Source organism: Oleisolibacter albus (genome assembly GCF_003336875.1).
GTDB lineage: Bacteria > Pseudomonadota > Alphaproteobacteria > Azospirillales > Azospirillaceae > Niveispirillum > Niveispirillum album.
This window is the reverse complement of sequence record NZ_QGNJ01000009.1, coordinates 1-112,237: the sequence shown is the minus strand read 5'-3', so window position 1 is coordinate 112,237 and position 112,237 is coordinate 1. Positions and strand designations below refer to the sequence as shown.

Annotated in this window: 102 protein-coding genes and 1 tRNA gene (1 of these 103 cut by a window edge); 62 read left to right on the top strand and 41 right to left on the bottom strand. The window is 69.5% G+C overall.

The window, feature by feature from the left end; all coding sequences use genetic code 11:
- From tilS to DK368_RS13695, 9 genes are all read left to right on the top strand, one after another.
- Window positions 1-1,024, top strand: the 3' portion of a protein-coding gene (tilS, locus tag DK368_RS13740; RefSeq protein WP_114394529.1) for a tRNA lysidine(34) synthetase TilS. The gene continues 311 nt to the left of window position 1, outside the view; 1,024 of the gene's 1,335 nt are visible here — the last part of the coding sequence; its start codon lies off the left edge, out of view; it ends in the stop codon at window positions 1,022-1,024.
- Window positions 1,025-1,117: 93 nt separating this feature from the next.
- A complete protein-coding gene (ftsH, locus tag DK368_RS13735; protein WP_114394528.1) occupies window positions 1,118-3,055 on the top strand; it encodes an ATP-dependent zinc metalloprotease FtsH in 1,938 nt (645 codons plus the stop codon).
- A 220-nt stretch (window positions 3,056-3,275) separates the two neighbouring features.
- Window positions 3,276-4,385: a dihydropteroate synthase gene (gene folP, locus DK368_RS13730; RefSeq protein ID WP_114394527.1), complete on the top strand. Its 1,110-nt coding sequence runs from the start codon at window positions 3,276-3,278 to the stop codon at window positions 4,383-4,385.
- Between the two features lie 117 nt (window positions 4,386-4,502).
- Window positions 4,503-5,879: a phosphoglucosamine mutase gene (gene glmM / locus DK368_RS13725; RefSeq protein ID WP_114394526.1), complete on the top strand. Its 1,377-nt coding sequence runs from the start codon at window positions 4,503-4,505 to the stop codon at window positions 5,877-5,879.
- A 40-nt stretch (window positions 5,880-5,919) separates the two neighbouring features.
- On the top strand, window positions 5,920-6,720 hold the full coding sequence (thiD, locus tag DK368_RS13720) for a bifunctional hydroxymethylpyrimidine kinase/phosphomethylpyrimidine kinase (RefSeq protein WP_114394525.1): 801 nt from the start codon (window positions 5,920-5,922) through the stop codon (window positions 6,718-6,720).
- Window positions 6,717-7,157: a DUF3293 domain-containing protein gene (locus DK368_RS13715; RefSeq protein WP_114394524.1), complete on the top strand. Its 441-nt coding sequence runs from the start codon at window positions 6,717-6,719 to the stop codon at window positions 7,155-7,157. Before thiD ends, DK368_RS13715 begins: the two co-directional genes overlap by 4 nt.
- A 169-nt stretch (window positions 7,158-7,326) precedes the next feature.
- Complete coding sequence (locus DK368_RS13710) at window positions 7,327-9,873, top strand: M1 family metallopeptidase (RefSeq protein WP_114394523.1); 2,547 nt, start codon at window positions 7,327-7,329, stop codon at window positions 9,871-9,873.
- Entirely contained in the window at window positions 9,873-10,430 is a 558-nt protein-coding gene (locus DK368_RS21425) for a DUF6702 family protein (RefSeq protein ID WP_155524577.1), read from the top strand. Before DK368_RS13710 ends, DK368_RS21425 begins: the two co-directional genes overlap by 1 nt.
- A 100-nt stretch (window positions 10,431-10,530) precedes the next feature.
- Complete coding sequence (locus DK368_RS13695) at window positions 10,531-11,217, top strand: class I SAM-dependent methyltransferase (protein ID WP_114394520.1); 687 nt, start codon at window positions 10,531-10,533, stop codon at window positions 11,215-11,217.
- A 67-nt stretch (window positions 11,218-11,284) separates the two neighbouring features.
- Here DK368_RS13695 and DK368_RS13690 read toward each other — a convergent pair whose 3' ends face one another.
- Window positions 11,285-12,697 (bottom strand): aminotransferase-like domain-containing protein, encoded by a 1,413-nt coding sequence (locus DK368_RS13690; protein WP_162306031.1) that lies wholly within the window; start codon window positions 12,695-12,697, stop codon window positions 11,285-11,287.
- Between the two features lie 192 nt (window positions 12,698-12,889).
- Between DK368_RS13690 and DK368_RS13685 the strand changes: the two genes are divergently transcribed.
- The 9 genes from DK368_RS13685 to DK368_RS13645 all read left to right on the top strand — a co-directional run bounded on the left by DK368_RS13685 (window position 12,890) and on the right by DK368_RS13645 (window position 22,638).
- Complete coding sequence (locus tag DK368_RS13685) at window positions 12,890-13,411, top strand: GNAT family N-acetyltransferase (protein ID WP_114394518.1); 522 nt, start codon at window positions 12,890-12,892, stop codon at window positions 13,409-13,411.
- Window positions 13,412-13,419: 8 nt separating this feature from the next.
- The gene (locus DK368_RS13680; protein WP_114394517.1) at window positions 13,420-14,232 is read left to right on the top strand and encodes a PhzF family phenazine biosynthesis protein; all 813 of its coding nucleotides are present in this window, start codon (window positions 13,420-13,422) and stop codon (window positions 14,230-14,232) included.
- The gene (locus DK368_RS13675) at window positions 14,225-14,716 is read left to right on the top strand and encodes a GNAT family N-acetyltransferase (protein WP_205028223.1); all 492 of its coding nucleotides are present in this window, start codon (window positions 14,225-14,227) and stop codon (window positions 14,714-14,716) included. Before DK368_RS13680 ends, DK368_RS13675 begins: the two co-directional genes overlap by 8 nt.
- A gap of 153 nt (window positions 14,717-14,869) precedes the next feature.
- Window positions 14,870-16,582 carry a hypothetical protein gene (locus tag DK368_RS13670; protein ID WP_114394516.1) on the top strand — a complete coding sequence of 571 codons (1,713 nt, stop codon included), beginning with the start codon at window positions 14,870-14,872 and terminating at the stop codon, window positions 16,580-16,582.
- A gap of 171 nt (window positions 16,583-16,753) precedes the next feature.
- On the top strand, window positions 16,754-17,914 hold the full coding sequence (locus DK368_RS13665; RefSeq protein WP_114394515.1) for a phosphoserine transaminase: 1,161 nt from the start codon (window positions 16,754-16,756) through the stop codon (window positions 17,912-17,914).
- Window positions 17,915-18,058: 144 nt separating this feature from the next.
- Window positions 18,059-19,636: a phosphoglycerate dehydrogenase gene (serA, locus tag DK368_RS13660; protein ID WP_114394514.1), complete on the top strand. Its 1,578-nt coding sequence runs from the start codon at window positions 18,059-18,061 to the stop codon at window positions 19,634-19,636.
- Window positions 19,637-19,856: 220 nt separating this feature from the next.
- Window positions 19,857-20,183 carry a methyl-accepting chemotaxis protein gene (locus DK368_RS22305; RefSeq protein WP_275668529.1) on the top strand — a complete coding sequence of 109 codons (327 nt, stop codon included), beginning with the start codon at window positions 19,857-19,859 and terminating at the stop codon, window positions 20,181-20,183.
- 147 nt (window positions 20,184-20,330) lie between these two features.
- On the top strand, window positions 20,331-21,623 hold the full coding sequence (locus DK368_RS13650; protein WP_114394512.1) for a TIGR03862 family flavoprotein: 1,293 nt from the start codon (window positions 20,331-20,333) through the stop codon (window positions 21,621-21,623).
- Between the two features lie 154 nt (window positions 21,624-21,777).
- Window positions 21,778-22,638: a hypothetical protein gene (locus DK368_RS13645; RefSeq protein WP_114394511.1), complete on the top strand. Its 861-nt coding sequence runs from the start codon at window positions 21,778-21,780 to the stop codon at window positions 22,636-22,638.
- Between the two features lie 51 nt (window positions 22,639-22,689).
- Here the strand turns inward: DK368_RS13645 and DK368_RS13640 are convergent, their stop codons facing one another.
- Window positions 22,690-23,187, bottom strand: coding sequence for an Lrp/AsnC ligand binding domain-containing protein (locus tag DK368_RS13640; protein WP_114394510.1), 498 nt, complete (start codon window positions 23,185-23,187; stop codon window positions 22,690-22,692).
- A gap of 150 nt (window positions 23,188-23,337) precedes the next feature.
- Between DK368_RS13640 and putA the strand changes: the two genes are divergently transcribed.
- The gene (putA, locus tag DK368_RS13635; protein WP_114394509.1) at window positions 23,338-26,484 is read left to right on the top strand and encodes a bifunctional proline dehydrogenase/L-glutamate gamma-semialdehyde dehydrogenase PutA; all 3,147 of its coding nucleotides are present in this window, start codon (window positions 23,338-23,340) and stop codon (window positions 26,482-26,484) included.
- 240 nt (window positions 26,485-26,724) lie between these two features.
- Window positions 26,725-27,441 (top strand): response regulator transcription factor, encoded by a 717-nt coding sequence (locus DK368_RS13630; RefSeq protein WP_114394508.1) that lies wholly within the window; start codon window positions 26,725-26,727, stop codon window positions 27,439-27,441.
- A gap of 28 nt (window positions 27,442-27,469) precedes the next feature.
- On the opposite strand, the gene DK368_RS13625 is transcribed toward DK368_RS13630, so the two are convergent.
- Window positions 27,470-28,423 carry a response regulator gene (locus DK368_RS13625; protein ID WP_114394507.1) on the bottom strand — a complete coding sequence of 318 codons (954 nt, stop codon included), beginning with the start codon at window positions 28,421-28,423 and terminating at the stop codon, window positions 27,470-27,472.
- A 159-nt stretch (window positions 28,424-28,582) separates the two neighbouring features.
- Here DK368_RS13625 and DK368_RS13620 point away from each other — a divergent pair, with 159 nt between their 5' ends.
- The 4 genes from DK368_RS13620 to DK368_RS13605 all read left to right on the top strand — a co-directional run bounded on the left by DK368_RS13620 (window position 28,583) and on the right by DK368_RS13605 (window position 32,717).
- On the top strand, window positions 28,583-29,542 hold the full coding sequence (locus DK368_RS13620) for a peptidoglycan-binding domain-containing protein (RefSeq protein WP_114394506.1): 960 nt from the start codon (window positions 28,583-28,585) through the stop codon (window positions 29,540-29,542).
- A gap of 254 nt (window positions 29,543-29,796) precedes the next feature.
- A complete protein-coding gene (locus DK368_RS13615; RefSeq protein ID WP_114394505.1) occupies window positions 29,797-30,861 on the top strand; it encodes a Glu/Leu/Phe/Val family dehydrogenase in 1,065 nt (354 codons plus the stop codon).
- Between the two features lie 154 nt (window positions 30,862-31,015).
- The gene (locus tag DK368_RS13610; protein ID WP_114394504.1) at window positions 31,016-31,549 is read left to right on the top strand and encodes a hypothetical protein; all 534 of its coding nucleotides are present in this window, start codon (window positions 31,016-31,018) and stop codon (window positions 31,547-31,549) included.
- A 94-nt stretch (window positions 31,550-31,643) separates the two neighbouring features.
- Entirely contained in the window at window positions 31,644-32,717 is a 1,074-nt protein-coding gene (locus DK368_RS13605) for a DNA topoisomerase IB (protein WP_240002493.1), read from the top strand.
- A gap of 16 nt (window positions 32,718-32,733) precedes the next feature.
- Here DK368_RS13605 and gcvA read toward each other — a convergent pair whose 3' ends face one another.
- A complete protein-coding gene (gene gcvA, locus DK368_RS13600) occupies window positions 32,734-33,666 on the bottom strand; it encodes a transcriptional regulator GcvA (protein WP_114394503.1) in 933 nt (310 codons plus the stop codon).
- A gap of 318 nt (window positions 33,667-33,984) precedes the next feature.
- Here gcvA and DK368_RS13595 point away from each other — a divergent pair, with 318 nt between their 5' ends.
- A complete protein-coding gene (locus DK368_RS13595; protein ID WP_114394502.1) occupies window positions 33,985-34,749 on the top strand; it encodes a SapC family protein in 765 nt (254 codons plus the stop codon).
- Window positions 34,750-34,896: 147 nt separating this feature from the next.
- Here DK368_RS13595 and DK368_RS13590 read toward each other — a convergent pair whose 3' ends face one another.
- On the bottom strand, window positions 34,897-35,253 hold the full coding sequence (locus DK368_RS13590; protein ID WP_114394501.1) for a hypothetical protein: 357 nt from the start codon (window positions 35,251-35,253) through the stop codon (window positions 34,897-34,899).
- On the bottom strand, window positions 35,250-36,131 hold the full coding sequence (locus tag DK368_RS13585) for a DUF6502 family protein (protein WP_114394500.1): 882 nt from the start codon (window positions 36,129-36,131) through the stop codon (window positions 35,250-35,252). The genes DK368_RS13590 and DK368_RS13585 overlap by 4 nt, the downstream gene beginning before the upstream one ends.
- 368 nt (window positions 36,132-36,499) lie before the next feature.
- On the opposite strand from DK368_RS13585, the gene DK368_RS13580 reads away from it, so the two are divergent.
- Together DK368_RS13580 and DK368_RS13575 are read left to right on the top strand one after the other, a co-directional pair.
- The gene (locus tag DK368_RS13580; RefSeq protein WP_114394499.1) at window positions 36,500-37,273 is read left to right on the top strand and encodes a hypothetical protein; all 774 of its coding nucleotides are present in this window, start codon (window positions 36,500-36,502) and stop codon (window positions 37,271-37,273) included.
- Between the two features lie 251 nt (window positions 37,274-37,524).
- Window positions 37,525-37,941, top strand: a complete 417-nt coding sequence (locus DK368_RS13575; RefSeq protein WP_114394498.1) for an HRDC domain-containing protein — start codon at window positions 37,525-37,527, stop codon at window positions 37,939-37,941.
- Window positions 37,942-38,017: 76 nt separating this feature from the next.
- Here DK368_RS13575 and DK368_RS13570 read toward each other — a convergent pair whose 3' ends face one another.
- Both DK368_RS13570 and DK368_RS13565 read right to left on the bottom strand, forming a co-directional pair.
- The gene (locus DK368_RS13570) at window positions 38,018-38,473 is read right to left on the bottom strand and encodes an NfeD family protein (protein ID WP_114394497.1); all 456 of its coding nucleotides are present in this window, start codon (window positions 38,471-38,473) and stop codon (window positions 38,018-38,020) included.
- A 70-nt stretch (window positions 38,474-38,543) separates the two neighbouring features.
- A complete protein-coding gene (locus DK368_RS13565) occupies window positions 38,544-39,557 on the bottom strand; it encodes an SPFH domain-containing protein (protein ID WP_114394496.1) in 1,014 nt (337 codons plus the stop codon).
- A 181-nt stretch (window positions 39,558-39,738) separates the two neighbouring features.
- On the opposite strand from DK368_RS13565, the gene DK368_RS13560 reads away from it, so the two are divergent.
- Entirely contained in the window at window positions 39,739-40,245 is a 507-nt protein-coding gene (locus DK368_RS13560; RefSeq protein WP_114394495.1) for a CreA family protein, read from the top strand.
- Window positions 40,246-40,391: 146 nt separating this feature from the next.
- Window positions 40,392-42,164, top strand: a complete 1,773-nt coding sequence (locus tag DK368_RS13555; RefSeq protein ID WP_114394494.1) for a hypothetical protein — start codon at window positions 40,392-40,394, stop codon at window positions 42,162-42,164.
- 27 nt (window positions 42,165-42,191) lie between these two features.
- On the opposite strand, the gene DK368_RS13550 is transcribed toward DK368_RS13555, so the two are convergent.
- Window positions 42,192-43,139 (bottom strand): M14 family metallopeptidase, encoded by a 948-nt coding sequence (locus DK368_RS13550; protein ID WP_114394493.1) that lies wholly within the window; start codon window positions 43,137-43,139, stop codon window positions 42,192-42,194.
- 280 nt (window positions 43,140-43,419) lie between these two features.
- Here DK368_RS13550 and DK368_RS13545 point away from each other — a divergent pair, with 280 nt between their 5' ends.
- Window positions 43,420-44,283 (top strand): N-formylglutamate amidohydrolase, encoded by an 864-nt coding sequence (locus DK368_RS13545; RefSeq protein ID WP_114394492.1) that lies wholly within the window; start codon window positions 43,420-43,422, stop codon window positions 44,281-44,283.
- A gap of 64 nt (window positions 44,284-44,347) precedes the next feature.
- Here DK368_RS13545 and DK368_RS13540 read toward each other — a convergent pair whose 3' ends face one another.
- The 3 genes from DK368_RS13540 to DK368_RS13530 form a co-directional block, all read right to left on the bottom strand.
- The gene (locus DK368_RS13540) at window positions 44,348-45,142 is read right to left on the bottom strand and encodes an NAD kinase (RefSeq protein WP_240002497.1); all 795 of its coding nucleotides are present in this window, start codon (window positions 45,140-45,142) and stop codon (window positions 44,348-44,350) included.
- 242 nt (window positions 45,143-45,384) lie between these two features.
- Window positions 45,385-46,437 (bottom strand): GTP 3',8-cyclase MoaA, encoded by a 1,053-nt coding sequence (gene moaA / locus DK368_RS13535; protein ID WP_114394491.1) that lies wholly within the window; start codon window positions 46,435-46,437, stop codon window positions 45,385-45,387.
- Between the two features lie 132 nt (window positions 46,438-46,569).
- Window positions 46,570-46,752 carry a DUF3553 domain-containing protein gene (locus DK368_RS13530; RefSeq protein ID WP_114394614.1) on the bottom strand — a complete coding sequence of 61 codons (183 nt, stop codon included), beginning with the start codon at window positions 46,750-46,752 and terminating at the stop codon, window positions 46,570-46,572.
- Between the two features lie 124 nt (window positions 46,753-46,876).
- On the opposite strand from DK368_RS13530, the gene DK368_RS13525 reads away from it, so the two are divergent.
- The 6 genes from DK368_RS13525 to DK368_RS13500 all read left to right on the top strand — a co-directional run bounded on the left by DK368_RS13525 (window position 46,877) and on the right by DK368_RS13500 (window position 53,358).
- Window positions 46,877-47,494, top strand: a complete 618-nt coding sequence (locus tag DK368_RS13525; RefSeq protein ID WP_162306030.1) for a histidine phosphotransferase family protein — start codon at window positions 46,877-46,879, stop codon at window positions 47,492-47,494.
- A 239-nt stretch (window positions 47,495-47,733) separates the two neighbouring features.
- A complete protein-coding gene (locus DK368_RS13520; RefSeq protein WP_114394489.1) occupies window positions 47,734-50,439 on the top strand; it encodes a hybrid sensor histidine kinase/response regulator in 2,706 nt (901 codons plus the stop codon).
- Window positions 50,436-50,927 carry a chemotaxis protein CheW gene (locus DK368_RS13515; protein WP_114394488.1) on the top strand — a complete coding sequence of 164 codons (492 nt, stop codon included), beginning with the start codon at window positions 50,436-50,438 and terminating at the stop codon, window positions 50,925-50,927. The genes DK368_RS13520 and DK368_RS13515 overlap by 4 nt, the downstream gene beginning before the upstream one ends.
- 22 nt (window positions 50,928-50,949) lie before the next feature.
- A complete protein-coding gene (locus DK368_RS13510; protein WP_114394487.1) occupies window positions 50,950-51,315 on the top strand; it encodes a response regulator in 366 nt (121 codons plus the stop codon).
- A gap of 19 nt (window positions 51,316-51,334) precedes the next feature.
- A complete protein-coding gene (locus tag DK368_RS13505; protein WP_114394486.1) occupies window positions 51,335-52,534 on the top strand; it encodes a protein-glutamate methylesterase/protein-glutamine glutaminase in 1,200 nt (399 codons plus the stop codon).
- Window positions 52,531-53,358 carry a CheR family methyltransferase gene (locus tag DK368_RS13500; RefSeq protein WP_114394485.1) on the top strand — a complete coding sequence of 276 codons (828 nt, stop codon included), beginning with the start codon at window positions 52,531-52,533 and terminating at the stop codon, window positions 53,356-53,358. Before DK368_RS13505 ends, DK368_RS13500 begins: the two co-directional genes overlap by 4 nt.
- 101 nt (window positions 53,359-53,459) lie before the next feature.
- Here the strand turns inward: DK368_RS13500 and DK368_RS13495 are convergent, their stop codons facing one another.
- The gene (locus DK368_RS13495; protein ID WP_114394484.1) at window positions 53,460-54,656 is read right to left on the bottom strand and encodes a zinc-dependent alcohol dehydrogenase; all 1,197 of its coding nucleotides are present in this window, start codon (window positions 54,654-54,656) and stop codon (window positions 53,460-53,462) included.
- A 136-nt stretch (window positions 54,657-54,792) separates the two neighbouring features.
- A complete protein-coding gene (gene ctrA / locus DK368_RS13490) occupies window positions 54,793-55,503 on the bottom strand; it encodes a response regulator transcription factor CtrA (protein WP_114394483.1) in 711 nt (236 codons plus the stop codon).
- Between the two features lie 221 nt (window positions 55,504-55,724).
- Here ctrA and fliI point away from each other — a divergent pair, with 221 nt between their 5' ends.
- Both fliI and DK368_RS13480 read left to right on the top strand, forming a co-directional pair.
- Window positions 55,725-57,053 carry a flagellar protein export ATPase FliI gene (gene fliI / locus DK368_RS13485; RefSeq protein ID WP_114394482.1) on the top strand — a complete coding sequence of 443 codons (1,329 nt, stop codon included), beginning with the start codon at window positions 55,725-55,727 and terminating at the stop codon, window positions 57,051-57,053.
- Complete coding sequence (locus DK368_RS13480) at window positions 57,050-57,475, top strand: flagellar FliJ family protein (protein ID WP_114394481.1); 426 nt, start codon at window positions 57,050-57,052, stop codon at window positions 57,473-57,475. The genes fliI and DK368_RS13480 overlap by 4 nt, the downstream gene beginning before the upstream one ends.
- Window positions 57,476-57,479: 4 nt before the next feature.
- Here DK368_RS13480 and DK368_RS13475 read toward each other — a convergent pair whose 3' ends face one another.
- From DK368_RS13475 to DK368_RS13465, 3 genes are all read right to left on the bottom strand, one after another.
- Window positions 57,480-58,742 carry a DUF4032 domain-containing protein gene (locus tag DK368_RS13475; protein WP_193552293.1) on the bottom strand — a complete coding sequence of 421 codons (1,263 nt, stop codon included), beginning with the start codon at window positions 58,740-58,742 and terminating at the stop codon, window positions 57,480-57,482.
- Window positions 58,743-58,877: 135 nt separating this feature from the next.
- On the bottom strand, window positions 58,878-60,419 hold the full coding sequence (malQ, locus tag DK368_RS13470; protein WP_114394480.1) for a 4-alpha-glucanotransferase: 1,542 nt from the start codon (window positions 60,417-60,419) through the stop codon (window positions 58,878-58,880).
- A gap of 380 nt (window positions 60,420-60,799) precedes the next feature.
- Window positions 60,800-61,672, bottom strand: coding sequence for an aldo/keto reductase (locus DK368_RS13465; protein ID WP_162306029.1), 873 nt, complete (start codon window positions 61,670-61,672; stop codon window positions 60,800-60,802).
- A 569-nt stretch (window positions 61,673-62,241) separates the two neighbouring features.
- Between DK368_RS13465 and DK368_RS13460 the strand changes: the two genes are divergently transcribed.
- Complete coding sequence (locus DK368_RS13460; RefSeq protein ID WP_114394478.1) at window positions 62,242-62,529, top strand: GIY-YIG nuclease family protein; 288 nt, start codon at window positions 62,242-62,244, stop codon at window positions 62,527-62,529.
- 159 nt (window positions 62,530-62,688) lie between these two features.
- On the opposite strand, the gene glgB is transcribed toward DK368_RS13460, so the two are convergent.
- Window positions 62,689-64,938 (bottom strand): 1,4-alpha-glucan branching protein GlgB, encoded by a 2,250-nt coding sequence (gene glgB, locus DK368_RS13455; protein ID WP_114394477.1) that lies wholly within the window; start codon window positions 64,936-64,938, stop codon window positions 62,689-62,691.
- A gap of 54 nt (window positions 64,939-64,992) precedes the next feature.
- Entirely contained in the window at window positions 64,993-65,838 is an 846-nt protein-coding gene (gene hexR, locus DK368_RS13450; RefSeq protein WP_114394476.1) for a transcriptional regulator HexR, read from the bottom strand.
- Window positions 65,839-66,446: 608 nt separating this feature from the next.
- Between hexR and DK368_RS13445 the strand changes: the two genes are divergently transcribed.
- From DK368_RS13445 to lon, 10 genes are all read left to right on the top strand, one after another.
- Entirely contained in the window at window positions 66,447-67,568 is a 1,122-nt protein-coding gene (locus tag DK368_RS13445) for an ABC transporter ATP-binding protein (RefSeq protein WP_114394475.1), read from the top strand.
- Between the two features lie 67 nt (window positions 67,569-67,635).
- Window positions 67,636-68,898 carry an extracellular solute-binding protein gene (locus tag DK368_RS13440; RefSeq protein WP_205028221.1) on the top strand — a complete coding sequence of 421 codons (1,263 nt, stop codon included), beginning with the start codon at window positions 67,636-67,638 and terminating at the stop codon, window positions 68,896-68,898.
- On the top strand, window positions 68,870-70,885 hold the full coding sequence (locus DK368_RS13435) for a carbohydrate ABC transporter permease (RefSeq protein ID WP_205028219.1): 2,016 nt from the start codon (window positions 68,870-68,872) through the stop codon (window positions 70,883-70,885). Before DK368_RS13440 ends, DK368_RS13435 begins: the two co-directional genes overlap by 29 nt.
- 9 nt (window positions 70,886-70,894) lie before the next feature.
- On the top strand, window positions 70,895-71,824 hold the full coding sequence (locus DK368_RS13430) for a sugar ABC transporter permease (RefSeq protein ID WP_205028217.1): 930 nt from the start codon (window positions 70,895-70,897) through the stop codon (window positions 71,822-71,824).
- 212 nt (window positions 71,825-72,036) lie between these two features.
- Window positions 72,037-73,521 carry a glucose-6-phosphate dehydrogenase gene (gene zwf, locus DK368_RS13425; RefSeq protein ID WP_114394473.1) on the top strand — a complete coding sequence of 495 codons (1,485 nt, stop codon included), beginning with the start codon at window positions 72,037-72,039 and terminating at the stop codon, window positions 73,519-73,521.
- Window positions 73,505-74,266: a 6-phosphogluconolactonase gene (gene pgl / locus DK368_RS13420; protein ID WP_162306028.1), complete on the top strand. Its 762-nt coding sequence runs from the start codon at window positions 73,505-73,507 to the stop codon at window positions 74,264-74,266. The genes zwf and pgl overlap by 17 nt, the downstream gene beginning before the upstream one ends.
- A gap of 79 nt (window positions 74,267-74,345) precedes the next feature.
- Window positions 74,346-76,181, top strand: a complete 1,836-nt coding sequence (edd, locus tag DK368_RS13415) for a phosphogluconate dehydratase (RefSeq protein WP_114394471.1) — start codon at window positions 74,346-74,348, stop codon at window positions 76,179-76,181.
- Window positions 76,181-76,846: a bifunctional 4-hydroxy-2-oxoglutarate aldolase/2-dehydro-3-deoxy-phosphogluconate aldolase gene (gene eda / locus DK368_RS13410; protein WP_275668527.1), complete on the top strand. Its 666-nt coding sequence runs from the start codon at window positions 76,181-76,183 to the stop codon at window positions 76,844-76,846. Before edd ends, eda begins: the two co-directional genes overlap by 1 nt.
- A gap of 494 nt (window positions 76,847-77,340) precedes the next feature.
- Complete coding sequence (locus tag DK368_RS13405) at window positions 77,341-77,748, top strand: Hsp20/alpha crystallin family protein (protein ID WP_114394470.1); 408 nt, start codon at window positions 77,341-77,343, stop codon at window positions 77,746-77,748.
- A 54-nt stretch (window positions 77,749-77,802) separates the two neighbouring features.
- Complete coding sequence (lon, locus tag DK368_RS13400) at window positions 77,803-80,244, top strand: endopeptidase La (RefSeq protein ID WP_240002491.1); 2,442 nt, start codon at window positions 77,803-77,805, stop codon at window positions 80,242-80,244.
- Between the two features lie 67 nt (window positions 80,245-80,311).
- Here lon and DK368_RS13395 read toward each other — a convergent pair whose 3' ends face one another.
- Together DK368_RS13395 and DK368_RS13390 are read right to left on the bottom strand one after the other, a co-directional pair.
- Window positions 80,312-81,082 (bottom strand): NUDIX hydrolase, encoded by a 771-nt coding sequence (locus DK368_RS13395; protein WP_114394469.1) that lies wholly within the window; start codon window positions 81,080-81,082, stop codon window positions 80,312-80,314.
- A gap of 34 nt (window positions 81,083-81,116) precedes the next feature.
- The gene (locus DK368_RS13390) at window positions 81,117-81,911 is read right to left on the bottom strand and encodes a hypothetical protein (RefSeq protein ID WP_114394468.1); all 795 of its coding nucleotides are present in this window, start codon (window positions 81,909-81,911) and stop codon (window positions 81,117-81,119) included.
- 182 nt (window positions 81,912-82,093) lie between these two features.
- Between DK368_RS13390 and DK368_RS13385 the strand changes: the two genes are divergently transcribed.
- Window positions 82,094-82,576, top strand: a complete 483-nt coding sequence (locus DK368_RS13385) for a YbaN family protein (protein ID WP_240002490.1) — start codon at window positions 82,094-82,096, stop codon at window positions 82,574-82,576.
- Between the two features lie 3 nt (window positions 82,577-82,579).
- Here the strand turns inward: DK368_RS13385 and DK368_RS13380 are convergent, their stop codons facing one another.
- From DK368_RS13380 to DK368_RS13365, 4 genes are all read right to left on the bottom strand, one after another.
- Entirely contained in the window at window positions 82,580-83,902 is a 1,323-nt protein-coding gene (locus tag DK368_RS13380) for a TRAP transporter large permease (RefSeq protein WP_114394467.1), read from the bottom strand.
- Window positions 83,899-84,519 carry a TRAP transporter small permease subunit gene (locus DK368_RS13375; protein WP_114394466.1) on the bottom strand — a complete coding sequence of 207 codons (621 nt, stop codon included), beginning with the start codon at window positions 84,517-84,519 and terminating at the stop codon, window positions 83,899-83,901. The genes DK368_RS13380 and DK368_RS13375 overlap by 4 nt, the downstream gene beginning before the upstream one ends.
- Before the next feature lie 100 nt (window positions 84,520-84,619).
- The gene (locus DK368_RS13370) at window positions 84,620-85,762 is read right to left on the bottom strand and encodes a TRAP transporter substrate-binding protein (protein ID WP_114394465.1); all 1,143 of its coding nucleotides are present in this window, start codon (window positions 85,760-85,762) and stop codon (window positions 84,620-84,622) included.
- A gap of 228 nt (window positions 85,763-85,990) precedes the next feature.
- Window positions 85,991-86,245 carry a hypothetical protein gene (locus tag DK368_RS13365; protein WP_114394464.1) on the bottom strand — a complete coding sequence of 85 codons (255 nt, stop codon included), beginning with the start codon at window positions 86,243-86,245 and terminating at the stop codon, window positions 85,991-85,993.
- Between the two features lie 215 nt (window positions 86,246-86,460).
- On the opposite strand from DK368_RS13365, the gene DK368_RS13360 reads away from it, so the two are divergent.
- On the top strand, window positions 86,461-87,651 hold the full coding sequence (locus tag DK368_RS13360; RefSeq protein WP_240002489.1) for an acyl-CoA desaturase: 1,191 nt from the start codon (window positions 86,461-86,463) through the stop codon (window positions 87,649-87,651).
- Window positions 87,652-87,826: 175 nt separating this feature from the next.
- The gene (locus DK368_RS13355) at window positions 87,827-88,150 is read left to right on the top strand and encodes a hypothetical protein (RefSeq protein WP_114394463.1); all 324 of its coding nucleotides are present in this window, start codon (window positions 87,827-87,829) and stop codon (window positions 88,148-88,150) included.
- Between the two features lie 78 nt (window positions 88,151-88,228).
- On the opposite strand, the gene DK368_RS13350 is transcribed toward DK368_RS13355, so the two are convergent.
- The 4 genes from DK368_RS13350 to DK368_RS13335 all read right to left on the bottom strand — a co-directional run bounded on the left by DK368_RS13350 (window position 88,229) and on the right by DK368_RS13335 (window position 90,344).
- Entirely contained in the window at window positions 88,229-88,435 is a 207-nt protein-coding gene (locus DK368_RS13350) for a hypothetical protein (RefSeq protein ID WP_114394462.1), read from the bottom strand.
- 225 nt (window positions 88,436-88,660) lie between these two features.
- Window positions 88,661-88,736: transfer RNA gene (locus DK368_RS13345), tRNA-Glu, on the bottom strand.
- Between the two features lie 125 nt (window positions 88,737-88,861).
- Entirely contained in the window at window positions 88,862-89,890 is a 1,029-nt protein-coding gene (locus DK368_RS13340) for a threonine aldolase family protein (protein WP_114394461.1), read from the bottom strand.
- Between the two features lie 52 nt (window positions 89,891-89,942).
- Window positions 89,943-90,344: a hypothetical protein gene (locus DK368_RS13335; RefSeq protein WP_155524576.1), complete on the bottom strand. Its 402-nt coding sequence runs from the start codon at window positions 90,342-90,344 to the stop codon at window positions 89,943-89,945.
- Here DK368_RS13335 and DK368_RS13330 point away from each other — a divergent pair.
- Both DK368_RS13330 and rpoH read left to right on the top strand, forming a co-directional pair.
- Window positions 90,335-91,447 (top strand): RluA family pseudouridine synthase, encoded by a 1,113-nt coding sequence (locus DK368_RS13330; RefSeq protein ID WP_420818901.1) that lies wholly within the window; start codon window positions 90,335-90,337, stop codon window positions 91,445-91,447. The genes DK368_RS13335 and DK368_RS13330 overlap by 10 nt on opposite strands.
- 131 nt (window positions 91,448-91,578) lie before the next feature.
- Window positions 91,579-92,460 (top strand): RNA polymerase sigma factor RpoH, encoded by an 882-nt coding sequence (gene rpoH, locus DK368_RS13325; protein WP_114394459.1) that lies wholly within the window; start codon window positions 91,579-91,581, stop codon window positions 92,458-92,460.
- On the opposite strand, the gene DK368_RS13320 is transcribed toward rpoH, so the two are convergent.
- The 9 genes from DK368_RS13320 to DK368_RS13280 all read right to left on the bottom strand — a co-directional run bounded on the left by DK368_RS13320 (window position 92,426) and on the right by DK368_RS13280 (window position 103,146).
- Window positions 92,426-93,040 (bottom strand): hypothetical protein, encoded by a 615-nt coding sequence (locus DK368_RS13320; protein ID WP_193552292.1) that lies wholly within the window; start codon window positions 93,038-93,040, stop codon window positions 92,426-92,428. The genes rpoH and DK368_RS13320 overlap by 35 nt on opposite strands.
- Before the next feature lie 31 nt (window positions 93,041-93,071).
- Window positions 93,072-95,114, bottom strand: coding sequence for a serine/threonine-protein kinase (locus tag DK368_RS13315; protein ID WP_240002488.1), 2,043 nt, complete (start codon window positions 95,112-95,114; stop codon window positions 93,072-93,074).
- Between the two features lie 132 nt (window positions 95,115-95,246).
- Window positions 95,247-96,539 carry an adenylosuccinate synthase gene (locus tag DK368_RS13310; RefSeq protein WP_114394458.1) on the bottom strand — a complete coding sequence of 431 codons (1,293 nt, stop codon included), beginning with the start codon at window positions 96,537-96,539 and terminating at the stop codon, window positions 95,247-95,249.
- A gap of 117 nt (window positions 96,540-96,656) precedes the next feature.
- On the bottom strand, window positions 96,657-97,823 hold the full coding sequence (locus DK368_RS13305) for an ATP phosphoribosyltransferase regulatory subunit (protein ID WP_114394457.1): 1,167 nt from the start codon (window positions 97,821-97,823) through the stop codon (window positions 96,657-96,659).
- 112 nt (window positions 97,824-97,935) lie between these two features.
- On the bottom strand, window positions 97,936-98,442 hold the full coding sequence (locus tag DK368_RS13300; RefSeq protein ID WP_114394456.1) for a GNAT family N-acetyltransferase: 507 nt from the start codon (window positions 98,440-98,442) through the stop codon (window positions 97,936-97,938).
- Window positions 98,443-98,445: 3 nt separating this feature from the next.
- A complete protein-coding gene (locus tag DK368_RS13295; RefSeq protein ID WP_114394455.1) occupies window positions 98,446-98,727 on the bottom strand; it encodes a type II toxin-antitoxin system TacA family antitoxin in 282 nt (93 codons plus the stop codon).
- A 197-nt stretch (window positions 98,728-98,924) separates the two neighbouring features.
- Window positions 98,925-100,343 carry a homospermidine synthase gene (locus DK368_RS13290; protein WP_114394454.1) on the bottom strand — a complete coding sequence of 473 codons (1,419 nt, stop codon included), beginning with the start codon at window positions 100,341-100,343 and terminating at the stop codon, window positions 98,925-98,927.
- Window positions 100,344-100,484: 141 nt separating this feature from the next.
- Window positions 100,485-101,774 carry a type III PLP-dependent enzyme gene (locus DK368_RS13285; RefSeq protein ID WP_114394453.1) on the bottom strand — a complete coding sequence of 430 codons (1,290 nt, stop codon included), beginning with the start codon at window positions 101,772-101,774 and terminating at the stop codon, window positions 100,485-100,487.
- 562 nt (window positions 101,775-102,336) lie between these two features.
- Window positions 102,337-103,146, bottom strand: a complete 810-nt coding sequence (locus DK368_RS13280) for a hypothetical protein (protein WP_114394452.1) — start codon at window positions 103,144-103,146, stop codon at window positions 102,337-102,339.
- Between the two features lie 326 nt (window positions 103,147-103,472).
- On the opposite strand from DK368_RS13280, the gene DK368_RS13275 reads away from it, so the two are divergent.
- From DK368_RS13275 to DK368_RS13250, 6 genes are all read left to right on the top strand, one after another.
- Entirely contained in the window at window positions 103,473-104,060 is a 588-nt protein-coding gene (locus DK368_RS13275) for a type 1 glutamine amidotransferase domain-containing protein (RefSeq protein ID WP_275668525.1), read from the top strand.
- 161 nt (window positions 104,061-104,221) lie between these two features.
- Complete coding sequence (locus DK368_RS13270) at window positions 104,222-104,731, top strand: hypothetical protein (RefSeq protein WP_155524575.1); 510 nt, start codon at window positions 104,222-104,224, stop codon at window positions 104,729-104,731.
- 254 nt (window positions 104,732-104,985) lie between these two features.
- Complete coding sequence (locus DK368_RS13265) at window positions 104,986-105,147, top strand: YqaE/Pmp3 family membrane protein (protein WP_114394450.1); 162 nt, start codon at window positions 104,986-104,988, stop codon at window positions 105,145-105,147.
- A 12-nt stretch (window positions 105,148-105,159) separates the two neighbouring features.
- The gene (locus DK368_RS13260) at window positions 105,160-105,561 is read left to right on the top strand and encodes a DUF4112 domain-containing protein (protein ID WP_114394449.1); all 402 of its coding nucleotides are present in this window, start codon (window positions 105,160-105,162) and stop codon (window positions 105,559-105,561) included.
- Between the two features lie 463 nt (window positions 105,562-106,024).
- A complete protein-coding gene (gene arfB / locus DK368_RS13255; protein WP_114394448.1) occupies window positions 106,025-106,444 on the top strand; it encodes an alternative ribosome rescue aminoacyl-tRNA hydrolase ArfB in 420 nt (139 codons plus the stop codon).
- An 83-nt stretch (window positions 106,445-106,527) separates the two neighbouring features.
- Window positions 106,528-107,730 carry a BaiN/RdsA family NAD(P)/FAD-dependent oxidoreductase gene (locus DK368_RS13250; protein WP_114394447.1) on the top strand — a complete coding sequence of 401 codons (1,203 nt, stop codon included), beginning with the start codon at window positions 106,528-106,530 and terminating at the stop codon, window positions 107,728-107,730.
- A gap of 7 nt (window positions 107,731-107,737) precedes the next feature.
- Here DK368_RS13250 and DK368_RS13245 read toward each other — a convergent pair whose 3' ends face one another.
- Window positions 107,738-108,613, bottom strand: a complete 876-nt coding sequence (locus DK368_RS13245; protein ID WP_114394446.1) for a sterol desaturase family protein — start codon at window positions 108,611-108,613, stop codon at window positions 107,738-107,740.
- Window positions 108,614-108,740: 127 nt separating this feature from the next.
- Here DK368_RS13245 and DK368_RS13240 point away from each other — a divergent pair, with 127 nt between their 5' ends.
- The gene (locus tag DK368_RS13240) at window positions 108,741-109,715 is read left to right on the top strand and encodes a patatin-like phospholipase family protein (RefSeq protein WP_114394445.1); all 975 of its coding nucleotides are present in this window, start codon (window positions 108,741-108,743) and stop codon (window positions 109,713-109,715) included.
- A gap of 11 nt (window positions 109,716-109,726) precedes the next feature.
- Here DK368_RS13240 and DK368_RS13235 read toward each other — a convergent pair whose 3' ends face one another.
- Entirely contained in the window at window positions 109,727-110,668 is a 942-nt protein-coding gene (locus DK368_RS13235; RefSeq protein WP_240002487.1) for an SAM-dependent methyltransferase, read from the bottom strand.
- 14 nt (window positions 110,669-110,682) lie between these two features.
- Window positions 110,683-111,324, bottom strand: coding sequence for a LuxR C-terminal-related transcriptional regulator (locus DK368_RS13230; RefSeq protein ID WP_114394444.1), 642 nt, complete (start codon window positions 111,322-111,324; stop codon window positions 110,683-110,685).
- 528 nt (window positions 111,325-111,852) lie between these two features.
- Between DK368_RS13230 and DK368_RS13225 the strand changes: the two genes are divergently transcribed.
- A partial coding sequence (locus tag DK368_RS13225) for a UTP--glucose-1-phosphate uridylyltransferase (RefSeq protein ID WP_275668524.1) occupies window positions 111,853-112,237 on the top strand: 385 nt, incomplete at its 3' end.

Sequence of the window (112,237 nt, the reverse complement as noted above, 5' to 3'; positions counted from 1 at the left end):
CCTGCAGGAGGCCGCGCGCGCGGCCCGGCATGGCCTGTTGCGGACCCGGTGCCGAAGCACCGGCATTCTGACCCTGGCCCTGGCCCACCACCGCGACGATCAGGCAGAGACGTTTCTGCTGCGGCAGGTGGCGCGCAGCGGTCCCGACGGTCTGGCCGCCATGCCGGCCGTGCGGGAGACGGCGGAGCTGCGCCTGATCCGCCCGCTGCTGGATCTGCCCAAGGCGCGGCTGGTGGCGACCCTGCGGGCGCTGGGCCAGGAAGAATGGGTCGAGGACCCCTCCAACCGCTCGCCCCGCTTCGCCCGCGGCCGCCTGCGTGCCGGGGGCGGCGTGGCCGGTGCGGCGGCCCTGGCCGCAGACGCCCGCCAGGCCGGGCAGGAGCGGGCCGCCCGCGACCGGGCCATGGCCGCGGCGCTGGCCTGCCATGCCTGCTTCTATCCTGAAGGATGGGTTGACCTGGATGGGGAGGCCCTGGCGGGCGTCGATCCCGGGCTGGCGGAGCGGATGCTCGCCACCCTGATCACGGTCGTCGGCGGGCGCGACTATGCCCCGCGGCGCGAGCGGCTGGCCCGTCTCTGCCGGGATCTGCGGGATGGCCGCAGCACCGGCGCCGGCCTGGGTGGCTGTCTGGTCCGCCCGCTGCGCGCTGGCTGGCGCTTCTGCCGCGAGGCGCGGGATCTGGGCGCCGACGTGCCGATTTTTCGTGGAAAACCAGTCGTTTGGGACAACCGTTTCCGCCTGTGCTGGGACGGGGAGGGGCCGGCGCGGGTCGCGGCCCTGGGCGATGGGGGCTGGGCCCAGGTCAAGGCGGCGGCCCCGGCCCTGGCGCGGCTGCCCTTGCCGGCGGCCGTCCGCTGCACGCTGCCGGCGATCTGGCGCGGCGGCACGGTGCTGACCGTACCCCATCTGAACTATGTCTGCGCCGGACCCGATGCCATAGGGTGTACCGTTATCCCGGCAATGCCTGAGCCTGCGTGTAGACCATGCTTCTCTGTTGTCAGGCCCGTCGGGGACATTATCTAATGGGAAGCATCCCGTGCGGAAATGCGTTCCACCCCCGGATAAGGGGGGCGGGGCGTGCGGGGCCCGCGGGGCGGTCGACGAAAGGCTGACGACGTGAACAACTTCGGTAAGAATCTGGCGCTCTGGATCATCATCGGCCTGCTGCTGGTGGCGCTGTTCAATCTGTTCCAGACGTCCTCCACACGCACGCCGCAGTCGGGCATGGCCTATAGCGAGCTGCTGTCGCAGGTCGAGCGCGGGGCGGTCTCCTCCGTAACCATCAAGGGCAACCAGGTCTCGGGCAGCCTCAATGACGGCAGCGCCTTCCAGACCTATGTGCCGCCGGGCGCCAATCTGGCCGACCGGCTGGTGGACAAGAATGTCCGGGTCAATGTGGTGCCCGACGACAGCAATGTGCCCAGCCTGTTCAGCATCCTGCTGAGCTGGTTCCCCATGCTGCTGCTGATCGGCGTCTGGATCTTCTTCATGCGCCAGATGCAGGGCGGCGGCGGCAAGGCCATGGGCTTCGGCAAGTCCCGCGCCCGCCTGCTGACGGAGAAGGTGGGCCGCGTCACCTTCGACGACGTGGCCGGCATCGACGAGGCCAAGCAGGAGCTGGAGGAGATCGTCGAGTTCCTGAAGGACCCGCAGAAGTTCCAGCGCCTGGGCGGCAAGATCCCCAAGGGCGTGCTGCTGGTCGGCCCGCCGGGCACCGGTAAGACCCTGACGGCGCGCGCCGTGGCCGGCGAGGCCAATGTGCCCTTCTTCACCATCTCCGGTTCCGACTTTGTGGAGATGTTCGTCGGCGTCGGCGCGTCGCGCGTGCGCGACATGTTCGAGCAGGGCAAGAAGAACGCCCCCTGCATCATCTTCATCGACGAGATCGACGCGGTGGGCCGCCACCGCGGTGCCGGCCTGGGCGGCGGCAATGACGAGCGCGAGCAGACCCTGAACCAGTTGCTGGTGGAGATGGACGGCTTCGAGGCCAATGAGGGCGTCATCCTCATCGCCGCCACCAACCGTCCCGATGTGCTCGATCCCGCCCTGCTGCGTCCCGGCCGCTTCGACCGTCAGGTCGTGGTGCCGAACCCGGACGTGCTGGGCCGCGAGAAGATCCTCAAGGTCCATATGCGCAAGGTGCCGCTGGCGCCGGATGTGGATGCCAAGATCATCGCCCGCGGCACGCCGGGCTTCAGCGGCGCCGATCTGGCCAACCTCGTCAACGAGGCGGCGCTGCTGGCCGCCCGGGCGGGTAAGCGCGTCGTCGGCATGGCCGATTTCGAGGCGGCCAAGGACAAGGTCATGATGGGCGCCGAGCGCCGCTCCATGGTCATGACCGAGCAGGAGAAGAAGCTGACCGCCTATCATGAGGCGGGCCATGCCCTGGTCGGCCTCTACATGCCGGCCAGCGATCCGCTGCACAAGGTCACCATCATCCCCCGCGGCCGTGCCCTGGGCGTGACCATGAACCTGCCGGAGCGCGACAAGTACACCTATGCCAAGATCGAGCTGGAAAGCCGTCTGGCCATGATGTTCGGCGGCCGCATGGCCGAGGAACTGGTGTTCGGGACCGAGGCCGTGACCACTGGCGCCGGCAACGACATCCAGCAGGCCACCAACATGGCCCGCCGCATGGTCACCGAGTTCGGCATGTCCGACAAGCTGGGCCGGGTGCGCTACAGCGCCAACGAGCAGGAGGTGTTCCTGGGCCATTCCGTGACCCAGACCCAGAACATGTCCGAGGCCACGGCCAACCTGATCGACCAGGAGGTCCGGCGCATCATCGAGGAGGCGGAGGCCCATGCCCGCCGCATCCTGACCGAGCACCGCGACGAGCTGGAGAAGGTCACGGCGGCGCTGCTGGAATACGAAACCCTGTCCGGCGACGAGGTGCGCGCGCTGATCCGCGGCGAGGAGATCGTCCGCACCGATCCGCCGGCCCGCCCGCCCGAGGTCAAGGCCGAGCCGCCCAAGCCCGGCCGCCGCTCCTCGGTGCCCAGTTCGGGCAAGGATTCCGGCGGTTTCGAGCCGGAGCCGCAGCCGGGGGTCTGATCCGGCGGGCTGCCACAGTGGATAGACGCTCAGGGCCTCCGGGAAACCGGGGGCCCTTTCCGTTCGCACGGCTTTGTCCGCACGGTTTCGTCCGCATGGCTTCGTCCGCAGGGGGGGGCGGGTGCGTTTCCGCATCATGCTGGTGTGTGCCCTCTTCCACCGGCGCGCGTGCTGTGCTTTGGTCGGCAAGTGGTTAACACTCTCAGGATAAGAGGGCCGCATGCCTCCGGTTGAGCGACTGCCGATCCCGACCCTGCCCACCCATGTGCATCTGCGCCCCACCGGCCTGCTGGCCGGGGCGACGGCGGAGCAAGCCGTGGCGGACGGCCGGGCCGCCTGGCTGGCGGGCGGACCGCTGGCCTTCGCGCTGGTGGAGATGGGCGTGCGCACGGCCGAGGGTGTGCGCCGGACCACGCTGCCGCTGTCCGAGGTGGAGATGGTGGCGGCCAATTGGGGGCCGGCCTTCGTGGCCCGGGTGCGGCTGCATCTGGCCTCCAGCATCGCGCCGCGCGGGCGCTGGGCCGGACTGGCGCTGGAGCGGCCGCTGGTCATGGGCATCGTCAATGTCACACCCGACAGCTTCTCCGACGGCGGCGACCATGCCGACACCGGCGCCGCCATCGCCCATGGGCTGGCGCTGCTGGAGGCGGGGGCCGACATCCTGGATATCGGCGGCGAGTCGACCCGGCCCGGCGCCGCGCCCGTGCCGGTGGAGGAGGAGCTGGCGCGCACGCTGCCGGTGGTGCGCGCCCTGGCCGAGCGGGGGGCGGTGATCTCCATCGACACGCGCCGCGCCGCGGTCATGGCGGCGGCGCTGGCGGCCGGTGCCCGCATCGTCAACGACATCACCGCCCTGGCCGGCGATCCCGCCAGCCTGCCTCTGGTGGTCAAGGCCGGCTGCCCGGTGGTGCTGATGCATATGCAGGGGGACCCCGGCAGCATGCAGCAGAACCCCGCCTATGGCGATGTGGCGACCGAGGTGTTCGACCTGCTGGAGGACCGCGTGGCCGCCGCCGAGGCCGCCGGCCTGCCGCTGAGCCGCATCGTCGTCGATCCCGGCATCGGCTTCGGCAAGACGGTGGCGCACAATGTCGAGCTGCTGCGGCAGACGGCGCTGTTCCACGGGCTGGGCTGCCCCATCCTGATCGGCGTCAGCCGCAAGCGCTTCATCGCCAGCCTGTCGCGCGGGGAGGAGCCGAAGCAGCGTCTGCCCGGGTCGCTGGCGGCGGGGCTGGCGGCGCTGGGCCAGGGGGCGCAGATCCTGCGCGTGCATGATGTGGCCGAGACGGTGCAGGCGCGGGCGGTGTGGCAGGGGCTGCACGGCGCCTGATCCCCCGGCAGCGGCCGGCGCCTCCTGCGGGCGTCCCCTGTTGGTTACTGGTCTGCGCGGACGGGCATGCTATAACCCCCCTCCCGATCGTCTGGCCGCTGGGAGGGCGCTGCTTCGATGTCTCGCACGCTGTTTGGTACCGACGGAATCCGCGGGACCGCCAATACGGAGCCGATGACAGCGGAAACGGCGTTGAAGGCGGCCATGGCCGCGGCCCTGCAGTTCCGGCGCGGCATCCACCGCCATGCCGTGGTCATCGCCAAGGATACCCGCCTGTCCGGCTATATGATCGAGCCGGCGCTGGTGGCGGGCTTCACCGCCATGGGCATGGATGTGATCCTGGTCGGGCCGCTGCCGACCCCGGCCGTGGCCATGCTGACGCGCTCGCTGCGGGCCGATCTGGGGGTGATGATCTCCGCCTCCCACAACCCGTTCCAGGACAACGGCATCAAGCTGTTCGGCCCGGACGGCTACAAGCTGTCGGACGAGATCGAGGCGGAGATCGAGGCGCGCATGGCGCTGCCCTTCGCCCCCGATCTGGCCGCACCCGCGGCCCTGGGCCGGGCCCAGCGGCTGGAGGATGCCAGCGGCCGCTATATCGAGGTGGTGAAGTCCAGCTTTCCCCGCGACCTGCGGCTGGACGGGCTGAAGATCGTGGTCGATTGCGCCAACGGCGCCGCCTACAAGGTGGCGCCGCGCGTGCTGTACGAGCTGGGGGCCGAGGTGGTGCCGCTGTTCGTCAGCCCCAACGGCACCAACATCAACGCCCAGTGCGGCGCCACCCACACCGCGGCCATGCGCGCCGCCGTGCTGGAGCACAAGGCCCATATCGGTCTGGCCCTGGATGGCGATGCCGACCGGCTGATCCTGGCGGACGAGACCGGGACCCAGATCGACGGCGACCAGATCATGGCCCTGATCGGCACCAGCTGGGCCGAGGCGGGCAAGCTGCGGGGCAACGGTGTCGTCGCCACCGTCATGTCCAATCTGGGGCTGGAGCTGTTCCTGAAACGGCGCGGGCTGACGCTGGTCCGCACCCCCGTGGGCGACCGTTATGTGGTCGAGCATATGCGTGAGCACGGCTTCAATGTGGGCGGCGAGCAGTCCGGCCATATGGTGCTGTCCGATTTCGGCACCACCGGTGACGGGCTGCTGGCGGCCCTGCAGGTGCTGGCCTGCGTCAAGCGCAGCGGCCGGCCGGCGTCGGAGGTGCTGAAGCTGTTCCAGCCGCTGCCGCAGCTGCTGAAGAATGTGCGCTTCGATCCCGCGGCCGGGGTCCGGCCGCTGGAGCATGCCGCCGTGCAGGCCGCCATCGCTGCCGGTGAGGACCGGCTGGGCGGCACCGGCCGCCTGCTGATCCGCAAGTCGGGCACCGAGCCGCTGATCCGGGTCATGGCCGAAGGCGAGGACGAGGCCCTGGTCAGGGCCGTGGTCGAGGAGATCTGTGCCGTGGTGGAGCGGGTGACGCGGCCGGCCTGCCAGCCGGTGCCGTGACGCGCGGGCCGGCGACGGCCGGATACGGGAGGGGCGGGAGATGAAGGGACGGGTGCTGATCATCGCCGGATCGGATTCCGGCGGCGGGGCGGGAATTCAGGCCGACATCAAGGCGGTCACGGCCCTGGACGGCTATGCCATGACCGCCATCACGGCGCTGACGGCCCAGGACACGCGCGGCGTCCATGGCGTGCTGCCGGTGCCCACCGATTTCATCCGCCAGCAGATCAGGCTGGTGCTGGACGATCTCGGCGCCGACGCGGTGAAGACGGGCATGCTGGCCACGGCCGAGGTCATCGAGGCGGTGGCGGCCGAGCTGGCGCCCCTGGCCGGGCGGGTGCCGGTGGTGGTCGACCCGGTCATGGTGGCCAAGGGCGGGCACCGGCTGCTGGTGGAGAATGCCATCCAGGCCGTGCTGACTCGGCTGCTGCCACTGGCCGACCTGCTGACGCCCAACGCGCCCGAGGCCGAGGCGCTGACCGGCCTGCCGGTGCGCAGCCCGGAGGAGATGCGGGCGGCGGCGGCCCGGCTGCGCAGCTTCGGCGCCAAGGCCGTGCTGATGAAGGGCGGCCATCTGGACGGGCCTGTGGTCACCGACCTGTTGGTGACCGCGGCGGGGGAGACCTGCTTCACCGGCGAGCGGGTGGACACGCCGCACACCCACGGCACCGGCTGCACCCTGGCGTCGGCGATCGCCTGCGGTCTGGCCCAGGGGCTGGCCCCGACCGACGCAGTGGCGCGGGCGCGCCGCTATGTGGAGATCGCCATCCGCACCGCCCCCGGCTATGGTCACGGCCATGGCCCCCTGAACCACAGCCACACCGTGACGCCCTTCCGATGAGCCGCAGCCCGACATCCCTGGAGCAGATCCGCGCCCTGTATCTGGACACCGATTACCTCGTGCTCGACGGCAAGCGGCGGCTGACGGCCCGAGTCGGGCGGCTGAACCCGGAGATCGACGCCCTGCTGGAGCGCCGGGGCGCGGCGGAGGCGGTGTTCGTCACCGCCTGGAACCCGCGCAGCCAGCCCCGCAGCCAGGCCGACAACGATGCGGCGCATGCCCGCCTGCTGGAGATCCTGGAGGACGAGGATCTGGAGTTCCTGCCGCACGAGGGCAGGGCGCGCGGCGGCGATTGGGCCGAACAGGGCGTGCTGATCTTCGACCTGCCGCCCCTGGACGCCCTGGCCCTGGCCGAACATCTGCAGCAGAACGCCATCGTCTGGCAGGCCCTGGGCCAGCCGGCGCAGCTGCTGTTCACCCGGCTGGCGGTGGCCTGATCCCCGCGCCCGGCCGGTGTGCGGCCGGGCCGGGCGCCGTGGCCGGTTGTTTCAGCGCCGGCGCCTGTTCCCGTGGACAAGCCGCCCTGTCATCTGACAGGCTCCCCTTCCGATAAGCGGACCGCCCCGGCCAAGGGGCGGCCAGTGGAGGCAGTGCGGGAGACGGGGAATGGGGTTCAGGGCGTTCGCGGGCACGGCCTTGGCCGTCCTGCTGGCGGCGGGTCCGGCTGCCGCCGATGCGGTCCGGCAGACCAAGGGCGACTGGGAAGACAAGTTCCGCCAGCTTGAGGTGGACCTGCCCACACCCAACAGCTACCGCACGGCGTCCGGCGCGCCCGGCCACCAGTACTGGCAGCAGCGCGCCGATTACAGGATCGCGGTGACGCTGGATGCCGCCGCCAAGCGCCTCAGCGCCAGCGAGACCATCCGCTACAGCAACAATTCCCCCGACACGCTGCGTTATCTCTGGCTGCAGCTGGACCAGAACATCTTCAAGGACGGCTCCATGGCCCGCCTGACCGAGACGGCGGGCCGCGGCCGGGCCAGATCCGGCGACGAGCCGGCCGACCGGCTGACCTATGGCACGCTGCGGCGGGAGCAGGCCCACAAGGACATCGAATACGGGGTCGAGCTGACGGCGGTGACCGACGAGAAGGGCACCCCGCTGCCCTATACCGTGGTCGACACCATGATGCGCATCGATCTGCCCCGGCCGCTGGAGCCGGGCAAGTCCGTCGGTTTCCGCATCGACTGGTCCAGCAATATCGGCGACCACGACCGGATCGGCGGGCGCGGCGGCTACGAACATTTCAGGGAGACCAACACCGACCTGTTCTTCCTGGCCCAGTGGTTCCCCCGCATGGCCGCCTATACCGACTATGCCGGCTGGCAGCACAAGGCCTTCCTGGGCCGCGGCGAGTTCACGCTGGAGTTCGGGGATTACGAGGTGGCGCTGACCGTGCCGGCGGACCACATCGTGGCCGCCAGCGGCGAGTTGCAGAATCCGGGCGAGGTGCTGACGCCGGAGCAGCGCCGGCGGCTGGAGCAGGCCAGGACCGCCAGCAGCCCGGTCTTCATCGTCACCCCGGAGGAGGCCAAGGCCAACGAGGCCGCGGCCGAGGCGGGCACCCGCACCTGGGTGTTCAAGGCCCGCAATGTGCGCGACTTCGCCTGGGCCAGTTCCAACAAGTTCATCTGGGACGCCATGGGCCATCGCCAGGAGGACGGGCAGCAGCCCGTCGTTCTGGCCATGTCCTTCTATCCCAACGAGGCCGAGCCGCTGTGGTCGACATATTCGACCCAGGCCGTGGTCCATACGCTGGAGACCTATTCCAAGTATTCCTTCCCCTATCCCTATCCCACGGCCCAGTCGGTCAACACCTGGGACCGCGGCGGGATGGAATACCCGATGATCACCTTCAACGGGTCGCGGCCGGTCAAGGACAAGAAGACCGGCAAGGTCACCTATTCCGCCCAGGCCAAATACGGGCTGATCGGCGTCATCATCCATGAGATCGGGCATATCTACTTCCCGATGACGGTCAATTCCGACGAGCGGCAATGGACCTGGATGGATGAGGGGCTGAACACCTTCCTGCAGAATGTGGCGCAGCTGGAATGGGAGGCGGATTTCGGCGCCCATACCCGCAATCCCAACCTGCCCGACATCGCCATCGACTATATGCTGAGCCAGAACCAGCAGCCGATCATGACCCAGTCGGACAGCGTGGCCCAGCTCGGCCCCAACGCCTACACCAAGCCGGCCACGGCCCTGACCATCCTGCGCGAAACGGTGATGGGCCGCGCCCTATTCGACCATGCCTTCCGCGAATATGCCAACCGCTGGAAGTTCAAGCGCCCGACCCCGGCGGACTTCTTCCGCACCATGGAGGATGCGTCCGGCATCGATCTGGACTGGTTCTGGCGCGGCTGGTTCTACACCACCGACCATGTAGACATCGCCATCGACGATGTGCGCGAATACACCATCTCCAGCCGCGATCCCGAGGTGGAGAAGCCGCTGGCGCGGGCGGAGGACAGGCGGGACCGGGTCGAGCCGCTGGGTCAGGCCCGCAACCGCGAGGCCGGGGTGCAGACGCGGGTGGAGCGGTACCCCGACCTCAAGGACCTCTACAACGAGAATGACCGCTTCACCGTCACCAACAAGGACCGCAACGACCATGCGGCCCTGCTGAAGGGGCTGGAGGCGTGGGAGCGCGAAGCGCTGGAGCGGGCGCAGAAGGACAAGGACTTCGTCTATTTCCTCAGTTTCCGCAACAAGGGCGGGCTGGTCATGCCGCTGCCGCTGACCCTGACCTTCGAGGACGGGGCGACGGAGGATCTGCTGATCCCGGCGGAGATCTGGCGCCTGGACCCCAAGGCTGTGACCAAGATGCTGATCCGGCCCAGGCGCGTCGTTTCGGTCGAACTGGACCGGCGGCACGAGATCGCCGACGCCGACCGCAGCGACAACAGCTTCCCCCAGAAGATCGAGCGGTCGCGCATCGAGCTGTTCAAGGAGAAGGAGGCTGTCAGCAACCTGATGGCCGACCTGCTGGTCGAACTGAAGAGCGAGACGTCCGGCAAAGAGGGGGGCGACGGGCCGGAGAAGGAGGGGCCCGACAAGACCGGCCCCGACAAGGCTGGAAACGATAAGGCCGGAAACGGCAAGGAGGGCAGCCGCACCGATGTGCCGCTGCAACCGGGACGGAACTGATGAACCACGGATCGTTGACGCGCCGCCGGCTGCTGGCCGCCGGCCTGACCCTGGCCGGCCCGGCCCTGGCCATTGGTGTGGCCGGCACCCTGGCGGCCCGGCCGGCCCTGGCCCACCGGGCCAAGGCCTCCACCAGCTGGGTGCGATGGAACCCGCGCAATGCGCTGCTGGAGATCTCCCACCGCCTGCATGCCCATGATGCCGAGGTGGCGCTGCACGATATCGAGGGCGTGTCCGCCCCCGATGTGGGCGTCCCGCGCACCCAGGCGCAGCTGGCCCTTTATGTGGAGAAGCATTTCGCCCTGCGCGACGCCGCCGGCAACCCGCTGGATCTGACCCTGCTGGGGGCGGAGCAGGAGGGCGACCAGCTCTACATCTACCAGCAGCGGCCGCTGCCGCAACCGCCGCCGGCCTTCGGCGTGCGCGACAGCATCCTGACCGACGTGTTCCCGGAGCAGCAGAACCAGGTCAATCTCGACAATGGCCTGGCCGGCGCCGCCGGTATCCGCACCCTGATCTTCAAGGCCGGCGACGGCTGGAAGCGCGCGGAGTTCTGAGCGGGGAACAGACGGTCCGGTCGCCGCACCCTTCCTGTGGCCTGCAATCTTTGCTATCAATTCCCGCTCATGCCACACCATTCATGAGCGGGGAGGGCGGGTGGTCACGCAGGCCGACTATGTTGCGAAGAATGCGGCGATGGAGATCGCGGAGCGCGATCCCTTCACCGCGGAACGCTACCAGCAGTTCGGGCGCAAGCTGCGTCCCGGGGTGACGACCGTGCTGGATGTGGGGTCCGGCCCCGGACGCGGCGGAATTGCCTTGAAGGCCCTGCGTCCGGCCTTGCGCATCTACGGCCTTGATTGTGTCCCGTCGCGCATCGACCGCCTGCCGGCGGAGGCCTATGCCGGGGGATATTGCGGCTTCAGCACCGCCAGCGGCATTGCCGACGCCAGCTTCGATGCCATCGTCGCCGGCGAATTCATCGAGCATCTGACCTATGCCGACGGCATCGCCAGCCTTGCGGAGTTCGCCCGTATTCTCAAGCCGGCGGGCCAGATCCTGCTGACGACGCCGTACCCGGATTATATCCGCCTGCTGCTGACCGGCGGCACGACTGTCGGCGGGGCACATCTGTCGGCCCATTATCCGCGCCAGCTTGCGGTGATGCTGCGGGATGCCGGCTTTGTGAAGGTGGCGTGGTGCGGCTCCGGCAGGGTGTCGCGCCATGTCGGCGAGTCCCTGCCGATCTGGTGTTACGGCAGCTTCCTGATCCAGGCCGAATTGCCAGCGGACGGCCAACCAGCGGATGGCCAGCCAGCGGACGGCCAGCCGGCCGCCGGCTGACCGCGGCAGCGGGGCGGACCAGCGGGCTGGGGCAGCGGGGTGGGGCAGCGGGCCGGCCAGGACCCGTTCAGATCAGGGCCTGATCCAGCTGCGCCGGCTGGCCCAGCAGCGTGGCCAGCCGCTCCAGCGCCCGGGCCAGACAGTCCGCCCCGTCGATGGAGCAGAGGCAGACGCGCACGGCCTCCGGCACCTCGCCGCGGGCCAGGGCGAAGGCGTCGGCCGGCGTCACCTTGATGCCCTGTTCCAGCAGGGTGCGGGTGAAGCCGTCGCAGCGCCAGGGCGCATCCAGCGGCAGCCACAGATGCGTGGCCGCGGCGCTGGAGCCGTACAGACGCTCACCCAGGATGCGGCGCGCCAGGGCCTGACGCTCCGCCACCAGCGCGCGGCGGCGGGCGACGATGCGGTCGGCCTCGCCGCTGTCGATCAGCTCCGCCGTCACCGCCAGCCCCAGATGGGCCGGCGCCAGCACCGTGGCCCGCAGCACCTGGGCCACCTTGTCCTGCAGCACCGGCGGTGCGGCGACGATTCCGGTCCGCAGGCCGGGGAACAGGCTTTTCGAGACGCTGGAGACATAAAGCGTCTGTTCCGGCGCCAGGGCGGCCAGGGTCGGAAGGGCATGCCCCGCCGGCGGCTGGTGCAGGAAGCCGTAGACATCATCCTCCACCAGCACCAGCCCGCTGCGCCGGGCCAGGGCGGCCAGGGTCTCCCGCCGCGCCCGCGGCTGGGTCACGGTGGTGGGGTTGTGCAGCGTCGGCATGACATAGAGGGCGCGGGCACCGTGCTGGCGGGCCGCCTGCTCCACCGCGTCGGGCAGCACGCCCTGATCGTCCATGGCGACGCCCACCAGCCGCAGGCCGAGCTGCACGGCCAGCGGCCGGATGCCGGGATAGCTCAACTGCTCCACCAGAAGCACGTCGCCCGGCCGGGTGACGGCGGCCACGGCCGCATGCATGGCGCCCTGGCCGCCGGGGGCCAGCAGCAGCCGTTCGGGCGCGATCTCCGGCCCGCCGGTGGCGGCGATCCAGCGGGCCAGGCTGGTCCGCATCGACAGCGGCCCCTGCGGCAGATAGGCCATGGCCGACAGCAGGTCCGGCCGGTCCGCCACGGCGGCCAGGGCGGCGCGCAGCGACGGCCCGTCGGGCCAGAGGGCGGGGGCGTTGACCGACAGATCCACCAGCCCCGAGGGCGGGGCCGCGTCCACCGGCGCTTCCGCCAGCCGGCGCGGATCGCGCACGAAGGTGCCGCGGCCGACCTCGCCCCCGATGAGGCCCTGCCGCTCCACCTCCTGATAGGCGCGGGTGATGGTGCCCACCGTCACCTTCAGGTCCCAGGCCAGATCGCGGTGGGTGGGCAGGCGGGTGCCGGGCGGCACCCGGCCCTGGACGATGTCGTCCTGCAGGGCCTGGGCGATGATGCGGTAGAGCGGCCCGCGCCGCTGCGACAGGTCGGGACGCCAGGACAGGGGAGGAGGGCTGTTCATGCTCTGGGCCGTTGCAGGCGGGCAGGTCCGGCGGATGCCGTGGGGAGAGGCAGATGTCACCGCGACAATGTCGGCGTTGACGGTGCAAGGCATGGAATGTACCGGCATTGTATCGTATCGGCAAGGCATTGCCTGCCAGATGTTTCGCTATTGTATGCGGACAATCCGGGCGTGATGCCCGCGGGAGGGATCATGGGAACCCTGGGCGAGGGAGCGGACGAGACGGCGCCGTCCGTCCTTGAGTACGGTCTGGAGCCCGGTTTGACGGCGGCGTCGTTCATCGACCTGCTGGAGCGCTCCGGTCTGGCGGCGCGGCGGCCGGTGGCGGACCGGCCCCGGATCGAGCGCATGCTGCGCCAGGCCGACCTGATCGTGACCGCCCGCGCCGGCGGGCACCTGGTCGGGGTCGCCCGTGCGATCACCGACTTCGCCTTCTGCTGCTATCTGTCGGACCTGGCGGTCGATCGTGCCTGGCAGGGCCGCGGCATCGGCCGGCAGCTGATGCGTCTGACGCGCGATGCGGCCAGCGGGACCACGGCCGGCGGGACCCCGGCCAGCGAAACCGCGGCCAGCGAAACCGGTGCGGACGGGGCCGCGGCCGGTGCAGGTCAGCCCGTGCGCTGCCTGCTGCTCTCCGCCCCGGCGGCGCGGAGCTATTATCCCCATGTGGGTCTGGCCCCGCTGGACAACGCCTTCGATTTCACCAGCCTTTGAGGATCGCCATGCGCTTGCCGCTCTATCAGGTCGACGCCTTCACCGACCGGGTGTTCGCCGGAAATCCGGCGGCGGTGGTGCCGCTGCCGGACTGGCTGCCGGCCGCGACCATGCAGGCCATCGCCGCCGAGAACAATCTGTCGGAAACCGCCTTCTTCGTGGCGGAAGGGGACGGGGTCTGGGGGCTGCGCTGGTTCACGCCGTCGGTGGAGGTGGATCTGTGCGGCCACGCCACCCTGGCGACGGCCCATGTCATCAGCACCATTCTGGCGCCGGGCACGACCGATCTGCGCTTCCGCACCCAGCGCGCGGGCGAGCTGCGGGTGACGGCGGCGGGCGATGTGCTGACGCTGGACTTCCCCGCCCGGCCGCCGCACCGGGTCGAGGCGCCGGAGGCGCTGCTGCGGGGCCTGGGCGGCCCTGCGCCGCAGGCGGTGCTGGCGGCGCGGGATTATCTGGTCGTCTATGAGACGGCGGAGCAGGTGGCGGGGCTGGCGCCGGACATGGCGGTGGTGGCCGGGCTGGACCGCATGGCCATCGTCACCGCACCCGGACCCGCCCCAGCCGGCACGGATGACCGTGACGGCATCGACTTCGTGTCCCGCTTCTTCGCCCCCGGCCGGGGCATTCCGGAGGACCCGGTGACCGGCTCCGCCCACTGCACCCTGATCCCCTATTGGGCGGAGCGGCTGGGCCGGACCACGCTGGAGGCACGGCAGCTGTCCCGCCGCGGCGGCCGGCTGCGCTGCGCCCTGGCCGGCGACCGGGTGCGCATCGGCGGCCGGGCCGTGCTCTATCTCGACGGGCACATCCATGTCTGAGCGGCCGGTTCCCGATCCGGCCGATCCGGGGGACGGGCCGGTGCCGGCCTGGACCCGCGACGACGGGCATGTGGTCTCCACCGACCCGGCGCGGCTGGATTTCGACGTCATCCATCCCGCCCTGGCTGCCAGCTACTGGTCGCCGGGCGTGGAGCGGGCGCGGGTGGAGCGGGCGGCCCGCCATTCCATCCCCTTCGGCCTCTACGCCCCCGACGGGGTGCAGTGCGGTTATTGCCGCGTCGTCAGCGACCGGGCGACCTTCGCCTATCTGGCCGACGTCATCGTGGTCGAGACGGCGCGGGGCCGGGGGCTGGGGCGCTGGCTGGTTTCCTGCACCCTGGCCCATCCCGATCTGCAGGATCTGCGGCGCTGGATGCTGTTCACCCGTGACGCCCATCTGCTGTACGCCCGCCTCGGCTTCGGCCCGCTGACCAATCCGGCCCGGGTCATGGTCCGGCCCGGCGGGGCACCATCGACGATCTGAAACCGGTTTTTTGCATCGTTGTAACCTAATCGAAAGGATTAATCGGTTTACCCGGGGAAGCGGTCTGCGCCAGACTGGCCACCTGTCGGCATGCGGCGATCCACGCTGCATGCCTTTGTAGGTGAATGTGGCCCCTTGCCTGGGACTCCGACTTTGGATTTTGATCGTGCGACCCTGGTCGGCAGGGTGGAAACCGTCTACGAGCTGCACAGCCTGCACGGGGATGCATGGCTGCTGGTGAAGGAGCATGCCGGCCTGCACGCGCTGGAGCGGCAGGGGGCCTTGCTGGCCCAGCGCAACGAGGTGGACGGGGTGCGGGTGGTGCGCCGTCTGGACTATGTCGATCACGGGTTCCGCACGGTGGTGACGCTGTCGAAGCGCCTGCGCCCCGGCGTGCAGGAGACGGACCCGCTGGCCGTGGCCCATCCGGGCCGCGACGTGTCCTGGTGCGACGGGCCGGAGGATCTGCTGAGCGACGCGGCCCGCCAGCTGATGCGGTCCTTTCTCGGCCGTTATCTCGATGAACAGCGGGTCACGCCGCTGGAGGTGCTGAGCTACGAGGTGCCGGCGCGCGCCCTGGACAGCGCCGGCACCGTGCTGCAGGGCGCGCTGCAACGCATCGCCAGCCTGCAGGTCCGCGGCACACGGCAGACGGCGGCGGCCCGCATGAAGGCACTGCTGGCTGTCATCGAGGCGGGGCTGGGCGGTCTCAACGCCGCGGCGCGGGCCGGGGCGCCGCCGCCCATCCCGGCCGACGGGCTGGCGGCGCTGTCGGCGGCCCTGCCGGCGGGCGAGGCCGGGGTCCGTGCCCTGTTCCGTGCCGTCGCCGCCCATCTGGCTCCGGCCACCACCTGGGTGGACAAGCTCGACCGGCTGTTCCGGCTGTGGTCGCGCACGCTGACCGTGCGCGAGATGCGGGTGCTGGACAGTCTGGCCGCGGAGATCCTGGCCTCACCCTCGGCCCTGAAGGCGCTGGCGGGCGAACAGCAGACGCGGCTGGCCCTGGTGCTGAACGCCATCGACCTGCATGCCGGCCATCTGGGCGGCGGCGGCACGGCGCTGCCGCCCGGGGTGAAATGTCTGTCGACACTGCTGGCGGCGGGCGTGCTGCCGCGCACCCTGGCCGAGCTGCGGCATGGGCTGCTGCGCCATCTGCATGCCCGGCTGCCGCTGGGCAGCAACGGCGGGCTGCGCGACGAGATGCGGGCCACGGCCCAGGTGCTGGCGCATCTGCGCCGCCATGATCCGTCGCTGGCCGAGGACGAGGAGGTGGTCGAGGCCCTGTCGGTCCGTGCCGGCCGCCTGATCCAGCCGGAGGCGGTGTCCGATCTGGTGACCCCGGTCCGCACCATCCTGGGCCGGGCCGAGCTGCTGCTGGATCTGGCGGCGGAGACGCCGGGCGAGGCGGCCAAGGCCAAGCTGATGCCCTATCTCCGCCCCTTCGTGGCGCCGGAGGATATCGTGCGCGAGCAGGGCAACCGCATGGAGGCCATCAAGCCGCTGGCCGGGTTGGCCAGCCGTCTGGCCGCGGCGGACCTGCCGGCCGTGCCCCGGCGGGAGATGCTGGAGATTCTGGACTCGGCCCTGTTCGAGCTGATCCGGGCCGAGATCCTGGCCAACACCGCCCTGGCCTTCACCGACCGCATGCTGGCGCTGCTGCGGCTCTGCCCCGGCCTGCCCGAGGGGCGGGCGCGCCAGCTGGCCACCGACCAGCTGACCCAGGCCCTGAAGCGGCCGGAGTTCATCCTGCATTATCTGGAGCGCTTCACCAGCGTCCAGGCCCGCCGTGACGCCTTCTTCGGCCTGTGCAACACCATGCTGGAGTCCGGCCTGGTGGACCGGTCGCTGGTGCCGATGGCCGCCTGAGCGGGGCGTTTCCGCGGAATTGCTAATATTCTTTCCATTGCGGAGTCTGCAGGGCAGAAATCTGATCGGCGCGGGGGGTGCGGCAATTGACCGGGGGGGCGACTTCCCCTACTGTCGGCGGCGGGTCACGCCCCCCCAACGGGGCGCTACTATTCTGGAAGGAATAGCCATATGCTGGCTCTGCCGAAGCCCGCGGTTCGCCCCGCGAATCCGCAATTCTCGTCCGGCCCCTGCGCCAAGCGCCCGGGCTGGACCATCGAGGCACTCAAGGGTGCCCTGGTCGGCCGTTCCCACCGCTCCAAGCCCGGCAAGGCCAAGCTGGAGCAGGTGATCTCCCTCTCCAAGGACATTCTGGGCATCCCCGCCGATTACCGGCTGGGCATCGTTCCCGCCTCCGACACCGGTGCGGTCGAGATGGCCCTGTGGTCGCTGCTGGGCGCCCGCGGCGTCGACATGCTGGCCTGGGAGAGCTTCGGCAAGGACTGGGTCACCGACGTGGTCAAGCAGCTGAAGCTGGCCGATGTCCGCACCCTGACCGCCGGCTATGGCAAGATCCCCGACCTGTCCACGGTGGATTTCAGCCGTGATGTGGTCTTCACCTGGAACGGCACCACCTCGGGCGTGCGCGTGCCGGACGGCGACTGGATCGCCGACGACCGCGAAGGGCTGGCCATCTGCGACGCCACCTCGGCCGCCTTCGCCATGGATCTGCCCTGGCACAAGCTGGATGTGGTCACCTGGTCCTGGCAGAAGGTGCTGGGCGGCGAGGCCGCGCACGGCATGCTGGTGCTGAGCCCGCGCGCCGTGGCCCGGCTGGAAAGCTACAAGCCGGCCTGGCCGCTGCCGAAGATCTTCCGCATGACCAAGGACGGCAAGATCTCCGAGGGCATCTTCAAGGGGGAGACCATCAACACCCCCTCGATGATCGCGGTGGAGGATGCCATCGACGGGCTGACCTGGGCCCAGTCGGTTGGCGGGCTGGCGGGGCTGAAGGCCCGGTCGGAGGCGAACCTCAAGACCATCGCCGACTGGGTGGCCGCGACCGGCTGGGTCGATTTCCTGGCGGAGACGCCGGAGACCCGCTCCTGCACCTCCATCTGCCTGAAGATCGTGGACCCCGCGGTCACGGCTCTGCCGGCCGAGGCCCAGGCCGAGTTCGCCAAGAAGGTGACGTCGCTGCTGGAGAAGGAGGGCGTGGCCCTCGATGCCGGCTCCTACCGCGACGCCCCGCCGGGCATCCGCCTCTGGGGCGGCGCCACGGTGGAGAATGCCGATATGGCCGCCCTGCTGCCCTGGCTGGACTGGGCCTATGCCCAGGTGAAGGCCGGCTGATCTGCGTCCCCCGGTCGGGGTGAGCCAGCGGCGACCCCGACACCCCTCCCGCTATCCCGCAACAGATGCCGTGTGCCCGCAGTCCTGGGTCCCTTCATTGCCCCTGGCCTGCGCGCGGCGCCGGTTCCGCCAAGGAGTTTCCCCATGCCCAAGGTTCTCATTTCCGACAGCCTGAGCCCCCGCGCCGTCGAGATCTTCAAGGAGCGCGGCGTTGAGGTCGATGTGAAGACCGGCCTGAAGCCCGACGAGCTGAAGGCCATCATCGGCGAGTATGACGGCCTGGCCATCCGCTCGGCCACCAAGGTGACCAAGGACATCCTGGCCGCCGCCACCAACCTCAAGGTGGTCGGCCGCGCCGGCATCGGCGTCGACAATGTCGACATCCCCGCCGCCACCGCCCGCGGCGTGGTGGTGATGAACACACCGTTCGGCAATTCCATCACCACGGCCGAGCACGCCATCGCCATGATGTTCGCCCTGGCGCGCGAGATCCCGGCCGCCAACACCTCCACCCATGCCGGCAAGTGGGAGAAGAACCGCTTCATGGGCGTGGAGCTGTACGGCAAGGTGCTGGGCATCATCGGCTGCGGCAATATCGGCAGCATCGTCGCCGACCGCGCCATCGGCCTGAAGATGAAGGTCGTGGCCTTCGACCCGTTCCTGTCGCCGGAACGCGCCACCGAGATCGGCGTGGAGAAGGTGGAGCTGGACGAGCTGCTGCGCCGGGCCGACTTCATCACCCTGCACACGCCGCTGACCGAGGCGACCCGCAACATCCTGGACGCCAAGGCCCTGTCGAAGACCAAGAAGGGCGTGCGCATCATCAACTGCGCCCGCGGCGGCCTGATCGTGGAAGAGGCGCTGAAGGCGGCGCTGGATGCCGACCATGTGGCCGGCGCCGCGCTGGACGTGTTCGCCGAGGAGCCGGCCAAGGCCCATCCGCTGTTCGGCAACGAGAAGGTCATCGCCACCCCGCACCTGGGCGCCAGCACCACCGAGGCGCAGGAGAATGTGGCGCTGCAGGTGGCCGAGCAGCTGTCGGACTATCTGATGCAGGGCGCCGTGGTCAACGCGCTGAACATGCCGTCGGTGTCGGCCGAGGATGCCCCGAAGCTGAAGCCCTATATGAAGCTGGCCGAGCAGCTGGGCGGCTTCGCCGGCCAGATCACCGAGAGCGGCATCAAGGCCGTGACCATCGAGTATGAGGGGCAGGTGGCCGATCTCAACACCCGGCCGCTGACCGCCATCGTGCTGAAGGGCCTGCTGGGGCCGCTGATGGAGTCGGTCAACATGGTCAACGCGCCCGTCATCGCCAAGGAGCGCGACATCAAGGTCAGCGAGACCAAGCGCGAGAGCGCCGGCGATTACCAGACCCTGGTCCGCGTCATCGTCACCACCGAGACCCGCACCCGTGCCGTGGCCGGCACCCTGTTCGGCGGCGACAAGCCCCGGCTGGTGGAGATCGAGGAGGTGCCGATCGAGGCCGAGGTCACGCCGCACATGCTGTTCATCCGCAACGAGGACAAGCCGGGCTTCATCGGCAAGCTGGGCAGCGCGCTGGGCGATGCCGGCGTCAACATCGCCACCTTCCATCTGGGCCGCACGGCGCCGGGGGCCAATGCCATCGCCCTGGTCAGTGTCGACCAGCAGATGGGCGATGCCCTGCTGGAGACCATCCGCGCCCTGCCCAGCGTGGTCCGTGCCAAGGAACTGTCCTTCTGACCCTCCGTCTGCTCCCGGTCCGATCCGCTCCCGGCCCTGTGGCCGGGGGTGGGCGGTCCGGCGCGCGGGGTGAAAAACGTCACGAATGTCGCAACTGATTTGTGGTATGACCGGTGAGGTGCCCCGGTCCGCCGGATCGGGGCAGCGTCCGGAATAATCTTTCAACCGCAGGTGTTAGGCGATGCGATACGGGCATGAACCGACCTCGAATTTGACCTCCGTGACCAAGACCGAGCTGGCCTCGGCGTTGCAGGAAATCAGCCGCGAGCTGGAAGGTCTGCGCGCCGAAATCGAAAAGGTCGGTACCGTCGCCCAGCAGATCGATGCCATCGCCAAGCAGACCAACCTGCTGGCGCTGAACGCCACCATCGAGGCGGCCCGTGCCGGTGAGGCCGGCAAGGGCTTTGCCGTCGTCGCCGGCGAGGTGAAGAACCTGTCGGGTCAGACCGCGGCGGCCACCGCCGAGATCTCCTCGGTGTTGCAGAGCCTGACCAAGCGCACCCAGCATCTGGGCCAGCTGGTCGAGCGGGCCATCACCAACGCCTGATGCGGCCTTGTGACGGCCGGCCCTCCGCCTCGGGGCGGGGCCGGCCGTCCGCCTGCGGCCGGCAGCGGTGCCGCGCCGGTTGGCTGTGCGCCGCGGGGTGCGCAGATCCGTTTGCACCCGGGAAGCCGGCATGCTTGTCTGCCGGCCATGACCCAGACCGATTCGCTCCCATCTGCACCCGTGCAACCCGCCGATCCCGCTTCGGCCGCTGCCGCGGGCAGAGACACCGCCGCCTCCCGCATCGCCATCATCGGGGGTGGCCCGGCCGGCCTGATGGCCGCCGAGATCCTGTCCGCCGCCGGTCGCGGCGTCGACGTCTACGAGGCCTTGCCCTCCGCCGGCCGTAAATTCCTGATGGCCGGGCGCGGCGGGCTGAACATCACCCATTCCGAACCGCTGGACCGTTTCCTGTCCCGCTATGGCGCCGCCCGCCCGCTGTTCGAGCGGCTGCTGGCCCGATTCTCCCCTGCCGATCTGCGCGCCTGGTGCGCCGGCCTGGGTGTGCCCACCCTGGTCGGTTCCTCCGGCCGGGTCTTTCCCGAGGGGTTCAAGGCCAGTCCGCTGCTGCGGGCCTGGCTGGCCCGGCTGGCGGCCCAGGGCGTGCGCCTGTTCCTCCGCCACCGCTGGAGCGGCTGGGACGAAGCCGGGCGGCTGTGCTTCGACACGCCGTCGGGGCGGGTGGAGGTGCAGCCCCTGGCCACCGTGCTGGCGCTGGGCGGCGCCAGCTGGCCGCGGCTGGGATCGGACGGGCGCTGGGCGCCGCTGGTGCAGGCCCGGGGCGTCGGACTGGCCCCGTTCCGCCCGTCCAACAGCGGATTCGACATCGCCTGGGGGCCGGGCTTCCTGGAGCGGGCCGAAGGCCAGCCGCTGAAGCGCATCGCCCTGGGCTTCGCCGGGCGGACCGTGCCCGGCGAACTGGTCATCACCCGCAGCGGGCTGGAGGGCGGGGCGCTCTATGCCCTGTCGGCGCCGGTGCGCGACGCGCTGGAGCGCGACGGGCAGGCCACGGTGCTACTGGACCTGAAGCCCGACCTGTCCCCGGCCCAGATCCAGAACAAGCTGGCGCGGGTGCCGGCCGCCGACAGCCTGGCCAACCGGCTGCGCAAGGCCCTGTCGCTGACCCCGCCGGTGGGGGCGCTGCTGCGCGAGCTGTGCCGGCCCGAGGATCTGGTCCGGCCTGCCGCCCTGGCGGCCCGGATCAAGGCGGTGCCGCTGGTCTTCACCGGCATGCGCGGACTGGACCGCGCCATCTCCACCGCCGGTGGCATCCGCCTGGACGAGCTGGATGCCAATCTGATGCTGCGGCGCTGCCCCGGCCTGTTCGCCTGCGGCGAGATGCTGGACTGGGAGGCGCCGACCGGCGGTTATCTGCTGCAGGGATGCATGGCCAGCGGCGTCGGCGTGGCCGAGGGTGTGCTCTCCTGGTTACACGACCATTAACATTGGGTTGCATAAGCACAATTCTATCACAAAGTTGCAATGAGTCTCGGATATCAACCCTGAATCGGTGGCGGGAAGGGCGTGGAGTCGGCTGTGCGGCCCGGCTCCATGCCCGCGGACGGCGGTGGGCGTCTGACGGAACCGAGGAGGGGAGATGCGTCTGTATGCGCTGGCGCGGGCGGCCTTGACGCTGCCCGCGGCTGATATTCTCGCGGATCTGTGCCGGTTCGATCCGGCCCGCCGTTGGGTGCTGGAGGGGCGGTCGCCGCAGATCGGCGCCGGGGCGGTGTTTGCCGGGGCGGGCGGCAGCCGCGATCTCCGCATCGTCCTGCAGCGGCTCGATGCACTGGCGGTGGGGCCGGCCGATCCCGATGTGCTCAACCGCTGCTGGTGGCTGGAGGACGGGGCCGTCCTGGTGGCCCGGCACCGGCTGCATTATCGCCTGTCGCTCCCCGACGCCGATGAAAGCTGGCTGACCGCCACCGAGGCGGCGCGGCTGCTGACCCGGGTCATGGCCGGGCTGGCCTGCGATCCGGCGCTGACGGCGGTCTGGAACGACACGGCCCGGGTGCTGTTCGCCGCCGAGCATATGCATGGCTTCGCCCGGCGGGCGGCGGGCGGCGATGTGCCGTTGCAGCTGTGGCTGGGCCTGACCTACGGGCTGGACAAGCCGGGGCTGGTCTCTGTGTCCACCAGCGGTCTGGCCGACTTCATGGGCTTCGAGGTCGAGCTGTGGGACGCGCCCTGGTCGGTGGAGGCGGCGGGGGAGAAGGTGACGTCGCTGCTGCGCTATCTGCTGCGGCACGGGCCGGTGCTGGGCGACGCCATCGGCAGCGGCGGCGGGCCGGGCCGGGTGCATTACCGCTTCGGCTACAGCCGGCTGGCGCGGCCGCAGCCGGTCCAGGCCATGTTCCTGGAGGTGGCGGCCCCGTCGGTTCCGGTGGCCGGCCGCATCGGCGAGAGCCGCAGCCGCGAACGGCCCCGCAGCGGGCGCAGGCCCGGCCGGGAGCCGTGACCCCCCAACCGGCGGCGCGGCTGCGGGTGCCGGGGCGCGCGGGGCGGGATCTCAGCTCCGGGCCGGCTCCCGCGGGACCGGCATGGCGTGGGTGCTCTTGACCTCCTCCATCACCATGTAGGTGTGGGTCTGGGCCACGCCGGGAAGGCTGGCCATCTGTTCCAGGAAGGCGCGATAGGCCGCCATGTCGGCCACCCGCACCTTGATGAGATAGTCGAAGCCGCCGGCCACCATGTGGCATTCCTGGATCTCGTCCAGATGCGACACGGCCTCGGCGAACAGGCGGAAGACGTCGGGCGAGGTGCGGTCCAGCCGCACCTCGACGAAGGCCATCAGCGCCCGGTCCAGCCGTTCCGGGTCCAGCAGGGCCACATACCGGCGGATATAGCCCTCCCGCTCCAGCCGCCGCACCCGCTCCAGGCAGGGGGTGGGGGAGAGATTGACCTGCCGCGCCAGTTCCACATTGGACAGGCGCCCATCCTGCTGCACCAGGCGCAGGATGTTGAGGTCGATCCGGTCGAGCCTGTGGCCGTTTCCCCGATCCGCCATATTTTCCCCTGTGTGTTATTTGGCTGACAGCACAACATAGCGCCGTTCCGCTTAAAACGGCGGGAAATCATCCAGGCGCTTTGCGATACTGCGGGGCAACCGTTCCGTTTCGGACAAACGTTCCCTCTCCAGAGACAGGGGCCCTTCTCCATGCCCGACGCCTTGGCCGCAGCCCGTTCCGGTCACGATCTCGCCAGCCTGCGCCAGCCGCTGCTGGCGGCCAAACATGCGCCGGAGGAGGAGGTCGTCACCACGCTCCTCGCCAGCCACGGCCTGACCGAGGCCGAGCGCGAAAGCATCCATGCGCGGGCGGCCGCCATCGTCACGGCGTCGCGCGCCCGCCGCAGCGAGCTGGGGCCGCTGGACAACTTCCTGCAGGAGTTCGGCCTGTCGAACCAGGAAGGCATCGCCCTGATGTGCATCGCCGAATGCCTGCTGCGCATCGCCGATGCCGACACCGCCGACAAGCTGATCGCCGAGAAGATCAGCCGCGGCCAGTGGGATGCCCATCTGGGCCGCAGCGACAGCGCCTTCGTCAATGCCGCGGCCTGGGGCCTGATGCTGACCGGCAAGATCACCGGGCTGGAGCGGGAGCAGGGCGCCGGTTTTCTGACGCGCATCGTGGCCAGGTCCGGCGAATCCGTGATCCGGGCCGCCATGGGGCAGGCCATGAAGGTCATGGGCGACCATTTCGTGCTGGGCCGCACCATCGGCGAGGCGCTGGCCGCGGCGCGCAAGGCCAAGCCGGCCGGCACCACCCACAGCTATGACATGCTGGGCGAGGGGGCCCGCACCTGGGAGCAGGCGGAGCGCTATCTCCAGGACTATGTGCAGGCCATCGACGCCGTCGGGGCCGAGGCCGGGGGGCGCGGCCCCATGGCCGCCCCCGGCGTCTCCATCAAGCTGTCGGCCCTGCATCCGCGCTATGTCGTGGCCCAGGCCGGGGCCGTCATGACCGAGCTGGTGCCGCGGGTGAAGGGGCTCTGCCTCCAGGCCAAGCGCTGGGACATCAACCTGACCATCGACGCCGAGGAGGCCGACCGGCTGGAGCTGTCGCTGGATCTGCTGCAGGCGCTGGCCGCCGATCCCGATCTGGCCGGCTGGAACGGGCTGGGTCTGGCCATCCAGGCCTATTCCAAGCGCACGGCGCTGCTGGTGGACTGGCTGGCGGCGCTGGCCCGCGGCGCCGGGCGCCGGCTGATGGTGCGCCTGGTCAAGGGCGCCTATTGGGACAGCGAGATGAAATGGTCCCAGGCGGCGGGCCATGCCGACTATCCGCTGTTCACGCGCAAGGCGGCCACCGACCTGTCCTATCTGGTCTGCGCCCGCAAGATGCTGGCCAACCGTGACGCCATCTATCCGCAGTTCGCCACCCACAACGCCTATACCATCACGGCCATCCTGCATCTGGCCCGCGGCAGCCGCGATTTCGAGTTCCAGCGCCTGCACGGCATGGGCGAGCTGCTGCATGTGGCGGCGCGCGAGGCCTTCCCGGACATGCCGCATGTGCGCATCTACGCGCCGGTGGGCACCCATGCCGACCTGCTGCCCTATCTGGTGCGCCGCCTGCTGGAGAACGGCGCCAACAGCAATTTCGTCAACGCCTACATGGACCCGGCGGTGCCGGTGTCGCAGGTGGTGGCCGATCCGGTCAGCCTGCTGGAGAAGGAGGGACATTTGCGTCACCCGCACATCCCGCGGCCCGCGGACATCTATGGCGCCGGCCGGCGCAATTCCCAGGGCTACGACCTGACCGCGACGGACAGGGTGGAGTCGCTGCAGGCGGAGATGGCCAAGGCGCTGGCGCGGCGCTGGCACGCCGCCCCCATCGTCGGCGGGGTGGAGCTGGACGGCCCGGCCCAGCCGGTGACCGATCCCGCCGACCGCGGCCGCAGCGCCGGCACCGTGACCCCGGCCGATGCCGCCGCGGTGGAGCAGGCCCTGGCCCGCGCCGCCGCCGCCCAGCCGGCCTGGAACGCCACCCCGGCCGCCGAGCGCGCCGCCTGCCTGGAGCGGGCCGCCGACCTGATGGAGGCCGAGCATGCCGTGCTGATGGCGCTGCTGGGCCGCGAGGCCGGCAAGACCATGGCCGATGCCGCCGCCGAGGTGCGTGAGGCCGTCGATTTCTGCCGCTACTACGCCGCCCAGGCCCGCACCCAGTTCGGCGAGCCGCTGCGCCTGCCCGGCCCGACGGGGGAGAGCAACGAGCTGTACCTGTCCGGCCGCGGCGTCTTCGTCTGCATCAGCCCGTGGAACTTCCCGCTGGCCATCTTCACCGGCCAGGTGGTGGCCGCGCTGGTGGCCGGCAACGCCGTCATCGCCAAGCCGGCGGAGCAGACCCCGCTGGTGGCCGCCGAGACGGTGCGCCTGCTGCTGAAGGCCGGCGTGCCGGCCGATGCGCTGCATCTGCTGCCGGGTGACGGCGCCACGGTCGGCGGCACGCTGGTGCGCGACCGGCGCGTGGCCGGCGTCGCCTTCACCGGCTCCACCGAGACGGCACGGGCCATCAACCGCAGCCTCGCCGCCCGCGACGGCGCCATCGTGCCGCTGATCGCCGAGACCGGCGGCCAGAACGCCATGATCGTCGACAGCACCGCCCTGCTGGAGCAGGTGGTGGATGATTGCATCACCTCCGCCTTCCTGTCGGCCGGCCAGCGCTGCTCGGCCATGCGCGTGCTGTTCGCCCAGGAGGAGATCGCCGACAAGCTGGCCCACATGCTGGCCGGGGCCATGGATCTGGTCCGGCTGGGCGACCCGCTGCAGCTCAGCACCGATGTCGGCCCTGTGATCGACGAGGAGGCCCGCGCCATCCTGGTGGACCATGCCGCCCGCCTGGACCGCGAAGCCCGGCTGATCAAGGCGGTGGAGGTGCCGGCCGCGCTGGCCGGTGGAACCTTCTTCGGTCCCCGCCTCTATGAGATCGACGGGCTGGCCCGCCTGCCGCGCGAGGTGTTCGGCCCCATCCTGCATCTGGTGCGCTTCAAGGCGTCGGAGCTGGACCGGGTGGTGGCGGAGATCAACGCCACCGGCTACGGCCTGACCTTCGGCGTCCACAGCCGGCTGGAGGACCGGGCCCAGTCGCTGTTCCAGCGCGTGGCCAGCGGCAACGCCTATATCAACCGCAACATGGTGGGCGCCGTGGTCGGGGTGCAGCCCTTCGGCGGCCAGGGGCTGTCGGGGACGGGACCCAAGGCCGGCGGCCCGCACTATCTGCACCGATTCGCCACCGAGAAGACCCTGACCGTCAACACCACGGCCTTCGGCGGCAATGCGTCGCTGCTGGCGCTGGGCGGCTGACGGACCCGCCGGACTGCAATGGGGCGTGCCGGCGGGACACCGCCGGCACTGCCGGCACCGCCCACGGGCATGGTCCTATCGGTTGTGCGTTCCGGTTGTGGGGCGCGTCGTGTCATGGCGCGGCCGCGCACGGTTCATTCCGCACCGCGACACAATAGGACTAAACAATTTTATCTATCGTGCTAGTGTGTGAAGTCGAGGGGGGCCGCCAAAGGGGGCCGTCAGAGACTGTGGTGGTGTATGGCGGAGACTTCGGACGCGCCGCTGGTTCTGGTCGTTGAGGACGAACCGGCGACGAGAGCTTTGATTGCCGGCTATTTCCATCAGGCTGGTTTTCTGGTGGCCGAGGCCGAGAATGGCCGGGAGACGCGGGAGGCCATGCTGCGGCAGCCCCCCGATCTGGTGCTGCTGGACATCGAACTCCCTGATGAGGATGGGTTTTCCCTGGCCAAGAGCATCCGGGAAATCTCCAATGTCGGCATCATCATCGTCACCCAGCGCGCCAATGAGGACGATCGTGTGTTTGGCCTGGAGACAGGCGGCGACGATTATGTGACCAAGCCGCCCAATCCGCGAGAGCTGCTGGCCCGCGCCCGCAACCTGTTGCGACGGACCCATCCCAGCAAGCTGCACCGGGCCGAAGGCACCGTGCGCCGCTTCGGCGGCTGGACCATGGATCTGGCCCGCCGCCGGCTGATCGATCCGCGCGGCCAGGAGGTGCGGGTGACCCGCGGCGAGTTCGAACTGCTGGCGCTGCTGGTCCGCTCCGGCGGGCGGGTCGTGACCCGTGACCAGCTGATCGACGCCGTCAGCGGCACCGACAGCAACCCCAGCGACCGCACCATCGACGTGCTGGTCAGCCGGCTGCGCAAGAAGACCATGGATGCCGACGCCGGTGTCAGCCTGATCCTGACGGAAAAGGGCCTGGGCTACCGGCTGGGTGTCGAGCTGGACTGATCCCGGCACCGGCCAGCCGGGCGCCGGTTCAGCTTGACGGCAGACCGGCCCGGTAGACCTGCATCAGCGGCAGGGCGCGTCCGTAGGCGTGCAGCACGGCATCGAACCCGGCCTGCGCCGCGGCTGGATCGCCCCGGTCCGCCGCCTGTTCGGCGGCGCGGGCCAGGGCGGCCAGCTGGCTCAGGCCGACGGTACCGGCGCCGCTGGCCAGTTTGTGGACGGCGCGGGACACCGTCTCCCAGTCCCCCGACTCCGCCCCGGCGCGGGCGGCGGCCAGGGTTTCCGGAGCCGCCCGCAGGAAGCTGTCGATGATATGGGCCATGCGCCCAGGACCCAGCACCTGCAGATGCCCGTCCAGGGTGGTGCGGTCCAGCACCGGGACGGCGGCCTCGCTCCCGGTCGCGCCGCTTTCCGCAGCCGTCCCGCCGCCGGCCGGTTGCCGGAACCGGTCGGGCAGCAGCCGTATGGCCTGGGCCAGCACATGGGACAGGGCCTCCGCCGTCACCGGCTTCGGCAGATGCAGATCCATGCCGGCCGCCCGGCATTCGTCCCGTTGATCCCGGCTCAGGCTGCCGGACAGGGCGACCACCGGCACCGATGCGGCGGCCGGGTCCGGCAGGGCGCGGATGCGGCGCGTGGCCGCCATGCCCGACTGCCCGGGGAGGCGCAGATCCATCAGCACCACGTCGAGCCCGCCCTCGCCGGCCCGGCGGATGGCCTCGCGTCCGTTGCCGGCCACGGTCACGCGGTGTCCCGCCTGTTCCAGCAGGGTGGTGGTCAGCGTGCGGCTGACCGCATCATCCTCCACCAGCAGCACCCGCAGACGCGGCGTCCGGCGGTCACGGTCGCCGGCCGTGTCCGCCGGCCGCAGGCGGCGCAGCAGGGCGGACAGCACCCGCCCCCCGGCGGCAAGCCGCGCCGACGTGCGCGCGGGGGCCGGGAATGCAGGCAGATCAGAGGAGGTGTGTTGCAGCGCAGGCATGGATTTTCCTGGCAGGGTTACCGATTTATAAATATCTGACGGGTCAGGGTCTATGCTGACCTATGGCTCCGATCTGCCGGTGCGGGCGTTCCGCCGCGCTGCTGCGGTGCCACATGAACGGGTAGCCATGCGTTCCTCCTGCGCTGAAGGGTGCAAGTGATGTCCATGCCGGTGAATCCTCATCGTGCGCTGTCGGGGCGGTCCCTGTTGCGGGTCGCCGCCCTTGCCCTGATCGTGGCTCTGCCGGCCGGTCCGGCGCTGGCCCAGTCGGGCGACAAGGCCGCAGGGCCATCGGAAGGCGCCACCGTGCAATGGGCACAGCAGATCCTCGATGCCAAGGGGCTGTATCATGGCCGTGCCCATGGCCGCATGGATGCCGCCACGGCGGCGGCCGTCTCCGCCTATCAGAAGGCGGCGGGGCTGAAGGCCACGGGCCGGCTGGACCAGGCCACCATCGACCGCATGCTGGCCGAACGGGCCGACAAGCAGGACCCGACGATCGGCAATCTGGCCGATCCCAAGAGCCGGGCCAAATCCTCCGGTCCCATGCTGCGCGAACAGGATGTGCGGCCGCAGGCGGCCCCGTCGGTGACCGGGGTCGAGCGCGGCGAGGGTGGCGACCAGGTGCTGGGCGGCGGCAGCATCGGTGTGGCGCCGCCGGCCGCCACGCGGCCGTCCGCACGCGGGGAGGCGGCCGGCGGCCCGTCGGTGATCGGCGGGCGCTCTGCGGGCGGTGTGTCCGGTGCCAGCCAGCCGCAGGCCGCGCCGTCCGTTCCGGTCGAGGGGGCGGTGGACGGGGCGGCCCCGCGCAGCGAGGTCAGCACCGAGGGACCCCTGGCCGGCAGCGTCGGGGATGCCGCTGGGTTCGAGCCGCCGGACTGGGCCCGCTACGGCCTGGTCGGGGCCACCGGGCTGCTGGTGGCCGCCATGGCCTTCTATTGGTGGCTCAGCGGCCGGCGCCCGTCCCGCGGCCGGCGCCCGGCGGCTCCCGCCGTCCCGGTTCACGCAGCCGGCCCGGTGCGGCGCGAGCCCGTGCTGGGACCGGACCCGGCGGCACAGCGCCAGGGGCCGGCCCTGACCGCCCAGCGCCGCGACAGCGGCCTGCGTGCCGGCTTCTGACCGGGGCCGGACGCGCGGAACGGCGTGAATCAGCGCGGCTAAAGGTCATGTCGTTTCCGGCGGCAGGGTCTGTGCGACGTGATTCGTGCCGGAACGGGGATAATAACGAAATCGACCCTGTCCCGTCAGCGCCCTAGAGTCGGTGGCTTGAGAATCCCGGCAAACCGGGATCTCGGCCGGGTTCACTGGAGCGGGGCGCGCCTGACCGGCGAGACCCCGTAGCCCGGTCTCTGTGCGAAACAGGAGAGGCCTCGATGGTTTTTGACGGTGCCGATTTCGATAATCATGAGTTGGTGGTGTTCGGCCGCGATGCGGACACCGGGCTGTCCGCGATTATCGCCATCCATTCGACCAATCTGGGACCGGCCTGCGGCGGCTGCCGCATGTGGCCCTATGCCAACGAGGCCGATGCCCTGCGCGACGCGCTGCGCCTGTCGCGCGGCATGAGCTACAAGAACGCCATGGCCGGCCTGCCCCTGGGCGGCGGCAAATCGGTCATCATCGGCGACAGCCGCAAGGACAAGTCCGAGGCGCTGTTCCGCGCCTTCGGCCGTATGGTGGACAGCCTGGGCGGGCGCTACATCGCCGCCGAGGATGTGGGCACCAGCGTCGCCGACATCATGGCCATGGCCCAGTCCACCAAGCATGTGGCCGGTCTGGCCACCGGCCACGCCGCCAGCGGCGACCCGTCGCCCTTCACCGCCTATGGCATCTATCTCGGCATCAAGGCCGCGGCCAAGCACAAGCTGGGCAGCGACAGCCTGAAGGGCGTGCGCATCGCGGTCCAGGGTCTGGGCAATGTCGGCAGCCATGTCTGCCGCCATCTGGCCGAGGAAGGGGCGGTGCTGTTCGTCACCGACATCCAGCCCGACGCCGTGTCGCGCGCCGTGGCGCAGTTCGGGGCCACGGCCGTAGAGCCGGGCCGCATCCATGCCGCCGACGTGGACATCTACGCCCCCTGCGCCCTGGGGGCTGTCATCAACGAGCAGACCCTGCCGGAGATCAAGGCCAAGGTCATCGCCGGCGGTGCCAACAACCAGCTGGCCACCGACGCCGTGGGTGAACTCGTGCGTCAGGCCGGCATCCTTTACGCGCCGGACTATGTCATCAATGGCGGCGGCATCATCAATGTCTCGGCCGAGGTGACGCAGTCCTACGACAAGGCGGCCGTGCTGCGTCAGGTCGAGCAGATCCCCGTGACCCTGTCCGACATCTTCCGTCGCGCCGACCGCGATAACCGTCCGACCAGCACCATTGCCGACGAGATGGCGCGCGAGCGTCTGGCCGCCGGCAAGCGCACGGCGCTGGCCGCCGAGTGAGGTTCGTGGAAGGATGGGGCAGCGCGGCGCTGCCCCATCCTTCCCTTGCTGCCCCAACCGCTGAAACTTCTGACCGCTGCCGCGCCTGTCCGTGCGGTCCAGCCTCTGCGAAGGAGATCCGCCTCTGCCCCGACCCTCCGTCTGGACCCGCCCCGTGATTTCCTGCCGCCGGACGCCGTCTCTCGGTTCCGGCCTGCGTTGTTGCATCCTGGGCTGTCTGCTGGCCCTGCTGCTGCCGGTCGCGGCATGGGCGGCGGGGTCGATCGAGGTGGGGGTGGTCTGCTTCCGCGTGCCGGCCGACTGGCAGCAGGTCCCCGCCGGCAATCCCAAGGTCACGCAGTTCCGCCGCTCCCCCGGTGCCGGGCCGGTGATGCAGTTCCAGCGCGGCGATGACAGTGTCGGCCAGGAGATCGAGCGGCTGCTGACCGGCTTCGCCGAGCCGCGGTCGCGGCTGAAGCCCCGGATCTGGCATGAGCAGGTGGCCGGCAGGTCCGTGACCATGCTGGATGCCACCGGCAGCCCGCCCGCGCAGGCCGGGCCGGGCCGGCACCGGATGCTGGCCGCCGTGTTCGAGACCCGCCGCGGCCCGGTGGTGGCCAGCCTCGATGGCAGTCCGGCGGCCGTGGCCCAGGCGGCCGCGGGCTTCTGGGCCGTGGTCCATGCGGCCACCGATCCGCTGAAGCCCTGAGCCGCGGTTCCGTCCCGGCGGGAGCCCCGCCCCGGTGAATTGAACCTTCCCGCCGCAGCGGCCGTTGTCCGGCAACAGCGTGGGGAGACCGGCCGTGGACGGGGGCATCAGCGGACAGGAGATGATGGCGCAGGCCGCGGCGGTCGATCTGCGTTATGTCAACGATGATGAACCCGGCATCCGGCGGCGGCGCACGGGCCGCGGCTTCCGCTATATCGGCCCCGACGGGGCCGCGGTGAAGGACCCGGCCGATCTGGCCCGCATCCGCCGGCTGGCCATCCCCCCGGCCTATACCGATGTCTGGATCTGCGCCGATGCCCAGGGCCATATCCAGGCCACCGGCCGCGATGCCCGCGGCCGCAAGCAGTACCGCTACCATCCGCGCTGGGTCGAGGTCCGGGATGCCGACAAATATGAGCGGCTGCTGGCCTTTTCCCGTGCCCTGCCGCTGATCCGCGCGCGGATCGAGGCCGATCTGCACCGCCCCGGCCTGCCGCGGGAGAAGGTGCTGGCCTGTGTGGTGAAGCTGCTGGATACGACGCTGATCCGTATCGGCAATGACAGCTATGCCAAGGAGAACCGCAGCTTCGGGCTGACCACGCTGCGCGACCGCCATGTACAGGTGCAGGGCAGGGTCATGCGCTTCCAGTTCCGCGGCAAGAGCGGCAAGGACTGGCGGCTGACCCTGCACGACCGCCGGTTGGCCCGGCTGGTCAAGGCCTGCCAGGATGTGCCGGGCCAGCGCCTGTTCCAGTATGTCGATACCGAGGGCGGGCGCCATGGCATCAGCTCCCAGGACGTCAACGCCTATATCCGCGACTGCGCCGGCCAGGATTTCAGCGCCAAGGATTTCCGCACCTGGGCCGGGACCGTGCTGGCCGCCTTTGCTCTGCAGGAACTGGAACAGGTGGACAGCCAGGCGGCGCGCAAGCGCAACCTGACCGCCGCCATCCGGAAGGTCGCGTCCCGGCTGGGCAACACCCCTGCCGTCTGCCGCCGCTGCTATGTCCATCCCCAGCTCATGTCCGCCTATCTGGAGGAAGGGCTGATCGGGCAGGTCCAGGCCGAGGTGCGGCGCGCGCTGCGCCCTGATCTGGCGGGGCTTTCGCCGGAGGAGGCCGCCGTGCTGGCCTTCCTGGAGCGGCGCTTGCAGCGGGAGGCCGGCTAGACCGCATCGCGGGGCGTCACCCCGGCCGGGCACCGGGGCCGAGACTGCGTACCGCCTCCTCGCCGCCGACGGCGCGCAGATGCGCCACCATTTCGGCCCGGATCCAGTCGGTGAAGGCCGCCACCTCCGGCCGGCGGAAATGGTCGGGCGGCGCCACCAGATGGAACGCATCCTGCGGGATCTGCACGGGGAAGGGGCGCCGCAGCCGGCCATCCGCCAGCTCGTCCCCGGCCAGCACCAGATCGCCCAGGGCCAGACCCTGGCCGGCCACGGCGGCATCGATGGCATGGGCGGCCTCGAAGAAGCGCGGTCCCTCCAGCCGGGTCACCCCCTCGACGCCCGCCGTGGCCATCCAGCGGTACCAGGGCTCGTCCGGATGCTCCAGCAGCAGTGGCCGCCGCAGCAGGTCGGCCGGGCTGGACAGATCCGCCACCAGGGCGGGCGTGCCGACGGGGAAGGTGCGCACCAGGGCCAGCAGATGGGCGCGCAGGCCCGGCCAGGGCGGACGGCCGAAGCGGATGCCCAGATCGGCGTCGCCGCGGAACTCGGTCTTCTGGGCGGTGGCGTCCAGGCTGACCTCGATGCCGGGATGGGCCGCCAGGAATCCCGCCAGCCGCCGGGCCAGCCAGCGCTGGGCGAAGGACGGGTCCACCGACAGGCGCAGCCGCCGCCGCTCCGCACCGGCGGTCAGGTCAGCCGTGGCCCGGGCGATCTGGTCCAGGGCCGCTGTCAGCGCGTCGCGGTAGACGAGCCCGGCCTGGGTCAGACGCAGGCCGCGGCTGTGACGCTCGAACAGCGGCCGGCCGATCCAGGCCTCCAGATCGCGCACATGCCGGCTCAGGGCGGGATGGGTGACATTCAGCTCCGCCGCCGCCCGGCTCAGGCTCTCATGGCGGGCCGCGGCCTCGAAGGCGCGCAGGGCGGTCAGGGGCGGCAGGCGGCGGGCCATGGCGGCAAGGGTTCCGATGTAACGTCCGGTTACAGCGACTGTAGCGACTCGGTAATCGACGTCAACCGTCCGCGGCCTGACACTGGCCGCCACAGGATCAAGGGAGGGCGGGTATCATGAGCTATCTCAGCAGAATCTTCGCCAGTGCCTACAGGTTGCTGCTCCCGGGGCCGCTCTTCTGCGGTGGTGACGGGATGGCGCGGGACAACACCGGCGTGCAGCGGCGACGGGATTGACAGGGAAGGTGGCTTGCGGCAGTTGGAGCGCGACGAGCGGGAGGGCCAGCCTCCGGCCGCTTTACTGTCTGGGACCGATGCAATGACCGACACTGCTTCCTCCGCCGCGCAGGCGTCTCTGCCGCTGTTCTACACGAATCCGGTGCCCGTCCATGCCGAGCGGCACAAGGACTGGAAGGTGAAGCAGGCCCGCAGCTTCGCCTATGCGGCCAAGACCCATGCCGTGCCGGTGGTGCTGGACGAGGTGCCGGCCCTGCAGGCCGCCTATCCCCTGGTGTTCTCGGTGGGCGAGAATCCGGGTCTGGTGGCGCTGGTCGGGCTGCGCGCCGACGAGAACCTGTTCGTCGGTGAGGACGGGACCTGGCGTCAGGGCTTCCCCATCCCCTCCTATGTGCAGCGCTATCCCTTCATCCTCATCGAAGTGCCGGATGAGAAGCGCATGATCCTGGCCATGGAAGAGGATGCCGGCACCGTCGGCACCGATGGCGAACTGGCGCTGTATGAGGACGGCAAGGCCACGCCGCAGGGCCAGGAGATCCTGAACTACTGCATGGCCTTCAACAATTCCGCCCAGGCCACCCAGGCCTTCTGCACCGAGCTGCAGCAGCGCGGCCTGCTGATCGAGCAGCGCGCCGACATCGTCACCCCCGGCAACCGCCGCCTGTCGCTGTCGGGCTTCCGCGTCATCGACGAGCAGAAGTTCAACGCGCTGCCGGACGAGGTCTTCCTGGAATGGCGCAAGCGCAACTGGGTCGGCATGGTCTATGCCCACCTGCTGTCGCTGGGCCGCTGGCAGAATCTGATCGACATGATGAAGGACCGCGAGGTCCCCGCCGCGGCGGAGTAAGAGCGGATGGTCCCGCTGGGCTGGGCCCAGCGGGACCGATCGCTGCGGCGGCAGGGTCCGCCCCGACAAAAAGGCCCCGGAGGATGACCTCCGGGGCCTTGGCGTTTCCGGTGCGCTGTCCCACGCGACCGGCAGCGCCGGTGAGGCTCAGCGTGCGCTGGGCGCCGGCTGCGGCGGCGTCTGCGGCACCTCCGGCGGCGCCACCTTGGTGCCCTGGCTCATCGGCTCGGGCGGGCTCGGCGGAGCCATGGTGCTGACCGGCGCCTGCGGCGTCTCCGGCGGGCGGGGCTGGGTCGCGGGGGCCGGACGGTCCACGCTGGGCTGGCTCTGGGTCTGGATGCCGGTGCCGCCCATGCCGTTCTGGGCCAGGACGATGCCGGGGGCGGCCTTGACGGCCGGTGCCGCGGCGGGATGCCGGGTCAGCGCCGCCTGGGCCGGGACGGTCAGCAGGATCAGGGCGCCGGCAAGCAGCAGCGGCCGGCGCGCGGAAAGGATCGTGGTCACGGTGTCTGCTCCATAGGCTTGCCGGTGTTGATAGCCCCGCCGGCGACGGGGTCCCGATCCATGGGGGCCAGCCCCATGGGTTCCAGATGGAAATAGGCGCCGAAGGCCATGCGCCAGACGGCATCGGGCTGCCCGGCGGAGGCGGCGCGCAGGGCCACGGCCTCGCGGTTGACCTTCAGCAGGGCCTGCATGCCGGCCCTGGCGGCCAGGGTGCGCAGCCGTTCGGTATCGGCCGCCGTCAGCCCGTCATAGAAGGTGGCGCGGTCGAACTGGGGCGAGCCGTCGCCCATCAGGTTCTGCACGCTGGCCGCCATATGATCGTACAGGTTCATTCCGAAATAATGCAGCTTCTCCGTCTGGCCGTCCTGCGGGACCATGGCCGACGGGTCCAGATGCACGCGGTCGTCGGCATCGATCCGGCAGATGCCGCGCCGCACCAGCTCATCCAGGATGGCGCGGGGGCGCAGGTCGCGGCTGACCGTTTCCGCCAGGGTCTGGAACGAGGGCTGGTCCGGTTCGGCCAGCCGGGGCAGGGGGCGGGGCATGCCATCGCCATCGGCCGTGGTTCCGCCCGCCAGCCACAGGCCGATGAGATGCGCCGCCGGGGATGCCGACGGCACCGGCGTCTCCGCCTCCGTCGTCGGTGCCTCGCGCAGCCGCTTCACTTCCTTGCGGTGGACCCCGGTCAGCAGGCTGAGGCGGCTGACGGTCTGGTCCTTGCCGTCCAGCGGAAAGTCGCTGGCCGCCACCTCCACATAGAGACGGCGCAGCCGGTCCATCAGCAGCGGAAAGCCGATGCCGCGGGCGATTAGCAGCCGCACCAGCGGTCGCAGCAGGCGGTCGATGGCGGCAAGCAGGGCAGGCGGCGGAGTCTGCACCGCGGTCGGTCCTCATTCCCGGAATGGCCGGGCCACCCCTGGTGGCCGGGCGTCGGTTCCGCTGGAGTGTGGACAGAATCCTCCGTCATCGGCAAGGAGAATCCGGATTGACGTGGGTGATTTTCCCACGCATAAGACTTTCCGCGTGGGTAAAATTCCCACGCGAAATCACAGCCGGGGTCAGTCCCAACCCCACCCCGGCCGCGATCCCGCCCATCCGCTCCCTGGTGAGCCGGGGGGGTCGGGTTAGGCGCCGGTGCGTCGGCCTGTCTTTCCGCCCCTTGCGGGCCGGCGCACCGGATGCTTGCTGCACGGCCGATCGCTCCCCCCTCGACGTCCAACGCCCCTTCGGCTAAAGCCTTCCTCCCATGCGAACGGGGATTGCTCTGATACGACCGGCCCGATGCCGCGCCGCCCTGCTGCTGCCGGCCCTGCTGCCGGCCCTGCTGCCGGCGGCACCGGCGCGGGCGGAGCCGTGGCGGCTGTCCCGCCTGTCCCTGGGCGCGGATGTGGAACGGCAGGCCGTGGCGGGTGGCGACCGCAAGCTGGCCAGCCTGCCGCTGTCGGCTTCCTGGCAGCAGGGGGATTGGCTGGCGACGGCATCGGTGCCCTACCAGCAGGTGCGCGGGGATGGGGGCGACGATATCGACGGCTGGGGCGATCTGACCCTGTCGCTGGGACGGCCGCTGCGGCCGTGGACGCCCGGGTCCTGGACCGTATCGGCCACGGCGCAGCTGAAGCTGCCGACGGCGTCGCGCACGCTGGGCACCGGCCGTGCCGACGCCGGCCTGACGCTCGATCTGGCCTGGTGGCTGGAATCGTGGCTGCCCTTCGCCAGTCTGGGCTACCGGATGACCGGCAAGCGCAACGATCTGCCCATGCGCGACACCATCGCCGCCATGGCCGGGTTGCAGCGGGATCTGCGGGAGGATCTGGGCCAGGGCTGGTCGGCGGGGGCCTATGTCTCCTTCCGCCAGAGCCTTTACCGCACCGTCGACGATTACCGCACCGCCGTCCTCTACGGCACGGCGCCGCTGGGCGATGCCTGGTCCGTGCAGGCCTATGGCTCGGCCGCGCTGGGCACGCGGGCCGGCGATCTCGGCGGCGGCCTGCATCTGCGCTACAGTTTCACTGGAAAATGACCGTCACTTTCGCGCCTACGCGGAGGGATAGGCGGGTAAGGGGCTGCGGAGCCGGCCTCCACACGGTATAGTCAGGCTGGTCCCCAGACTGGGGTCCAGCCAGGGGCAGGGCGGCAGGGATCGTCGTCTGCGCGCGGCCGTCGCGGCCGGCACAGGCGTTTCGGAGAATGCGGTGCCTGTCTGTTCCCGGGCTTTCCGGCTCAACTTCCGCTGTCCGGACGCACCGTGGCAGCCAGACCGCAGGTCCGCGCATGAACCTGGAAATCCGCACCTTCGCTATCCGTGATGCCGCTGCCGACGAGGATGAGGCACGGCTGGCCTCGTTCCTGCGTACCGTGGAGGTGGAGCGGATCGACACCGCCTATGCCGATGCCGGCTGGCGTGTGCTGGTCCATTTCCGCGATCTGCGCCGGAAGGAGGAACGCGCCCAGATCGAGCAGGCCATCAGCGACGCCATCAATGCCTGGCGGGCCGAGATGGCCCGGAACGAGGGCATCGAGAAGGATCAGGTCCTGCCCCAGGGCGTGGTTTCGGAAATCGCGCGCTATGCCCCCACCACCGAGATCGAGCTGGCGGTTATCGCCAGTGCCGCGGGCATCAACGTCGGTGAGCGCGGCGCCGACATCGTCCGTGTCGTCCGCCAGACCATGGAAGACCTGACCGACTGAGCGGGGTCTGACGGGTGTCCAGCCGCGGCGGCCCGGCCGCGGCTGGGGTCCGGCTGTCCGCAAAGCCGGGGGGACCTTAGGCGGAGACCATCTCCGACGGCTCCACATGCAACAGAGCGCCATCGGCGCGGATGACCCGCACCGGGACACCGGCCGGCAGGTCGCGGCCGGTCACGGTCCAGAGCGAGTCGCCCGCCACGGCCCGGCCGCGGCCATTGACGATGGGGCTTTCCAGCACCAGCACGCGGCCGACCATCTGCTCCGCCCGCCGGTTGAGATAGGGCTCGTCGGTGTCGCCCGGCTGCGGCCGTGGCAGAAACCGCGAGGCGGCGAAGGCACCCAGCGACAGCAGCGCGAACAGGGCGAACTGCACCTGCCAGGTCAGATCGGGGAAGACCAGGAGCACGGTGCCCACCAGCCCGGCCGCCAGGCCGAGCCAGAGGAAGGAGGCGCCGGGGGCCGCCACTTCAACAGCGGCCAGCACCAGCCCCAGCGCCCACCAGTGCCAGAAGACCAGTTTCACGCCATCCATTCAGCCTCCTTATGCCCGTCCCAGGGGGCATGTCGCACGGGGGCGCACCGTCCGGCCGTCCGCCCCGCCTTCAACCGCCCGCCTCGCCGCCGCCGCCGGCGGGCTGGCTCCAGGGGGAGGGGCGGGGGCGGGAGGTCCGCTCCGCCGGCCCGCCATCGGGGCCGCGGCCTTTGCCGGGAAAAGCGTCCTTGGCCAGTTCGGCGATGCCGCCCAGGGCGCCGATGACGCTGGACGCCTCCAGCGGCATGAACAGGATCTTCTGGTTCGGGCTGGCGGCGAAGGCCGTCAGGCTCTCCAGATAGCGCTGGGCCACGAAGTAGTTGATGGCCTGCACATTGCCGCCGGCGATGGCCTCCGACACCATGCGGGTGGCGGCGGCCTCGGCTTCCGCCTCGCGCTCGCGCGCCTCGGAGTCGCGGAAGGCGGCCTCGCGCCGGCCCTCGGCCTCCAGGATGGCGGCCTGCTTCTGGCCTTCGGCCTTGAGGATGGCCGACTGGCGCGCGCCCTCGGCCTCCAGGATCAGGGCGCGGCGGTCGCGCTCGGCCTTCATCTGGCGGGCCATGCTGTCCACCAGATCGCGCGGCGGCTGGATGTCGCGGATCTCGATGCGGGTGACCTTGACGCCCCAGGGCTGGGTGGCATCGTCCACCACATGCAGCAGCTGGGCATTGATGCGGTCGCGCTGGGACAGCAGCTCGTCCAGGTCCATGCTGCCCATGACTGTGCGCACATTGGTCATGGTCAGGTTCAGGATGGCCAGCTTCAGCTGGTTGACCTCGTAGGCCGCGCGGGCGGCGTCCAGCACCTGGTAGAAGACGACGCCGTCCACCGTCACCATGGCGTTGTCCTTGGTGATGACCTCCTGGCTCGGCACGTCCAGCACGGTCTCCATCATGTTCTGCTTGGAGCCGATGCGGTCGACGACCGGGATGATGAAGTGCAGGCCGGGGCGCAGCGTATGGGTATAGCGCCCGAATCGCTCCACCGTGTACTCCATGCCCTGGGGCACGGTCTTGACGCCGGCCAGGACCAGCAGTACGGCGAAGCCCACGATCAGCAGCACGAACAGGCTGAAAGCCTCCATCCTTCCCTCCCGGTGTTTGACGCGGCGGCAATTATCCCATGGGGGGTGCCTGCGGGCGAGGAAAACCGGACGGTGTACGCAACCGATGATGGGTGGCCGGCGCCGATGCCCGGCATCCATTGCCTGCCGGGGCTGGAAGCATTTAGCCTGCGGCCTCCGACACTCCACTTCCGGTGCCCCGATGACCCTGACATTGCGCAACATGGCTCCGGCCGCAGCCCTGGCGGCGGCTCTGACCCTGGCCGGTCCGGCCTTTGCCGACCAGGAGGTGGGTGAGTTCAGCAACGACTGGACCGGCAACGAGCTGAAGGTCGTGGCCTTTCAGGACCCCGAGGTTCAGGGCGTCACCTGCCATATCGTGCATTTCGACCGCTCGCTGATCGACCGGCTGTCGAAGGGCAACTGGTTCGAGGACCCGTCCAACGCCTCCATCGCCTGCCGCCAGACCGGCGCCATCGTCATCGGCGACATCGAGACGGGAAAGCGCGGCGAAGAGGTGTTCTCCGAGCGCAAGAGCCTGGTGTTCAAATCCATCGCCGTGCGCCGCATCTATGACCGGCACAACGACACGCTGGTCTATGTGGTTTATAGCCGCCAGGTGAAGGAAGGGTCGGCCAAGATGGCCATCTCCACCGTGCCGCTGTTCGCCGCAGACCCCACCTGGACCAAGGGCCGGCCCAGCCGCTGACCCGGGGAGACGCCCGCCGCGCCCCCTGTCGCACCGACATAACCAACCGTTGACATTGCCAGCCGGGTTACTACAAAATTCAAGACAATTTGGCGGGAAAAGTGTGCAAACCCAAAAGGGGGGAGCAGCCTTTCCGGGAGGGTTCCATGCGGCTGGCAGGGCTGGCGGGCGGCGGCGGGCCAAAAGGCCCGCGTCTCAGTTTCGAGGTGCAGAGCTACAAGACCGACCATTGGATCACCGAGGGGATCTGCCCCACGGAGCAGGAGTCGCGGGCGCTGGCCGCCCGCCTGCTGCCCAGCCGCGAGGGCATCCGGATCCTGCGGGAATTCGCCGGCAGTTCGACCCAGCCGCCGTCTGAAAGCGTGATCTTCTGCGAGATGCGGCAGCAGACCGCCCGGCCGGTGACGGTGGGGCCGGTGGAGGAGGCGCCGCTCTGCAGCGGTCCGGCCGATTACCTTTCGCTGGAAAGCCGGACCATCATCTCGCGCATGCTGCGCCAGTATCTGGAGCAGCGGGCCCTGACCACATCGGAGCTGCTGCACCATCCCGGTGAGATGAAGCGGGCCATGAACTTCGAAAGCATGGTGCCCACCGCCGTCTCGCGCGTGGCCAGTGTGCAGGGGCGCGCCGCCGGGCTGGATGTGCGCGACCGGCGCGATCAGATCTATGCCGCCCTGTCGGATCTGGGCGGGCGGGCGGAGGCCGCCAGCCGGCGCCCGCTGCCCAGCCTGCGCGCCGGCGGCTTCGCCGCGGCCATGGACCGGGTGGAGGCGCTGGCCGGTGCCGACCCCGGCGAGCGCGATTACCTGGCCACGGTCATGCTGTGCCGCGAGCTGGTGCAGGTCCGCTCGCTGCTGGGCAAGGTGGAATGGCTGCTGGATCTGGCCGCCGGCGCCGTCCAGGGCGATGCGGACCAGAGTCCGTCCCGGACCATGCCGGCGGCGCATCTGTCGATCATCGACAGTCTGGTGGCCGATGCCCTCAGCTTCCCCGCCACCATCCAGGATCTGCTGGGACGGCAGCCCGATCTGGGCACGGCCCTGCTGCGCCTGCTGGATGTGCTGGATGGCAGCTACGAACCGTTGCCGCGGGAATCGGCGCCGGCCATCACCGCCCTGCTCGGCCGCTGGATCGCTGCCGGCAGCGCACCGGAAAGCCGGATGGTGCTGCTGGAGTCGCTGCGCCGCAGCCTGTCGCTGACCACGCCGCTGGCCCGCGATGCCGAGGGGCAGCGGGCGCGGTTCGCCGCCCTGCTGACGCGGCTGCTGGGGCCGTCCGGCTTCCTGGGCGGCTCGGCCACGGCCCAGGCCCTGACCGAAGGCACGCTGCGGTTCATCGAACAGGGCGGGCAGGAGGGGCGGCGGCTGGGCATCGACATGGTGCTGGGCCTGCTGCCGACGCCGCGCGACCAGTTGCTGTATCTGGCCGAGCTGTCGGATTCCGTCCTGGGGGAACGTGAGCAGGCCCTGCTCCAGTTCCGGGCGGAGGACATCCTGGCGCGCCAGGGCGAGGTCAACCGGCTGGTGCCGCCGCAGACGCCGCTGAAGCCGAAGATGCAGCAGCTGGCGGCCCTGTACCGGGCACTGCTGGCCTCGGGCTTCCCCCCGACGGTGCGCCAGGCCCTGGCTGACCGGCTGGACGACCGTATCGCCGCCTATATCGTCGGCAGCCGCGTCATCGAGAAGCTGGACGATGCCGAGGCCAGCCTGCGGGTCCGTGCCAACCGGCTGATCCAGTTCGCCGCCACCGACGTTCTGGCCAGCCCCAAGGCCCGCCGCATCGTGCGCGACCAGATCATCGGCCATCTGCGCCAGCCCAATTTCGACGGCAAATATGTGGACGGCCTCGACACGCCGCAGGAACAGACGGCGGCGCTGCGCACCTTCTACGATCTGCTGCGCCAGGCCGAGTTCATCTGAGGCGACGGCAGGGGCGGGCCCGGCGCGTCAGGGCAGCAGCCGGCCCAGGCGCACCGCCGTCTGCCCGCGCACCAGCCGGCGTGCGGGCATGATCAGCAGGCAATCGTCATAGGGGGTGCGGATCTCCCTCAGCCCGTCCAGGGCGATCAGGGTGCCGGCCGTGGGCACGACGTCCATGCCGGTGAAGGCGGCCAGGAAATGGAAGCGGCTGCTGTCCACGGTGATGGCGTGGGTCACCTGCACGGCCCGCACCGGCGGCTGTGGCGGCAGGGTCAGCCAGGGCGCCACATCCTCGGGGGCCACGATGCCGCTGTGCAGCAGGAACCGGGCCGTGGTCTCCAGCGCCATGGGCACGGCGGCGGCCCGCCAGTGCTGGCCGCACTCGGCCAGCACGGCCATGGCCGTGCCCGCCGGGTCGGTGAAGCGGGCATAGTCGATCAGGCGTGGTCCCGCCACATGGCCGGCATCGGCCACGACCCAGGCCGGGCAGCCGATGCGGCGGGCCAGGTCCAGGCTGCGGGGCTGGCGACCGCACAGCAGCAGCGGCGGGGCGTCCTGCTGCATGGAATGGAGGTCCAGCACCAGATCGGCCTGATCGAACAGCGGGCGCAGCGCCCGGACCCGCTGGCGCTCCCGGCTGTCGCGGCCGCCGTCCAGGATCTCCGCCGACCACAGCCGGTTCATATCCTCGTCCAGATAGCGCGAGGCGCCGGGATTATCCGGCTCGAAGCTGTGGAAGGCGTCGACATTGCAGAACACCAGGCTCAACCGGCCGCGGCGCGGCCGCAGACCGGCCTGCAACAGCGCGTCCAGCACATAGGCGCCGCACAGCTCGTTGCCATGCATCAGGGCGCTGATGACCACATGCGGGCCGGGGATTCCGCCCACGAAACTGTAGGCATAGGGGATACCTGTGTTGCCAGGGCCATAGCCGGCAATTTCCGGTGCCAGAAGCTCCACCTTCTCCGAGGTCATGCTTGTGCTGCCGCTCCCATCGGGCTAAAGGGCGGGCGACACCGGCCGGCCGGAGGCGGGGCGCCCCGCGGCGGGTGTATACGACGGTATATACGACAGTGTGGCAGCGTCCGCTGAACCTGTCGATGGCAGGTGCTGGCACCTGTACAGCATCGTGTGATGATTTTATAAAGAGCCGGTGACAGGACCATGGCAGAGCCATGGCATGATGCCGGACGGGGGGATCGGGCCGGCACCGCTTCAGGCGCCGTCCCGGTCGGGTCAGGTGGGTGAGGAGCCGATGAGTCTGGTCATCGACGATGTGGTGGTGCGGCACGATCCCGGCGCCAATGCCGTGCCCGTGCTGTTCGATTCGCCGCACAGCGGCACCCGGTATCCCGCCGATTTCCACTTCGTCTGCCCGCTGCCGCTGCTGCGCCAGGCGGAGGACGCCCATGTGGACGATCTGTTCGCCCGCGCCCCCGATTTCGGGGCCACGCTGATCTGCGCCCTGTTCCCGCGCAGCTATATCGACGTCAACCGCGCCGCCGACGACATCGATCCCGCCATGCTGGACGGGGTCTGGCCCGGACCGCTGGCGCCGACGGAGAAGAGCCGTGCCGGCATGGGACTGGTGCGGCATGTCTGCCGCCCCGGCCTGCCCATGTATGATGGCCGCCTGCCGGTGGCCACGGTGATCGACCGCATCGACCGGTACTGGCGGCCCTATCACGAGTTGCTGGCGGAATGCCTGGACCGGCTGCATGGCCGGTTCGGCGTCGTCTACCATGTCAACTGCCATTCCATGCCGTCGCTGCCGCGCGGACCCTACGAGCCGCCGGTGGATTTCGTCGTCGGCGACCGCGACGGCACCACCTGCGATCCGGCCTTCGCCCGTCTGGTGGCGGAAACCCTGCGTGGCATGGGCTATACCGTGCGCTTCAACGACCCCTACAAGGGGGTCGAGCTGGTCCGGCGCTATGCCAGCCCGTTCGCTGGCCGGCACAGCCTGCAGCTGGAGATCGACCGGCGCCTCTATATGAACGAGGAGACGCTGGAGCGGACCGATGGCTACGAGGAGCTGCGCCTCAGCCTGCAACGGCTGATCCGCACGGTCTGCGACTATGCCGCGGAGCGGGTGCGCCCGCTCCAGGCGGCGGAATAGGCCCGCACCGCAGCCTCCCCATGCCGCCGCCCCACGCCGCCGCCGCGCCCGGCCGGGGCCGGTGTCAGGGCGCGAACTGTTCCTTGAGGATGCGCTCCTCCAGGTTCAGCTCCGGGTCGAACAGCAGGGTCGAGGCGACGCTGCGGTCCTCATAGACCTCGACCGAGACCACGTCGCGCACCTCGGTGAAATCGGCCACGGCGCTGACCGGACGCTTGGCCGCCTCCAGCGCCTCGAACAGGATGCGGGCGCCATGGGGCAGCAGGGCGCCGCGCCAGCGGCGCGGACGGAAGGCGCTGATGGGGGTCAGGGCCAGGATGTCGGCCCCCATGGGCAGGATGGGGCCGTGGGCCGACAGGTTGTAGGCCGTGCTGCCGGCCGGGGTGGAGACCAGGGCGCCGTCGCAGGTCAGCTCCGCCAGCCGCACCACCCCGTCGATGCTGATGCGCAGCTTGGCTGCCTGCCGTGTCTCGCGCAGCAGCGACACCTCGTTGAAGGCCAGCCCCTCCTGCACGCTGTCGGCCGTGCGCGCCAGCATGCGCAAGGGGTGCAGCGTCACATGCTGGGCCCGGGCCACCCGCTGCGGCAGGGCGTCCTCGCTGAAGCTGTTCAGCAGGAAGCCGACCGAGCCGCGGTTCATGCCATAGACCGGCACCTTCAGCGGCAGCATGCGGTGCAGCGTCTCCAGCAGGAAGCCGTCGCCGCCCAGGGCGACGATGATGTCGGCCTGTTCCGGGGCGACGCAGGCATAAAGGCAGCAGAGCCGGTCGCGGGCCGTGCGGGCCTCGGCCGTGTCGGCGGCCACGAAGGCCAGGCGCAGGTCGCGGGCGGGCAGGGGGACGGTCGCCGCCGCGGCCATGGCGGCGGGGACAGGATCGGCGGGCAGGCGGGTCTGATCGGGCATGGCCGCGGCAGCGTAGCCCATGCCGCCGGCCGGAACCAGAGTGCGTGCGGGCCATGCGTGTTCCGGCCGCACGCGGCAGGGCGCGCGGCCGTGTGGGGCGTGCTCCGGCCGCACGCGGCAAGGCGCGCGGCCGTGTGGGGCGTGTTCCGGCCGCGCATGGCAAGACCCGGGGCCGTGTCGGCGTGGCGTGCCGGCGATCAGCCGCCGGTGACGCTCATGTGCCGGGTCACGGCGGGACCGCTGCGCCGGTCGATGATGAAGTCGTGGCCCTTGGGCTTGCGGGCGATGGCGGCGCGGATGGCCTGTTCCAGTGCCGCGTCGTCGTCGCTGGCGCGCAGCGCGGCGCGCAGGTCGGCCGCATCCTCCTGGCCCAGGCACATGTACAGCGTGCCCGTGCAGGTCAGCCGGACCCGGTTGCAGCTTTCGCAGAAATTATGGGTCATGGGCGTGATGAAGCCCAGGCGCCGGCCCGTCTCCGCCACGCGCACATAGCGGGCCGGGCCGCCGGTGCGGTAGTCGATCTCCTGCAGGGTCCAGCGCCGGGACAGGTCGGCCCGCACCGCGTGCAGCGGCAGGAACTGCTCGACCCGGGCGTTGCTGCCGCCATCGCCATCGATGTCGCCCAGCGGCATGACCTCGATCAGGGTCAGGTCGAAGCCCTCGCGTCCGCACCAGGACAGCAGCGTGTCCAGCTCCCCGTCATTGACGCCTTTCAGCGCCACGGCGTTGATCTTCACCTCCAGCCCGGCGGCCTTGGCGGCGGCCAGCCCGTCCAGCACCTGGGGCAGGCGCCCCCAGCGGGTGATGGCGGCGAAGCGGTCGGGATCGAGCGTGTCCAGCGAGACATTGACCCGCCGCACGCCGGCGGCGCGGAGTTCCTCGGCATATTTCGCCAGCTGGCTGCCATTGGTGGTCAGTGTCAGCTCGTCCAGCGCGCCGGTGCGCAGATGCCGGCCCAGGGACCGGATCAGGGTCATGATGCCCCGCCGCACCAGCGGCTCGCCGCCGGTCAGGCGCAGGCGCCGCGTGCCCAGCCGCACGAAGGTGCTGCACACCCGGTCCAGCTCCTCCAGGCTCAGGATCTCGGCCTTGGGCAGGAACGACATGTGCTCCGACATGCAGTAGACGCAGCGGAAGTCGCAGCGGTCGGTGACCGACACGCGGACATAGCTGATGGCGCGCCCGAACGGGTCGATCAGCGGTGCCGCGCGGCCGGCACTGCCGCCGGTTGCCGCCGTGCCGTCCGTCATCGCTCTCTCCTTCGTTCCGCATCCGGTTCCGCCGGCGACCCGGCGCGGGCTGCGCGGTTCGGATTGCGGCATGTTCGACCGGATATAGCGATCACGGCGGGTGTCGCCAAGCCGCGAATGTCCATGCCCCCGTCAGTCCAGTGTGCCGGGGTCGACCACGTTCAGCGAGACCGCGGCGCCGTTGATCAGCAGCTTGCCGGCATGCTCGAAATTGACGGTGATGCGGGGGCCGATCACCGATTGGACCTGGCCGATGCCCCAGTCCGGGCAGTCGGGATGGCGCACAAGGGCGCCGGGCACCAGTGTTTCATCCATCGGCGCTGTTCACTCACGGTTGATGGTGTATCACAACGGTAAGATAGAGCCGGCGGTGGTGTTGGGCCATGGGGTGGTGCGGTTCATCCGGACAGGGGGCGTGGCTTTCGGCAAGGGAGACGGCATGGCGGTGACGATGGATGTGGCGGTGGTGGAGCTGCTGTGCTCGCGGCTCTGCCACGATCTGGTCAGCCCGATCGGGGCCATCAACAACGGGATCGAGCTGATCGAGGAGACCGGCCCCGGCGATGCCGGTGAGGCGCTGGACCTCATCGCCGACAGCGCCGATGCGGCGGCCAAGCGGCTGAAACTGTTCCGTCTGGCCTTCGGGGCCGCCGGCGCGCAGGAGACGCTGAGCCCGGCCGATGCCCGGGCCGTGCTGGAAGGCTGGTTCCGCAGCGGACGGGTCGCGCTGCACTGGGCCGCCACCAGCCCGCGACCGCCGGCCCGCGGCCTGCTGAAGCTGGTGATGCTCGCGGCCCTGCTGCTGGAGGAGGCGCTGCCGCGCGGCGGCAGCATCCGTGTCCAGGATGCCGAGAGCGGCTTTCTCCTTCTGGGTGAGGGGAGCGGGGCGGCTTTCCGCCCAGAGGTGCGAGTCGCACTGGCGGATCAGCCAGGGGCAGAAGAACTGACGGCCCGCGCCGTCGTGTCACATTTCGCTGCCCGTCTGGCCACCCACTACAGCCTATCCGTGTCACTGCACGAGGATGGCCAGGGACATGTATCCGTAAGGATCGGTTAAAAAATATCATTATAAATCAGATGGTTGATGTGTGTTGCCTGGGCACCTGTCCGAAATCGGCATTCTTCCACTTGCCACGTTGCGCCGCTCGCGCCATGAATTCGTCGGCGGTAAGACGGATTTAACGCCAATCCGCCACTCTACTCCAATCGGACGGGGTCCCGGTCATAGGCCGCCCCCATCAAGGATCTGGGAGAGGTGTGAGGAAATGGCATCTTCCCGAAGCGGGGCTCGGAACCATGGATGATCTGCTGAGTGAATTCCTCACCGAAACCAACGAGAACTTGTCCGTTCTCGACGTGGAGTTGGTGAAGCTCGAACAGAACCCGAACGATCCGGGGTTGCTGAGCAACATCTTCCGCCTGGTTCATACCATCAAAGGCACCTGCGGCTTCCTGGGGCTGCCCCGGCTGGAATCGGTGGCCCATGCCGCCGAGAATGTGCTGGGCCGCTTCCGCGACGGCGAGCTGACCGTCAGCGCCTATGCCGTCTCGCTGATCCTGGAATCGCTGGACACCATCAAGGGCATCCTGTCGGTGCTGGAGAAGACCGAGGCCGAGCCGGCGGGCACGGACGAGGATCTGATCAACCGGCTGAACGCCATGGCCGAGGGGCGCGAACTGCCGAAGGCCGGCGCGGGCGCTGCGGCCGCCCCCGCGGCCCCGGAGCCGCCTGCCGAGCCGCCCGCTGCCGCCAACGATCCCGAGCAGCTGTTCGAGCCGGTGCGCGCCGTGCCCGTGGCGGTTGAGCCGCCGCGTCCGCCGGAGGTGGTGCAGACCCGGGAGGTCGCCCCCATCACCGAGGCGCCGCCGCCCGCCCCCGTGCCCGAGCCGCAGCACCGCGCCGAGGCGGCCGATGCCGGCCCCGCCGCTGCCGCCGACAAGGGCGGTGAGTCCGCCGTGGCCCAGCAGACCATCCGCGTCAATGTGGATCTGCTGGAAAACCTGATGACCATGGTCTCGGAGCTGGTGCTGACCCGCAACCAGCTGCTGCAGATCCTGCGCTCCCAGAAGGAGAGCGAGTTCGCGGCCCCTCTGCAGCGCCTGAACCATGTGACGTCGGAGCTGCAGGAAGGCGTGATGAAGACGCGCATGCAGCCCATCGGCAATGCCTGGGCCAAGCTGCCGCGTCTGGTGCGCGATCTGGCGCACGAACTGCACAAAAAGATCGATCTCCAGATGCTGGGCGCCGAGACCGAACTCGACCGCCAGGTGCTGGAACTGATCAAGGACCCGCTGACCCACATGGTCCGCAACTCCGGCGACCACGGGCTGGAAGGCCCCGCCGAGCGCGTGGCCAAGGGCAAGCCGGAGGCCGGCCGCGTCACCCTCAACGCCTATCACGAGGGTGGCCACATCATCATCGAGATCAGCGATGACGGCCGCGGCCTGAACCTGGAGGCCATCAAGCGCAAGGCCCTGCAGAACGGCATGGTGACCGAGGCCGAACTGGCCGGCATGTCGGATCAGCAGATCCAGCAGTTCATCATGAAGCCCGGCTTCTCGACCGCGGCCAAGGTCACCAGCGTCTCCGGCCGCGGCGTCGGCATGGACGTGGTCAAGACCAACATCGAGAAGATCGGCGGCACCATCGAGATGAAGTCGCTGGAAGGTCGCGGCACGACCTTCACCATCAAGATCCCGCTGACCCTGGCCATCGTGTCCGCCCTCATCGTCGAATGCGGCGGCGAGCGCTTCGCCATCCCGCAGATCAGCGTGGTGGAGCTGGTCCGCGCCGCCGACGACAGCGAGCACAAGATCGAGCGCATCAACGGGTCGCCGGTGCTGCGCCTGCGCAACCGCCTGCTGCCGCTGGTCAGCCTGCAGCGCCTGCTGAAGCTGGGCCATCAGGACGAGGACAAGCGCGAGAACTTCATCGTCGTCACCCAGGTCGGCAACTACACCTTCGGCATCATCGTCGACCGCGTGTTCGACACCGAGGAAATCGTGGTGAAGCCGGTGGCGCCGATCCTGCGCAACATCGAGCTGTTCTCGGGCAACACCATCCTGGGTGACGGTTCGGTCATCATGATCCTCGACCCGAACGGCATCGCCACGGCGTCGGGCACGATGACGGTGCAGGACACCTCCATCGCCACCACCGAGGTGGCCAAGCAGACCCGGCGCGAGGACGACAAGATGGCCCTGCTCATCTTCTCCGCCGGTGCCGGCAGCCCGAAGGCGGTGCCGCTGTCGCTGGTCGCCCGCCTGGAGGATGTCGATCTCAACCAGGTCGAGCTGTCCAACGGCGAGCCGGTGGTGCAGTACCGCGGCAAGCTGATGCCGCTGGTCCCCATCGATGCCAACTGGAGCATCGTCCGCGACAAGCGCCAGCCGGTGGTGGTGTTCGCCGATGGCGACCGCTCCATGGGTCTGGTGGTGGATGAGATCGTCGACATCGTCGAGGACAAGCTGGCGGTCGAGCTGGGGACGGAGCGTCCGGGCTTCCTGGGCAGCGCCATCATCGCCGGCAAGGCCACCGACGTCATCGATGCCGGCTTCTATCTGACCCGGGCCTTCAAGGACTGGTTCGGCAATGGCCGCGACGGCGCCTTCGAGGAGGAGCGGCAGCACCGCATCCTGCTGGTGGACGACAGCCCCTTCTTCCGCAACCTGCTGACCCCGATGCTGTCGGTGTCCGGCTACGATGTCACCGCTGTCGAGAGCGGCGACGAGGCCATGGCGCTGCAGGAGTCCGGCGAGCAGTTCGATGTCATCATCTCCGACATCGAGATGCCGGGCATGAGCGGCCTGGAGTTCGCCGAGGCGGTGCGCGCCAGCGCCCGCTGGGCCAATGTCCCGCTGGTCGCCCTGTCGAGCCATGCCACGCCGCGCGATCTCGATCGCGGCCGTCAGGCAGGCTTTAACGATTACGTCGCTAAGTTCGATCGTGACGCGCTGCTCTTCACGTTGCAGCAGACGCTTGCCGAGAAAGGTGCCGCATGAGTGCCCGTCTTCCCGCCAAGAGGACCCAGTCCACGGAAATCTCCGCCGCCAAGAACGAGGATTTCGTGACGGCGACCATCGCGGACCAGCTCTTCGGCATCCCCGTGCTGCAGGTCCGTGACGTGCTGGGTCCGCAGAAGATCACCCGTATCCCTCTGGCCCCGCCCGAGGTTGCCGGCAGCCTCAATCTGCGCGGCCGCATCGTCACCGCCATCGATGTGCGTCTGCGCCTGGGCTTGGACAAGCCGACCCAGGCCAGCCGCGGCATGAGCATCGTGGTCGACCATAAGGGCGAGCTGTACTCGCTGATGGTCGACAATGTGGGTGAGGTGCTGAGCCTCTCCGCCGACGATTTCGAGCGGCACCCGGCCACCATGGATCAGCGGTGGCGCGAGGTTTCGACGGGCATTTACCGTCTCCAGAATACCCTGTTGGTCGTTCTGGACGTGTCCCGCCTGTTGAATTTCGCCAGCATCGAAGCGGCTTGACCCCCGACTCCCGAGGTCCTTCATGAAGACCTGTCTCGTCGTCGATGACAGCCGCGTCGTCCGCAAGGTGGCGCGTAAGATCCTGGAAGAGCTTGGCTTCTCCTGCGCCGAAGCCGAGGACGGCAAGCAGGCCATGGAGCAGTGCGCCAAGGCCATGCCGGATGGTATCCTGCTGGACTGGAACATGCCGGTGATGACCGGCATCGAGTTCCTGCGGCGCCTGCGCAAGATGACCGGCGGCCAGGAACCCAAGGTGGTGTTCTGCACCACCGAGAACGACCTGGCCCACATCCAGGAAGCGCTGACGGCCGGGGCCAACGAATACATCATGAAGCCCTTCGACAGCGAAATCATCCAGACCAAGTTCGAGCAGGTCGGGCTTCTCTAAGCCCGGCCAGGGACTCCACATGACCGAATTTTCCGGAAAACCCCCAGGGCCGGCAGAACAGGGCGTACCCGAACCATTTCGGGTGATGGTGGTCGACGACTCCGCGGTGATCCGCGGTCTGATCAGCCGGGCCCTGGAAACGGACCCGGAGATCAAGGTGATCGCCTCGGTCGCCAACGGTCAGATGGCCATCAACACGCTCCAGCGCCAGATCCTTGATGTCATCGTGCTCGACATCGAGATGCCGGTGCTGGACGGGCTGTCGGCTCTGCCGCACCTGTTGCAGGTCGATCCCAACGTCAAGGTCGTCATGGCCTCGACGCTGACGGCCAAGGGCGCCGATGTGTCGCTGCGGGCCTTGCGCGCCGGTGCGGCGGATTACGTGCCGAAGCCGTCTTCGACGCGGGAACTGACCGGGGCCGACAATTTCAAGCGCGAGCTGACCGAGAAGGTGAAGGCCTGGGGTGCCGCCGCGCGCCGGGCCGATCCGAAGAAGGCGGCCAGCGCCGCGGCACCGGCCCGTCCGGCGTCGGTGACGGCGCCGGTGCAGCCCTCCACCGGCTTCACCCTGCCGACCCCGGTGCGCGTCAAGCCGGAGCCGCAGCCGATCCAGCTGCGCCCGATGCCGCTGGATCTGCGTCCCGACCTGATCGCCATCGGCAGCTCCACCGGCGGTCCGCAGGCCCTGTTCGAGGTGATGAGCCATCTCAAGGATCTGCCGCAGCCGATCCTGATCACCCAGCACATGCCGGCGACCTTCACCACCATCCTGGCCGAGCACATCACCCGCCAGTGCGGCGTGCCGACCACCGAGGCCAAGGATGGCGAGCCGATCGTAGGCCGCCACGCCTATGTGGCGCCGGGCGATTTCCACATGCTGGTCAACCAGAAGGCGCCCGGCATGAACATGATTGCGCTCAGCAAGGACGCGCCGGAGAATTTCTGCCGTCCGGCCGTCGATCCCATGCTGCGCAGCATCGTCAAGGCCTATGGCCGCCGCGTGCTGGTCTGCATCCTGACCGGCATGGGCCATGACGGCCAGAAGGGCAGTGACCAGGTGGTCCAGTCGGGCGGCGCCGTCGTCGGGCAGGACGAAGCGTCCAGCGTGGTCTGGGGCATGCCGGGGGCCGTGGCCACCGCCGGCTTGTGCAGCGCCGTGCTGCCGCTGAAGGAAATCGGGCCGTTTCTCCGCAAGATCGCATTGAGGCAGGCAGCATGAAGGTCGAAGACTTCGATATGTTCTGCACCCTGCTGAAGCAGCGGTCTGGACTGGTGCTGACCAAGGACAAGGCCTATCTGCTGGAATCCCGGCTGATGCCGGTGGCCCGCAAATGGAACCTGAAGGGCTTGGACGAGCTGGCCCAGGTGGTGCGCACCCGCAAGGACGAGGAGCTGCTGCGCGACATCACGGAAGCCATGACGACCAACGAATCGTCCTTCTTCCGTGACCAGAAGCCGTTCGACCAGTTCAAGGCGGTGGTGCTGCCGGCGCTGCTGGCCACCCGGCAGAACAAAAAGCACATCCGCATCTGGTCCGCCGCCTGCTCCTCGGGGCAGGAGGCCTACAGCCTGGCCATGGTCCTCAATGAAGAGGGCGCACGGCTGGCCGGCTGGCGCATCGAGATCATCGGCACCGACCTGTCCAGCGAGATGGTGGCCAAGGCCAAGGCCGGCGTCTATACCCAGTTCGAGGTCCAGCGCGGCCTGCCCATCACCTATCTGGTCAAGTACTTCAATCAGATGGGCGACAAGTGGCAGCTGAAGGACGAGTTCCGCAGCCGTGCCCAGTTCCGCGAATACAATCTGCTGTCGGACCTCAGCCCGCTGGGTCAGTTCGACGTCATCTTCTGCCGCAATGTGCTGATCTATTTCGATCAGCCGACCAAGACCAAGGTTCTGGAAGCCATGGCCAAGATGCTGCCGCCCGACGGCGTGCTGTATCTGGGCGGGGCGGAGACGGTGTTGGGCATCACCGAGAAGTTCAAGCCCATGGATGGGCAACGCGGTCTCTATACCCTGTCCGGGGTGCCGGCCAAGGTCTGACGTTCCCCGTCCATCGGGCGATGCGAACGGGGCGGGGCGAACGGGGCGGGCGCCTGTGCGTCCGCCCCTTTTGCCGTGCGGGGTCGGCCCCGGACGCCGGATCAGAACGCGGCCTGGGGCGACAGCACCACCTTGATGCAGCCATCCCGCTTGTCGCGGAAGGTGTGATAGGCCTCCGGACCCCGCTCCAGCGGCAGCCGGTGGGTGATGACCACCGTGGGATCGATCTGCCCCTCCTCGATCCGGCGCAGCAGGTCAGTGGCGAAGCGGCGCACATGGGTCTGGCCGGTGCGGATGGTCAGGCCCTTGTTCATCATCGCCCCCAGCGGGATCTTGTCGGCCAGCCCGCCGAACACGCCGGCGATGGAGACGATGCCGCCGGGACGGCAGGCATAGATGGCTTCACGCACGGCCATGGGCCGTTCCGTCTCCAGCATCAGGGCGGCCTTGGCCTTGTCCATCAGCCCGCCCAGCCCCTGGAGCGAGTCCAGCCCGGCATGGGCCTCCATGCCCACGGCCTCGATGCATTTGTCGGGGCCGCGGCCACCGGTCAGTTCGGCCAGCCGTTGCAGCACCGGTTCCTGTCTGAAATCGATGGTGACGGCGCCGGCCTCGCGGGCCATGGCCAGCCGTTCCGGCACGCAGTCGATGGCGATGACGCTGTGGGCGCCCAGCAGGCGGGCGCTGCGGATGCAGAACTGGGCCACCGGGCCACAGCCCCAGACAGCCACCACATCGGTCGGTTCGATATCGCAATGAATTGCGGCCTGCCAGCCGGTGGGCAGGATATCGCTGAGGAACAGCAACTGATCGTCGCTCAGGCCGGTCTTCGGCACTTTGATGACCGTGGTGTCGGCGAACGGGACCCGCAGATACTCGGCCTGACCGCCGGCATAGCCGCCGGTGATGTGGGAATAGCCGAACAGGCCGGCGGTGGGATGGCCGAACATCTTGCTGGCCAGGGCGGCGTTGCGGTTGGTGTTTTCGCAGACGGAATAATTGCCGCGCCGGCATTGCTCGCACTGGCCGCAGGTGATGGTGAAGGGCACCACCACCCGGTCGCCCACCTTCAGGTCCCGGACCTCGGCGCCGACCTCGACCACCTCGCCCATGCTCTCATGGCCCAGCACATCGCCGTGCTCCATGAAGGGGATGTAGCCGTCCATGAGATGCAGGTCGGAGCCGCAGATGGCGCAGCTGCTGACCTGGATGATGGCGTCCTTGGGGTCCTCGATCCGCGGATCGGGGACCGTGTCGTAGCGGATATCCCCTTTTCCGTGCCAGCACAGCGCGCGCATCCTTGTCCTCCAGGCCTTCGGTCAGGCCCTGTCGAACAGGAGGGGGCACCAATGGTTCCGTGGCCGGCGCGGCCGGTACGGGCAGGTTGAGCGCCCCGGCGCTCAGCCCATGCGGGCGCTCAGCCTCATAGGACGCTCAGCCCACGGCCTTCTGCGAGGCCACCGCCTCCGGCGGGTCGCGCAGCACATAGCCACGGCCCCAGACCGTCTCGATATAGTTCTCGCCCCGGGTGGCCGTGGTCAGCTTCTTGCGCAGCTTGCAGACGAAGACGTCGATGATCTTCAGTTCCGGCTCGTCCATGCCGCCATAGAGATGGTTCAGGAACATCTCCTTGGTCAGCGTCGTGCCCTTGCGCAGGGACAGCAGCTCCAGGATGCCGTATTCCTTGCCGGTCAGGTGCAGCGGGGCGCCGTCCACCTGCACGGTCTTGGCGTCCAGGTTCACCGTCAGCTTGCCGGTGCGGATGACGCTTTCCGAATGGCCCTTGCTGCGGCGGATGATGGCCTGGATGCGGGCCAGCAGCTCGCGCCGGTCGAACGGCTTGGTCAGATAATCGTCGGCGCCGAAGCCCAGCCCCTTGATCTTGGCGTCCAGGTCGGACAGGCCCGACAGGATCAGGATCGGCGTGGTCACCCGCGCCGCGCGCAGCCGGCGCAGCACCTCGTACCCGTCGATGTCCGGCAGCATCAGATCGAGGATGATGATGTCGTAATCATAGATCTTGCCGATCTCCAGCCCATCCTCCCCCAGGGAGGTGCTGTCGACGATGTAACCGGCCTCGCTCCCCAGCATCAGCTCGATGCTCTTCAGCATCATCGGATCGTCTTCAACCAGCAGAACTCGCATTGCACATCCTTTGGGTTAGGTCCCGCAGACGGTGCCGGAGGAACGGCGAATCTGGCGCTCGACGGCACTAGGTTAACAGAGCACGAACGAATATGCTATCAGCCGACGTCGTTACGGCTGATTAACCCGGCCGGATTAAGAATCTGGCCGAGTCCTGGGCCGCTGAGCCGGGCCGCTAACCGGGCTGCTAACCGGGTCGCCCATTGCGGGCAGGGGAATTCATGGTCGCCGATCCCGAACGCATCCTCCAGGACATCGCCGCCTTGCCGGCCTACCGCATGTTCGGCCGTGTCACCTCGGTGCTCGGCATGATGGTGGAAGCGGGCGGGGTGGAGCGCCAGCTTTCCGTCGGCGGGCGCTGCCGGGTCATATCCCGCGGGGGCAGGATTGTCCCCTGCGAAGTGGTGGGATTCCGCTCCGGAAGAGCGGTGCTGATGCCCTTCGGAACCCTTGACGACATCGGCCTGGGCTGCCGGGCCGAGGTGGCGGAGGGGCAGGCGGCCATCCATCCCACGCCGGCCTGGCTGGGCCGCGTCATCAACGCCCTGGGCGAGCCCATCGACGGCAAGGGGCCGCTGCCCCAGGGCGAACAGCCCATGCTGATCCGGGCCAATCCGCCGCCGGCCCATGCCCGCGACCGCGTGGGCGGCAAGATCGACATGGGCGTGCGGGCGCTGAACACCTTCCTGACCCTGTGCCGCGGCCAGCGCATGGGCATCTTCGCCGGCTCCGGCGTCGGCAAGTCGGTGCTGATGTCGATGCTGGCCCGCTACACCGCCGCCGATGTCAGCGTCATCGGCCTGATCGGCGAGCGCGGGCGCGAGGTGCAGGAGTTCCTGGAGAATGATCTGGGCGCCGACGGTCTGGCCCGCAGCATCGTCGTCGTCGCCACCAGCGACGAGCCGCCGCTGATGCGCAAGCAGGCCGCCTACATGACCATGGCTGTGGCCGAATATTTCCGCGAGCAGGACCAGGATGTGCTCTGCCTGATGGACAGCGTCACCCGCTTCGCCATGGCCCAGCGCGAGATCGGCCTGTCGGCCGGCGAGCCGCCGACCACCAAGGGCTATCCGCCCACGGTGTTCGCCGAATTGCCGCGCCTGCTGGAGCGGGCGGGGCCGGGCACCGGCCGCGGCAGCATCTCCGCCATCTTTACCGTGCTGGTCGAGGGCGGCGACATGGAGGAACCCATCGCTGACGCCGTGCGCGGCATCCTCGACGGGCACATCGTCATGGAGCGCCGCATCGGCGAACGCGGGCGCTATCCCGCCATCAACATCCTGCGCTCGGTCAGCCGCACCATGCCGGGCTGCAACACGGCGGAGCAGAACGCCCTGGTGACCAAGGCCCGCCGGCTCATGGCCACCTATGCCGACATGGAGGAGATGATCCGGCTGGGCGCCTACCGCCGCGGTGCCGACCCGCAGGTGGACGAGGCCATCCATTTCAACCCGGCGCTGGAGAGCTTCCTGCGCCAGGGCAAGGATGAGCGCAGCGACCTTGCGACCGGCTATGCCGAGCTGGCGGCCATCCTGGGCGGTGCCGCATGAAGGATCTGAAGCCGCTGATCCGGCTGCACCAGCGCACGGTGGACGAGCGCCGCCGGGCCCTGGGCGAGCGTCTGGCCGCGCTGGAGCAGGCGCTGGCCCAGCAGACCGCCTTCGAGGCGCAGGTGGTGCGCGAGAAGCAGGTGGCGGCCGGGGATTTCAATGCCGGCCTGACCTATCACAGCTTCGCCAAGCAGGTGATCCGCGTGCGCGAACAGATGGCCCGCGCCATCGACCTGCTGCGGCAGGAGGTGGCCCAGGCCGAGGAGGCCGTGGCCGAGGCCTTCCGCGAGCTGAAGAAGTACGAACAGGTGCAGGAGCTGCGCGATCAGGCCGCCAAGGAGGCCCGCCGCCACCGCGAGACCCAGATGTTCGACGAGGTGGCCAGCATCCGCTTCCAGCGGGCGCGGGACGGGGAGGAGTAGCCCCTCACGGCTCCGGCCAGACCTCCCCGTCGGCCATCAGCGGCCGGTCCGGCAGGGTGGGCAGGACCGTGTCGAGATAGTCGGCCAGGGCGGCATCGGTGCCCACATCGCGGCCCTGCGCCTCGGACAGGTACCAGCGGTGCTCCAGCACCTGGAAGTACAGCTCCGGATCGTCCAGCTTGTGGCGCAGATCCTCGGGTACTGCGTCCAGCAGCGGGGCATAGACCTCGTGGACCCAGCGGTGCGCCGCCATCAGCTCCGACAGCGGATGGCCTTCCTCCAGCTCCAGCTGGGCCTTGTAGCGGCGGATATCGTTCAGCAGCTGGCGGCTCTGGTTCTCCTCCGCCACCAGCCCGGTCAGCTGGGTCAGCCGGCGCTTGTGATGGCCGGTCTCCACCACCTTGGGCCGCATCAGCAGCCGCGCACCGGTGCGGGCGGCGCCGTCGCCCGCCTCGCCGGCGGTGATCAGCTCCAGCTCGTCCACGTCGAAGCCATAGTCGTTCAGGGTGCGGATGCGGCTCTGCACCCGGAACTGTTCGTCGGGGCTGAACAGCTCGTCGCGGGTCAGTTCGTGCCAGAGCCGGTGATAGCGGGCCTGAAGCTCCATGGCCGTGTCCACCGGGTCCAGCCCGTCGGGCAGGCCGGGGCCGGCGGCCAGATCCATCAGTTCGCCGGCCACATTGTCGCGCGCCAGTTCCACATCATAGCCGCGCAGCCCGTCCGACAGCTCCTCATGCAGCTCGCCCGTCTCCGCATCCACCAGATAGGCGGCCAGGCGGCCGGCATCGCGGCGGAACAGGGTATTGGACAGGGAACAGTCGCCCCAATAGAAGCCGGACAGGTGCAGCCGGATCAGCAGATCCACCAGCGCATCCAGCAGCCGCTCGCGGTCGGCCAGACTCTCCCCCCGCTCGAACAGCAGGCGGTAGGGCATGGCCCGTTCGAGATACCGGGTGACCAGCACCGTCAGCAGCGGGGCACCGCCGGCGTCCGCCCGCTCGCTGACCAGGCCCACCGCCTCGACCGACGGCAGGCCGCGCTCGCGCAGGCAGCGCAGCAGATCGTATTCCTTCTCCGCCACCCGCTGCGGCAGCTCCTTCAGGGCGAAGACGGTGCCGCGGTCGTCGCGCACGAAGCGCACGACGTTGCGGCTGATGCCCCGGGGCATCTGCACCACCACATCGTCCGGCCATTGCTCCAGCGGCACGCCCCAGGGCAGGGCGACGCCGAAGGAGAAGCTGGCAGGGGCTGCGAGCTTGATGCGCACCGCGTGTTCCCTTCGCTCAGTCCCGTCGATCGGGCGGTCCGACCATCCGGCCCAGCCCTGCGCCCGGCGATGCTAGCACGGGGGCGCGATGGAACCGTTACCGTCGGGAACTGGTCCGTCAGGCTGCTGGGGCCGTCAGGCCGCGGGCAGGCGGCCGGCAGCCTCGGTCAGGCCGCGCAGCTGCCGCGCCGCCGCACCGTCGAACTGGCCGGGCTGCAGGCGCCAGGACCAGTTGCCGTCGGCCTTGCCCGGCACGTTCATGCGCGCCTCGGTTCCCAGTCCCAGAATGTCCTGCACCGGGCAGATGGCGATGCGGCTGTTGCTGTTCAGGGCGAAGCGCACGAAGTCCCAATGGATGGCGCTGCGGTCGCTGCCGAGATAGTCCAGCATGCGCCGGCCGATCTCCGAGTCCGCACCGCCCAGGGCGTTGAACCAGCCCAGGATGGTGTCGTTGTCGTGGGTCCCGGTATAGAACACGCTGTTGGCCGGGAAGCGGTTGGGATCATAGTCCCAGGGCTTGAAATCCTCCCCCCACTCGAAGGGCAGGACGCGCATGCCGGGGAAGCCGAAATGGTCGCGCAGCCGCTCCACCTCGGGCGTGATGATGCCCAGATCCTCGGCGATGATCGGCAGGCTGCCGAAGCGGTCGCGCATGGACTGGAACAGCTCGTAGCCGGGGGCGGGGACCCAGCGGCCATGGATGGCCGTGGGTTCGCTGGCCGGGATCTCCCAATAGCTCTCGAACCCGCGGAAATGGTCGATGCGGACCAGATCCACCATCTCCAGCGTCTTGGCCACGCGCTTGTGCCACCAGGCAAAGCCCTGGGCGCGGTGGGCGTCCCAGCGGAACAGCGGATTGCCCCAGCGCTGGCCGGTGGCGCTGAAATAGTCGGGCGGCACGCCGGCCACCAGCAGCGGCTGGCCGCCGCGGTCCAGTTCGAACAGCTCGGGATTAGCCCAGACATCGGCGCTGTCGCCGGCGACGAAGATGGGGATGTCGCCCATGATGCGCACGCCCAGCCGGGCGGCCTGGTCGTGCAGCCGCTGCCACTGCCGGAAGAACAGGAACTGCTGCACCTTGATCTTGCGGATCTCCTGGGCCAGCGTCTGCCGCGCCTCGTCCAGGGCCACGCTCTCCCGCGACACATAGGCGGCGTTCCAGTCCTGCCAGGCCCGGCCGCCATGCCGGTCCTTCAGCACGATGTAGAGCGCGTAATCGTCCAGCCAGTCGGCCTCGTGCTTGGCCAGGAACAGCTCGTAGTCGATCCACAGCTCGTCGTCGGCGGGGCGGCGCAGGAAATCGGCGCAGACCCGGTCCAGCGCCGTCAGCTTGCCGGCCAGGACGGCGGCGAAATCCACGCGCCCGCTTCCGTTGCCCGGCCCGTTGCCCGGCCCATTGCCCGGCAGCGTCTCCAGCAGGGCGGCGTCGGCCAGCCCCTCGGCGGCCAGATCATCGAAGCTGATCAGCAGCGGATTGCCGGCGAAGCTGGATAGGGAGGAATAGGGGGAGGCCCCCACCCCGGTCGGCGACAGGGGCAGGATCTGCCACAGGCTCTGCCCGGCTTCGGCCAGCCGCTCCAGGAAGGCGCGCGCCTCGGGACCCAGGTCCCCGATGCCGTGCCCGCCGGGCAGCGAGGTGGGATGGAGCAGGATGCCGCTGGCGCGCAGGTCGTTCATGGAAGCCGCTGGGAAGAGGGGGGAGGGGGCCGGGGGCGATGGTTGCGACCCCGGCTTTGCAATCAAACCACATTCCGCAGGTAGATCTGGTCCATTTCCGCAGTGTGCGCATTGATATAACACCGGTTCCCACCGCGTCCGGGGCCGGATCGAGGAATGTCGGGGAAAGAGGATACTCCTCCACTGGCGCCGTTTAACGCCGCTTGGTAACTCGATTACAGTAATCCACCGGTATGGACGGGCAGATTGCTACAGATCCGCCCCGCGCCAGCACGGCGGTCACGGTCCATGGCCACGACGCCCAGGCCTGGGGGCTGTCCGCGGCATCGTCGCCCCCTGGTCCCGGCCGATCGCCACCGGAGGGCGACACCCACGCCCGCTCAGGGCACTTGCCGGCCTTCGGCCGCGGCCAGCAGCTTGTACCAGTTCTGCCGGTCGAGCTGGATGGACTGGGCATGGACGGCCCCACGCAGCCGGTCCAGCCGCCCGGTGCCGACGACACAGCGGATGCCGGCCGGATGCGCCAGCAGCCAGGCCAGGGCGATCTGGTCCGGGGCGGCACCATAGGCGTCGGCCACCTCACGCAAGGCCTGACGCAGCCCGGCCCGGGCGGGATCGTCGCGGAACAGCCCGCCGCCGCCCAGCGGTGACCAGGCCATGGGTGTCAGCCCCAGCTCCTGGCAGCTGTCCAGCGTGCCGTCCCAGATGGCGTCCGGCCGTTCCAGGCTGATCTCCACCTGGTTGACCAGCAGCGGCTGGGCCAGGACCCGCTGCAGGGCCCGCACCCGCGAGGCCGCGAAGTTCGACACGCCGAAATGCAGCACCTTGCCGGCCGCCTGCAACCGGTCGAAGGCGTCGGCCACCTCCTCCGCCCGCATCAGCGGGTCGGGCCGGTGCAGCAGCAGCAGGTCCAGCCGGTCGGTGCGCAGCTTGCGCAGGGACGCCTCGACCGTGGCCAGGATATGGGCGCCGGACAGGTCGTAATGCATGTGCCAGACGCCGGGATTGCCGGGACTGACCCGCTGCACGCCCACCTTGCTGATCAGCTGCATGCGGTCCCGCTGGGCGGGCTGCAGCGCCAGGGCCTCGCCGAAGGCGTCCTCGACGCCGTAATCGCCATAGACGTCGGCATGGTCGAAACTGGTGATGCCCAGGTCGAGCACGGTGCCGATCCAGTCCCGCAAGGCCGCGCGGTTCAGGCCCCATTGGCCCATGCGCATGAAGCCGACGGTGATCGGGGAAAGGGGGAGCATGGCGTTTCCTTGGGTGTGGGGATCGGGCTGGGCGGCACGGTAACGCGCCGGGGCCGGCCTTGGGTAGAACCCGCCGCCGCGACCGATCCGCCTCCCTCTGCCGCCCCCGCGTCTCCCCGCGTCATGCCCCGCGCAGGCGGGCATCCAGGGGAGGTGGTGCGCGCGTGGCCTGGGTCCCCGCCTTCGCGGGGACGACGCCGGGCGTGGGGCGGCGGCGGGGAAGGGATGGTGCCGGAGGTGGGGCGGTGGTGGCGGGCGGGGACGTTCCCCTTGCGTCTCCCCGCGTCATGCCCCGCGCAGGCGGGCATCCAGGGGAGGTGGTGTGCGCGTGGCCCTGGGTCCCCGCCTGCGCGGGGACGACGCCGGGCGTGGGGCGGCGGCGGGGAAGGGACGACGCCGGAGATGGGACGGCGGTGGCGAAGGGATGATGCGGGAACGGGGATGGTTGAGCAGGGAATGGCGGCACCATTTCCCTTTTTGATTGATGAAATCGATAAATCACACTAATTCTATGAATTGCCGCGGCGTCGTCCCCGCGCAGGCGGGGACCCAGGATCCCAAGCCAACCCATGCGGTCCTACTTCGTCTATATTTTGGCCAGCCAGCGGAACGGGACGCTGTATATCGGCGTGACCAATGATCTTGCGCGTCGCGTCTATGAACATAAATGCGCACGGACGGATGGTTTCACCCGGATCTATGGTGTGAACCTTCTGGTCTATTACGAGATCTTCGACACGGCGTTCCATGCCATCGGGCGGGAAAAGCAACTGAAGAAATGGAATCGGGCCTGGAAGATCCGGCTGATCGAAGAGCGCAATCCACAATGGCTCGATCTCTATGGCACGCTGCACTGACTGTGCGCCTGGCCTTGGGGCCCCGTCTGCGCGGGGCACGACGCCGGAAGTGGGGCGGCGGTGGGGAAGGGATGATGCGGGAAGGGGGGGCGGACGGGGACGTTCTCCTTGCGCCTCCCCGCACCACACCCGCGCGGGCGGGCATCCGGGCGGACGCGCTCAGCCCTTCACCAGCACCAGGGCGGCCAGCGGCGGCAGGGTGAGGGGGGCGCTGAAGGGCTGGCCGTCCCAGGGGACCGCCTCGGCGGTGACGCCGCCGCCATTGCCCAGATTGGAGCCGCCATAGAGCGCGGCGTCGCTGTTCAGCGCCTCGCGCCAGAAACCGCCCTCCGGCAGGCCGACGCGATAGTCCTGGCGCGGCACCGGCGTGAAGTTCACCACGGCCACGGCCACCGATCCCGGCGTGCTGCCGTGGCGGCTGTAGGCCAGCACCGATTCCTCAGCGGCGTTGCCCTTGATCCAGCGGAAGCCCTCGGCCTCGCAGTCCAGCTCGGACAGGGCCGGCGTATTGCGGTAGAGGGCGTTGAGGTCGCGCACCAGCCGCTGCACGCCGACGTGCCAGGGGCCGCCCTGGTCCGGGTCCAGCAGATGCCAGTCCAGGCTGGCATCGTGGTTCCATTCGCGGCCCTGGGCGAACTCGCCGCCCATGAACAGCAGCTTCTTGCCGGGATGGGTCCACATGAAGCCGTAATAGGCGCGCAGATTGGCGAATTGCTGCCAGGTGTCGCCGGGCATGCGGGCCAGGATGCTGCCCTTGCCGTGGACCACCTCGTCATGGGACAGCGGCAGGATGAAATTTTCGGTGAAGGCGTAGAGCAGGCCGAAGGTCAGGTCGTTGTGGTGATAGCGCCGGTGTACCGGATCGTTGCGCATGTAGCGCAACGTGTCATGCATCCAGCCCATGTTCCATTTATAGCCGAAGCCCAGACCGCCCACATAGGCGGGTCGGGAGACGCCCGGCCAGGCCGTGCTTTCCTCGGCGATGGTGATGGCGCCGCCGCCCTGGCCTTCCTCCTCGCCATAGACCAGCTCGTTCATGCGGCGCAGCAGGTCGATGGCCTCCAGGTTCTCCCGCCCGCCGAAACGGTTGGGCACCCACTCGCCCGCCTTGCGGCTGTAATCCAGATACAGCATGGAGGCCACGGCATCGACGCGCAGCCCGTCCACATGATAGTGGCGCAGCCAGAACAGGGCATTGGCGATCAGGAAGTTGCTGATCTCGTTGCGGCCGAAATTATAGATCAGCGTGTTCCAGTCCTGGTGGAAGCCCTGGCGCGGATCGGCATGCTCATAGAGGTGGGTGCCGTCGAACCAGGCCAGCCCATGGGCGTCGCTGGGGAAATGGCCGGGCACCCAGTCGATGATCAGCCCCAGCTCCGCCGCGTGGCAGGCCTCGACGAAGGCCTGGAAATCGGCCGGCGTGCCGAAGCGGCTGGTGGGGGCGTACAGCCCCAGGGACTGGTAGCCCCAGCTGCCGTCGAACGGATGCTCATGCACGGGCAGCACCTCGATATGGGTGAAGCCCATCTCCTTGGCATAAGGGACCAGATCGTCGGCCAGCTCGCGGTAGGTCAGGAACCGGTTGCCCTCGCCCCGCTTCCACGAGCCCAGATGCACCTCGTAGATGCTGATGGGGGCGGTGCGGGCGTTGCGGGCGGCCCGCTTCTGCAGCCAGTCCCGGTCCTGCCAGGGCTGGCGGTCGATGCGGCGGACGATGGAGGCCGTGTGCGGCCGGTTCTCCGCGGCGAAGGCGAAGGGATCGGCCTTCAGCGGCAGCAGCTCGCCCCGCGGTCCCAGCAGCTCGTACTTGTAGAGCGTGCCTTCGCCCAGGCCCGGCAGGAAGATCTCCCACACGCCGACGCCGGGCCGGTTGCGCATGACATGCACCCGCCCGTCCCAGCCATTGAACTCCCCCACCACCGAGACGCGGCGGGCATTGGGGGCCCAGACCGCGAATCGGACCCCATCCACCCCGTCGATGCGGACGGGATGGGCGCCCAGCTGTTCATAGGCCCGCCAGTGCCGGCCCTCGCCCAGCAGATGCAGGTCGAGATCGCCCAGCAGCGGCGGGAACCGGTAGGGATCGTCGATCTCCCAGGCCGCGGCGCCGCGGTGCAGCCGCAGCCGGTAGCCCGCGGGCGCCGGCCCGTCGAACCGATGCTCGAAGAAGCCGCCTTCATGCCGCCGCCGCATCTCGGCCAGCACGGCGCCGCTGCCGTCCAGGATCTCCACACGGTCGGCGTCGGGGCGGAACACCCGCAGATCCGTCGGCCCGTCACCGCCCTGTGCGCCATCGGCTGAATCGGCGTCCGGCGCGTCGGCATCCCCTGCTGCCCGATGCGGCCCCAGGACGGCGAAGGGGTCGGCGTGATTGCCGCTGACGATCAGGGCAATGGTGTCGGGGGACATGGCTGCTCCTTCAGACTTCCACGATGGCCGGGCGCTGCGGCCGAGGATGGGCCGTCAGGGCTTGACGGTCTGGAGCCGTCGTTCCCGGATCGAGCGTTTGGCGCGGGCCAGACTTTCCGTCAGGTTCATGCCCCGGCGCAAGGCCACGCCCACCTGCAGCACGTCCATCATTGCCAGATGGGCGATGCGCGAGGTCATCGGGGTATACATGCTGGTGTCTTCCGGCACATCGACGATCAGGCTGACCGTGGCCCGGTCGGCCAGGGGGGAGCCGCCGCTGGTCAGGGCGATGACCTTCGATCCGCTTTCCAGGGCCAGATCCACGCTGCGCAGCAGCTCGCGCGTGCGCCCGGTGTGGGAGATGGCCACCACCGCCCCGGTGGGGCCGAGAATCGCCGCCGACATGGCCTGGACGTGATAGTCGATATGGGCGGCGCAGGGGATGCCCAGGCGGAAGAATTTGTTCTGCGCATCCATGGCGACGATGCCGGAGGCGCCGAATCCGTAGAATTCCAGACGGCCGGCCGCGGCCATGATCTCCACCGCCTGTTCCAGCGCGTCGGAATTCATCTGGTTGCGCACGCGGGTCAGCGAGGCGATGCTGCGGTTCAGCACCTTGGCCGCCACATCGGCCACCGGATCTTCCGGCCGCACATCCTCATGCACATAGGGTGTGCCGGTGGCCAGGTCCTGGGCCAGCCGCAGCTTGAAATCCTGGAAGCCGCCACAGCCGACCGAGCGGCAGAAGCGCACCACCGTGGGCTGGCTCACCCCGGCATCGCGGGCCACTTCGGAGACGGAGGCATTGACGACGGAATGGGGTTGCTTCAGCACCACTTCCGCGATCTTCTGCTCGGACCGTCGCAGTCCCGTCATCATTCCGCGAATCCGGTCCAGCACCTGGGTCTTCCTTTCGTGATCATGGGGGCGTCGTGCCGGCCGGATGCCGGTTTTCGACCGCACTGCCAGCAATTCGGCCCCGGTCAAGGGGTCTAATGAAACGGGTTTCACCAGCCTGTAAAGGAATTACACGCCGATCAACCGGCTTTTGCAAGCCTGCCGATAGAACTCCCGTGGGCAGAATGACAGGGGAAAGATGCCTCTGCTTTGATCTGGGATAATGCGGGCCGGGGTTGTTGACGGTAAATGCTTGCTGCAACGCGATACACAGTCGCTGCAAGCCTGGGGTAGGGCCATTGGCCCGTCTGATGGTTCGAATGCGTTTGCGGGATGGTTGCGGCCGGCCTGTAATGATACTACACCGGTTGTAACGTGATGCCGGCTGGTCTCCGGCCGCAGGTCCGCCAGGACCCGCGGAACGGGGCCGGGACAAGGTCATCTGCCTGGGAGGAAGTCTTGCCTGCTGCCACTCTATCCGGCGCCATCACAGCCAGTCCGATGCGCCCGCTCCGCCGCCCGGCGGACGCCGGGCCATGCATCCGCCGGGCGCCACCGCGTGGCGCCCGTATCCGCATCGCGTCCTGACCTCCTGACATCGGCGGAAGGCAATGGCCCAGATCATCTTCGATGCCGTCTCCAAGCGGTTCAACGACGTCCCCGTCATCGAGAACCTGTCCCTGCACATCCGGGACCAGGAGTTCATGGTCTTCGTCGGGCCGTCCGGCTGCGGCAAGTCCACGGCGCTGCGCATGATCGCGGGCCTGGAGGAGATCAGCGCCGGCACGCTGAGCATCGGCGACCGCGTGGTCAACGACGTCCACCCCAAGGACCGCGACGTGGCCATGGTGTTCCAGAGCTACGCGCTCTATCCGCACATGTCGGTGCGCGACAACATCGCCTTCGGCCTGAAGATCCGCAAACTGCCGCCGGCCGAGATCGACGCGCTGGTCAATGACGCGGCCTCGATGCTGGGCCTGACCGAGTTCCTGGACCGCAAGCCGCGCGCCCTGTCGGGCGGCCAGCGCCAGCGCGTGGCCCTGGGCCGCGCCATCGTGCGCAAGCCCAAGGTCTTCCTGTTCGACGAGCCGCTGTCCAACCTGGATGCCGAGCTGCGCGTGGTCATGCGGGCGGAGATCGCCAGGCTGCAGCGCCGGCTGAAGATCACCACGGTCTATGTCACCCACGATCAGGTGGAGGCCATGACCATGGGCGACCGCATCGCCGTGCTGGCGCCGCTGAAGCGCCATCCCGCCGGCAATCTGATGCAGGTGGGGACGCCGCTGGAGCTGTATGACCGGCCGCAGAACCTGTTCGTGGCCCGCTTCATCGGCACGCCGTCCATGAATGTGGTGCCGATGGAGGTGGATGCCTCCGGCACGCAGCTGCGGCACCAGGATCTGGTGCTGCCCGTGCCTGCGTCCTTCCGCGCCGGGATCGGCAATTACCACGGGCGTACCGTGTCGGTCGGTTTCCGTCCCGAGCATGTGGGCCATGCCGAGGAGCATCAATGGACCAGTGTCGCGCCCATCCGCGGCGCGGTGGAGATCGTGGAGACGCTCGGTCACGAGGCCATGATCCATTTCCGCCTGGGTGAGCACATGCTGATCGGCAAGATCCGCGGCCATGGGCTGACGCTGCCCCGCCCGGGCGAAACCGTCGAACTGGTGATCAAGGCCGACGGCCTGCACCTGTTCGATCCGCAGTCGGAGAAGCGCCTACCCGAGGCCTGAGGCTCGCCGGGGTCCGCTTTGTGAAGGCCGCCCCGGACGGGCGGTCGTTGGGAGGAAGGAAAACCTCATGGAACTGTCCCGTAGAACTGTGTTCCGCCTGTCCGGTGTCGCCCTGCTGGGCACCACGCTGCTGGGCGGTCTGACCGCCACCGCCTGGGCCCAGGCCACCAACGTCACCGTCTGGCACGGTTACCGCGGTGAGGAAAAGGCCGCCTTCGAGAAGGTGGTTTCGCTCTACAACGACGCGCACAAGGGCAAGGTCATGGTGTCCGCCCTGGCCGTCCCCTATGACGCCTATGCCGACAAGATCTCCGCCGCCGTGCCCCAGGGCAGCGGCCCGGATGCCTTCATCTTCGCCCAGGACCGCCTCGGCGGCTGGATCGAGGCCGGCAACATCGTCGAGCCTATCGACTTCTATCTGGACGACGCCACCAAGGCGCAGTTCCTGCCGAACATGGTCGATGGCCTGAGCTATCGCGGCTCCATCTACGGCCTGCCGCTGAACTACAAGTCCATCGCCCTGATCTACAACAAGGCCAAGGTCAAGGAGCCGCCGAAGACCACGGGCGAGCTGGTGGCCTGGGCCAAGAAGAACACCAACGCCGCCACCGGCACCTATGGCTGGGCCTACGCCTACAGCGATTTCTACTTCCATGCCGGCGTCATGAACGCCTTCGGCGGCAAGGTCTTCGACGACAGCGCCAAGTCCGGCCTGCCGAAGCCGACCGTGAACTCGCCGGAGAACGTCAAGGCGGTCGAGCAGGTCATGACCTGGTTCAAGACCGACAAGATCCTGCCGGCGGACCCGACCTCGGCCCTGATCACCTCGCTGTTCAACCAGGGCAAGACGGATATCGTCTTCTCCGGCCCGTGGTTCCTGGGCGAGGTGGACAAGTCCATCCAGGTGGGCATCGCCCCGCTGCCCACGGTGGACGGCGCCGGCGGCAAGCCGATGACGCCCTGGATGACCATCGAGGGCCTGTACATCTCGGCCAAGAGCAAGAACAAGGAAGCGGCCTACGACTTCGCCAAGTTCGCCACCTCCGAACCGGCGGCCAAGATCATGGCCCTGGAAGGCCGGCAGCAGCCGACCAACAAGGCCGTCTACGCCGTGCCGGAGATCGCCAACGATCCGGTGCTGACCGGCTTCCGCCAGCAGGCGGAGCGGGCCACCCCCATGCCGAACTATGCCGTCATGACCGCCATGTGGTCGCCCATGACCATGGCCATGAACAAGATCGTCAAGGGGGCCGCGACTCCGAAGCAGGCGCTGGATGAGGCGCAGGCCAAGATCAGCGCGGATGTCGACGCCCTGCGCAAGGGCCGCTGAGCCGGTGGGGGACGAGATGGGCGAGCGGCGGCTTTCCGGCGTATCGGCGCTCCTCGGCCTGCTGGCCGGGCTGGTGCTGTTCCTGGCGGCGGGCCTCTGGTTCGTCGGCGGGGCCGAGCGCGCCGCCCGACAGGATGTGGAGGTGCGCAAGGCCACCGTTGCCAGTGCCGGCTTCGCCGCGCTGGCCGGGGCGCTTGAGGCCACCGAGCCGTCCCCGGAGACGGTGGCGGCGGCGGTCGCCGCCTGGAAACAGGCGGATCCGTCCATCCGGGCCGTGCGGCTGGTCCGCCAGTCCGGCGCCCAGCTCATCTTTTCCGACATCGACTCCGACCTGGCAGCCGGCGCGGTTCCGCGCCGGCTGGTCCGGGACGAGAAATCCCTGTTCGATCAGGCCGCCCGCCTGCGCGCCAATGCCGAAGGCAACGCGGCCGAAGGCGTGAAGCGCCTGCCCGAGATCGAGGTGGCCCCGGCCGGGCCGGGCGTGTTGGCGGTGACGGCCCCGGTGCTGGTCGGCGGCAGCTACTGGGGCATGGCCGAGGTGCGGCGCGCCATGGCGCCGGCGGACCCCGCCGGCCACGGGGCCACGGCGCTGCTGCCGGGTGTGCTGGCGCTGGCGCTGTTCATTCCCATCCTGCTGGCCGTGGCCCGTTCGGGCCTGGCCGCCCGGTCCCGCCGCTGGGTCCTGTTCCTGGCGGCGCTGCTGCTGTTCGCCGCCGCCGCCGGTTTCGTCGGCCGCGCGGCGCTGGCCGATCTGGCCGACGGCACCCAGAGCGTGGTCGCCGGCATCGGCCAGGTGCAAAGCGATCTGCGTCAGGCGGCGACACCGGTCCTGGCTGCCGCCGGGCTGCCGCCCCTGGCCGAACAGGTCTGGGATGTCGACGCCTATCAGCGTCCGCTGGGCCAGATCACCGCGGCCGGCGGCATCGATCCCGCGTCGGTGGCGGCGGCCCTGTCCGCCCATGTGGGCGGTGTGGCGCGGCAGCTCTGGATCACGGCCGGCCTGTCGGTCCTGCTGCTGGCCGCCTTCGCCCTGGGGGCCATGGGCCGGCTGGCGCACACCCTGACGGAGCACCGGCAGGCCTACGCCTATGTGGCGCCGGCCATCGTCGGCATGCTGCTGCTGGTGTTCTTCCCCTTCGCCTATGGCGTGGCCCTGGCCTTCACCGACCGGACCCTGTTCAACCAGTCGGTGCCGCTGACCGAGCTGTGGGTCGGGCTGGACAATTTCGTCCGTATCCTGGGCGATGTGGATGTGCTGCGCAGCACGCCGGACGGCTGGGTCGTCAATTACGAGAGTTTCTACTGGACCCTGTTCATCACCATCTGCTGGACCATCATCAATGTCGCCATCGGCGTGACGCTGGGGCTGATCCTGGCGCTGGCGCTGAACACCGAGGGACTGCGCGGCCGCGCCATCTACCGGGTGCTGCTGATCCTGCCCTGGGCCATTCCCAACTACATCACGGCGCTGACCTGGAAGGGGATGTTCCACCAGCAGTTCGGCGTCATCAACCAGGCCATCATGCTGTTCGGCGGCGAACCCGTCGCTTGGTTCGACAGCGTGTTCAGCAGCTTCATGACCGGCGTCATCACCAATGGCTGGCTGAGCTTCCCGTTCATGATGGTGGTCAGCCTGGGGGCGCTGCAATCGATCCCCACCGACATGTACGAGGCGGCGGAACTGGACGGTGCCAGCAAATGGCAGCAGTTCTGGGGCATCACCCTGCCGCTGTTGAAGCCGGCGCTGGTGCCCGCCATCATCCTGTCGGTGGTGTGGACCTTCAACATGTTCAACGTGATCTATCTGGTGTCGGGCGGCGACCCCGCGGGCGCCACCGAGATCCTGATCACCAAGGCCTACAAGATCGCCTTCGAGCGCTACCAGTACGCCTACGCCGCCGCCTATTCGCTGGTGATCTTCGTGATCCTGCTGGCCTATGGCGTGTTCCAGAACCGCGTCTCCCGCGCCACGGAACGGGTCGCATAAGCAGGGGGCATGAGCCGCATGACGACCACCACCGCACTGCCCGCCCCCGCCAGCACGGCCCGCCGGACCAGGCCGGCGCCGCCGCGCCATCTGCTGCTGCACCTGTTCCTGGCCCTGTTCACGCTGCTGTCCTGCTATCCCATCCTCTGGGTCATCAGCCTGGCCTTTTCCGGCCAGCAGAGTCTGGCCATCGCGGCGCTGCCGGCCGATGCCGATGTCTGGGACCGGCTGCGCATCATCACCCCCTGGCCGCAGCAGGTCAGCCTGTCGAATTTCCGGGACGTGCTGACCGAACAGCCCTTCCTGCACTGGCTGATGAACAGTGCCATCGTCGCCGGGCTGACCACCATCGTCGGCGTCTTCCTGGCCTGCACCGCGGCCTACGCCTTTTCCCGCTTCCGCTTCCCCGGGCGGCAGGCCGGCATGATGGCCTTCCTGGTCAGCCAGATGTTCCCGGGCACGCTGATGATGATCCCGCTCTACATCATCATCGTCAGCTGGCTGGGGCTGGGGAATTCGTACTTCGGCCTGGTCATCGTCTATGCCGTGACCTCGATCCCCTTCTGCGTCTGGATGCTGAAGGGCTATTTCGACACCATCCCGCTGGAGATCGAGGAAAGCGCCATCATGGACGGCGCCTCGCGCTCCATGATCTTCTTCCGCATCATCCTGCCGCTGGCCAAGCCGGCGGTGGCCGTGACCGCGCTGTTCAGCTTCATGACCGGCTGGAACGAATTCATCCTGGCCTCCGTCTTCATGACGGAGGAGGCGCGCTACACCGCGCCGGTGGGCCTGCGCTTCTTCGTCGGCGGCTTCAGCGCCCAATGGGGCTATTTCGCCGCCGGCTCGATCATCGTGTCGCTGCCGGTGATCGTCCTGTTCCTGTATCTGCAGAAATATCTGGTCAGCGGCCTGACGGCCGGCGGCGTCAAGGGCTGATGCTCCGGGCCACGCAGGGCCGGCGGCTGCGGCCCCGCGTCCGCCGCCGCGTGCGTAGCGGAATTACCGGAATCCGTGGGCGCGACAAACAGCGCCGGTAATGAATTTACTAGCGCTATTGCGCTGTTTTGTAATTCTGCTACATTGCCAATCGCGGGGTGCCGAACCGCCCTATGGCGGGGCCGGGACCGCACACCCGCGGAGGAAAGCTCATGGGTGAGCGCATGCAGCAGGTACAACCCTTCGATTTCGTCGTCTTCGGTGGCACGGGCGATCTGGCCCTGCGCAAGCTGATGCCCGCCCTGTACTACCGGGAAGCCGACGGCCAGATGACGGAGGACAGCCGCATCATCGGCGTGTCCCGCACGGAGCAGTCGGCGGACCAGTTCCGCCAGCAGATCATCGAAGCGCTGGAGCGCTATATCCCGGCGGCGGAACGCCAGCCGGCAGTGATCGACCGTTTCCTGCGCCGCATCGACTATGCCGCCGTCGATGCCACCCAGCCGGCCTCGGAAGGCTGGGCCGCGCTGAACGCCTGCCTGGACCAGACGCCGGGCAAGGTGCGGGTGTTCTATCTCGCCACCTCGCCGGCCCTGTTCGGGGCCATCTGCCGCAGCATCCGCGATGCCGGCGTGCTGACCGACACCAGCCGCGTGGTGCTGGAAAAGCCCATCGGCCACGACCGCGCCTCGGCCAAGGCGGTCAATGACGAGGTCGGCGCCGTCTTCCCGGAAGAGCGGATCTTCCGCATCGACCATTATCTGGGCAAGGAGTCGGTGCAGAATCTGATGGTTCTCCGCTTCGGCAACGCCCTGTTCGAGCCGCTGTGGAATTCCGGCTGGGTCGATCATGTGCAGATCACCGTGGCCGAGACGGTGGGCGTGGAAGGGCGCGGCGATTATTACGACCGGGCCGGCGCGCTGCGCGACATGGTGCAGAACCACTTCGTCCAGCTGCTCTGCCTGATGGCCATGGAGCCGCCGGGCAGCCTCAACGAGGACCAGATCCGCAACGAGAAGATCAAGGTCCTGCGCGCCCTGCGCCCGATCGAGCTGGCGGAGATCAAGCGCAACACCGTGCGCGGCCAGTACACGGCCGGCGCCATCAACGGCAAGCCGGTGCCGGGCTACATCCAGGAGCTGAACGGCCGCCGATCCAACACCGAGACGCTGGTGGCCATCCGGGCCGAGGTGGACAATTGGCGCTGGGGCGGGGTGCCCTTCTATCTGCGCACCGGCAAGCGCATGCCGACCCGCGGCTCCGAGATCGTCATCCAGTTCAAGTCGATCCCCCACAACGTCTTCGGCCGCGATGCCGGCGAGGTGCTGGCCAACCGGCTGATCATCCGCCTGCAGCCGGATGAGGGGGTGAAGCTGTCGATCATGACCAAGGTGCCGGGGCCGGGGGGCCTGCGTCTGCGCTCGGTGCCGCTGAACCTGTCCTATGCCGAGACCTTCAAGGACCGCTCGCCCGACGCCTATGAGCGTCTGCTGATGGATGTGGTGCGCGGCAACCCCTCGCTGTTCATGCGCCGGGACGAGGTCGACGCCGCCTGGTCCTGGATCGACACCATCCAGACCGGCTGGGACCAGCTGGACATGCGGCCCGAACCCTATGCCGCCGGCAGCTGGGGTCCGATCAGCTCGGCCCTGCTCCTGGCCCGCGATGGACGGAGGTGGCATGATGGCGACGAATGAGACCGCCGCCGCCGGCGCACCGGCGGGGGCGCCGTCCGGCCTCCCGTCCGGCTCCTGGCGCAGCTTTTCCGATGCCGCCGCGCTGGCGGAGGCGTTGGCCGACCATCTGGCCGCCATCGCCCGGGCGGCCGTGCAATCCCGTGGCCGGGGCACCCTGGTCCTGTCCGGCGGCAGCTCCCCCGTCCGGGCGTTCGAGCGGCTCGGTCTCCGTGCCGATGTGCCCTGGCCGCGGGTTACCCTGACCCTGTCCGACGAGCGCTGGGTCCCCGTGGACGATGCCGCCAGCAATGAAGCCATGCTGCGGCGGACCCTGGCCCCGGCCCTGGCCGCCGGGGCCACGCTGGTGGGGCTGAAGAGCGGCGGCGATTGTCCCGCCGCCGGTGTGCCGGAGACCAACCGCCGCCTGCTGGATCTGGACCGTCCCTTCGACCTGCTGCTGCTGGGCATGGGCGAGGATGGCCACACCGCCAGCCTGTTCCCGGGCGGACAGGGGCTGGCCGAAGGGCTGGCGCCGGTGACCGGGCGCAGCGTCGCCGCCGTGGTGCCGGCCATTCCCGGCCCGGCCCGCATCTCCATGACGCTGCCGACCCTGCTGGAGGCGCGGGAGATCGTGCTGCTGATCACCGGTGCCGCCAAGCGCCGGGTGCTGGAACAGGCCTTGCAGCCCGGACCGGTGGAGGAGATGCCGGTGCGGGCCGTGCTGCGGCAGACCCGGGTCCCCCTGACCGTCTGGTGGACGCCCTGAGCCGGGGCGTCCGCACCGACGACAGCGCCGCCCGCTTCCCATCCGCCCCATCTTTTCCATTGGCCAAGGAGGGGACACCATGCCCACCCATGACACCATCCGCCGCGTGACCGACCGGATCATCGCGCGCAGCGCCGCCGGCCGTGCGCGCTATCTGGAGCAGACCGCGGCCGCCCGCGGGCAGGGGCCGCACCGCCGCGTCCTGGCCTGCGGCAACCTGGCCCATGGTTTCGCCGCCTGTGCCGGCAGCGACAAGGACCGGCTGAAGACGGGGGCGGAGGCCAACATCGCCATCGTCTCCGCCTACAACGACATGCTCTCGGCCCACCAGCCGCTGGAGCGCTTCCCCGCCCTGATCAAGGAGGCGGCCCGTGCCGCCGGGGCCGTGGCCCAGTTCGCCGGCGGCGTGCCCGCCATGTGCGACGGTGTCACCCAGGGCCAGACGGGCATGGAACTGTCGCTGTTCTCCCGCGATGTCATCGCCATGTCGACGGCGGTGGCCCTGTCGCACAACATGTTCGACGCCGCCCTCTATCTCGGTGTCTGCGACAAGATCGTGCCGGGCCTGCTGATCGGCGCCCTGTCCTTCGGGCATCTGCCGGCCATCTTCGTTCCGGCCGGCCCCATGACCTCGGGCCTGCCCAATGCCGAGAAGTCGCGCATCCGCCAGCTCTATGCTGAGGGCAAGGTCGGCCGCGCCGAACTGCTGGAGGCGGAGTCGCAGAGCTATCACGGCCCCGGCACCTGCACCTTCTACGGCACGGCCAATTCCAACCAGATGATGATGGAGATCATGGGGCTGCACCTGCCCGGCGCCTCCTTCATCAACCCCAACACGCCGCTGCGCGATGCGCTGACCGTGGCCGCGGCCGAGCGGGCCGTCCGCATCACCGCGCTGGGCGACGAATACACCCCCATCGCCGAGGTGGTGGACGAGAAGGCTGTCGTGAACGCCATGGTCGGCCTGCTGGCCACCGGCGGTTCCACCAACCACACCATCCATCTGGTGGCCATGGCCGCCGCCGCCGGCATCAGCATCGACTGGCAGGATTTCAGCGATCTCAGCCAGGCCGTGCCGCTGCTGGCCCGCGTCTATCCCAACGGGTCGGCCGACGTGAACCATTTCCATGCCGCCGGCGGCCTGCAGGTCATGATCGGCGCGCTGCTGGATGCCGGGCTGCTGCATGGCGATGTCAAGACCGTGGCCGGACCCGGCGGGCTGGAGGCCTATCGTGCCGAAGCCGTGCTGGACGGGCAGGGCCGCGCCACCTGGCGCCCGGTCCCCACCGTCAGCGCCGATACCGCCGTGCTGCGCGGCGTGGACGCGCCCTTCGACAGCACGGGCGGCCTGCGTCTCTTGACCGGCAATCTGGGCCGCTCCGTCATCAAGGTGTCGGCGGTGCAGCCGCAGCACCGGGTGGTGGAGGCGCCGGCCGCCGTGTTCCACAGCCAGGAGGACATGCTGGCCGCCTTCAAGGCCGGGCAGCTGAACCGCGACGTGGTGGTGGTGGTGCGCTACCAGGGGCCGCGGGCCAATGGCATGCCCGAGCTGCACAAGCTGACGCCGTCGCTGGGCGTGCTCCAGGACAAGGGCTTCCATGTGGCCCTGGTCACCGACGGCCGCATGTCCGGGGCCAGCGGCAAGGTGCCGGCCGCCATCCATGTCACGCCCGAATGCCTGGCCGACGGGCCGCTGGCCCGGGTGCGTGACGGCGATCTGATCCGCCTCGACGCCGAAGCCGGCACGCTCGACGTGCTGGTGGACGCGGCCGGGTTCCAGGCCCGCCCGGTCCAGCACCCCGACCTCAGCGCCAATGGCTGGGGCACGGGCCGCAACCTCTTCGCCGCCTTCCGCGCGGCCGTATCCGGCGCCGAACAGGGCGCCAGCAGCTTCAGCCTGCCGGGGAGCCTCTGATGTCCATCGCCCTGAAGACCGTCCTGTCCGATAGTGCCGCCATGCAGGCCGAGATCGGCCGCATCTGTGCCCTTGCCCCTGTGATCCCGGTCATCACCATCGACCGGGTCGAAGACGCCGTGCCCATGGCCCGCGCCCTGGTCGCGGGCGGGCTGCCGGTACTGGAAGTGACCCTGCGCTCCGACGCCGCCCTGGAGGCCATCGCCGCCATGGCCGCCGTGCCCGGCGCCGTGGTCGGGGCCGGCACCGTGGTCGATCCGTCCCAGGTGGAGCGGGTCAAGGCCGCCGGCGCCCGCTTCGCCGTCACCCCCGGGGCCTATCCCGCGCTGATGGACACGCTGCTGGACAGCGGCCTGCCCTTCCTGCCCGGCGGGGCCACCCCGGCGGAGATGATGGCGCTGCTGGCCCGCGGCATCCGTCACCAGAAGCTGTTCCCGGCCACGGTGGTGGGCGGCACGGCCATGCTGAAGGCGGTGGCCGGCCCGCTGTCGTCGATCCGCTTCTGCCCCACCGGCGGCATCACGCCGGAGAATGCGCCGGAGTTCCTGGCCCTGCCGAACGTGGTCTGTGTCGGCGGCAGCTGGCTGACGCCCAAATCCCTGGTCAAGGCCGGTGACTGGGCTGCTGTCGAAGCCCTGGCCCGCAAGGCCGCCGCCCTGCGCTGAGGGGGCGGGCCTGCACCGCAGGCCCCGCCGCTCCATTCCGGCCCCACCCGCGCCGTCCCCGCATCCTTTCGCATTGTCCCCGCGCAGGCGGGGACCCGCTGGTTCCTAACCAGCAGGGGCAACAATTGTCCCCGCGCCGGCGGGGACCCGGGTCCGGCGACATATCCCCAATCGCGTCGCGCGAAATCGTCCCCGCGCCGGCGGGGACCGGGGGGCCATGCCTGCACCGGCAGGCCCCGGATCGGGCACCGCCCACCGGCCTTCGCCCCCCCTCCACCACGGCATGAACGCGCTTCCAGGCGTCGCCCTCTGGGTCCTGGGTGCCTGCGCAGGCGGGCACGACGCGGGAGGGGTGCGGCCAGATCACCGCCGCCCGCCGCCGCCCCCTTCACAAGGGCGGGCCGACGCCCCACATCCACCCTGTCACGCCGGAGCCCCTTCGCCTGTTGAGGGGAGGGACCCCGGCCGGTGTTCCGTTGCCAAGGAAGCCATTGATGTCCCACCGCGACCCCCGCATCTTCATGTGGGCCCAGGCGGTTGAGCTGCTCGACCAGGTCGAGCGCCAGCACCGCCACCAGACCTTCCGCCCCGCCGCCGGCCACAGCCGGCCGAGCTGGGAACCCCCCGTCGATGTGTTCGAGACCGCGGGCGAGTACCGCATCTGCGTCGCCCTGCCGGGCGTGCGCGGCGATCAGCTCCAGGTGCTGCTGGACGGCCGCACCCTGGTGATCGGCGGCGAGCGCTCCTTCCCCGTGGCCCAGGGCGAGGAGGCGCTGGTCCACCGGCTTGAACTTCCCTATGGGCGCTTCGAGCGCCGCATCGATCTGCCGCCGACGGTGGCGGGCATCGGCCATCGCGAATTCACCGATGGCTGCCTGCTGGTCGTGCTGCACAAGGGTTGAGGTGGGATCATGGACACCACACAGAATCAGACACCGGTCCGGAGGACGGCCCAGATGGCGGCCCAGATGGCGGCAGAGATGGCAGCCCAGATGGCGGCCGACATGGCGTCCCCGGCCGCATCGGCGGGGCCGGAGACGAAATTCGCCCCGCTGCCGGACGATGCCATCATCGTGCTGCCGGCCCGCAACATCGTGCTGTTCCCCGGCGTGGTGCTGCCCGTCGCCATCGGCCGCAAGCGCTCCATCGCCGCCGCCCAGGAGGCGGCCCGCAGCGGCAAGCCGCTGGGCCTGCTGCTGCAACGGCAGGAGGAGATGGAGGAGCCGGGCGGCGCGGACCTGTACGAGGTCGGCACCGCCGCCAACCTGCTGCGCTACCTGACGGCCCCGGACGGGACGCACCATCTGGTGGCCCAGGGCGACCAGCGCTTCCGCGTCAAGGAATGGCTGGAGGGCTGGCCCTTCATGGTCGCCCGCATCGAGCGGCTGGCCGAGGCCGGTGACCAGGATGCCGAGATCCAGGCCCGCTTCATCCTGCTGCGCGACCGGGCGCTGGAGGCGGTGGGGCTGCTGCCCCAGGCCCCGGCCGAGCTGTCGGCCGCCATCCAGTCAGTGACCGCGCCCGGCCAGCTGGCCGACATGGTGGCCACCTATCTGGACATCGCCCCGGCGGAGAAGCAGGCCCTGCTGGAGACGCTGGACCTGCGCACGCGGCTGGACCGGGTGACGCAGCAACTGAACAGCCGCATCGAGGTCATGCGCCTGACCCGCGAGATCAGCCAGCAGACCAAGGAGAGCGTGGACAAGCGCCAGCGCGAATATCTGCTGCGCGAGCAGCTGCGCACCATCCAGAAGGAGCTGGGCGAGGCGGACGACAAGGCCGCCGAGATCGAGGAGCTGTCCCAGGCCATCGACAAGGCCGGGATGCCCGCCGAGGTGGAGGCCCATGCACGCAAGGAGCTGAAGCGGCTGGAGCGCATGTCCGAGGCCGCGGCCGAATATTCCATGGTCCGCACCTATCTGGAGTGGCTGACCGAGCTGCCCTGGAGCGTGGAGACGGCTCAGCCCATCGACCTCAAGGAGGCGCGTACCGTCCTGGATGCCGAGCATTTCGGCCTGGAGAAGATCAAGAAGCGCATCCTGGAGTTCCTGGCGGTGCGCAAGCTGAACCCGGAGGGCAAGAGCCCCATCCTCTGTTTCGTCGGTCCGCCCGGCGTCGGCAAGACCTCGCTGGGCCAGAGCATCGCCCGCGCCACGGGCCGCAAGTTCCAGCGCGTGGCCCTGGGCGGCGTCCATGACGAGAGCGAGATCCGCGGCCACCGCCGCACCTATGTGGGGGCGCTGCCCGGCGTCATCATCCAGGCCCTGAAGAAGGCCGGCAGCCGCGACTGCGTGCTGATGCTGGACGAGGTGGACAAGCTGGGCCAGGGCTTCCACGGCGACCCGTTCGCCGCCCTGCTGGAGGTGCTGGACCCCGAGCAGAACAGCACCTTCCGCGACACCTATCTGGGCCAGCCCTTCGACCTGTCGAAGGTGATGTTCATCGCCACCGCCAACATGCTGGACAGCATCCCCGGCCCGTTGCGCGACCGCATGGAGATCATCAGCCTGGCCGGCTACACCGAGGAGGAGAAGCTCCAGATCGCCCGGCGCTATCTGGTCGAGCGGCAGCTCAAGGCCAACGGGCTGACGGCCGGGCAGGCCAGCCTCGGCGACGAGGCCCTGCGCGCCATCATCCAGGGCTATACCCGCGAGGCCGGCGTGCGCTCGTTGGAACGGCAGATCGCGGCGGTGCTGCGTACCATCGCCGTGCGCATCGCCAGCGGCGAGGCCGAGCGGGTGGAGATCGGGCCGGACGATCTCCAGCCCATCCTGGGCGGACGCCGCTTCGAGAACGAGGTGGCGCTGCGCACCGGCCTGCCGGGCGTGGCGACCGGTCTGGCCTGGACCCCGGTGGGCGGCGACATCCTGTTCATCGAGGCCAGCCGCTATCCCGGCAGCGGCAAGCTGATCCTCACGGGACAGCTGGGCGACGTGATGAAGGAAAGCGTGCAGGCGGCCCTGTCCCTGGTGAAGAGCCGGGCCGCCGCCCTGGGCATCCGGGCCGAGGAGCTGGACAAGCAGGACATCCATGTCCATGTCCCGGCCGGGGCCACGCCCAAGGACGGGCCGTCGGCCGGTGTCGCCATGTTCACCGCCCTGGTCAGCCTGCTGACGGGCCGGCCGGTGCGGCACGACACGGCCATGACCGGCGAGATCTCGCTGCGCGGGCTGGTGCTGCCGGTGGGCGGCATCAAGGAGAAGGTCACGGCCGCGGCCCTGGCCGGGGTCAAGACCGTCATGCTGCCGGCGCGCAACCGCCGGGACTATGACGACATCCCCGAGGATGTGCGCAAGCTGCTGACCTTCGTCTGGCTGGAGACGGTGGACCAGGCCATCGCCAGCGCCCTGGGCGAGGATCTCGGCCAGCAGTGCCGGCACGCCGCCGCGGCGGAGTAGCCGGGCGCCCCCTGTCCCGGTCACCCGCCGGGACAGGGGGGCATGTCCGGTGCCAGGCGCCGCCGGATCAGGGGATCAGCGGGGCCTTGTTGAGGGCGGTGACGAACCAGTCGCAGGGGCCGTTGGCCTTGGTGCGGATCCAGTTGAACAGGTTGGTTTCCTTCTTTTTATACAACGTCGTGACGCAGGTCCGCATGTCATCCGCATTGTCGGCCATCCTGGCGCTGATCATCTGTTCCAGCTGCGGACATTGCCGGCGGACATTCTCGGGAATGCAGGCCTGGATGATCTCGGCATTCTCATAGGGGAAGATTTCCTGGGTTTTGGTGAAGTACGTCGCCAGCGGAAAGGGCAGCTGGAAGGTACGGAATTTTCCGATGGCTTCACCGATGGGAAAGACGGCGACCTGGTTCAGTTCATTGTCCTCAACATCGTTGGCCTGGATGTTGGTGTTAATCTGGGCGCAGAGCGTGCCGATGCCGACCGTATAGATGTAGAAAATGCAGAAGGAGCGATCCTCGGGAAAATACTGGCGTGTGGACTCCAGTGTGGGCGGCTCGAAATACTCCCCGGCTTCCGGATCGATGCCCAGCTCCTCGTGGATCTCCTTCTTCACCTGCTTCAGGCAGGCCGTCAGGAACTCAGCCTCCGGTTCCATCTGCTTGTCTTCCTCGACATGGCCGCCCGGCAGTACCCACTGGCCGGCATTGTTGTTGGCGAGCGGCTTGGACAGCGTCTTTCCATCGACGCGGGTGATGAGGAAGTTCTTCTGGCCCAGCAGCACCTTCAGCTGCACGTCCAGGCTGGGTTCGGCGAAGCAGGCATAGACGCTGGTCATTGTCGGCTCTCCTGTCTCGGGTGTTGGCCGTGCCTTACAGGGCGATGCGGGGCAGGTGCAGGAGCGCCTGGGTGAAGCGGTCGAAAGGCTGCAGAGCCTTTTCATAAATTGAAGAATAGAGGGTAAGGCCGGGCGCGGACGCCCACAGCTTCTCCGTTGCCGTCGCATAGTTCTGCTGCCGCTTTTCCGGTTTCGGGTCGTTGAGGGCATCCAGGATGGGGTCCAGGCCGGGGCACTGCTGCAGCAGCGGCTCCGGCGTGTGCTGGCGCAGCGCCTGCACCTGCGGCGGCCCGAAGCCCATCAGCGCGACGGCATCCTTGTTGCGCAGGGTCATGGGCAGGCGCACCCGCCCCAGCCGGGCCCGGGCGTCGGCCAACGGGAACAGGCCGGTGGCGTAGTAGCCGGCATCCGGCGTCCCCTTGCTCACCAGCCGGTCGTTGATCTCCACCGACATCGGCAGCAGCCCGACCGTGGGCAGGTAGAAGATGCAATAGTCCCGGTTCTCCGGGATGAGATGGGCGACACCGTCCGCTGCCGGCGGCTGGAAGAAATAGCCGCCCTCCAGCGCCACGCCCAGCCCGCCGGCGATGGCGCCGGCCGCCGCGGTCAGGCAGACAGCCAGGAAGTCCGGCCGGTCCAGTGTCCGGACCGCCCCGGCATTCAGCACCGGACCGCCGGGCAGCACCCACTGTCCGGCATGGTCGGCGGCGGCGGGGTTGGCCACCTCCTGGCCGGCGATGCGGCCGATCGTGAAGTTCCGCCGTGCCAGCAGCACGCAGGGGCCGAGGTCGGGCAGGATCTCGTAGAAACAGACATAGGTGCTGACCATGGGGAGTCTCCGCTGCGGTGCCGGGGGGCCTGTCCTCCGGTTAGACGGCGCAGCGGGGCCGCTGTGACGGACGGCAGCGGGAAAAGCCGCCGCCCGAGGCTGCGACATCCCTTCCAGCAATCGTGAACGATTATCATTCGCTGGCTCTTGCGCCCGGCCGCCGCCGGCCCCAGACTGCGGCCATGGACAGCAACCCCGCCTCCTCCCCGCCGATGGACGGGCCGGCCGCCGATCATCCGGCCGCGCCGGCGCTGGCCGCGCGCCGCTGGCGCTGGTTCTATCTGGCGCTGGGCTATGTCTGCGTCGGGCTGGCCATCGCCGGGGCCGTGCTGCCGGTGCTGCCGACGACACCGTTCCTGCTCGTCGCCGTCTGGGCCTATATGCGCAGCCACCCGCAGCGGGCGCAGCGGCTGTTGAACCATCCCCGCTTCGGCCCGCTGCTGCGCGACTGGCGGGAGCAGGGGGCCATTCCCACCCGGGCCAAGATCATGGCCATCAGCCTGATGGCGGCCTCCTGGGGGCTGGTCTATGTGACCAGCGCCAGCCGGCCGATGGTGCCCTGGATCGTCGGCCTCACCCTCTGCGCCACCGGCCTGTTCATCCTGACCCGCCCGGCCCCGCGGCGATCCGCTGGCGCGCCCCCGACGGAGCCGGAGGCGCGCTGACGCTCAGCCATAGATGGCGCTGGGCAGCCACAGGGCCAGCTGCGGGAAGATGTAGAGGATGGCCAGCGAGATCAGCACGATGGTCATGAAGGGCAGCATGCCGCTGAAGATGTGGCGCAGCTCCACCCCCGGCGGGGCCACGCCCTTGAGATAGAAGGCCGACATGGCCATGGGCGGGGTCAGGAAGCTGGTCTGGATGTTTAGCGCCACCAGCACGCCGAAGAACACCGGATCGATACCGAAACTGTCCAGCAGCGGCAGGAAGATCGGCACGAAGATGACGATGATCTCCGTCCATTCCAGCGGCCAGCCCAGCAGGAAGATCAGGATCTGCGTCAGCAGCAGGAACTGCCAGCCGGTGAGGTCCATGCTGCGGAACCAGCCCTCCACCACATGGTGTCCGCCCAGCAGCGAGAAGACCGAGGCGAAGATCCAGCTGCCCACGAACAGCCAGCAGACCATGGCCGTGGCCCGGCCGGTCAGGAACACCGCCTCCTTCAGCTTGGCCCAGCTCATGGAGCGGTAGGCGACCGCCAGCAGGATGGCACCCAGGGCGCCGATGCCGGCGGCCTCGTGCGGGGTGGCCAGCCCGAACAGGATGGCGCCCAGAACCGCCAGCACCAGTGCGGTCAGCGGCACGAACGAGGTCAGCAGCAGCAGCAGCACCCGCCCTGCGGGGATGTCGGCCCCGTGCTCCGGCGGCAGCGGCGGCGCATCCTGCGGCCGCAGCATGGCCCGGATCATGACATAGACGATATAGAGTCCGGCCAGCAGCAGCCCCGGAAACAGGGCCGCGGCATAGAGCCGGACCACCGACTCCCCGGCCATGGCGGCATAGAGGATCAGCATGATCGAGGGCGGGATCAGGATGCCCAGACAGCCGCCGGCGGCGATCAGCCCGGTGGCCAGCCGCTTGTCATAGCCGGCCTTCAGCATGGCCGGCAGGGCCAGCACCCCCATCAGCGTCACCACGGCGCCGACAATGCCGGTGGCGGTGGCGAACAGGGCGCAGGTGGCCAGCGTGGCCACGCCCAGCGAGCCGGGCACCCGGCGCAGGGCCAGCTGGATGGAATAGAACAGCCGGTCCAGGATGTTGGCCCGCTCGATCATGTAGCCCATGAACAGGAACAGGGGCACGGAGATCAGCACGTCATTGGCCATCACCCCATAGGCCCGCTGCACCAGCAGCGGGAAGATGGTGTCGCCCACGGCATAGAAGCCGAACATCACCGACAGGGCGATCAGGGTGAAGGCGATGGGGAAGCCCAGCAGGATGGTGAAGATGAACACCACCAGCATCAGCATACCGACGGCGGGATCGCTCATCGCAGGCCTCCCGAGGTCTCGGCATGGTCATGCGCCAGCTGCTCGTCGGGGCTGCCGGGGCTGTGCTGGCGCAGCATCAGCTGTTCCAGTTCCTCCACATCATGGCGGCGCGGCGGCCAGTGCCCGTCGCGCAGGCACAGCACACAGCGCGCCGTCTCGGCCAGGCCCTGCACCAGCAGCAGCAGCCCGGCCAGCGGGATCAGCGTCTTGAACGGATAGACCGGCGGGCCGTCGGGCGTGAAGGCGCTGTGCTCGTTCATCATCCAGGACAGCTTGGCGAAGCCGTAGCCGGAATAGACCAGCGTCAGTGCCGCCGGGAAGAAGAACAGCAGGTACAGGGCCAGATCCACCGCCGCCTGGGTGCGCGGCCGCCATTGCTTGTACAGGAAATCGCCGCGCACATGGCCGTTGCGCGCCAGCAGATAGGCGCCGCACATCATGAACAGGGCGCCATAGAGCATGGTGCTGGTGTCGTAGGCCCAGCTGGTGGGCGATCCCAGCACATAGCGCATGAACACTTCGGTGCAGACCACCAGGGTCAGGCCCAGGATGCACCAGGAGAAGGCCTTGCCCACCCCGGTGCTGATGGCATCGATCAGGAACAGGGAACGGCGCATGCAGCGTCTCCGCGAGCGGGGAGGGGCGGCACGGGCGGTTCCGCCCCCGTGCCGGTGGCCAGCCGGTGGTCCGCGGGGCGCGCGGACCACCGGAGCGCGCTCAGCCGAAGAAGTGCTTGAACGCCAGATCGGTGCGCACCTCGTATTCCTGCTCGAAGCCGATGATGCGCCTGGCCCAGGCGCGCTGGCTGTCCAGCACCTTCTTGAAGAAGGGGTCCTGGGACTTGGCGGCGATGACCTTGTCCCAGGCCTGCAACTGGGCCGTCAGCACGCTGTCCGGCGTCTTCACCACCTTGACGCCCGCCTGTTTCAGCGCCTCCAGGTCCTTGGAATAGCGGTCCATGGCCTTCCAGCTCATGTCGGCGGAGGCCGCCTCGGCACCCAGGCGCAGCACCTCCTGCAGCTCCTTCGGCAGCTTGTTGAACTTCGTGCGGTTCCAGAGCACCTCGAAACATTCGGCCGACTGGTGGTAGCTGCCGACCATGTAGACCTTGGTCACGTCCTGGAAGCCCAGCGCCCGGTCGGAGGAGGGGTTGTTGAACTCCGCCCCGTCCAGTAGCCCGCGGTCCAGCGCCGGCACGATGTCGCCGGCCCCCATGATGGTCACGGCCACGCCCAGCTCCTTGTACAGGTCGGCGGCCAGACCCACGGTGCGGTACTTCAGCCCCTTCATGGCCTCGATGCTGTCGATCTCCTTCTTGAACCAGCCCAGCGGCTGGCTGGGCATGGGGCCGGTCAGGAACCCCACCAGATCCAGCTTCAGGATGCCCTGCACCAGCTCGTCATACAGGGCCTGGCCACCGCCATATTTGATCCAGCCCAGCATGTGGTTGGCCTTCCAGCCCCAGGCCGGCGGCGTGCCGAACAGGGAGAAGGCGGGATTCTTGCCGTACCAATAGGCGGTGACGCCGTGGCCGCCATCCAGGGCGCCGGCGATGACGGCATCCTGCAGCTGCAAGGCCCCGACCACGGCGCCGGAGGGCAGAAGGTCGATCTTCAGCCGTCCGCCCGACAGGGTGTTGACGGTGGCGGCATAGTCCTGGGCGAACTCATGGAAGATGTCGCGGGCGGGCCAGGTGCTCTGGAAGCGCAGGGTCGTGGTCTGGGCGCGGGCCACGTTCGGCATGGCGATGGCGGCCGTGGCCAGACCGGTGCCGGCCGCGGCCTTCAGGAAGCGGCGGCGGGCCGGCGTTTTTGTTTCATTGGGAACGATATCGGCGGGGGGCGTGATTTCGGGCGTCATGCTGCGTCTTCTCCCTGATCGGTGATCGTGAACGATCGTTTCCGTCAACGATCGTTTCCGTCCGGCCGCGCAGGCGCGGCCGGCTGCCGGCTTCGGGCGGTGTGCGCAACCGCTCGTGCCGATCTATCGCAAGGATGGTCTGTTTCGCGGCATGTGTCTGCAATTTTCCGCAGCGCCGGGACTGTGCGGCGGCCATCTCCGCGCCGATGCCGGCATGGTCCGGACGGTTCAGCCGAACAGTCCGGCCACGAACCCGGTCAGGAAGTCCCAGACCGTCATGAGCAGGTCCGGGACGGCCGAGCCGATCTCATAGGCCGTGCGGTAGACCTCGCCGCTGTCGCCAGGGCCGGCCCCGTCGGGTGTGTTCAGCCACAGCCCGTCCCACAGCCCTTCGATGGCGTCGCCGAGCACCGGCAGCAGCCCGCGCGAGGCCTCGCCCGCCTGTTCGCCCAGCGCCCGCGCATGGTCGTTGTCCTGCGCCATCCTGTGCCTCCCGTGTCTGCGTGCCTGCTGCGCCAACGTAGGCGACGCCCTTTTTGTGCCCGGCCCGGGATGGCGGCGCATCCAGGGGTAAGGCCGCCGACTATGCCGAATCGCGGCCCGGGGACGCTTGCCCCGGACCGGCGCCTGTAGTTTCCTGTCCTCATCATTGGCCGGCGACGGCCTTTCCCCGTGCCTTATGCAGGAGCAACGCCTCCGTGACGTCCCCGTCCCCTTCCGAGCTGGCGCAGCACACGCAGCTGTCCGACGATATCGTCTATCCCTCCATGATCCCGTTCCTGCTGGTTCATGTTGCCTGCCTGGGCGCCATCTGGACCGGTGTCCACTGGCAGGATCTGGCCATCGCCGTGGCGCTCTATGTCGCCCGCATCTTCGGCATCGGCGCCGGCTATCACCGCTATTTCTCCCACCGCGCCTTCAAGACCAGCCGCTGGTTCCAGTTCGCTCTCGCCGTCCTGGCCCAGAGCACGGCGCAGAAGGGGGCCCTGTGGTGGGCGGCCAAGCACCGTCACCACCACAAATACTCCGACACCGAGATCGACGTGCATTCGCCGCGGCAGAAGGGCTTCTTCTATGCCCATCTCGGCTGGATCTTCACACCGCGCCACGACGCCGCCGATTACCGCAGCATCGGCGATCTGACGAAGTATCCCGAACTGGTCTGGCTCGACCGCCATTACTACGTCCCGCCGGCCATCCTGGGATTCGCGGTCTGGCTGCTGGCGGGCTGGTCGGGTCTGGTGGTGGGCTTCTTCTGGTCCACGGTGGCCGTCTATCACGCCACCTTCTGCATCAACAGCCTGGCCCATGTGCATGGCCGCCGCCGCTATCTGACCGGCGATGACAGCCGCAACAACTGGGCGCTGGCGCTGGCGACCATGGGCGAGGGCTGGCACAACAACCACCATGCCTACCAGTCCAGCGCCCGCCAGGGCTTCCGCTGGTGGGAGCTGGACCCGACCTATTACATCCTGCGCGGCCTGGCCCTGGCCGGCATCGTCTGGGACGTGCATGAGCCGCCCAAGGCGGTGATCCGCAACGAGCAGCGCCTGGGCACCAAGGTCATCGAGACGGCGGCGGCCCAGCTGGCGGCCAGCTTCCAGATCGACCGCATCGCCGCCCAGGTGCGCGAGGCGCTGGCCCACACGCCGTCGCTGGCGCCGACCCTGGCCGAGCTGGAGCAGCGGCTGCGCAGCGCCCGTCAGCGGGCGGAGGCGGCCGTGGCCGGCCTGCACCTGCCGCAGATCCCCACGGCGGACGAGCTGCGCCAGCGCGCCGCCTCCATGTTCGTGCGCACGCCCAGCATGGACGAGATCGTGGAGCGCGCCCGCCAGATCCTGATCGAGCGTGTCTGCGCCCGGCTGGAGCTGGCGCCGACCGGGGCCTGAGGCCGCCCTCCGGGGTGCCTCCGGGGTATGCGGGGCGGCCGGCGGCCGCCCGAGGCTGCATACCCCCCTGTGTGTGTCGGTCCAGCCGAAGTCCTACCGTTGTCTCTTTCGTTTTGACCGGGGCGGGCGTATCACGGGCACTGGGGCAATAGATCGATCAAGGAAAGTGAACGACATGCGCAAGAGTTCGGTTCTGATGCTGGCGGGCCTGCTGGCGGCCGCGCCCAGCTTGGCGCTGGCGCAGCAGGGATCTGCTGCGCAGCCGACCGTGCCCGGTTCCGCTGGTGGCGCGAAGCCGGCTGCCGCCGGTGCGGCCAGCGGCGGTGCTGCCGGTCAGGCCGCGTCCGGCTTCGCGCTGGGGGGACTGACCACCACGGCCGGTGTGGCTGCCGTCGCCGTCGTCGGCGGTCTGGTGGCCGTTGCCGCCGGTGGTGACGATGCCGGTACCGTCACGGTGACCTCCACCTCCACCTCGACGGCCACCAGCACGGCCCGGTGACGGTCGGACGCAGATCCCCGGACAGAAAAAGCCCCGCCGTCGCCGGCGGGGCTTTTTTCTTGGGCGCGGCGTTGCCGCTCAGTGCGCCTCGGGCGAGCCGGCCGGCACCATGGTCACGCGGATGATCAGGGCCAGATTGACGAAGGTGGCGATCACGGCCAGGAGCGGCAGCCAGGTCGGATGGAAGTAGATGGCGGACAGGAACAGCCCCAGACCGCCGCCGAAGATGACCAGCAGCTTCAGGGCGATCAGCCAATCGCGCCCGTTACCGAACAGAGCCTGCATCAGACCAACTCCTCAAGGATTGCGTCGGGCGCCCGACGATGCGGCGACCCATTCATTGCGCCGCAGCATGTAGCGGCCGGGAAAACGGTTTGCACCGCGGCAGGATGACGCAGCGCCTGCCGCCTGCCCGTTAGAGTTGATGTGCCCCGCGCCCAATGAAGCGCCGTGTCGGCAAGCAAACAGCAAAAAGCCCCGCAGCCGAAGCTGCAGGGCTTTTGAAGACGATGGCGTCCCCATGGGGATTCGAACCCCAGTTTACGCCGTGAGAGGGCGTCGTCCTAGGCCTCTAGACGATGGGGACTGGGCCGTCGGTGGAGGCGTATTTAGGCGAAGCGCTCCGGCCGATCAAGCTCTTTTTTGCAGCTTTGTGAATTTTCTTGCCGGCCCTATCGCGCCGTCCCAGACGGCCCGATGCAGCGCGGCGCGTCAGTCCCCGGCCAGCTCCCGCGCCGCCGCCAGCAGCGCCTCCACATCGGCCTCCGCCGTGTTCCAGGCCGCCACCAGCCGGATCAGCGTGCCGTCCCAGCGGTAAAAGCCGAAGCCGCGGGCCTCCAGCCCGGCCACCACCGCTTCCGGCAGGGTCACGAACACCTCGTTGGCCTGCACGGGATGGCGCAGGGACGCCCCCGGCAGCGCCGCCAGCCCGTCGGCCAGGCGCCGGGCCATGGCATTGGCGTGGCCCGCCAGCCGCAGCCACAGCCCGTCGGTCAGATAGGCGTCCAGCTGGGCCGACAGGAACCGCATCTTGCTGAACAGATGGCCGCCGCGCTTGCGGCGATAGCCGAACTCGGCCGCCAGGGTCTTGTCGAAGAAGACCACGGCCTCGGCCGCCAGGGCGCCGTTCTTGGTGGCGCCGAAGGACAGGGCGTCAATCCCGGCCTTCCAGGTCACCTCGGCCGGGTGGCAGCCCAGCCCGGCCACGGCGTTGGCGAAGCGGGCGCCGTCCATATGCACGCGCAGCCCGTACTTCTTGGCCGTATCGCACAGGGCCGCCACCTCCGCCGGGCTGTAGACCGTGCCGGCCTCGCTGGCCTGGCTCAGCGACAGCGCCGCCGGCTGCGCCGCATGGACGAAGCCGAAATGCGCCCGGGCCAGGGTCTGCTCCAGTGTGGCTGCGCTCAGCTTGCCGCCGGCGCCGGGCAGCCCGATCAGCTTGGCCCCGGCGGTGAACAGCTCCGGCGCCCCGCATTCATCCACATTGATATGGCCATCGGCATGGCAATAGACGGCGCCATGCGGCGGCGTCATGACCGACAGGGCCAGGGCGTTGGCCGCGGTGCCGGTGGCCACGGGGAACACGGCCACCTCGGTGCCGAACAGCGCGGCCAGCCGCCGCTCCACCGCCGCGGTATGCGGGTCGGCCCCGTAGGAGGGGACGCTGCCCTCATTGGCCCGCGCCAGCGCCGCCAGGATCTCCGGGGCGGCACCGCTGACATTGTCGCTCATGAAGTTCATGCGAAAGGTCCTTGCGCACTGGGGCGGAATGACGTCGTTTCTGTGACGCGGGTCACGGCGTTGCAGCCTGCGGCTGCGCTAGGGTCGGCGCCGTGGCAGAGGCGGCGGCGGTGGAGACCGCTGTCTGGCTGCTGCCGCTGCGGGGATCGAGGATGCGCAGCTCCTCCCGCCCGTCCGGCAGGGTCACATGGAACACGACCCGTCCACCGGCTTCGACCATGGCGCCGATCCGGCTGCCAAGGGGGAGGGCGGACACCGCGGCGGCGGTTCCCGTGGACAGAGTTGCCGTGGCGGCGGGCGAAGCAACAGCCGCCGCGGCCGGTGCCTCGCGGCGGGCGAAGCTGCGGGGGTGGTCGGGATTGGTGGCGCGCTGGTACACCTCCCAGCCGATGAATGCGAAACCGGCGACGATGATGGCGCCCATGACGATCAGGAGTGCTTTGAGTGCCCGCACGGAAAGTTGTCCCTTCGCTTGAGGCCGACCGCGCCCTGCCCGCGGCGATCCTCGACGATCTGGATGACGACCTCCTGCCGGAGGAGGGCGGGGAGGAGGCGCTTGCCGCGGCGGCGGCCGAGGTCCTGCACGCCGAGGTCCTGCACAGTGTCGCCGTGCCCGGAACGGCCGCCGGCGAGCGGCTCGACCGGGTGCTGGCGGACCTGCTGGCGGCAGCGGGCCTGTCGCGGTCCCGCGTCCGCGCCCTGATCGAGCAGGGATGCGTGGCGACCGGCGGCCTGACCATAGACGACGCCTCCCGCAGGGTCAAACCGGGCCAGGCCTTCACCGTGCGGGTGCCGGGCGCGGCTCCGGCCCTGCCGCAGCCCCAGGACATCCCCCTGACCATCATCTTCGAGGATGAGGACCTGCTGGTGGTGGACAAGCCGGCCGGGCTGGTGGTGCATCCGGCGGCGGGCAACGCCGACGGCACCCTGGTCAATGCGCTGCTGTTCCATTGCGGGGAGCGCCTGTCGGGCATCGGCGGGGTGCGCCGGCCCGGCATCGTCCACCGGCTGGACAAGGATACCAGCGGGCTGATGGTGGTGGCCAAGACCGACCGGGCCCATCAGGGGCTGGCGGCCCAGTTCGCCGACCGCTCGCTGTCGCGCACCTACCAGGCCGTGGTCTGGGGGGCGCCGTCGCCGAAGGAGGGGCGGATCGAGGGTAATATCGGCCGCTCCGCCACCGACCGCAAACGCATGGCCGTGCTGGAGCGCGGCGGCAAGCCCGCCATCACCCTCTACCGCACGCTGAAAAGTTTCGGTGCGGGTGCCGCGCTGGTGGAATGCAAACTGCTGACCGGGCGTACACATCAGATCCGGGTGCACATGACCCATGTGGGCCATCCGCTGGTGGGCGATCCCGTCTACGGGCGCGGACGGCCGGCACGGGCCAGGCTGCTGCCGGAGCCGGTCCGCGCCGGGCTGGCCGCCTTCCCGCGGCAGGCCCTGCATGCCGGCGCCATCGAGTTCCTCCATCCCGTGCGGCAGGAAAGGATGCGGTTCCAGTCCCGACTGCCCGCCGACATTGAAACCTTACTTGCAACGCTGGACTCGGTATAATGGCCGATCCCGAGTTCGGCAGGTGGTCAGAGCGACACCTGTCCACGCCAAATGGCTCCACGCCAGCCGGCCGCGCCTCCGGTGCCGTAACGGGCCGGGGCGGGTCATCAAGGCCCATCAGGGGGTGAAACATGGCATCGGTACCCGCGGTCCCGGTCATCAATTCCGAAAGCAACCTGTCCCGGTATCTCCAGGAGATCCGCAAGTTCCCCATGCTGGAACCGGATGAGGAGTACATGCTGGCCAAGCGCTGGCAGGAGCATGAGGACAGCGTCGCCGCACACCGGCTGGTCACCAGCCATCTGCGTCTGGTGGCGAAGATCGCCATGGGCTATCGCGGCTACGGCCTGCCCCTGTCCGAGCTGATCTCGGAAGGCAATGTCGGCATGATGCAGGCGGTCAAGCGCTTCGATCCCGAGCGTGGCTTCCGCCTGGCCACCTACGCCATGTGGTGGATCAGGGCCGCCATCCAGGAATACATCCTGCACAGCTGGTCGCTGGTGAAGATGGGCACCACGGCGGCGCAGAAGAAGCTGTTCTTCAATCTGCGCCGGCTGAAGGGACAGATGCAGGCCATCGAGGATGGCGATCTGGCCCCGGAGACGGTGACGAAGATCGCCCAGACGCTGGAGGTGCCGGAGGCCGACGTCGTCTCCATGAACCAGCGCCTGTCCCAGCCCGACCACAGCCTCAACGCGCCCCTGCGCGTCGACGGGGAAGGCGAGTGGCAGGACTGGCTGGTGGACGAGCAGGACAGCCAGGAGATCCGCCTGGGCGAGCAGGAGGAGATGGGCAAGCGCAAGGCGCTTCTGGCCCAGGCCATGAAGACGCTGAACGAGCGTGAGCGCCACATCCTGGTCGAGCGCCGCCTGCGCGACGAGCCGACCACGCTGGAGGATCTGTCCCAGCAATACGGCATCAGCCGCGAGCGCGTGCGTCAGATCGAGGTGCGCGCCTTCGAGAAGCTGCAGAAGGCCATCAAGGCCGCGGCGCTGGAGCAGCGTCTGGCCTGACACCGTCCCGGTCCGCCGGGGGCCGTGTCGCCGGGGCGGGCGTGGTCTGGACCGGTTGGGCCGCCGGGGCATCCGCCCCGCCCTGACCCTCCAGCAGCCCCTGGGGTTCGGCCGCCTCCGCATCCTTGCCCAGGATGGCCGTGCCCCATTCCGCCACCAGGGTGGCGCGCTGGGCCTCCAGCGTGCGGATGCGGCTTTCGTTGCGCATGGCGATGCCGGCCGCCACGAACTGCGGCACCAGGAAATAGATGACCCAGCCCACAGCCGCCGCTCCGTACATCACCAGCCAGGTGGACGGGTCGGCCAGGAAGCGCATGGCGCGCTCCATGCTGTGTCCACCCTGCCAGAGCAGGATGACATAGGGGGCGATGCCGCAGAGATTCATGGCGCCCACGGTCAGGGCGGCCGATTTTTCGCTGTCGCGGTCGACGATCCAGGCCACCACGGTCGGCAGCAGCCCTACCATCAGCAGCACACTGGTGGGCAGCACGAACAGCCCCAGCGGCAGCAGCACCAGCAGCAGGACCAGCAGGCCGCCCTGTCCCGGACGGCGCTTGGGCGCGACCTGGCTCATGCTCATGCCGGCCTCGGCATCACGGATGGCCCCGGCATCACGACGGCCTCAACATGACGATGATGGTCAGGATCAGGATCATACCCGAGACGACGCTGGAGATCACGGCCGCCATCTGGCGCCCGCTGCCCTCGGCCATGCTGCGCCGGTCATCCAGCCCGGCCTTCAGCGTGTCGATCTGCCGGGTCAGCCCCTCGTAACGGCGCATGGCGGTCAGAAAGCCCTTGTCGTCGCGGCGGATGGCCTCGGCATCGTCCACCAGCCGCAGCACATCGTCCAGCACCCCGGCCCGCGCCAGCCCCAGCGCCTCCGTCTTCAGCCGTGTGCGCACCTCGCGGTTCTTGAAGCGTTTGAAGGCCGGCTCCAGCAGCGTGATCATCCAGCCGCACAGATTGGGCAGGCGGGCGGGGCCGTAGCGCTGCTGCGCATCGGCCAGGATGGCGGCCATGGCGATGGCGCGCCGGGCCGGATCGGGCGTGCCGCTGGCCAGCGGACCCAGCAGGGCCTCGTTCAGCTTCTTGTTGCGGGCGGCGATGAAGGCCAGCACATGCCGGTCCACCGGGTCGCGGGCGCGGTTGGTGGAGGCGCCGACCGTGTCCAGGGCCTGCAGCAGGTCCGGCAGCGTCAGCGGATGCTGCCCGCGCACCAGCGGGCTCAGGCAGGGGCAGCCGGGGTTCAGCTCGTACAGCACCCGCTCGATGCCGAAGCCGGGGCCGGTATGCTCCAGCAGCACGCGCTGGGTGTCGAACAGCTGGATCAGCGGCACCAGCTCGGCCCGGAATTCGGTCTGGCAATTGACCCAGAACAGCGGCAGCTGGGCCAGGATCATCTCGGCATGGGGCTGGACGCTGCCGCCGGCGGCCATGGCCTCGGCCAGGGCGGGACCGAAGCCGTCGGGCAGCACGGCGATGCCGCGGTAGCGGATGGGGGCTGGCGGGTCCAGGGCGATGGCGGCGCGGGCCACCAGCCGTTCCTCCTGGCTGGCGCTGCGGGCGCCGATGCCGGCGGACTCGATCGCCGTCTGCAGCACATTGGCCCGGTGCTCGTCACCGACGCTGCGGCGGACCCAGCGGTCCACATCGCCCTTGTCGATCAGCGGGGCCGCGGTGGTGGGGGCGCGGGTCATGGCCCGGGCCAGCGCGCGGCAGTGCCAGAGTTCCTCGCCCTTCAGCTCGAACGGGCGCACGCCGCGCCGCGGCACCTGCGGCTGCTTCGGCGACAGGCGGCGGCCCTGCAGCCACAGATCGAGATCGGCCAGGGTCCAGCGCTGGCGCGGATCGTCGGTCATCAGCCCGCGCAGCGGTTCGATCAGGCCCTGGGGCAGCCGCACGGCGCTGGTCAGGGCCGGATAGGTGCCGCGGTCCATCTTCAGCCGCAGGATGGCCTCGTCGTCCAGGTCGCGCAGGGGATTGCGCCCCAGATGCAGGATCAGCAGCGTGACGCCCAGGGCGTAGAGATCGTCGGCGATGGTGCCCGGCCCGCGGCCGGAGGGCTGGGCCATGCCCCGCTCGATGGTCTCCAGCAGCAGTGGCTGGCTATAGCCGGCGGGGGTGGAGACGCAGTCGCCGATGACCAGAGCCGTGCTGGTGGCGTCCTTCAGGAACAGGTTGGTGGGGCGCAGCCCGCCGCAGGTGACGCCGCGCACCGTCATCTCGCGCAGGGCCAGCAGCAGCGACGGCATCAGCACGCGCACGATATGGTCGTCGCTGAACGGATCGCGGCTGTCGCCCAGCGACGTCATCAGCCGGCGCCCGCCCGGCCGGTCCAGCACCAGGGCGAAGCGGCGCCCGCCGCCGGGCCAGTCGATCGTGCCCCAGTCCAGCAGGCGCAGCACCGCCGGATTGTCCATGCCGCGGAAGGCCTGCAGCACATCCAGGCGCGGCGGCACCGGCGCCTCGCAGACCAGGGCGAACAGTTCGCTGCGACGGTCCTTCAGGCCGCGGCAGACATAGGCGCTGGCGCCGGGCGAATCCAGCTCGGCCAAAGGCGCGCCGGGCATAACTTCCCAGCGTCCGCCCAGATCGACGGGCGTGGTGTCGATCCCGCCCGCATCCCTGGTTCTGGCCGCGCTTGCCATCATCGTCCGTGTCGCCGCCGCGGCCCCTGCCGCCCGCCGGGATCATGGCAAAGCGGGGGGCTTTGTACAACCCGGGCGGACTTCGGACCCTGCGGCCTGTCCGTCCGGCATAGGCCGGCCGGCGGCCGGCCGGTCTCAGTCCTCGAACGGGTCCTTCACCAGGATGGTGTCGTCGCGCTCGGGGCTGGTGGACAGCAGCGTCACCGGCGCCTCGATCAGCTCCTCGATGCGGCGGATGTACTTGATGGCCGTGGCCGGCAGCTCGGCCCAGCTGCGGGCACCCTGGGTGCTCTCGCTCCAGCCCTCGAAGCTCTCATAGACCGGCTCCACCTCGGCCTGGGCGGTCTGGGCCGCCGGCAGATGGTGGATGATCTCGCCCTTGTAGCGGTAGCCGGTGCAGACCTTCAGCTCCTGGAAGCCGTCCAGCACGTCCAGCTTGGTCAGGGCGATGCCGGTGATGCCGCCGGTCTTGATGGCCTGGCGCACCAGCACGGCGTCAAACCAGCCGCAGCGGCGCTTGCGGCCCGTCACCGTGCCGAATTCGCGGCCGCGCTGGCCGATGAGGTCGCCGGTCTCGTCCAGCAGCTCGGTGGGGAAGGGGCCGGAGCCGACGCGGGTGGTATAGGCCTTGGTGATGCCCAGCACATGGCCGACGGCGCCCGGCCCCATGCCCGAGCCGGCGGCGGCATTGCCGGCCACGGTGTTGGAGCTGGTGACGAACGGGTAGGTGCCGTGGTCCACATCCAGCATGGCGCCCTGGGCGCCCTCGAACAGGATGCGCTTGCCCTGGCGCCGGGCCTCGTCCAGCCGCTCCCAGACCACGGCGGCATAGGGCAGGATCTTCGGCGCGACCTCGTGCAGCTGGGCCATCAGCTCGGCCTTGTCCAGCTCGGCGGCGCCCAGGCCGCGCAGCAGCGCGTTGTGATGGAACAGCAGCTGGTCCACCTTCTCGCCCAGCAGCGCCTCGTCGGCCAGATCGCACAGGCGGATGGCGCGGCGGGCCACCTTGTCCTCATAGGCCGGGCCGATGCCGCGGCCGGTGGTGCCGATCCTGTTGGCGCCCCGGGCCTCCTCGCGCGCCTTGTCCACGGTGGAGTGCAGCGGCAGGATCAGCGGGCAGTTCTCCGCCACGATCAGGCTGTCCGGGGTGATCTCCACGCCCTGGGCCTTGATGGCCTCGATCTCGCGCAGCAGGGCCCAGGGATCGACGACGACGCCGTTGCCGATCACCGACAGCTTGCCCGGCCGCACCACGCCCGAGGGCAGCAGGCTCAGCTTGTAGACCACACCGTTGATGACCAGGGTGTGGCCGGCATTGTGGCCGCCCTGGAAGCGCACGACCACGTCGGCGCGGCTCGACAGCCAGTCGACGATCTTGCCCTTGCCCTCGTCGCCCCACTGGGACCCGACGACCGCCACATTGGCCATGATGCTGCTCCTGCTTTCTCAAGTCGGCCGGGGCGGGCCATGGTGGCCGGCCCCGGCAAAGGATGGCTTGGGATGGTGCTGCCGGAGCGCGGCTGCCGCCATGCCCCGCACTCCGTTCTAAACGGCTGTCGGCCCGCTGGCGCCCAGCACATGGCCGCAGCCCAGGCGCCGCGCCTCGGCCGCCGCATCGCCGGCGGGCTCCAGCCCGCTGACGGTTTGCCATCCTTCCGCCCGCAACTGCACCGCTGATTCATAGGGGGTGCCATGGGGCAGGAACAGACGGCGGGGGGCCTGGGGTCCGGGAATGGCCTGGATCACCGTATCGGTGAACAGGGTGAAGCCGGTGGCCGGCTCGTCGGCCTCGGTGCGGTAGCGGCCGCCGCGGCCCAGCTCGCCACGCACGCCGCGGGCGAACAGGGTGAAGCTCAGCCCCGTCTGGTACTCGAAGCCGCGCTGTTCCACGGGATCGATGGTGAAGGACAGGTCGGGCAGGGCCTGCTCCAGCAGGGCGACGGCCGCGGTCAGGCGGGCGCGTTCCGGCTCCGCCGCGTCCGGCAGGGCGATGGCGGCCAGCCGCTGCACGGCGGCGGGCGCCGGGCCGCTGGCCTTCAGCAGGTCGGTCAGCACCGCGGCGGCCGGGCCGGCCACGGCGGCCACGGCGGCGGCATCGCGCTTGTCCAGGGCGGCGCGCAGCTGGGCCTGCTGCTTCGGCGTCAGGCCGAAGGCGGCGGCCACCGCCGGCACCAGCGTCGGCACCGTCAGATCGATGCTGACATCGGCCGCGCCCACGGCGCGCAGCGCCGACAGGGCCAGCAGCGCCACCTCCACATCGGCGGCCGGCGCCAGGCTGCCGATCAGCTCGATGCCGACCTGGCCGAACTGGCGCTCGGGCCGCAGCTGCCCGCCCTTCACCCGCAGGATCTGGCCGGCATAGGACAGGCGCAGCGGCCGCGGGGCACCGCCCAGGCGGGTGGCGGCGATGCGCGCCACCTGGGGTGTCATGTCGGAACGCAGCCCCATCATGCGCTGGCTGACCGGGTCCATCAGCCGGAAGGTCTGCTTGGACAGGGCGGCGCCGGCGCCGGACAGCAGCCCCTCCTCGAACTCGATCAGCGGCGGCTTGACCCGCTCATAGCCATGGGCGGCGAAGGCCGCCATCAGCCGGCCCACCACCTCTGCCTCATGCTCCGCATCCGGCGGCAGCAGGTCGCGCAAGCCCGTCGGCAGCAGGGCCTTGGCGGCCAGATCCTGGTCCGGCAGGTCGGGAAGGAAGGCGTCGGTCATGGGCTCCATCGCCACGGCAGAGGCAGGGACGGGGGCGCCCGCCAGGGCGTCCGCACGCCCGTTTCGTACCGCCCCCCGCCGCGTCTGGCAAACGGATTTGGCCGGGGGGCTGTCAGGCGAACAGGGCGCGGATGCTGTCCATGGGCAGGAACAGGCGGTCTGGATGGTCGGCGAAGGGGTGGAACCCTTCCCGCCGGTAAAAGGCGGCGGCCGCCGCGTCCTTGGCATCGACGATGATGGCAAAACTGGCGATCTCGCTGCGCAGGACCCTGTGCAGGGCGTCTGCCAGCAGGAACCGGCCCAGACCACGGCCCCGACACTGCCCATCAATGGCCAACCGGCCGAGCAGCGTGGCCGGGATCAGCGGATAGCGCGGCAACCGGCGGATCAGCGCCTGCGGCAGGTCCGAGGGCGACACCGAAAAGGCCGACAACGTGTAGAAACCGCAGATCCGGTCAGCGTCATCGATCAGGACGAAGGGGGCCGCCAGATGTTTGCGGGCATCCTGCCCGGCCTGGAGACGGAAATACCGGTCCAAGGCGTCGACGCCGCAGCGGAACTGCGTGCGATCATGCCGGGGCGCCAGCGGCTCGACCCGCAGACCGTCCCAGGGATGCACCGCTCATGCTCCGGTTGCGTCGCGATAACGCCGAACGGTCTCGTGCAATCTTTCACTGACGGCGGGCGGATTGAGCAGCGCCTCGACAAACGCCTCGCTGTCCCGCCGGGACAGGTCCAGGCGATGGTGGGCCTCAATGGTCTGCCGGGCCGCATCCTGCAGGCTGGACAGCACGAAATCGGTCACGGAGCGCCCCTGCAGGGCGGCCGCCTGTTCGATCAGCTGCTTCTGCTCCGCGCTGATCCGCGCTTCCAACCGTTCGGACCGGGCACGCCCCGCGGTCATGGCGCCGTGTCCCGTTCGCTTTCCGGCGGCCTGCTTTTCCGTCGCTGTCGGCATGGCCTGTCTCCTTCCCGCTACTGTACGGCCATTGGCCGGAGGAGTCGACTCTCTCCCCCGTTCCGATCCTCCCCGTCCCGATAAAGCAGAAGGGCGGGCACCCCGCGGTGTCCGCCCTTGCGCCGGTCCCGTGCCCGCCCGGGTCAGACCACGCGGACGTTCTTGAACTGCCAGGGATCGCTGTGGTCCAGGTCTTCCGGGAACAGCGTGCCGCGGCCCTGCAGCGGGGTCCAGTCGGTATAGGCGCCGACCACCGGACCCAGATAGGGCATGCAGATGTCCAGGCAGCGCTCGAAATCCAACTCGTCCGGCTCGACGATGCCGCGCTCCGGGTTCTCGATGGCCCAGACCATGCCGGCCAGCACGGCGACGCAGACCTGCAGGCTGGTGGCGCTGTTGAACTCCACCAGCTGGCGGGCCTCCTCGATGGACAGCTGCGAGCCGTACCAGTAGGCGCCCTTCTCATGCCCGGCCAGCAGCACGCCCAGCTCGTCCACGCCGTCGATGATCTCCTTCATCAGCAGGCGCTGGGTCTCCTGCTGCACGAAGTTCTTGCCGGCGAACTCGTGGATCGACTTCACCGCGTCGTCGCAGGGGTGATAGGCGTAATGGGCCGTGGGCCGGTAGACCACCCGCTCCCCCTCGCGCAGCGTCAGATAGTCGGGGATGGAGATCGCCTCGGAATGGGTGATGAGGAAGCCGTGGAACGGCCCCTCCATCGGCGTCCAGGTGCGCACGCGCTGGGTCACGCCGGGGCGCGCCAGGATGATGCCGGCTTGGCAGCCGAAATCGTGGCGGATGCCGTCGGGCGGGAAGGTCTTCTCATGGCTGCCCCAGCCCAGCTCCGCCGGCTGCGAGCCTTCCGAGACGAAGCCGTCGATGGACCAGGTGTTGACGAACTCGCCCCGCCGCTTCGGCACCGACGAGATCTGGGTGTCGCGCTCGGCCACATGGATGACCTTCACGCCCAGGTCGCGGGCCAGGGTGGCCCAGCCGGTGCGGTCGGCGGGCGTGGCCACGTCGCGGCCGGTATCGGCGGCGATGTTCAGCAGGGCGCGCTTGACGAAGTGCGACACCAGCCCCGGATTGGCACCGTGGGTCAGCACGGCGGTGGCGCCGCCCGGCCGCTTCTGGCGCAGGGTCAGCGCCTGCTCGCGCAGGGCGTAGTTCGAGCGCAGCGACAGCGACAGGCCGGGGTCGGTATAGCCGCCGGCCCAGGGCTCGATGCAGGTGTCGATGTAAAGCGCGCCCAGCGCGCCGCACAGCTCCACCAGGGCGGTGGAGGACACATCGACCGACAGGTTCACCAGGAAATCGCCCTTGCCCAGCAGCGGGGACAGGATCTGCCGGTAGTTCTCGCGCGTCAGCGGCTCGCGCACGAACTTGATGTGGTAATAGTCGGCCTCGTCATGCCCGCGCTCATCGGCGGTGACGATGGTGATCTGCTCGGGCTTGATGTCGATGTGTCGCAAGATCAGGGGCAGGACACCCTGGCCGATGCTGCCGAAGCCCACCATCACCAGACGGCCGGGCAGGGCGCAGTGCTTCACATGATCGTTCATTCTCTCTCGCTCCGAGCTATGTTTCGCGCGTAGAAGGTCCTTTGACCTGCGACTTGGGGTTGAAGTGGAACAAAAAGATCCCAAGGCCGCCCTGTAGGGGGCGGCCCCGGGGTCTGTCGGGTACCTGTGACAGAGAGTGGACTAGCCGGCGCTCGCTGGCAACCTCGCCGCGATGCCGTGGCCCGCCGTCTCCAGCAGCGGGCCGTCGGAAACCTCGACCAGACGCGCCTGGTCGAAGCCGTTGAAGGCGGTGCGCAGGGTGGCGCCATAGGCGCCCAGCTGGCCGATCTCGATCCAGTCCCCTTCGCGGATATCGTCCGGCAGCAGGAACGGCCCCTGCATGCGGTCGGCGCTGTCGCAGGTCGGCCCCCAGAAGCTGAAGGCCGTCAGGGCCGCAGCGCTGTCCCCCGCCGGCCGCACCAGCCGGCAGGGAAAGCGGAAGCCGGGCACGCCGGCATCGGACAGGCTGCCATAGGCGCCGTCATTGATGAACAGCTCCCGGCCGCGGCGGCGCTCCACCTGCACCACCACGCTGCCGCCGGCCGCCACCAGGGCGCGGCCCGGCTCGCACCAGATCCGGGTGCCGGCCGGCAGGGCCAGCCTGTCCACGCCGCGGCGGATGGCCTCGAAATAGAGCGACAGGTCGGGCGGGTCCATGTCGGGATAGGCCACGGGGAAACCGCCGCCCACATCCAGCACGTCGATGGCGACGCCGGCGGCGGCGATGACCTCGCCGGCCAGGGCCAGCGCCCGCTCATAGGCCGCCGGGTCCAGCATCTGGCTGCCCACATGGAAGCACAGGCCCACGCGGGCGCCGATGCCGCGGGCACGGCGCAGCAGCGCCGCCGCCGTCTCGCGCTCGGCGCCGAACTTGCCGGACAGGTCCATGGCGGCCGTGCCCTTGGGCATGGCCAGCCGGATGAACAGGCCCAGATCGCCGGCATTCCCCGTCTCGGCCAGCAGCTTGTCCAGCTCCTCGCCGCAGTCCAGCGAGAAGTCGCGCACCCCGTACTCGCCATAGGCCTGGCGGATGGCGGCGCGGTTCTTCACCGGGTGCATGTAATGGATGGCGGCATCCGGGAACATCTGGCGCACCACGCGGATCTCCGCCGGGGAGGCGCAGTCGAAATGGCGCACGCCGCCCTTCCACAGCTGGCGCAGGAAGGCCGGGTCCGGGTTGCACTTCACGGCATAGAGCACATCGCCGCCCAGGGCCGCGGCGAAGCCGGAAACGAAATGGCGGGCCGTGGCGCGCAGCACCGCCGGGCGGATGCAGTGCATCGGCTCGGCCGGGCGCAGATCGGCGACCCGCGCCTCGACGCTGGGCAAGCTGGCGGGCAAGCTGGCGGGCAAGCCGGCGGGCACGGTGGCGGCGGCGGTGAAGCTGCGGCGCAGCGGGGACACGGCGGAACGGAAACGCGGCTGGGCCATGGCGAACGGCTCCCTTCGGGGACAGGGTCCCCGCATCCCGGCGGCACGCGGCCGGACCGGAATGACGAACGTGGGCGGACCGGACGGTCTGTCCGGAAGGCGACGAGGGGGGAGGGACTCTGGTCCCGCGCCGTGATTGCCGGGCCTGGCCTGCCGAAGGCAGGGGTGCCGCAAAGCGTCAACTGACGAGGGGAATGACCAGACGGGGGCTCAGGCTGTCATGGCCCCAGGGTGCCATTTTCCTGACATCGGAACGGCGTTCATATCGACTTCCCTCTCGGGACCGGCCCACTTTCGACCGGTTCTGCCAAAAAGGACGCCTGACGTCGTTGCGTAAACACCAGGGGCGGATGGGGCCGGTTGGTCTGGCATTTCGCCAGGGCAACGGCCTGCCCAAGGGCCAGGGGCACGTGCGGGTGCGTCTGTGCCCTTATTTATGCATTTCGCGTCCGGGCGCAAGGGACTTTTATGCGGGGGCGGCCGCCGGGCCGGAGCGGGGAAACGGACAGGGGAAGGGCGGACCGGTGCCGCGACCGTGGCCGCGGCACCGGTCCGCGACGGATCAGGCGGCGCGCTCGGCGGTGCCGCCGCTCTTGGCCCCCGCCGCGCCGGTCATGTCATGCAGGCGGGCATTGATGCGCGACAGCGCCTCGGTGCGGCGGCGGCGCTCCTGCTCCACCGTGCGCAGCAGGGCCGACAGCAGATCGCGCATCTGCTGATTCTCCTCGGCCAGCCGGGCCTTCTCCTCCACCAGCCGCGCCTTGTCGGCGGCCATGCGGGCCACGCTGTCGCGGGCCTCGGCCACCTCCTGGTCCTGGCGGCTCTGGCGGGCCGACAGCTCCTCGATGGTGCGCAGCACGCTGTCCAGCAGGCGGGCCTCATCCTCGGATGGTGCCTGGGTGATGGCGGCCCGCACCTGGGCGATCAGCGGCTGGGCCGTCGCCACCCCGCCGGCGGGCCTGTCGCCCGCCTTGTCGCCGGTCCGGTCACCGGTCCGGTCGGCGGCCGGGTCCAGGGCCGGCGTCTCCCGCTCCGGGGCCGGCCGGGTCAGGACCAGGGGGGGCTCGTCCAGGGCGCCGTCACCGGCACCGGCCTCGTCCGGCCGGGTGCCGGCCCTGGCCGTCGTCTGGGGGAAGGCCGTCTGCGGCGCCGTGGCCTGCCCGTCCGCCCCGTCCAGCGGAGCCGGTGTCAGCCGCATGGGCGGCGGCGTCCGGCCCGCAGCCGTGCCGCTCGGCGGGGTATTGGCCGACGGGGTATTGGCCTGCTGGGGGCTGGCCGTCTGGGTGCTTGCGGTGCGCAGGGCGGACGCATCGGCGTCCGGGCTGGGTTCACGGCCGAACCGGAACCCGATCTTGCTGTCGTTCAGGAACATGGCGGGGGCCTCCGGCAGAAGGGTGCGCAGGACGGACGGTCACGGACAACACAGGGATACTGCCCTGACCATGCTGCCGTGGAGATGTGATTTTAAGCAGGTACAAAATGGGGGGAGGGATGATTTTTCCGGCCGGCGCCCCGGCGGTAAGACCAGGGGGCGACAGGCCGGACGCCGCTGGGCCGGACGCTGGTGGGCCAGACGCTGGTGGGATTGACCGGCCGCGGCCCGGCACAGGGCCGTGGCCCGCAATCATTGCCGGCCCCTGCGGTTGACAGGGCACCCCCGGCACGGCCGGGGCCTGTCACATGTGAAGGAGTGTTTCCATGGCCGATGAAACCATGACCGGCGACCTGCGCGGCAAGCGCTATGCCGTCCTGGCCACCGACGGATTCGAGCAGGTGGAGCTGACCGGGCCGGTGCAGGCGCTGAAGCAGGCCGGCGCCACGGTCCATGTGGTGGCGCCGGGCGCCGGCCGCATCCAGGGCTTCAACCATCACGACAAGGGCGAGACGGTGGCGGTGGACGTGACCCTCGATCAGGCCAAGGCCGAGGAGTACGAAGGGCTGGTGCTGCCGGGCGGGGTCATCAATCCCGATGCGCTGCGGCTGGAGCCGGCGGCCATCACCTTCATCCGGCATTTCGTCGAAACGGCCAAGCCCATCGCCGCCATCTGCCATGGTCCCTGGACGCTGATCAATGCCGGGGCGGTCAAGGGCAGGACCATGACCTCCTGGCCGTCGCTGCAGGCGGATCTGGAGAATGCCGGCGCCATGTGGGTGGACCGGGAGGTGGTGACCGACCACGGGCTGGTCACGTCGCGCAAGCCGGACGATCTGCCCGCCTTCTGCGCCAAGATGATCGAGGAGTTCCGCGAAGGCCGGCATGACGGCCGCCGGCACGCGGCGGCCTGATCCCCGGATCTGATCCCGCCGGGGCGCGCCCCTTGCCTGCGCGCCATTGCCTGGACGGGCGATGGCTGCGCGCCATCGGCCGGCCCGCTCTGCCCCCTTTTCCCGTTCACCCCGGCGACGGGGCGGGTGACGGGGCAGGGCGGGCACCCCATATGATGCTCATGCGCCCGTTCCTTCCCCTGATGCTGTTTCTGCTCGTCGCCGGCCCGGCCGTGGCCCAGCAGAACCCGCTGCTGCGGCCATCGCCGCTGTCGCCCGGTGCCGTCTCCTCCTCGCCGCAATCGGCGGTCGAGCAGGAGCGGGCGCGGCTCTACCGTGACACTCTCGCGCCCGCCGTGCGCGATGGCGCGACGCTTGACGCCCGTGGCAAGCTGGACCCGCTGGAACAGCGCCGGCTGCATGAGCTGCAACGCGAAGCCCGCCGGGTGGATCAGGCGCTGGTGCCGCCGCCGGCGCCCCTGGTGCCAAGCCAGGAGGCGGTGGACGAGACGCTGCACCGCGACCGCGTGCCCGGCACGCTGGAGCGGCTGCCGCCCCTGGGCCATGGCGGGGCCACGCTGAAGCCCGGCTCCCGCCCCGACAGTCCCCCGCCGGAGCCGGCGCCCGCAGCCGATCCCCGTGCCGCCACCGCCGCCCCCCTGTCCCTCCGCCCGCCCCCCGCCGGCGAATAGGGGCCGGCCTCCGTCCACGCCGCGGCCACGTCCGGGACGCCCGGCCACCCGTCATTTCCCTGCCTGCCTGCGGTTGTCGGCCCGCGACCAAGCGGCCCACCCCGCCACCGCGTCGTGCCCGCGCAGGCGGGGCCGGCCCTGGATGCCCGCCTGCGCGGAGGGTCCAGGGGAACGCCGCGCCCGTTCGCTGCCGGAACGAAGCCGGCCCGGATGGGTTATTCCTGGACCGGGTCCAAACACGGAAAGGTTTTCCCATGGACGTTCTGCGCATCCTGATCGCCATCCTGTTGCCGCCGCTGGGCGTGTTCCTGCAGGTGGGTCTGGGGTTGCAGTTCTGGCTCAATCTGCTCTTGACGATCCTGGGCTACATCCCCGGAATCATCCACGCTGTCTATATCATCGTGAAATACAAATAGCGGGAGGAGGCGGTGACCCGCCACAGGCCCCGGGCCGTCGATCCGGCCACCATCGCCCATCTGCGCCGGCTCTCCGACCTGCTGGACACGCGCTGGCGCATTCCTGGCACCGGCATCCGGTTCGGGCTGGATGGGGTTGCCAGTCTGGTGCCGGTGGCGGGCGACACGCTGACGGCCCTGGTGTCCGCCTATATCATCCTTCAGGCCCGCTCCATCGGCGTGCCGGCGGGGACGCTGGTGCGCATGATCGGCAATGTGGGGCTGGACTGGGCCGTGGGTTCGATCCCGGTCATCGGCACAATCTTCGATGTGGCCTACCGCGCCAACACCAAGAACATGAAGCTGCTGAACCGCCACCTCGATTCCTTCGAGACGCTGGCGGCGGAGCGCTACAGCATCAGCCATCCCGGCTGACGACCGGGCCGGGTTCCGCCCGTGCGGCATTGGACAAAATTCCTATTATCCCCTATGCTGCGGCGACGCATCGGCGCGATGCGCGGCTCTTGTCCATGGTGAAGATCCCGACGGGGAAGGGGCTGGCCCGGCACCCGCTGTCACATTGGTGACTGTCGCACAGGCGGGGGGCGGTTCACACGTCACCTTTGTCACCTTAAGGCGCTTGTATTCAACGGAATCAAAGGCTTGTAAGTTAACGCCCGCGGTGCTGAGCGTCACGTTGACGTCACCTTAGCGTTGCGTTTGTCGCTTTGATGTCGCCTTTGCGTCGCCTTTGGTCGCGCGACGGCAGGTGATGTCACCTTGACCGGGTGACCGCCCTGGCGGCGGGACGGGACAGCGGCGCGTTTCGCCGCCGCCGCCGCTCTGCTAGCATCCGCCGTCTCCGGCCCCGTGCCGCACTTTCCCGACTGTCTGCCCCATGCTTGCCATCACCCCCTTCATCAGCCTGGACGAGGACGAACTGCAGGAGAGCTTCCTGCGGGCCGGGGGGCCGGGCGGGCAGAATGTCAACAAGGTGGAGACGGCGGTGCAGCTGCGCTTCGATGCCGCCAACTCGCCCGCGCTGCCCGACTGGGTCAAGCAGAAGCTGCGCACGCTGGCCGGACGGCGCATGACGGACGAGGGCGTGCTGGTCATCACCGCGCAGAAATACCGCAGTCAGGAGCGCAACCGCGAGGATGCGCGCCTGCGGCTGGTGGAGCTGATCCAGAAGGCGGCCGAGCGCCAGCCGCCGCGCCGCCCGACCCGCCCCACCTTGGCCAGCAAGCAGCGCCGCCTGGAAGCCAAGGGCGGCCGCTCCGAGGTCAAGCGCCTGCGCGGCAAGGTCACGCCGGATTAAAGGGCGCACCGGCCCGGGCGCTGCGGCGCGGGGCCGGCGGAAATCCTTGCTGCCGCCGCCTGCGGCCACTACAGAAGCCAGCCATGACCGCTTCCCATCACGATGTCCTGATCATCGGGGCCGGCGCCGCCGGGCTCTATGCCGCCATGACCGCCGGGCGCCGCGGCCGGCGCGTGCTGGTGCTCGACCATGCGGAGGAGGCGGGGAAGAAGATCCTGATCTCCGGCGGCGGGCGCTGCAATTTCACCAACACCGGCACCGATCCCAAGCGCTTCCTGTCGCGCAACCCGCATTTCGCCATCTCGGCCCTGCGCCGCCACGGGCCGCGCGAGTTCCTGGATCTGGTGGAACGGCACGGCATCCCCTGGCACGAGAAGAAGCTGGGCCAGCTCTTCTGCGACCGCTCGGCCCGCGACATCGTCGCCATGCTGCTGGCCGAATGCGCCGATGCCGGGGTGCAGATCCGTCTGTCCTGCCGCATCGACGCGGTGGAGCGGCCGGATGGCGGCGGGTTCGCCCTGGCCACCAGCCACGGCCCCGTCACCGGGGATGCGCTGGTCCTGGCCACCGGCGGCCTGTCGATCCCGAAGATGGGGGCCACCGGCTTCGCGCTGGATGTGGCCCGGCGGTTCGGCCTCGCCATCGTCGAGCCGCGGCCGGCCCTGGTGCCCTTCACCTTCGACCCGGCCACGCTGGAGAAGACCCGCGACCTGTCCGGCATCGCCCTCGACGGGACCGTCTCCTGTGCCGGGACCAGCTTCCGCGAGGCGCTGCTGCTGACCCACCGCGGCCTGTCCGGCCCCTCGATCCTGCAGATCTCCAGCTATTGGCGCGACGGGATGGGGGTGACGGTGGATCTGTCGCCGGACCTCGATCTGGCGGCGCATCTGAAGGCGCTGAAGCGCAGCCGGCCGCGGGTGGAGCTGAAGACGGTGCTGGCCGAGCTGCTGCCCCGCCGGTTCGCCGAGCGCCTGTTCGAGGCGGCGGTGCTGGAGCAGCAATTGGTCAGCCGGCCCCTGGCCGATCTGCGCGATGCCGACCTGGCCGAGACGGCGCGGCGGCTGCACGGCTGGACCGTGGTTCCCGCCGGGACCGAGGGCTACCGCACGGCCGAGGTCATGCTGGGCGGCGTCGATACCGCCGGCCTGTCCTCCAAGACGCTGGAGGCCAGGGCGGTGCCCGGCCTCTATGTGGTGGGGGAGGCGGTGGACGTCACCGGCTGGCTCGGCGGCTACAATTTCCAATGGGCCTGGAGCAGCGGCCACGCCGCCGGCATGGCGGCGTGACCGTCCCTCAGTCGGCCTCGCCCCGGAGCGGGGGTTTGCTCCAGGAGCGGAAAGGATGGGCCAGCTGGCCCAGGAAGCCGTGGGGCACGGTGTCGTCGGTGCCGATATCGACCGGGGGGCGCCGGCCGGCCGGCAGATAGCGCGTGCCGAACAGCATGTCCCAGAGGATCAGGTTCTCGCCGTAATTGGTGTTGCCTTCGACCGGGTCACGGCTGTGGTGCCAGCGGTGCAGTTCCGGCGTGCTGAACACCCAGTTCAGGATGCCGCAGCGCATGTCGATGTTGCAGTGGGTCAGCAGCCCGACATAGGTGGTGATGGCCAGCATCCACAGCACCACATCCTTGGGCGCCCCCATGGCCAGCCCCACGGTCAGGGCGAATCCGGCCTTCCACAGCGAATCGAGGAAGTGGAAGCGGCCGGTATTGACCACCCACAGGCGCGTGACGCTGTGATGGATGGCGTGCCACTGCCAGGCGACACCCCATTCATGGCCCAGCCGGTGCGCCCAATAGAGGCCGAACTCGCCCACGACCAGGGCCAGGGCCACCTGGGCCGCCAGCGGCCAGTCGGCCGGCCACCAGCCCGAGGCGGCGGCGGGGGCCACGGCGCTGACCCCGACGAAGGTGCCGACCGTGGCCAGCATCTGGCCGATGCCCTTGTTCAGGGCCGTGTGAGCGACGTCGTTGAGGATCTGGCCGTCATTTTTCAGCCAGACCGTCTCATAGGGCATCCGCTGTTCCAGCAGCAGCAGCACGGCGCCCAGGCCGAAATAGGTGACGTTGTAGGCCAGGACGGGATGGCCGGAGGCCCAGCCCAGCCAATAGCCGGCAATACACAGCGCCAGCAGGGCCGGCCACAAGATACGCGACAGCAGACCGCGCATTCGCCATCCTTTCGGCTAGTTTCTAGGGTGTTATCGCTGAGTTCACCGGCTATCCGCAAGATGCCTGAAGGATTCGGGCGGCCATTGGTTCGCCGCGTGGACGGTATCGGGGAAGAGTGACGGCATCATGAAGATCGGACTTGCGCTGGGAAGCGGCGCGGCACGGGGATGGGCCCATATCGGGGTCATCCGGGCGCTGAACGAGATCGGCATCCGCCCGGACGTGGTCTGCGGCACCTCGGTCGGCGCGCTGGTGGGCGGCGCCTGGCTGACCGACCAGCTGGACGACCTCCAGGACTGGGCCAAGCGCGTCGGCCTGATGGGGGTGCTGAAGCTGATCGACATCACCCTGTCGCGCGGCGGGCTGGTGTCGGTGGAAAAGGCCTATGAGCAGTTCCGCAATCCGCGGACCGACCGCGCCATTGAAGGGCTGGAGACGCCGTTTGCCGCCGTCGCCACCGATCTGGCCACGGGCCGCGAGGTCTGGCTGCGCGAGGGGCATCTGCTGGATGTGGTGCGCTGCTCCGCCGCCATGCCCGGCCTGTTCCCGGCGGTGCGGCATCAGGACATGTGGCTGGTGGACGGCGCCCTGGTCAATCCGGTGCCGGTGTCGCTGTGCCGGGCCATGGGGGCGGAGATCGTCATCGCCGTGAACCTCAACGGCGACCTGTCCTGTCTGCCGCGCCTGTCCAAGGCCGCGCCGGGGCCGGTCAACGTCTCCCTGGAGGAACCGTCCGACATCGGGCCGGAGCCGCCGTACCATGCCGTGCTGCCGCCATCGAAGCCGCTGGCCCAGTTCATCGCCAAGCTGGGCGCCACGGTGGGGGAGCGCACCAAGTTCCTGGCCTCGCAGCTGCTGGCGCCGAAGCAGCCCACGCCCAATGTGCTGGAGGTGCTGGCCGGGTCCATCGACATCATGCAGGACCGCATCACCCGCTCGCGCCTGGCCGGGGAACCGCCGGACGTGCTGCTGACGCCGCGCATCGGCCATATCGGCATCCTGGATTTCGACCGGGCCGAGGAGCTGATCGAGCTGGGCTATACCGCCACCATGGCCATGCGCCCGGCCATCGACCTGGCCATCCATCCCCGGATCTACTGACGCGGGCGCCCTCAGGCGCCCAGCCGCACCCAGGTCAGCTCGTGCTTGTTATGGTGCAGGTGGAACAGCTGCGACCCGGGAATGGCGGCGAAGGCCCGCGCCGTCTCGTGATCGGTCTCGCCCTGGAACTTCAGGGTGCAGACGAAGTTGCGCACGGTCCCCGCCGCCAGCCAGCGCCGCACCATGCTCAGCAGCCGCGACGGATAGCAGATGATGTCGCAGCAGAGCCAGTCCACCGGCCCGATGGCGGCCGGGTCCAGGCCGAAGGCGCTTTCCCGCCGCTCGGTCACACCGGGCAGGCGGGCGATGCGCGGGTCGAGCGGGGCCTTGTCCACGGCGATGACCCGGGCGCCGCCGCTCTGCAGCACCCAGGTCCAGCCACCGGGGCAGGCGCCCAGATCCAGGCACAGTTCCCCCGGCTGCGGCCGCAGCCCCAGGCGGGTGAAGCTCTCCCACAGCTTGAGATAGGCCCGGTTCGGCGGTGTCACCTTGTCCTCGACGAAGGTGATCTCGCCATTGACATAGGGGCTGGAGCAGCGGGCCGCCGCCAGGATGGTGGCCTCGTCCAGCAGCGTCCAGGAGCCCAGCGGGGCCGTCGGCAGCGGTGAGGGGAACACCACCGGCTTGGCCGAGACATGGGGCAGGTTTTCCTGGATCAGCGCCGTCCGCCGGTGATGGGCGAAGGCGTAGGGCGCCCAGTTGCGCTGGATGGCGCGCAGGGCCCTGGCGCCCTGCTTGATCGAGGGGACCGGCAGCAGCACCGGGTCGAACCAGATGTTCTGGGCCCAGGCGGCGGGGCGGGGCGGGCCGTCGGCCAGCACCAGCCGGCCATGGACGGCACGCACCTCCCCAAGCTCCTGCAGCAGCGGCTCCAGGAATTCCTCAGCGGCCAGATAGCCGGTGGCCCCGGTCGGGGTGCCGGCCGGGGCCACGAACGCGGTCGTTTCAGTCAAGGCAGTCCGGATGGTCAGGGCAACAGATCGGTGGAAGCAATAACCGCCTGGGTCCGGTTGCGCACGCCCAGCGAGCGCATGACTGCCGTGACATGGATCTTCACCGTGCCTTCGGACAGGCCCAGCTCATAGGCGATCTGCTTGTTCGATTTGCCTTCGCGCAGGCAGCGCAGCACATCGCGCTGGCGCTGGGTCAGGGCCGGCATGCCGGCACTGCCGCCGCCGCCGGATGCGGCGGTGCCGCCCGCCGCCGCGCCTTCGCCCTGGATCGCCGCCGGCGGCACATAGATGCCACCGGAGAAGACCAGGTTCAGGGCGCTCAGCATGATCTTGACGCTGGAGGATTTCGGAATGTAGCCGGAGGCACCGGCATCCAGGGCCGCACGGACATCCGCCTGGGATTCCGAGGCCGAGACGATGACCACCGGGGTTCCTGCCTGCATCTCGCAGATTTCCTGGATGCCGGCGAAGCCTGGCCAGCCTGGCATCTGCAGGTCCATCAGGATCAGGTCGAATTCCTGGTCGCCCTGCGCCAATTGAAGCACTTCATCGAACGTCCCGGCTTCAACGAACGTTGCCTTCTCGTCGAGTTGCATCAGCAAACGACAGAGACCTTCCCGGAAGAGCAGATGATCGTCACCGATAAGGATATTCATCATGATTCCTGCAACGTGGCCTTGACCAATTTAGCCATTCGGGCGATGGGGCCGCACCGAAAGGGGTAGTGGTGCGGCGTGGCATCATTATTAGCCTCTTATTAATACAAAAGTCCCGGCCTGTCTGCCATTAGCTGCGCTTACCCCTCCCGGATAAGGCAGGGGCAGCCTAATCCGATCGCCATCTTCATCTGCGCCGGAGGGGGCTGATCCTCCCTTGTCGCTGGCGCCGAAGGGGTGCGGGCTTCAACGCCGTTCCGCTGCCGGTTCAGGCCGGTCTCATCGCGTGCGTCCCTGCAACCGCGACAGGTGAAAGGCGTCCGGATTGCTCCGGAAAAGCCAGTCAGGAGGTGAGACGTCGCCGAAGGCCGAGCGCCGGGACTGGCCGTTTGTGTCGCTGGATACCCCGATCTGCGCGGGTTGTCAGTGCGTTAAGGCCGTGGCACAAGGGGGTGGCTCTGCGGCGCGTGCCGGCCGGCCCTGCCCCTTGGCCATAGACGGTGCCAACCAGCAATTCAGGGGTTGTTGATGCCCAGAAAAGTGCGCAAGGCTGTATTTCCGGTGGCGGGTTTGGGGACGCGGTTTTTGCCTGCGACCAAGGCGATCCCGAAGGAGATGCTGCCCTTGGCGGACCGTCCGCTGATCCAGCATGCGGTGGATGAGGCGCGGGCGGCCGGGATCGAGATGTTCTGCTTTGTCACCAGCCGGGGGAAGAGCGCGCTGGAGGACCATTTTGACCTGAACTATGAGCTGAACGCGACGCTGCGCACGCGCGGCAAGACCGATCTGCTGGCGCTGGTGGAGGCGATCCAGATCCAGAGCGGCTATATCTCCTATGTGCGCCAGGCCGAGCCGCTGGGGCTGGGCCATGCCGTCTGGTGCGCGCGCGAATTCGTGGGCAACGAGCCCTTCG

What these genes read in the sequence shown, in the direction of transcription:
- folP (WP_114394527.1), top strand. Translation starts at nt 3,276, where the DNA reads ATGCCTCCGGTTGAGCGACTGCCGATCCCGACCCTGCCCACCCATGTG.
- glmM (WP_114394526.1), top strand. Translation starts at nt 4,503, where the DNA reads ATGTCTCGCACGCTGTTTGGTACCGACGGAATCCGCGGGACCGCCAAT.
- thiD (WP_114394525.1), top strand. Translation starts at nt 5,920, where the DNA reads ATGAAGGGACGGGTGCTGATCATCGCCGGATCGGATTCCGGCGGCGGG.
- DK368_RS13715 (WP_114394524.1), top strand. Translation starts at nt 6,717, where the DNA reads ATGAGCCGCAGCCCGACATCCCTGGAGCAGATCCGCGCCCTGTATCTG.
- DK368_RS13710 (WP_114394523.1), top strand. Translation starts at nt 7,327, where the DNA reads ATGGGGTTCAGGGCGTTCGCGGGCACGGCCTTGGCCGTCCTGCTGGCG.
- DK368_RS21425 (WP_155524577.1), top strand. Translation starts at nt 9,873, where the DNA reads ATGAACCACGGATCGTTGACGCGCCGCCGGCTGCTGGCCGCCGGCCTG.
- DK368_RS13690 (WP_162306031.1), bottom strand. Translation starts at nt 12,697, where the DNA reads ATGAACAGCCCTCCTCCCCTGTCCTGGCGTCCCGACCTGTCGCAGCGG.
- DK368_RS13685 (WP_114394518.1), top strand. Translation starts at nt 12,890, where the DNA reads ATGGGAACCCTGGGCGAGGGAGCGGACGAGACGGCGCCGTCCGTCCTT.
- DK368_RS13680 (WP_114394517.1), top strand. Translation starts at nt 13,420, where the DNA reads ATGCGCTTGCCGCTCTATCAGGTCGACGCCTTCACCGACCGGGTGTTC.
- DK368_RS13675 (WP_205028223.1), top strand. Translation starts at nt 14,225, where the DNA reads ATGTCTGAGCGGCCGGTTCCCGATCCGGCCGATCCGGGGGACGGGCCG.
- DK368_RS13665 (WP_114394515.1), top strand. Translation starts at nt 16,754, where the DNA reads ATGCTGGCTCTGCCGAAGCCCGCGGTTCGCCCCGCGAATCCGCAATTC.
- serA (WP_114394514.1), top strand. Translation starts at nt 18,059, where the DNA reads ATGCCCAAGGTTCTCATTTCCGACAGCCTGAGCCCCCGCGCCGTCGAG.
- DK368_RS13650 (WP_114394512.1), top strand. Translation starts at nt 20,331, where the DNA reads ATGACCCAGACCGATTCGCTCCCATCTGCACCCGTGCAACCCGCCGAT.
- DK368_RS13645 (WP_114394511.1), top strand. Translation starts at nt 21,778, where the DNA reads ATGCGTCTGTATGCGCTGGCGCGGGCGGCCTTGACGCTGCCCGCGGCT.
- DK368_RS13640 (WP_114394510.1), bottom strand. Translation starts at nt 23,187, where the DNA reads ATGGCGGATCGGGGAAACGGCCACAGGCTCGACCGGATCGACCTCAAC.
- putA (WP_114394509.1), top strand. Translation starts at nt 23,338, where the DNA reads ATGCCCGACGCCTTGGCCGCAGCCCGTTCCGGTCACGATCTCGCCAGC.
- DK368_RS13630 (WP_114394508.1), top strand. Translation starts at nt 26,725, where the DNA reads ATGGCGGAGACTTCGGACGCGCCGCTGGTTCTGGTCGTTGAGGACGAA.
- DK368_RS13625 (WP_114394507.1), bottom strand. Translation starts at nt 28,423, where the DNA reads ATGCCTGCGCTGCAACACACCTCCTCTGATCTGCCTGCATTCCCGGCC.
- DK368_RS13620 (WP_114394506.1), top strand. Translation starts at nt 28,583, where the DNA reads ATGTCCATGCCGGTGAATCCTCATCGTGCGCTGTCGGGGCGGTCCCTG.
- DK368_RS13615 (WP_114394505.1), top strand. Translation starts at nt 29,797, where the DNA reads ATGGTTTTTGACGGTGCCGATTTCGATAATCATGAGTTGGTGGTGTTC.
- gcvA (WP_114394503.1), bottom strand. Translation starts at nt 33,666, where the DNA reads ATGGCCCGCCGCCTGCCGCCCCTGACCGCCCTGCGCGCCTTCGAGGCC.
- DK368_RS13595 (WP_114394502.1), top strand. Translation starts at nt 33,985, where the DNA reads ATGACCGACACTGCTTCCTCCGCCGCGCAGGCGTCTCTGCCGCTGTTC.
- DK368_RS13580 (WP_114394499.1), top strand. Translation starts at nt 36,500, where the DNA reads ATGCGAACGGGGATTGCTCTGATACGACCGGCCCGATGCCGCGCCGCC.
- DK368_RS13575 (WP_114394498.1), top strand. Translation starts at nt 37,525, where the DNA reads ATGAACCTGGAAATCCGCACCTTCGCTATCCGTGATGCCGCTGCCGAC.
- DK368_RS13570 (WP_114394497.1), bottom strand. Translation starts at nt 38,473, where the DNA reads ATGGATGGCGTGAAACTGGTCTTCTGGCACTGGTGGGCGCTGGGGCTG.
- DK368_RS13565 (WP_114394496.1), bottom strand. Translation starts at nt 39,557, where the DNA reads ATGGAGGCTTTCAGCCTGTTCGTGCTGCTGATCGTGGGCTTCGCCGTA.
- DK368_RS13560 (WP_114394495.1), top strand. Translation starts at nt 39,739, where the DNA reads ATGACCCTGACATTGCGCAACATGGCTCCGGCCGCAGCCCTGGCGGCG.
- DK368_RS13555 (WP_114394494.1), top strand. Translation starts at nt 40,392, where the DNA reads ATGCGGCTGGCAGGGCTGGCGGGCGGCGGCGGGCCAAAAGGCCCGCGT.
- DK368_RS13550 (WP_114394493.1), bottom strand. Translation starts at nt 43,139, where the DNA reads ATGACCTCGGAGAAGGTGGAGCTTCTGGCACCGGAAATTGCCGGCTAT.
- DK368_RS13545 (WP_114394492.1), top strand. Translation starts at nt 43,420, where the DNA reads ATGAGTCTGGTCATCGACGATGTGGTGGTGCGGCACGATCCCGGCGCC.
- DK368_RS13540 (WP_240002497.1), bottom strand. Translation starts at nt 45,142, where the DNA reads ATGGCCGCGGCGGCGACCGTCCCCCTGCCCGCCCGCGACCTGCGCCTG.
- moaA (WP_114394491.1), bottom strand. Translation starts at nt 46,437, where the DNA reads ATGACGGACGGCACGGCGGCAACCGGCGGCAGTGCCGGCCGCGCGGCA.
- DK368_RS13530 (WP_114394614.1), bottom strand. Translation starts at nt 46,752, where the DNA reads ATGGATGAAACACTGGTGCCCGGCGCCCTTGTGCGCCATCCCGACTGC.
- DK368_RS13525 (WP_162306030.1), top strand. Translation starts at nt 46,877, where the DNA reads ATGGCGGTGACGATGGATGTGGCGGTGGTGGAGCTGCTGTGCTCGCGG.
- DK368_RS13520 (WP_114394489.1), top strand. Translation starts at nt 47,734, where the DNA reads ATGGATGATCTGCTGAGTGAATTCCTCACCGAAACCAACGAGAACTTG.
- DK368_RS13515 (WP_114394488.1), top strand. Translation starts at nt 50,436, where the DNA reads ATGAGTGCCCGTCTTCCCGCCAAGAGGACCCAGTCCACGGAAATCTCC.
- DK368_RS13510 (WP_114394487.1), top strand. Translation starts at nt 50,950, where the DNA reads ATGAAGACCTGTCTCGTCGTCGATGACAGCCGCGTCGTCCGCAAGGTG.
- DK368_RS13505 (WP_114394486.1), top strand. Translation starts at nt 51,335, where the DNA reads ATGACCGAATTTTCCGGAAAACCCCCAGGGCCGGCAGAACAGGGCGTA.
- DK368_RS13500 (WP_114394485.1), top strand. Translation starts at nt 52,531, where the DNA reads ATGAAGGTCGAAGACTTCGATATGTTCTGCACCCTGCTGAAGCAGCGG.
- DK368_RS13495 (WP_114394484.1), bottom strand. Translation starts at nt 54,656, where the DNA reads ATGCGCGCGCTGTGCTGGCACGGAAAAGGGGATATCCGCTACGACACG.
- ctrA (WP_114394483.1), bottom strand. Translation starts at nt 55,503, where the DNA reads ATGCGAGTTCTGCTGGTTGAAGACGATCCGATGATGCTGAAGAGCATC.
- fliI (WP_114394482.1), top strand. Translation starts at nt 55,725, where the DNA reads ATGGTCGCCGATCCCGAACGCATCCTCCAGGACATCGCCGCCTTGCCG.
- DK368_RS13480 (WP_114394481.1), top strand. Translation starts at nt 57,050, where the DNA reads ATGAAGGATCTGAAGCCGCTGATCCGGCTGCACCAGCGCACGGTGGAC.
- malQ (WP_114394480.1), bottom strand. Translation starts at nt 60,419, where the DNA reads ATGAACGACCTGCGCGCCAGCGGCATCCTGCTCCATCCCACCTCGCTG.
- DK368_RS13465 (WP_162306029.1), bottom strand. Translation starts at nt 61,672, where the DNA reads ATGCTCCCCCTTTCCCCGATCACCGTCGGCTTCATGCGCATGGGCCAA.
- DK368_RS13460 (WP_114394478.1), top strand. Translation starts at nt 62,242, where the DNA reads ATGCGGTCCTACTTCGTCTATATTTTGGCCAGCCAGCGGAACGGGACG.
- glgB (WP_114394477.1), bottom strand. Translation starts at nt 64,938, where the DNA reads ATGTCCCCCGACACCATTGCCCTGATCGTCAGCGGCAATCACGCCGAC.
- DK368_RS13445 (WP_114394475.1), top strand. Translation starts at nt 66,447, where the DNA reads ATGGCCCAGATCATCTTCGATGCCGTCTCCAAGCGGTTCAACGACGTC.
- DK368_RS13440 (WP_205028221.1), top strand. Translation starts at nt 67,636, where the DNA reads ATGGAACTGTCCCGTAGAACTGTGTTCCGCCTGTCCGGTGTCGCCCTG.
- DK368_RS13435 (WP_205028219.1), top strand. Translation starts at nt 68,870, where the DNA reads ATGTCGACGCCCTGCGCAAGGGCCGCTGAGCCGGTGGGGGACGAGATG.
- DK368_RS13430 (WP_205028217.1), top strand. Translation starts at nt 70,895, where the DNA reads ATGAGCCGCATGACGACCACCACCGCACTGCCCGCCCCCGCCAGCACG.
- zwf (WP_114394473.1), top strand. Translation starts at nt 72,037, where the DNA reads ATGGGTGAGCGCATGCAGCAGGTACAACCCTTCGATTTCGTCGTCTTC.
- pgl (WP_162306028.1), top strand. Translation starts at nt 73,505, where the DNA reads ATGATGGCGACGAATGAGACCGCCGCCGCCGGCGCACCGGCGGGGGCG.
- edd (WP_114394471.1), top strand. Translation starts at nt 74,346, where the DNA reads ATGCCCACCCATGACACCATCCGCCGCGTGACCGACCGGATCATCGCG.
- eda (WP_275668527.1), top strand. Translation starts at nt 76,181, where the DNA reads ATGTCCATCGCCCTGAAGACCGTCCTGTCCGATAGTGCCGCCATGCAG.
- DK368_RS13405 (WP_114394470.1), top strand. Translation starts at nt 77,341, where the DNA reads ATGTCCCACCGCGACCCCCGCATCTTCATGTGGGCCCAGGCGGTTGAG.
- lon (WP_240002491.1), top strand. Translation starts at nt 77,803, where the DNA reads ATGGCGGCCCAGATGGCGGCAGAGATGGCAGCCCAGATGGCGGCCGAC.
- DK368_RS13395 (WP_114394469.1), bottom strand. Translation starts at nt 81,082, where the DNA reads ATGACCAGCGTCTATGCCTGCTTCGCCGAACCCAGCCTGGACGTGCAG.
- DK368_RS13390 (WP_114394468.1), bottom strand. Translation starts at nt 81,911, where the DNA reads ATGGTCAGCACCTATGTCTGTTTCTACGAGATCCTGCCCGACCTCGGC.
- DK368_RS13385 (WP_240002490.1), top strand. Translation starts at nt 82,094, where the DNA reads ATGGACAGCAACCCCGCCTCCTCCCCGCCGATGGACGGGCCGGCCGCC.
- DK368_RS13380 (WP_114394467.1), bottom strand. Translation starts at nt 83,902, where the DNA reads ATGAGCGATCCCGCCGTCGGTATGCTGATGCTGGTGGTGTTCATCTTC.
- DK368_RS13375 (WP_114394466.1), bottom strand. Translation starts at nt 84,519, where the DNA reads ATGCGCCGTTCCCTGTTCCTGATCGATGCCATCAGCACCGGGGTGGGC.
- DK368_RS13370 (WP_114394465.1), bottom strand. Translation starts at nt 85,762, where the DNA reads ATGACGCCCGAAATCACGCCCCCCGCCGATATCGTTCCCAATGAAACA.
- DK368_RS13365 (WP_114394464.1), bottom strand. Translation starts at nt 86,245, where the DNA reads ATGGCGCAGGACAACGACCATGCGCGGGCGCTGGGCGAACAGGCGGGC.
- DK368_RS13355 (WP_114394463.1), top strand. Translation starts at nt 87,827, where the DNA reads ATGCGCAAGAGTTCGGTTCTGATGCTGGCGGGCCTGCTGGCGGCCGCG.
- DK368_RS13350 (WP_114394462.1), bottom strand. Translation starts at nt 88,435, where the DNA reads ATGCAGGCTCTGTTCGGTAACGGGCGCGATTGGCTGATCGCCCTGAAG.
- DK368_RS13340 (WP_114394461.1), bottom strand. Translation starts at nt 89,890, where the DNA reads ATGAACTTCATGAGCGACAATGTCAGCGGTGCCGCCCCGGAGATCCTG.
- rpoH (WP_114394459.1), top strand. Translation starts at nt 91,579, where the DNA reads ATGGCATCGGTACCCGCGGTCCCGGTCATCAATTCCGAAAGCAACCTG.
- DK368_RS13320 (WP_193552292.1), bottom strand. Translation starts at nt 93,040, where the DNA reads ATGAGCATGAGCCAGGTCGCGCCCAAGCGCCGTCCGGGACAGGGCGGC.
- DK368_RS13315 (WP_240002488.1), bottom strand. Translation starts at nt 95,114, where the DNA reads ATGATGGCAAGCGCGGCCAGAACCAGGGATGCGGGCGGGATCGACACC.
- DK368_RS13310 (WP_114394458.1), bottom strand. Translation starts at nt 96,539, where the DNA reads ATGGCCAATGTGGCGGTCGTCGGGTCCCAGTGGGGCGACGAGGGCAAG.
- DK368_RS13305 (WP_114394457.1), bottom strand. Translation starts at nt 97,823, where the DNA reads ATGACCGACGCCTTCCTTCCCGACCTGCCGGACCAGGATCTGGCCGCC.
- DK368_RS13295 (WP_114394455.1), bottom strand. Translation starts at nt 98,727, where the DNA reads ATGACCGCGGGGCGTGCCCGGTCCGAACGGTTGGAAGCGCGGATCAGC.
- DK368_RS13290 (WP_114394454.1), bottom strand. Translation starts at nt 100,343, where the DNA reads ATGAACGATCATGTGAAGCACTGCGCCCTGCCCGGCCGTCTGGTGATG.
- DK368_RS13285 (WP_114394453.1), bottom strand. Translation starts at nt 101,774, where the DNA reads ATGGCCCAGCCGCGTTTCCGTTCCGCCGTGTCCCCGCTGCGCCGCAGC.
- DK368_RS13280 (WP_114394452.1), bottom strand. Translation starts at nt 103,146, where the DNA reads ATGTTCCTGAACGACAGCAAGATCGGGTTCCGGTTCGGCCGTGAACCC.
- DK368_RS13275 (WP_275668525.1), top strand. Translation starts at nt 103,473, where the DNA reads ATGGCCGATGAAACCATGACCGGCGACCTGCGCGGCAAGCGCTATGCC.
- DK368_RS13270 (WP_155524575.1), top strand. Translation starts at nt 104,222, where the DNA reads ATGCGCCCGTTCCTTCCCCTGATGCTGTTTCTGCTCGTCGCCGGCCCG.
- DK368_RS13265 (WP_114394450.1), top strand. Translation starts at nt 104,986, where the DNA reads ATGGACGTTCTGCGCATCCTGATCGCCATCCTGTTGCCGCCGCTGGGC.
- arfB (WP_114394448.1), top strand. Translation starts at nt 106,025, where the DNA reads ATGCTTGCCATCACCCCCTTCATCAGCCTGGACGAGGACGAACTGCAG.
- DK368_RS13250 (WP_114394447.1), top strand. Translation starts at nt 106,528, where the DNA reads ATGACCGCTTCCCATCACGATGTCCTGATCATCGGGGCCGGCGCCGCC.
- DK368_RS13245 (WP_114394446.1), bottom strand. Translation starts at nt 108,613, where the DNA reads ATGCGCGGTCTGCTGTCGCGTATCTTGTGGCCGGCCCTGCTGGCGCTG.
- DK368_RS13240 (WP_114394445.1), top strand. Translation starts at nt 108,741, where the DNA reads ATGAAGATCGGACTTGCGCTGGGAAGCGGCGCGGCACGGGGATGGGCC.
- DK368_RS13230 (WP_114394444.1), bottom strand. Translation starts at nt 111,324, where the DNA reads ATGAATATCCTTATCGGTGACGATCATCTGCTCTTCCGGGAAGGTCTC.